General features: G+C 68.4%; 100 protein-coding genes (2 of these 100 cut by a window edge). 46 read left to right on the forward strand and 54 right to left on the reverse strand.

Features of this window, described 5'->3' with window-relative positions:
* Positions 1–197 carry the end of a molybdopterin cofactor-binding domain-containing protein gene (locus ACF8ML_RS03925; RefSeq protein WP_392406327.1) on the forward strand. The gene continues 2,071 nt to the left of window position 1, outside the view, so 197 of the gene's 2,268 nt are visible here — the last part of the coding sequence; the start codon falls outside the window, past its left edge; it ends in the stop codon at positions 195–197.
* Positions 198–259: 62 nt separating this feature from the next.
* Here ACF8ML_RS03925 and ACF8ML_RS03930 read toward each other — a convergent pair whose 3' ends face one another.
* The 11 genes from ACF8ML_RS03930 to ACF8ML_RS03980 all read right to left on the reverse strand — a co-directional run bounded on the left by ACF8ML_RS03930 (position 260) and on the right by ACF8ML_RS03980 (position 12,781).
* On the reverse strand, positions 260–1,231 hold the full coding sequence (locus ACF8ML_RS03930; RefSeq protein ID WP_016445491.1) for a LysR family transcriptional regulator: 972 nt from the start codon (positions 1,229–1,231) through the stop codon (positions 260–262).
* Positions 1,232–1,315: 84 nt separating this feature from the next.
* Positions 1,316–2,206, reverse strand: coding sequence for a DMT family transporter (locus ACF8ML_RS03935; protein ID WP_061287332.1), 891 nt, complete (start codon positions 2,204–2,206; stop codon positions 1,316–1,318).
* The gene (locus ACF8ML_RS03940) at positions 2,203–3,198 is read right to left on the reverse strand and encodes a LysR family transcriptional regulator (RefSeq protein WP_209671063.1); all 996 of its coding nucleotides are present in this window, start codon (positions 3,196–3,198) and stop codon (positions 2,203–2,205) included. Before ACF8ML_RS03940 ends, ACF8ML_RS03935 begins: the two co-directional genes overlap by 4 nt.
* Entirely contained in the window at positions 3,195–4,175 is a 981-nt protein-coding gene (locus ACF8ML_RS03945; RefSeq protein ID WP_013800704.1) for a quinone oxidoreductase, read from the reverse strand. The genes ACF8ML_RS03940 and ACF8ML_RS03945 overlap by 4 nt, the downstream gene beginning before the upstream one ends.
* Positions 4,176–4,306: 131 nt before the next feature.
* Positions 4,307–5,425, reverse strand: coding sequence for a porin (locus ACF8ML_RS03950; protein ID WP_099732822.1), 1,119 nt, complete (start codon positions 5,423–5,425; stop codon positions 4,307–4,309).
* A 78-nt stretch (positions 5,426–5,503) separates the two neighbouring features.
* Entirely contained in the window at positions 5,504–6,502 is a 999-nt protein-coding gene (locus ACF8ML_RS03955) for a tripartite tricarboxylate transporter substrate binding protein (protein WP_012207426.1), read from the reverse strand.
* Positions 6,503–6,548: 46 nt separating this feature from the next.
* The gene (locus tag ACF8ML_RS03960; protein WP_392406330.1) at positions 6,549–7,634 is read right to left on the reverse strand and encodes a CobW family GTP-binding protein; all 1,086 of its coding nucleotides are present in this window, start codon (positions 7,632–7,634) and stop codon (positions 6,549–6,551) included.
* Positions 7,631–8,008, reverse strand: a complete 378-nt coding sequence (locus tag ACF8ML_RS03965) for a hypothetical protein (protein ID WP_016445485.1) — start codon at positions 8,006–8,008, stop codon at positions 7,631–7,633. Before ACF8ML_RS03965 ends, ACF8ML_RS03960 begins: the two co-directional genes overlap by 4 nt.
* An 8-nt stretch (positions 8,009–8,016) precedes the next feature.
* Positions 8,017–9,813, reverse strand: coding sequence for a hydantoinase B/oxoprolinase family protein (locus tag ACF8ML_RS03970; protein ID WP_012207429.1), 1,797 nt, complete (start codon positions 9,811–9,813; stop codon positions 8,017–8,019).
* Entirely contained in the window at positions 9,810–11,906 is a 2,097-nt protein-coding gene (locus ACF8ML_RS03975; RefSeq protein WP_016450909.1) for a hydantoinase/oxoprolinase family protein, read from the reverse strand. The genes ACF8ML_RS03970 and ACF8ML_RS03975 overlap by 4 nt, the downstream gene beginning before the upstream one ends.
* A gap of 14 nt (positions 11,907–11,920) precedes the next feature.
* Positions 11,921–12,781: a fumarylacetoacetate hydrolase family protein gene (locus ACF8ML_RS03980; RefSeq protein ID WP_333905482.1), complete on the reverse strand. Its 861-nt coding sequence runs from the start codon at positions 12,779–12,781 to the stop codon at positions 11,921–11,923.
* Between the two features lie 155 nt (positions 12,782–12,936).
* Between ACF8ML_RS03980 and ACF8ML_RS03985 the strand changes: the two genes are divergently transcribed.
* Positions 12,937–13,881, forward strand: a complete 945-nt coding sequence (locus ACF8ML_RS03985) for a LysR family transcriptional regulator (protein ID WP_392406333.1) — start codon at positions 12,937–12,939, stop codon at positions 13,879–13,881.
* An 86-nt stretch (positions 13,882–13,967) separates the two neighbouring features.
* Here ACF8ML_RS03985 and ACF8ML_RS03990 read toward each other — a convergent pair whose 3' ends face one another.
* The gene (locus ACF8ML_RS03990) at positions 13,968–14,363 is read right to left on the reverse strand and encodes a RidA family protein (protein WP_016445482.1); all 396 of its coding nucleotides are present in this window, start codon (positions 14,361–14,363) and stop codon (positions 13,968–13,970) included.
* Between the two features lie 168 nt (positions 14,364–14,531).
* Between ACF8ML_RS03990 and ACF8ML_RS03995 the strand changes: the two genes are divergently transcribed.
* The gene (locus tag ACF8ML_RS03995) at positions 14,532–15,422 is read left to right on the forward strand and encodes a LysR substrate-binding domain-containing protein (RefSeq protein ID WP_392406335.1); all 891 of its coding nucleotides are present in this window, start codon (positions 14,532–14,534) and stop codon (positions 15,420–15,422) included.
* Between the two features lie 17 nt (positions 15,423–15,439).
* Here the strand turns inward: ACF8ML_RS03995 and ACF8ML_RS04000 are convergent, their stop codons facing one another.
* Together ACF8ML_RS04000 and ACF8ML_RS04005 are read right to left on the reverse strand one after the other, a co-directional pair.
* Positions 15,440–16,393, reverse strand: coding sequence for a glyoxylate/hydroxypyruvate reductase A (locus ACF8ML_RS04000; protein WP_279494310.1), 954 nt, complete (start codon positions 16,391–16,393; stop codon positions 15,440–15,442).
* Entirely contained in the window at positions 16,390–16,803 is a 414-nt protein-coding gene (locus tag ACF8ML_RS04005) for a VOC family protein (protein WP_012207434.1), read from the reverse strand. Before ACF8ML_RS04005 ends, ACF8ML_RS04000 begins: the two co-directional genes overlap by 4 nt.
* A gap of 131 nt (positions 16,804–16,934) precedes the next feature.
* Here ACF8ML_RS04005 and ACF8ML_RS04010 point away from each other — a divergent pair, with 131 nt between their 5' ends.
* Positions 16,935–17,789 (forward strand): LysR substrate-binding domain-containing protein, encoded by an 855-nt coding sequence (locus ACF8ML_RS04010; RefSeq protein ID WP_392406337.1) that lies wholly within the window; start codon positions 16,935–16,937, stop codon positions 17,787–17,789.
* 16 nt (positions 17,790–17,805) lie between these two features.
* Here ACF8ML_RS04010 and ACF8ML_RS04015 read toward each other — a convergent pair whose 3' ends face one another.
* Both ACF8ML_RS04015 and ACF8ML_RS04020 read right to left on the reverse strand, forming a co-directional pair.
* Positions 17,806–18,810: a tripartite tricarboxylate transporter substrate binding protein gene (locus ACF8ML_RS04015; RefSeq protein WP_046986376.1), complete on the reverse strand. Its 1,005-nt coding sequence runs from the start codon at positions 18,808–18,810 to the stop codon at positions 17,806–17,808.
* Positions 18,811–18,861: 51 nt separating this feature from the next.
* Positions 18,862–20,049, reverse strand: a complete 1,188-nt coding sequence (locus tag ACF8ML_RS04020) for a M20 family metallopeptidase (protein WP_099753104.1) — start codon at positions 20,047–20,049, stop codon at positions 18,862–18,864.
* Between the two features lie 70 nt (positions 20,050–20,119).
* Between ACF8ML_RS04020 and ACF8ML_RS04025 the strand changes: the two genes are divergently transcribed.
* Together ACF8ML_RS04025 and ACF8ML_RS04030 are read left to right on the forward strand one after the other, a co-directional pair.
* On the forward strand, positions 20,120–20,884 hold the full coding sequence (locus ACF8ML_RS04025; RefSeq protein ID WP_392406339.1) for an IclR family transcriptional regulator: 765 nt from the start codon (positions 20,120–20,122) through the stop codon (positions 20,882–20,884).
* Between the two features lie 163 nt (positions 20,885–21,047).
* Positions 21,048–22,466: an RtcB family protein gene (locus tag ACF8ML_RS04030; protein ID WP_392406341.1), complete on the forward strand. Its 1,419-nt coding sequence runs from the start codon at positions 21,048–21,050 to the stop codon at positions 22,464–22,466.
* 15 nt (positions 22,467–22,481) lie between these two features.
* Here ACF8ML_RS04030 and ACF8ML_RS04035 read toward each other — a convergent pair whose 3' ends face one another.
* Positions 22,482–24,443 (reverse strand): sigma-54-dependent Fis family transcriptional regulator, encoded by a 1,962-nt coding sequence (locus tag ACF8ML_RS04035; protein ID WP_141835349.1) that lies wholly within the window; start codon positions 24,441–24,443, stop codon positions 22,482–22,484.
* Between the two features lie 322 nt (positions 24,444–24,765).
* On the opposite strand from ACF8ML_RS04035, the gene ACF8ML_RS04040 reads away from it, so the two are divergent.
* Together ACF8ML_RS04040 and ACF8ML_RS04045 are read left to right on the forward strand one after the other, a co-directional pair.
* Positions 24,766–26,289 (forward strand): aldehyde dehydrogenase family protein, encoded by a 1,524-nt coding sequence (locus tag ACF8ML_RS04040; protein WP_012207447.1) that lies wholly within the window; start codon positions 24,766–24,768, stop codon positions 26,287–26,289.
* Positions 26,290–26,356: 67 nt separating this feature from the next.
* Positions 26,357–26,731: a DUF779 domain-containing protein gene (locus tag ACF8ML_RS04045; protein WP_202758583.1), complete on the forward strand. Its 375-nt coding sequence runs from the start codon at positions 26,357–26,359 to the stop codon at positions 26,729–26,731.
* An 18-nt stretch (positions 26,732–26,749) separates the two neighbouring features.
* On the opposite strand, the gene ACF8ML_RS04050 is transcribed toward ACF8ML_RS04045, so the two are convergent.
* The 4 genes from ACF8ML_RS04050 to ACF8ML_RS04065 form a co-directional block, all read right to left on the reverse strand.
* Positions 26,750–27,337 carry a peroxiredoxin gene (locus ACF8ML_RS04050; protein WP_043822113.1) on the reverse strand — a complete coding sequence of 196 codons (588 nt, stop codon included), beginning with the start codon at positions 27,335–27,337 and terminating at the stop codon, positions 26,750–26,752.
* 76 nt (positions 27,338–27,413) lie between these two features.
* The gene (locus ACF8ML_RS04055) at positions 27,414–30,482 is read right to left on the reverse strand and encodes an efflux RND transporter permease subunit (RefSeq protein WP_392406344.1); all 3,069 of its coding nucleotides are present in this window, start codon (positions 30,480–30,482) and stop codon (positions 27,414–27,416) included.
* Positions 30,475–31,647: an efflux RND transporter periplasmic adaptor subunit gene (locus ACF8ML_RS04060; protein ID WP_392406346.1), complete on the reverse strand. Its 1,173-nt coding sequence runs from the start codon at positions 31,645–31,647 to the stop codon at positions 30,475–30,477. Before ACF8ML_RS04060 ends, ACF8ML_RS04055 begins: the two co-directional genes overlap by 8 nt.
* A 77-nt stretch (positions 31,648–31,724) precedes the next feature.
* Positions 31,725–32,342 (reverse strand): TetR/AcrR family transcriptional regulator, encoded by a 618-nt coding sequence (locus tag ACF8ML_RS04065; RefSeq protein WP_338499704.1) that lies wholly within the window; start codon positions 32,340–32,342, stop codon positions 31,725–31,727.
* Between the two features lie 89 nt (positions 32,343–32,431).
* Here ACF8ML_RS04065 and ACF8ML_RS04070 point away from each other — a divergent pair, with 89 nt between their 5' ends.
* Together ACF8ML_RS04070 and ACF8ML_RS04075 are read left to right on the forward strand one after the other, a co-directional pair.
* Positions 32,432–33,937, forward strand: a complete 1,506-nt coding sequence (locus ACF8ML_RS04070) for an efflux transporter outer membrane subunit (protein ID WP_392406348.1) — start codon at positions 32,432–32,434, stop codon at positions 33,935–33,937.
* A gap of 142 nt (positions 33,938–34,079) precedes the next feature.
* Positions 34,080–34,406 (forward strand): DUF4148 domain-containing protein, encoded by a 327-nt coding sequence (locus tag ACF8ML_RS04075; RefSeq protein WP_016450897.1) that lies wholly within the window; start codon positions 34,080–34,082, stop codon positions 34,404–34,406.
* A gap of 71 nt (positions 34,407–34,477) precedes the next feature.
* On the opposite strand, the gene ACF8ML_RS04080 is transcribed toward ACF8ML_RS04075, so the two are convergent.
* Entirely contained in the window at positions 34,478–34,945 is a 468-nt protein-coding gene (locus ACF8ML_RS04080; RefSeq protein ID WP_392406350.1) for a DUF1348 family protein, read from the reverse strand.
* A gap of 84 nt (positions 34,946–35,029) precedes the next feature.
* Between ACF8ML_RS04080 and ACF8ML_RS04085 the strand changes: the two genes are divergently transcribed.
* Entirely contained in the window at positions 35,030–35,608 is a 579-nt protein-coding gene (locus tag ACF8ML_RS04085) for a TetR/AcrR family transcriptional regulator (protein WP_392406352.1), read from the forward strand.
* Positions 35,609–35,709: 101 nt separating this feature from the next.
* Here the strand turns inward: ACF8ML_RS04085 and arsC are convergent, their stop codons facing one another.
* The 8 genes from arsC to ACF8ML_RS04125 form a co-directional block, all read right to left on the reverse strand.
* Positions 35,710–36,141, reverse strand: coding sequence for an arsenate reductase (glutaredoxin) (gene arsC, locus ACF8ML_RS04090; protein WP_016450895.1), 432 nt, complete (start codon positions 36,139–36,141; stop codon positions 35,710–35,712).
* Positions 36,142–36,165: 24 nt separating this feature from the next.
* Positions 36,166–37,455, reverse strand: coding sequence for an arsenic transporter (locus ACF8ML_RS04095; RefSeq protein WP_016445463.1), 1,290 nt, complete (start codon positions 37,453–37,455; stop codon positions 36,166–36,168).
* Between the two features lie 53 nt (positions 37,456–37,508).
* Complete coding sequence (locus tag ACF8ML_RS04100; RefSeq protein ID WP_016445462.1) at positions 37,509–38,015, reverse strand: arsenate reductase ArsC; 507 nt, start codon at positions 38,013–38,015, stop codon at positions 37,509–37,511.
* Between the two features lie 6 nt (positions 38,016–38,021).
* Positions 38,022–38,522 (reverse strand): ArsI/CadI family heavy metal resistance metalloenzyme, encoded by a 501-nt coding sequence (locus tag ACF8ML_RS04105; protein ID WP_126310963.1) that lies wholly within the window; start codon positions 38,520–38,522, stop codon positions 38,022–38,024.
* A gap of 12 nt (positions 38,523–38,534) precedes the next feature.
* A complete protein-coding gene (locus tag ACF8ML_RS04110; RefSeq protein WP_016445460.1) occupies positions 38,535–38,858 on the reverse strand; it encodes a helix-turn-helix transcriptional regulator in 324 nt (107 codons plus the stop codon).
* A gap of 676 nt (positions 38,859–39,534) precedes the next feature.
* Complete coding sequence (locus tag ACF8ML_RS04115; RefSeq protein ID WP_392406355.1) at positions 39,535–41,988, reverse strand: TonB-dependent siderophore receptor; 2,454 nt, start codon at positions 41,986–41,988, stop codon at positions 39,535–39,537.
* A gap of 181 nt (positions 41,989–42,169) precedes the next feature.
* Positions 42,170–43,171, reverse strand: coding sequence for a FecR domain-containing protein (locus tag ACF8ML_RS04120; protein ID WP_392406357.1), 1,002 nt, complete (start codon positions 43,169–43,171; stop codon positions 42,170–42,172).
* The gene (locus ACF8ML_RS04125; RefSeq protein ID WP_016445457.1) at positions 43,168–43,689 is read right to left on the reverse strand and encodes a sigma-70 family RNA polymerase sigma factor; all 522 of its coding nucleotides are present in this window, start codon (positions 43,687–43,689) and stop codon (positions 43,168–43,170) included. The genes ACF8ML_RS04120 and ACF8ML_RS04125 overlap by 4 nt, the downstream gene beginning before the upstream one ends.
* Positions 43,690–44,657: 968 nt before the next feature.
* Between ACF8ML_RS04125 and groES the strand changes: the two genes are divergently transcribed.
* Positions 44,658–44,948, forward strand: a complete 291-nt coding sequence (gene groES, locus ACF8ML_RS04130; protein WP_016445456.1) for a co-chaperone GroES — start codon at positions 44,658–44,660, stop codon at positions 44,946–44,948.
* Positions 44,949–44,996: 48 nt separating this feature from the next.
* On the forward strand, positions 44,997–46,640 hold the full coding sequence (groL, locus tag ACF8ML_RS04135) for a chaperonin GroEL (RefSeq protein ID WP_016445455.1): 1,644 nt from the start codon (positions 44,997–44,999) through the stop codon (positions 46,638–46,640).
* A 108-nt stretch (positions 46,641–46,748) separates the two neighbouring features.
* Here the strand turns inward: groL and ACF8ML_RS04140 are convergent, their stop codons facing one another.
* Together ACF8ML_RS04140 and ACF8ML_RS04145 are read right to left on the reverse strand one after the other, a co-directional pair.
* Positions 46,749–48,026, reverse strand: coding sequence for a PLP-dependent aminotransferase family protein (locus tag ACF8ML_RS04140; protein WP_034364479.1), 1,278 nt, complete (start codon positions 48,024–48,026; stop codon positions 46,749–46,751).
* 123 nt (positions 48,027–48,149) lie between these two features.
* Positions 48,150–49,565 carry a VOC family protein gene (locus tag ACF8ML_RS04145; RefSeq protein ID WP_017406079.1) on the reverse strand — a complete coding sequence of 472 codons (1,416 nt, stop codon included), beginning with the start codon at positions 49,563–49,565 and terminating at the stop codon, positions 48,150–48,152.
* 165 nt (positions 49,566–49,730) lie between these two features.
* Between ACF8ML_RS04145 and ACF8ML_RS04150 the strand changes: the two genes are divergently transcribed.
* A complete protein-coding gene (locus tag ACF8ML_RS04150; protein ID WP_012207461.1) occupies positions 49,731–50,651 on the forward strand; it encodes a LysR family transcriptional regulator in 921 nt (306 codons plus the stop codon).
* Here ACF8ML_RS04150 and ACF8ML_RS04155 read toward each other — a convergent pair.
* The 7 genes from ACF8ML_RS04155 to ACF8ML_RS04185 are packed head-to-tail and all read right to left on the reverse strand — an operon-like array spanning position 50,626 to position 58,824.
* Positions 50,626–51,582 carry a CobW family GTP-binding protein gene (locus ACF8ML_RS04155; protein WP_392406361.1) on the reverse strand — a complete coding sequence of 319 codons (957 nt, stop codon included), beginning with the start codon at positions 51,580–51,582 and terminating at the stop codon, positions 50,626–50,628. The two genes, ACF8ML_RS04150 and ACF8ML_RS04155, sit on opposite strands and share 26 nt — an antisense overlap.
* A 1-nt stretch (position 51,583) precedes the next feature.
* Complete coding sequence (locus ACF8ML_RS04160; RefSeq protein WP_392406363.1) at positions 51,584–53,248, reverse strand: amidohydrolase; 1,665 nt, start codon at positions 53,246–53,248, stop codon at positions 51,584–51,586.
* 19 nt (positions 53,249–53,267) lie between these two features.
* Positions 53,268–54,290 carry an ABC transporter ATP-binding protein gene (locus ACF8ML_RS04165; RefSeq protein ID WP_016450885.1) on the reverse strand — a complete coding sequence of 341 codons (1,023 nt, stop codon included), beginning with the start codon at positions 54,288–54,290 and terminating at the stop codon, positions 53,268–53,270.
* Entirely contained in the window at positions 54,287–55,315 is a 1,029-nt protein-coding gene (locus tag ACF8ML_RS04170; protein ID WP_392406366.1) for an ABC transporter ATP-binding protein, read from the reverse strand. Before ACF8ML_RS04170 ends, ACF8ML_RS04165 begins: the two co-directional genes overlap by 4 nt.
* On the reverse strand, positions 55,315–56,223 hold the full coding sequence (locus ACF8ML_RS04175) for an ABC transporter permease (protein WP_043790046.1): 909 nt from the start codon (positions 56,221–56,223) through the stop codon (positions 55,315–55,317). The genes ACF8ML_RS04170 and ACF8ML_RS04175 overlap by 1 nt, the downstream gene beginning before the upstream one ends.
* 4 nt (positions 56,224–56,227) lie before the next feature.
* Entirely contained in the window at positions 56,228–57,205 is a 978-nt protein-coding gene (locus ACF8ML_RS04180) for an ABC transporter permease (protein ID WP_012207467.1), read from the reverse strand.
* A 17-nt stretch (positions 57,206–57,222) separates the two neighbouring features.
* Positions 57,223–58,824 (reverse strand): ABC transporter substrate-binding protein, encoded by a 1,602-nt coding sequence (locus tag ACF8ML_RS04185; RefSeq protein ID WP_392406369.1) that lies wholly within the window; start codon positions 58,822–58,824, stop codon positions 57,223–57,225.
* 242 nt (positions 58,825–59,066) lie between these two features.
* Between ACF8ML_RS04185 and ACF8ML_RS04190 the strand changes: the two genes are divergently transcribed.
* Positions 59,067–60,578 (forward strand): PLP-dependent aminotransferase family protein, encoded by a 1,512-nt coding sequence (locus ACF8ML_RS04190; protein WP_392406370.1) that lies wholly within the window; start codon positions 59,067–59,069, stop codon positions 60,576–60,578.
* Between the two features lie 18 nt (positions 60,579–60,596).
* On the opposite strand, the gene ACF8ML_RS04195 is transcribed toward ACF8ML_RS04190, so the two are convergent.
* The 3 genes from ACF8ML_RS04195 to tal all read right to left on the reverse strand — a co-directional run bounded on the left by ACF8ML_RS04195 (position 60,597) and on the right by tal (position 64,305).
* The gene (locus ACF8ML_RS04195) at positions 60,597–61,496 is read right to left on the reverse strand and encodes a transporter substrate-binding domain-containing protein (RefSeq protein WP_047326428.1); all 900 of its coding nucleotides are present in this window, start codon (positions 61,494–61,496) and stop codon (positions 60,597–60,599) included.
* 231 nt (positions 61,497–61,727) lie between these two features.
* Positions 61,728–63,347 (reverse strand): glucose-6-phosphate isomerase, encoded by a 1,620-nt coding sequence (gene pgi / locus ACF8ML_RS04200; RefSeq protein ID WP_046240748.1) that lies wholly within the window; start codon positions 63,345–63,347, stop codon positions 61,728–61,730.
* Between the two features lie 4 nt (positions 63,348–63,351).
* Entirely contained in the window at positions 63,352–64,305 is a 954-nt protein-coding gene (tal, locus tag ACF8ML_RS04205; protein ID WP_267178088.1) for a transaldolase, read from the reverse strand.
* Between the two features lie 208 nt (positions 64,306–64,513).
* On the opposite strand from tal, the gene ACF8ML_RS04210 reads away from it, so the two are divergent.
* On the forward strand, positions 64,514–65,359 hold the full coding sequence (locus tag ACF8ML_RS04210) for a MurR/RpiR family transcriptional regulator (RefSeq protein WP_016448717.1): 846 nt from the start codon (positions 64,514–64,516) through the stop codon (positions 65,357–65,359).
* Between the two features lie 27 nt (positions 65,360–65,386).
* Here ACF8ML_RS04210 and fabF read toward each other — a convergent pair whose 3' ends face one another.
* Positions 65,387–66,673: a beta-ketoacyl-ACP synthase II gene (fabF, locus tag ACF8ML_RS04215; protein ID WP_017404580.1), complete on the reverse strand. Its 1,287-nt coding sequence runs from the start codon at positions 66,671–66,673 to the stop codon at positions 65,387–65,389.
* A gap of 205 nt (positions 66,674–66,878) precedes the next feature.
* Between fabF and ACF8ML_RS04220 the strand changes: the two genes are divergently transcribed.
* Positions 66,879–67,481 carry a TetR/AcrR family transcriptional regulator gene (locus ACF8ML_RS04220; RefSeq protein ID WP_016448719.1) on the forward strand — a complete coding sequence of 201 codons (603 nt, stop codon included), beginning with the start codon at positions 66,879–66,881 and terminating at the stop codon, positions 67,479–67,481.
* Between the two features lie 15 nt (positions 67,482–67,496).
* Here the strand turns inward: ACF8ML_RS04220 and ACF8ML_RS04225 are convergent, their stop codons facing one another.
* The 3 genes from ACF8ML_RS04225 to ACF8ML_RS04235 all read right to left on the reverse strand — a co-directional run bounded on the left by ACF8ML_RS04225 (position 67,497) and on the right by ACF8ML_RS04235 (position 71,244).
* On the reverse strand, positions 67,497–68,723 hold the full coding sequence (locus ACF8ML_RS04225) for a M20 aminoacylase family protein (RefSeq protein ID WP_043790042.1): 1,227 nt from the start codon (positions 68,721–68,723) through the stop codon (positions 67,497–67,499).
* A gap of 134 nt (positions 68,724–68,857) precedes the next feature.
* Positions 68,858–70,006, reverse strand: a complete 1,149-nt coding sequence (locus ACF8ML_RS04230; protein WP_016448721.1) for a porin — start codon at positions 70,004–70,006, stop codon at positions 68,858–68,860.
* A 182-nt stretch (positions 70,007–70,188) separates the two neighbouring features.
* On the reverse strand, positions 70,189–71,244 hold the full coding sequence (locus tag ACF8ML_RS04235; RefSeq protein WP_016448722.1) for a porin: 1,056 nt from the start codon (positions 71,242–71,244) through the stop codon (positions 70,189–70,191).
* A 331-nt stretch (positions 71,245–71,575) separates the two neighbouring features.
* Here ACF8ML_RS04235 and coq7 point away from each other — a divergent pair, with 331 nt between their 5' ends.
* On the forward strand, positions 71,576–72,193 hold the full coding sequence (coq7, locus tag ACF8ML_RS04240; protein WP_016448723.1) for a 2-polyprenyl-3-methyl-6-methoxy-1,4-benzoquinone monooxygenase: 618 nt from the start codon (positions 71,576–71,578) through the stop codon (positions 72,191–72,193).
* 117 nt (positions 72,194–72,310) lie between these two features.
* Here coq7 and ACF8ML_RS04245 read toward each other — a convergent pair whose 3' ends face one another.
* Positions 72,311–72,763, reverse strand: a complete 453-nt coding sequence (locus ACF8ML_RS04245) for an OsmC family protein (RefSeq protein WP_016448724.1) — start codon at positions 72,761–72,763, stop codon at positions 72,311–72,313.
* 366 nt (positions 72,764–73,129) lie between these two features.
* On the opposite strand from ACF8ML_RS04245, the gene ilvA reads away from it, so the two are divergent.
* Genes ilvA through ACF8ML_RS04260 form a run of 3 tightly spaced genes read left to right on the forward strand, consistent with a single transcriptional unit; the run spans position 73,130 to position 76,108 of the window.
* Complete coding sequence (gene ilvA, locus ACF8ML_RS04250; RefSeq protein ID WP_046240741.1) at positions 73,130–74,683, forward strand: threonine ammonia-lyase, biosynthetic; 1,554 nt, start codon at positions 73,130–73,132, stop codon at positions 74,681–74,683.
* Positions 74,684–74,705: 22 nt separating this feature from the next.
* The gene (locus ACF8ML_RS04255) at positions 74,706–75,518 is read left to right on the forward strand and encodes an adenosylcobinamide-GDP ribazoletransferase (RefSeq protein WP_047326423.1); all 813 of its coding nucleotides are present in this window, start codon (positions 74,706–74,708) and stop codon (positions 75,516–75,518) included.
* Positions 75,515–76,108: a histidine phosphatase family protein gene (locus tag ACF8ML_RS04260; protein ID WP_392406377.1), complete on the forward strand. Its 594-nt coding sequence runs from the start codon at positions 75,515–75,517 to the stop codon at positions 76,106–76,108. The genes ACF8ML_RS04255 and ACF8ML_RS04260 overlap by 4 nt, the downstream gene beginning before the upstream one ends.
* A gap of 6 nt (positions 76,109–76,114) precedes the next feature.
* Here ACF8ML_RS04260 and ACF8ML_RS04265 read toward each other — a convergent pair whose 3' ends face one another.
* Positions 76,115–76,588, reverse strand: coding sequence for a type II secretion system protein N (locus ACF8ML_RS04265; RefSeq protein ID WP_392406379.1), 474 nt, complete (start codon positions 76,586–76,588; stop codon positions 76,115–76,117).
* Between the two features lie 22 nt (positions 76,589–76,610).
* Here ACF8ML_RS04265 and gspG point away from each other — a divergent pair, with 22 nt between their 5' ends.
* From gspG to ACF8ML_RS04350, 17 genes are all read left to right on the forward strand, one after another.
* Complete coding sequence (gspG, locus tag ACF8ML_RS04270; protein ID WP_016448729.1) at positions 76,611–77,087, forward strand: type II secretion system major pseudopilin GspG; 477 nt, start codon at positions 76,611–76,613, stop codon at positions 77,085–77,087.
* An 82-nt stretch (positions 77,088–77,169) separates the two neighbouring features.
* Positions 77,170–77,625 (forward strand): GspH/FimT family pseudopilin, encoded by a 456-nt coding sequence (locus tag ACF8ML_RS04275; protein WP_016450872.1) that lies wholly within the window; start codon positions 77,170–77,172, stop codon positions 77,623–77,625.
* Positions 77,622–78,020: a type II secretion system minor pseudopilin GspI gene (gene gspI, locus ACF8ML_RS04280; RefSeq protein ID WP_392406382.1), complete on the forward strand. Its 399-nt coding sequence runs from the start codon at positions 77,622–77,624 to the stop codon at positions 78,018–78,020. The genes ACF8ML_RS04275 and gspI overlap by 4 nt, the downstream gene beginning before the upstream one ends.
* Positions 78,021–78,728 carry a prepilin-type N-terminal cleavage/methylation domain-containing protein gene (locus ACF8ML_RS04285; protein ID WP_392406384.1) on the forward strand — a complete coding sequence of 236 codons (708 nt, stop codon included), beginning with the start codon at positions 78,021–78,023 and terminating at the stop codon, positions 78,726–78,728.
* Positions 78,725–79,702: a type II secretion system minor pseudopilin GspK gene (gene gspK / locus ACF8ML_RS04290; RefSeq protein WP_392406386.1), complete on the forward strand. Its 978-nt coding sequence runs from the start codon at positions 78,725–78,727 to the stop codon at positions 79,700–79,702. The genes ACF8ML_RS04285 and gspK overlap by 4 nt, the downstream gene beginning before the upstream one ends.
* Positions 79,703–79,746: 44 nt before the next feature.
* Entirely contained in the window at positions 79,747–80,991 is a 1,245-nt protein-coding gene (gene gspL, locus ACF8ML_RS04295) for a type II secretion system protein GspL (RefSeq protein ID WP_043790034.1), read from the forward strand.
* On the forward strand, positions 80,988–81,530 hold the full coding sequence (gene gspM, locus ACF8ML_RS04300) for a type II secretion system protein GspM (protein ID WP_392406388.1): 543 nt from the start codon (positions 80,988–80,990) through the stop codon (positions 81,528–81,530). The genes gspL and gspM overlap by 4 nt, the downstream gene beginning before the upstream one ends.
* 2 nt (positions 81,531–81,532) lie before the next feature.
* Positions 81,533–82,336, forward strand: a complete 804-nt coding sequence (gene gspN, locus ACF8ML_RS04305; protein WP_016450868.1) for a type II secretion system protein N — start codon at positions 81,533–81,535, stop codon at positions 82,334–82,336.
* A 3-nt stretch (positions 82,337–82,339) separates the two neighbouring features.
* Complete coding sequence (gspD, locus tag ACF8ML_RS04310; RefSeq protein ID WP_392406390.1) at positions 82,340–84,706, forward strand: type II secretion system secretin GspD; 2,367 nt, start codon at positions 82,340–82,342, stop codon at positions 84,704–84,706.
* Positions 84,707–84,720: 14 nt separating this feature from the next.
* The gene (locus tag ACF8ML_RS04315; RefSeq protein WP_016448738.1) at positions 84,721–86,082 is read left to right on the forward strand and encodes a GspE/PulE family protein; all 1,362 of its coding nucleotides are present in this window, start codon (positions 84,721–84,723) and stop codon (positions 86,080–86,082) included.
* A gap of 63 nt (positions 86,083–86,145) precedes the next feature.
* Positions 86,146–86,430, forward strand: coding sequence for a hypothetical protein (locus tag ACF8ML_RS04320; RefSeq protein ID WP_223275171.1), 285 nt, complete (start codon positions 86,146–86,148; stop codon positions 86,428–86,430).
* A gap of 85 nt (positions 86,431–86,515) precedes the next feature.
* Positions 86,516–87,517 (forward strand): LLM class flavin-dependent oxidoreductase, encoded by a 1,002-nt coding sequence (locus ACF8ML_RS04325; protein ID WP_016448739.1) that lies wholly within the window; start codon positions 86,516–86,518, stop codon positions 87,515–87,517.
* A gap of 4 nt (positions 87,518–87,521) precedes the next feature.
* Positions 87,522–88,211, forward strand: coding sequence for a YafY family protein (locus ACF8ML_RS04330; protein ID WP_016448740.1), 690 nt, complete (start codon positions 87,522–87,524; stop codon positions 88,209–88,211).
* An 88-nt stretch (positions 88,212–88,299) separates the two neighbouring features.
* Complete coding sequence (locus ACF8ML_RS04335) at positions 88,300–88,944, forward strand: glutathione S-transferase family protein (protein WP_392406394.1); 645 nt, start codon at positions 88,300–88,302, stop codon at positions 88,942–88,944.
* A 142-nt stretch (positions 88,945–89,086) separates the two neighbouring features.
* Complete coding sequence (gene gspF / locus ACF8ML_RS04340; RefSeq protein WP_016448742.1) at positions 89,087–90,313, forward strand: type II secretion system inner membrane protein GspF; 1,227 nt, start codon at positions 89,087–89,089, stop codon at positions 90,311–90,313.
* Between the two features lie 16 nt (positions 90,314–90,329).
* Complete coding sequence (locus ACF8ML_RS04345) at positions 90,330–91,250, forward strand: 5'-nucleotidase (protein WP_209671122.1); 921 nt, start codon at positions 90,330–90,332, stop codon at positions 91,248–91,250.
* 62 nt (positions 91,251–91,312) lie between these two features.
* A complete protein-coding gene (locus tag ACF8ML_RS04350) occupies positions 91,313–91,786 on the forward strand; it encodes an EF-hand domain-containing protein (protein WP_016448744.1) in 474 nt (157 codons plus the stop codon).
* A gap of 24 nt (positions 91,787–91,810) precedes the next feature.
* On the opposite strand, the gene ACF8ML_RS04355 is transcribed toward ACF8ML_RS04350, so the two are convergent.
* The 3 genes from ACF8ML_RS04355 to ACF8ML_RS04365 form a co-directional block, all read right to left on the reverse strand.
* Positions 91,811–92,245 carry a hypothetical protein gene (locus ACF8ML_RS04355; RefSeq protein ID WP_016450864.1) on the reverse strand — a complete coding sequence of 145 codons (435 nt, stop codon included), beginning with the start codon at positions 92,243–92,245 and terminating at the stop codon, positions 91,811–91,813.
* A gap of 155 nt (positions 92,246–92,400) precedes the next feature.
* A complete protein-coding gene (locus ACF8ML_RS04360; protein ID WP_392406397.1) occupies positions 92,401–92,904 on the reverse strand; it encodes a DUF1854 domain-containing protein in 504 nt (167 codons plus the stop codon).
* A 3-nt stretch (positions 92,905–92,907) separates the two neighbouring features.
* The gene (locus tag ACF8ML_RS04365; RefSeq protein WP_016448747.1) at positions 92,908–95,202 is read right to left on the reverse strand and encodes an ABC transporter ATP-binding protein; all 2,295 of its coding nucleotides are present in this window, start codon (positions 95,200–95,202) and stop codon (positions 92,908–92,910) included.
* Between the two features lie 218 nt (positions 95,203–95,420).
* Between ACF8ML_RS04365 and cphA (ACF8ML_RS04370) the strand changes: the two genes are divergently transcribed.
* From cphA (ACF8ML_RS04370) to ACF8ML_RS04380, 3 genes are all read left to right on the forward strand, one after another.
* Positions 95,421–97,622: a cyanophycin synthetase gene (cphA, locus tag ACF8ML_RS04370; RefSeq protein WP_016450863.1), complete on the forward strand. Its 2,202-nt coding sequence runs from the start codon at positions 95,421–95,423 to the stop codon at positions 97,620–97,622.
* 66 nt (positions 97,623–97,688) lie between these two features.
* A complete protein-coding gene (gene cphA, locus ACF8ML_RS04375) occupies positions 97,689–100,268 on the forward strand; it encodes a cyanophycin synthetase (RefSeq protein ID WP_392406400.1) in 2,580 nt (859 codons plus the stop codon).
* Positions 100,269–100,384: 116 nt separating this feature from the next.
* Positions 100,385–100,894, forward strand: coding sequence for a CreA family protein (locus ACF8ML_RS04380; protein WP_279993079.1), 510 nt, complete (start codon positions 100,385–100,387; stop codon positions 100,892–100,894).
* A 7-nt stretch (positions 100,895–100,901) separates the two neighbouring features.
* On the opposite strand, the gene ACF8ML_RS04385 is transcribed toward ACF8ML_RS04380, so the two are convergent.
* Entirely contained in the window at positions 100,902–101,807 is a 906-nt protein-coding gene (locus ACF8ML_RS04385; protein ID WP_279993081.1) for a LysR family transcriptional regulator, read from the reverse strand.
* A 132-nt stretch (positions 101,808–101,939) separates the two neighbouring features.
* On the opposite strand from ACF8ML_RS04385, the gene ACF8ML_RS04390 reads away from it, so the two are divergent.
* From ACF8ML_RS04390 to ACF8ML_RS04405, 4 genes are all read left to right on the forward strand, one after another.
* Positions 101,940–103,022, forward strand: a complete 1,083-nt coding sequence (locus ACF8ML_RS04390; protein ID WP_016450859.1) for a YeiH family protein — start codon at positions 101,940–101,942, stop codon at positions 103,020–103,022.
* Between the two features lie 157 nt (positions 103,023–103,179).
* A complete protein-coding gene (locus ACF8ML_RS04395; protein WP_012207511.1) occupies positions 103,180–103,641 on the forward strand; it encodes a MarR family winged helix-turn-helix transcriptional regulator in 462 nt (153 codons plus the stop codon).
* Entirely contained in the window at positions 103,638–105,623 is a 1,986-nt protein-coding gene (locus ACF8ML_RS04400) for an FUSC family protein (protein WP_392406404.1), read from the forward strand. Before ACF8ML_RS04395 ends, ACF8ML_RS04400 begins: the two co-directional genes overlap by 4 nt.
* Before the next feature lie 91 nt (positions 105,624–105,714).
* Complete coding sequence (locus ACF8ML_RS04405) at positions 105,715–106,236, forward strand: GNAT family N-acetyltransferase (protein WP_047218881.1); 522 nt, start codon at positions 105,715–105,717, stop codon at positions 106,234–106,236.
* A gap of 44 nt (positions 106,237–106,280) precedes the next feature.
* On the opposite strand, the gene ACF8ML_RS04410 is transcribed toward ACF8ML_RS04405, so the two are convergent.
* Positions 106,281–107,723 (reverse strand): NAD-dependent succinate-semialdehyde dehydrogenase, encoded by a 1,443-nt coding sequence (locus ACF8ML_RS04410; protein WP_016448756.1) that lies wholly within the window; start codon positions 107,721–107,723, stop codon positions 106,281–106,283.
* 203 nt (positions 107,724–107,926) lie between these two features.
* Here ACF8ML_RS04410 and ACF8ML_RS04415 point away from each other — a divergent pair, with 203 nt between their 5' ends.
* On the forward strand, positions 107,927–109,873 hold the full coding sequence (locus ACF8ML_RS04415) for a trypsin-like peptidase domain-containing protein (RefSeq protein ID WP_392406407.1): 1,947 nt from the start codon (positions 107,927–107,929) through the stop codon (positions 109,871–109,873).
* Between the two features lie 78 nt (positions 109,874–109,951).
* Here the strand turns inward: ACF8ML_RS04415 and ACF8ML_RS04420 are convergent, their stop codons facing one another.
* A protein-coding gene (locus ACF8ML_RS04420) for an Hsp70 family protein (RefSeq protein ID WP_392406409.1) crosses the window boundary here: on the reverse strand, positions 109,952–112,065 show its 3' portion. Its footprint extends 739 nt past the window's final position; 2,114 of the gene's 2,853 nt are visible here — the last part of the coding sequence; the start codon falls outside the window, past its right edge; it ends in the stop codon at positions 109,952–109,954.

Consider the following 112,065-nt stretch of genomic DNA (forward strand, 5'->3'; position numbering starts at 1 on the left):
AGCAGAGCAACTTCGGCGACTTCGCCGTGCCGCGCATCACCGACATGCCCGAGATCGCCGTCCACGTCGTGCCCAGCGCCGAGCCGCCGACGGGCATGGGCGAGCCCGGCCTGCCGCCGCTGGCCCCGGCCTTCGCCAACGCCGTGGCGCAGCTCACGGACAAGCCCGTGCGCAAGCTGCCGTTCGACCTGGCGTGATCGATCTGGCGTGATCGCGCTGGCGTGATCGATCTGGCCTGAACGACCGGACCTGATCCCGGTCAGCCCCCGGAAAGGGCGGCGGCACCTGCGGCCGCCGCCCTTTCCAGTTCTTCCATGGTCAGCAGATAGTCCGGGCAGTCCTGCAGCCGCTGCACGGCCAGGTCGATGAAGGCACGCACGCGCCGGGGCAGCGCGTCGCGGCTGCCGTAGTAGACATGCAGGCCGATGTGCTCGCTGACATGCTCCAGCAGCACGGGCACCAGGCGCCCCGCGCGGATGTGCGCGGCCGCGCAGATGTTGGACAGCTGGCCCAGCACCTGGCCGGCCAGCACGGCATGCAGCTCCAGCTCGGCATCGTTGGTGGACAGGGCCGGCTGCAGGTAGCGGTGCGTGAGCTCGCCATCGACCGGCAGGTACCAGGGCATCACCGTGTCCGTGGCCGCATGGCGGAACATGCTGCAGCGGTGCGCGGCCAGCTCGTCCAGCGACCGGGGCACGCCATGGCGCTGCAGGTACTGCGGCGCCGCGCAGACGATGAGCTGCACGGGAAACAGCCGCCGCCCGATCACGCTTTCATCGGGCGAGGCGCCGATGCGAAACCCCGCATCGACCCGGTCCAGCACCCAGTTGCCTATGCCGTCGTCCAGCCGCACATCGGGGACGATGCCCGGGTGCAGGCGGCAGAACTCATCGAGCAGCGGCATCAGCACGGGCGCAAAGCAGGACTTGGGGCCCACGATGCGCAACGGCCCCGCAATGCCCTCGCGGCTGTCGCGTGCCAGGTTCAGTGCGCGGTCCAGCGCGGCCAGCGCCGGCTGGGTGTCCTGCAGGAAACGCTGGCCCTCCTCGGTCAGCGCCAGGCTGCGCGTGGTCCGGTGCAGCAGGCGCACGCCCAGGTGCTGCTCCAGATGGGCCACCGCCTGGCTGGCGGCCTGGGGGCTCACGCCCTGGGACAGCGCCGCCTGGCGCAGGCTGCCCAGCTCGACCGCCTTGGCAAAGGTGGCGATGGCGCGCAGTTCATTGATGGGCATGTTGCGGAAATCCGGTATTCGTGGGCTGACAGTGCCGCAGTATCCCGCCTTTGCGCATGCCCTGCCCGCGGCTTGCGGGACAAGCTAGCGCCCCTGGCGCGCCAGCCACACGCCGGCTGCCGTCAAGGCCATGCCCGCCAGCGCCAGGCCGCCCAGCGTCTCGCCGAACATGGCCCAGGCGATCAGGGCCGTGGCCGGCGGCGTCAGGTAGAACAGGCTGGCCACGTGCACGGCGCCGCCGCGGCGTATCAGCAGGTTGAGCAGGCTGACCGCGCCCACGGACAGCACCAGCACCAGCCAGCCCAGCGCGAACAGGAATTCGCCGCTCCAGCGCACCTGCATGGTTTCGGTGGCCAGGGCCAGCGCCCCCGTCGCCACCAGGCAGGGCAGGTACTGGATGACCGAGCCCGTGCGCAGATCAAACGATGGACAGAACCGCTTCTGGTACAGCGTGCCGGCCGTGATGCCGGCCAGCGCCACCACGGCCGGTACCAGCATGGCCAGCAGGGCATGGACCGGCACCGAGGCGATCTTGCCCGCCACCACCAGGGCCACGCCCGTGAAGCCCAGCGCCAGCCCGGCCCACTGCCGGGGACGCACGGACTCGCCCAGCAAGGTGCCGGCCACCAGCGCAGTGATCAGCGGCTGCAGCCCCACCACCAGGGCCGTCACGCCCGAAGGCAGGCCATGGGCGATGGCCGTGAACACGCCGGCCAGGTACACGCCATGCACGAACAGCCCTGACACGCCAATGTGCAGCCACTGGCGTGCCGACCGTGGCCAGGGCGCGCGCAGCACCAGGACCACCGCCGCCATCAGCACCAGGACGATGGCATAGCGCAGCGTCAGAAAGGTCAGCGGCTCCACATAGGGCAGGCCGAACTTGGCGCCGATGAAGCCCGTGCTCCACAGCAGCACGAACAGCCAGGGAAGCAAGGCGGCCGCCATGGCGGGCGGCGAGGGTCTTTGGGTCATGGAGCGGATGCGGAAAAGGGCGGGGGCGGCGCCAGTGTGTCATGCCCCGTGCGCCAGGGGCTGCGCGTGGCAAACCACCGCACCAGGCAGTCGCGCAGCGCCGTCATGGCCGCGCTGCTGAACGCCGCCGAGGGCCGCACGAAGTAGATGCCCGAGGCGCCATCCAGGCGCCATTGCGGCAGCACCCGCACCAGCCGGCCTGCGGCCATGTGCTCGCTCATCAGCCAGTCGCCGCCGGCCAGAATGCCCACCCCCATGACGGCGGCCGTGAGCAGGGCCTCGCTGTCATTGCTGACCATGGGGCCGCGCACCAGCACCGTGTGCCGGGCCTGGCCCTGAGGCACATCGCCCGATGCGCCACCGTGCACCAGCTCCCATTGCGGAAACGACTGCAGTCCCGTGAAGCCCAGGCAGCGGTGCGCCGCCAGGTCCTCGGGGTGCACCGGCGTGCCGTGGGCCTGCAGATAGGCGGGCGCGGCGCCCAGAATGCGCTGGTGCCCGCCCAGCCGCAGCGCCACGAGACGGCTGTCCGCCAGCCGGCCTATGCGCACCGCCGCGTCGAAGCGCTCGCCCACGATGTCCACGAAGCGGTCCGCATACTCCACCTCCAGCACGATCTGCGGATGGGCCAGCGCAAACTCGGCCAGCAGCGGGCTGAGCCAGCGCCTCCCCATCGCTGCCGGCAGCGACAGCCGCAGCCGGCCCCGCGCCTGCGAGGCGCCCTGGGCGGCCTCCTTCTGGGCATCGGCAATCAGGCCGGCCGCCTGGCGCACCTTGTCCACCAGGCGCAGGCCCTCGTCGGTCAGGTGCAGATGGCGTGTGCTGCGCTCCACCAGCCGCACGCCCAGACGGGTCTCCAGCGCGTTCAGGCGTTTGGACAGCACGGACGGATGGCGCAGCAAGGCCCGCCCCGCCGCAGCGAAGGAGCCTTGTTCATGCAGCGCCACCAGGGCCGCCAGTTCATCGGCGTGCTGGCTGTCCAGAAGGTTCATGGGGTCAGGATGATCGCACCTTGGGAGCGTCCCTGCTCCAGATCGCCATGCGCCTGCGCCACCTCCGCCAGCGCATACCGGCGCCAGACGCCGGGCACGATGATGCCGGCCGCCACGGCGGCCAGCACGTCCCGTGCGCGCTCCTGGTACTCGGCCGCCGTGGCCGTGTGCGCGGCCAGCGAGGGGCGCGTGAGGAACAGCGAGCCCTTGGCATTGAGCGTGGCCACCGAGATGGGATCGGGCAGGCCGGAGGTCGCGCCGAAGGACACCAGCAGGCCGCGCGGGCGCAGGCAGTCCAGCGAGGCGCCCAGCGTCGTGCGGCCGATGGGGTCGTAGACCACGTCGGCCTTCAGGCCCCCGGTGGCCTGCAGCACCTGGCCCGGCAGCGTGGCCGCGTCGAACACGAAGACCTCGTCGCAGCCGGCCGCCCGCGCGCGCTCCACGCTGGCTGCCTTGGACACCACGCCGATCACCAGGGCGCCCAGGTGCCTGGCCCAGGCGCACATCAATTGGCCCAGCGCACCGGCGGCGCCATAGATCACGATGCGGCTGCCGGGGCCCACGGCATGGGTGGTCTTGAGCAGGTACTGCGCCGTGATGCCCTTGAACAGCACGGCCGCCGCCGCGTCGTCAGGCAGCGCATCGGGCAGCTTCACCAGGCGCTCGGCCGGATACAGGCGGGCGCTGGCATAGGCGCCCAGCGGCCCCGTGGCGTAGCCCACGCGCTCGCCCACGGCCACATTCGTCACGCCCTCGCCCACGGCGGCCACCCGCCCCGCGCCCTCCAGCCCCAGGCCCGAGGGAAAGGCGATGGCGACAGCGCCCTTGCGCTGGCTCACGTCCAGCGGGTTCACGCCGATGGCCGTCTGCTCCAGCCAGACCTGGCCGGGGCCGGGCGCCTGCACCTCGACCGGCTCCAGGCGCATGGCGTCGGGGGTGCCTGCGGCGTCCATGCGGACCTTGATCAATGGATTCATCTCGCTGCTCCGTGAAATGGGTGCAGCGTAGAAGAAGCGATTGAAGGCAGCAATAGGCCGGCGTGCAGTTCACTGCTGCATGGGGTGCAGCAATGACCACGAACCAGCGCGCACGCTTCCCACGCCCCCCGTCAGAAGTCGTGCCGGATGCCCAGCTCGAAGGCCGTGGAGGCGCGCCCGCCAAAGTAATTGGCCGCGGCCGGATTGCCGCTGACTGCCGCACCCCCGGCAATGGCGAAGGCCGCCCCATTGCGGTTGGACATGCGGGCCGCATGCGCGTACAGCGCCGTGCGCCGCGACAGCGAGTGCACATAGCCCAGCGCCCACAGGTCGGCATCGCTGGCGCTTTGCGCCGCCGTCGCGCCCGTCTGGTCGGCCTTGACGTAGCTGAGCTTGACCACCCCGCTGCCCACGGGAACGCTCATGCCCACCAGGGTGTTGACCGTGCGGTCCACGCCATGCACCCAGCGGCGCTGGGCCAGGCTGGCCTTGAGCCAGCCGAAGTCGTAGGAGACACCGTAGCTCTGGTCCTTGAAATGGATGCCGCTCAGGGTGTTGCGCGTGGTGAACTGCGCGCCCGCCACGTTCCAGCCCGCGCCTGCCCAGCCCAGCCGAAAGCCGTTGCCGCGCGTCTGGCCTGCCGCCGTGGCGCCCTTCTCGCCCAAGGTGGCGATCAGGCTGCCGGACACGCCCTGCAGCCCGCCCAGGCCGGCCGGCAGGAAATACTCCACCGCATTGCTCACGCGCAGCGTGGGATTGGCAGCCTGCGACTCCGGCGCCGTGCCGAAGGCCTGTCCCAGCGCGCGGGAAGCCGTGAACGAGCGAAAGCCATTGGCGCTGCCGATGCCCAGCGTGGCAAACGGATCGAAGCCGCTCCACACCAGGTGCGTGGGCACCCAGTCACGCCCCAGCCGCAGCTCGCCCCATTGCCGCGAGGCCAGGCTGACCGTGGAGCGCCGGTCCCAGAACGGGCCGCTGGCACCCATGGCGCCGGTGTCGGCCAGCAGGCTGCCGTCCAGGTAGAAGCCCGCGCTCAGGCCGTCGCCCAGGTCCTCCTGCCCCCGCAATACCAGCTTGCTGGTGGAGTTGGCGCCGCTGGCCTGCGAGGTGACCGTTCCCAGGCCCTGGTTGCGCACCTGCCTGACGCTCACATCGACGGTGCCCGAGATCGATACCGAGGACTGCGCGCCCGCATGCGCGGCGGCCAGCCCCAGCGAGGCGGCCAGGGCATGGCGTATGAATACCTGCATGTTGTCTCCTTGTGGTTTTTTGCTTTGCTTTGCTCTTTGCTCTTTGTTTTTCTCGGGCGTGTGCCGGGGTCTGCCCGGCTACTCGGGCTTGAAGCCCGCGCCCTTGAGCAGCGCGGCGCTCTGCGCCACATCGGCGGCGATGAAGCGCTTGAACTGCTCGGTGCTCTCCGAAACCGTGTCGATGCCCAGGCTCGCGAAGGCGCCGGACCTGGCCAGCTCGGCCACCGCCGCGTTGGAGGCCTGGTTCAGCCGCTGCACCCGGTCGGCAGGCGTGTCCTTGGGCGCCCACAGTCCGTACCAGGACGTGTAGGCAAACCGCGGCAGGCCACTTTCCTGCATGGTGGGCACCTCGGGCGCCAGCGGGCTGCGCTTGCCGGAGGTGATGGCAATCGGCCGCACCTTGCCGGCCTTGGCCAACGGCAGCACGGAGACCATGGAGTCGAGCAGCAGGTCCACATGGCCGCCGCCCACATCCACCAGCGCGGGCTGCGTGCCCTTGTAGGGCACGTACTCGAGGCGCATGCGGCCCTGCTGGGCCAGCAGCAGCGTGGCCAGGTGGCTGGGTGCGCCCACGGCGGGAATGGCCGCCGTCCACGTGCTCTTGGCGCCTGCGGCCAGCACCTCGCCCAGCTTGCTGTGGGGCAGCTGTGGCGAGATCACCAGCATCAACGGCGCCTCGCCCACGCGCGCCACGGGGACAAAGTCGGTCTGCGGGTCATAGGGCGGATGGGCCAATACCTGCTTGGCCAGCACATGCGTGGCGGCCGAGAACAGCAGGGTGTAGCCATCGGGGGCAGCCGCCAGCACCGCACGGCCGCCCACCACACCGCTGCCGCCCACGCGGTTCTCGACGATGACCGTCGTGCCCAGCTGCTTGCGCAACTGCTCGGCGAACAGGCGCGCCGCGCTGTCCACGCCGCCGCCCGCCACGAAGGGGACGATGACCTTGACCATCTTGCCCGGCTCGGGAAAGGCGGCGGGCGCACTGGACGAGGCCATGCTGGCGATGGGCAAGGCAGCCAGCGCACCCAGTAAGGCGCCCAGCACCGGCCCCTTCAGCCGTGTCAGAGTTTTCATGCTTTGTCTCCTGTTTCTTTTGAAAATGGGCCGGCCGTTGCGTGGCTCAGCCCGGGTCCTGATTCGGCGCGCGCCGCCTGTGCCTGCGCACCAGCACGCTCAGCGTGTCGTCCAGGGCCTGAGCATCCAGCCCCCGCGTGATGAAGACGATGCGCGTGCGCCGGTCGGCACCCGGCCAGCGGGGCAGCGTCTGCGGCGGGCCGAACAGGTGCTGCACGCCATGGATGACCAGGGGCTGGTCCGGGTGCTCCTGCAGGTGCACGATGCCTTTGACGCGCAGCAGGTCATCGCCGCGCATGGCCGTGACCCAGTCCATCCATTCGCCGAACGCCTGCGCGGGCAGGGGCTCGTCGCGCTGCAGCACAAAGGACGAGATGCCGTCGCGGTGCGCGCCTGCCGGCGCTGTCACCGGAGCTGTCACCGGAGCCATGGCCCGGTAGCCGGGCGTCTGGAGCATGCCCGCAGCGGCGTCCTCCTGCCCCGTCGCGCCTTCCGACATCAGCCGCTGCAGCAGCGCCACATGGTGGCCGGGGTCCATGCCTTGCAGCGCCTCGCCGTTGATGGCCTGCACCTGGGCCAGCAGTTGCGCAGCGGGCTGTGCGCCGCCCAGCAAGTCTGTCTTGGTCAGCAGCACCAGGTCGGCCACAGCCAGTTGCCGCACCGCTTCGGGATAGCCTGCCAGCGTGGCGCTGCCCAGCACGGCATCGACCGTGCAGGCCACGCCGGCCAGCGCATAGCGCGCCCGCACGGCGGGCTCGCCCAGGAAGGAGCGCAGTATCGGCCCCGGGTCCGCCAGGCCGCTGGTTTCGATCAGCACGCGGCGCGGCGCGCCCTGTTCGCGCAGGGCCAGGCGCTCCAGCGCCTCCACCAGATCGCCGCGCACGCTGCAGCACAGGCAGCCATTGGCCAGCAGCACCGTGTCCTCGCAGGCCAGGCTGGTCAGGTCCTGGTCGATGCCGACCGCACCGAACTCGTTGACGATGACGGCCGTCCCGTGCAGGTCCGGCAGCGCCAGCAGCCGGTTGAGCAGCGTGGTCTTGCCGCTGCCCAGAAAGCCCGTGAGCACGGTGACCGGAATGCGCTGGCCCGCCGCTTCGGGCAGGGCCAGCAGGCTGGAGAAATGCCCGCTCATGACGCCACCCCGCCCTGTACCCCGCCATGCACCTCGGCAAACGAGCGCAGCGTGCGCTCCAGCCGCGCCAGCGCCCACTGCGCCACGGCCTGCGGCACCTCGTCCGAGCCCAGCGCATCGAGCAGGCCGCGCAGCGGCTGCGCGCCCTGCCCGGGTGCGGGCCGGGCACGGAACCAAGCCGCCACCTCGGGCTGCTCGCAGCGCTCGCCCCCGTCCTGCAGGTAGTCCACGATGTCCAGCTCGAAGTCCTCCAGCCGCAGGCTGATGCCGCCCGCCCCGCAGGCGCAGGCACCGCCCAGGGCGACATGGCGCAGCGCCAGGGCGCACCACAGGTCCCAGAGCCGGCCGGCCTGCAGGGCGTGGTCGGACGCCATGGCCGTGCTCACTGCCCGTCCCAGGCCACGGCGGCAGCCGCTGCACCGGATGCACCGGGCACTCTGGGCGCACTGCGCAGCGCCTGCGTGCCCTCGTGATCCACCTGTCCCTGGCCATCCAGCGCCACGCGGTAGACCTCGCGGGCCACCTGGGCGCTCACATAGCCTTCGCGCACGTCCTCGGCCACCTTGTCCAGTTCGCGCGCCAGCGGGTCGCCAAAGCCCCCGCCGCCGCCCGACAGCATGCGGTAGGCATCGCCGCGCTCCAGGCGCACGTTGAAGATCTTGGCGTTGGCATGGTCGGTCTTCCATTCGCCCTTGTGGCGCACGGCCAGGCCGTTGCCCATGGCGTCGCCGCCGCCCTCCAGGCCCCAGGGCTTGCAGTGCACGCGGTCGATGCGCGTGGTGACGGTGAAGGGCGACAGCGCCTGCACCACCATCTCCGCGCCCAGGCCACCCCGGTACTGGCCCGCGCCGGCCGAGTCCTGGCGGATCTCGTACTTCTCCACCAGCACCGGGTACTTGGCCTCGAGCTGCTCGGTGGGGCTGTTGTGGGTGTCGCCGTCATTGATGCAGACGGTGACGGACACGCCGTCCTCGCGGCTCTTGGCGCCCCAGCCGCCGCCCAGCGGGCCGATGCCGACGATGAACAGCCGCCCGTCCTCGGGCGAGATGCCATGGATGTTGGGAAACACCAGGTCCGCATGGTGGCCCGCGATGGAGCGGTCGGGAATCGCCGGCGCCAGGGCCTTGAAGATGGTGTCGATCACCGTCATGGGGAAGGTCATCCACACGCGCATGGGATAGGGCCTCTCGGCGCTGATCACCGTGCCCATGGGCATGATCACCTTGAGCGGCCGGAAGCTCCCGTCGTTGACCGGGTAGTCGGTCGGCGTGGTGAGGCATTTGTAGGCCACCTGCGCGCAGGCGATGCCCGTGGTGAAGCCGGAGTTGTAGAAGCCGCGCACCTGCTTGGAGACATCCGACAGGTCCACCGTCATCTCGTCGCCCTGCACCGTGACCTTGACGCGGATGGGAATGCGCTTGCCGATGTCCAGCCCGTCGTCGTCCATGAAGGACTCGGCCTCGTACACGCCATCGGGAATCGACAGCGTGTTCTTGCGCGCCACGGCCTCGCTGGAATCCATGATCTGCGCGATGGCGCCGTTGACCGCATCCACGCCATAGCGCTGCAGCAGTTCCACATAGCGGCGCTCGCCCGTGGTGATGGCCGTGATCTGCGCGCGCAGATCGCCCAGGGCCCGCTCGGCCAGGCGCACGTTCATCGCGATGATGTCGATCAGGTCCTGGTTGACCTCGCCCTGGCGCTGGTACTTCATGATGGGGATCTGTATCCCCTCGCTGAAGATGTCCGTGGTGACGTTGCCCAGCGTGCCGCCCACGTCCAGCCAGTGGGCCATGCAGCAGGTGAAGCCTTCGAGCCGGCCCTCATGGAACACCGGCATGGTGAACGTGAAGTGGTTCAGGTGGCTGCCGGTGGTATAGGCATCGTTGGTGACCAGGATGTCGCCGGGCAGGATGTTCTCGTAGCCGAAGTGGCGGATCTTGGCCTTGACCGTCTCCGACATGCCGCGGATGAACATGGGCAGGCCCAGGCCGATGGACACCGTGTCGCCCTCGCGCGTGAACAGGCCGACCGTGAAGTCCAGCGCCTCGTAGATGATGAGGTTGTAGGCCGTGCGCGTCAGGTTGGTCTTCATCTCCTCCGTGACGGCGTACAGGCCGTTGCGGATGATCTCGACCGTGACCGGATCGACGGGCCTGGAGTCAGTGGGGTGGTTCATGTGCGGTCGCTCCCGATGTCGATTTGCAGATTGCCCAGTTCGTCCACGCGCAGCCGGTCGCCGGGCTGCACGACGGTGGTGGATGCGTGTTCCTCGATCAGCGCGGGCCCCGCGATCTCGTTGCCCGCCAGCAGGCGCTCGCGCAGATGCACCGGCGTGTCCACCCAGCCGCTGGAGCGGAAATAGACGGGCTTGACCGTGCGCACGGAGGCACGGCTGGGCTCGGCGCTGCCGCGTTCCACGCTGTGCCTGGGCGGTTTCTTCATCGTGCCCAGCACGGTGACGCGCAGGCTCACGAGGTCGGCCGGCTCCTGCGGGGCCGAGGTGCCGTAGCGCACCTTGTGCAGCTCGTCGAACTGGCGCTTGATGGCCGAGCGGTCCCGTCCCTCGAAGAAGGCCATGGGCAGGTCCACGGTCACCGCATGCTCCTGGCCCACGTAGCGCATGTCGGCGGCGCGTTCGATCACGATGCCGTCCGGCGCGATGCCGGACTGCGCCAGCGCGGCGCGGCCCTCGTCCTCCATGCTCTGGTAGGCGGCCTCGATCTCCTCGAAGGAGACCTCGCCCAGCTTGCGGAACACCGAGCGCACGTAGTCGTAGCGCAGGTCGGAGAACAGCATTCCGTAGGCCGAGAAATAGCCGGGCGCATAGGGGATCAGCACCTTGCGGATGCCGATCTCGCGCGCAATGGCCGAGGCGTGCAGCGGACCCGCGCCGCCGTAGACGACCATGGTGAAGCTGCCCGCGTCCAGGCCGCGCTCGGTGGTCACGGCCTTGACGGCATGCGACATCTGCGTCACGGCGATGCGCAGGATGCCGTCGGCCGCCTCGGTGGGCTCCAGGCCCAGCGGGGTCGCCACGCGCTCGGCCATCTGGCGCTGGCAGGCATCCATGTCCAGCTGCAGCTCGCCGCCCAGGAAATGCTCCGCGTCCAGCCGGCCCAGCACCAGGTTGGCGTCGGTCACCGTGGGCTCCAGCCCGCCACGGCCATAGGCCACGGGGCCGGGGATGGAGCCAGCGCTCTGCGGGCCCACGCGCAGCGCGTTGCCCGTCTCCACGCGGGCGATGGAGCCGCCGCCCGTGCCCACTTCGTGGATGTCCATCATCGGGATCTGTATCGGCAGGGCCTGCTCGTAGCCGCCGATCAGCGCCGAGCCCGTGGTCAGCGGCCGGCCTTCGCTGATCACGCCGGCCTTGGCCGTGGTGCCGCCCATGTCGAAGGCGATGGCATCGCCCATGCCCAATTGCGCACAGATGGCCTGGGCGCCGATCACGCCGGCCGCCGGACCCGATTCGAGCATGCGAACGCAGCCCACCTTGGCATGCTCGACCGGGAACAGGCCGCCCGTGGACTGCACGATGTAGAAATCGCCCTCGAAGCCCTTGCCGCCCAGGTGGTTCTCCAGCTGGCCCAGGTACTGCGACACGCGCGGCCCCACATAGGCATTGGCCACGGCGGTGGACACGCGCTCGAACTCGCGGTACTCCTGCGACAGCTCGTGCGAGGCGCAGACGAAGGCGCCCGGCATCTCTTCCTGCAGGATCTGCTTGACGCGCTGCTCGTGCGCCGGATTGCGGTAGGAGTGCAGCAGCAGCACGGCCACGGCCTCCACGCCCTGCCCTGCCAGCTCGCGGGCCAGCTCGCGCACGGCCGCCTCGTCCAGCGGCTTGTGCAGGCTGCCATCGGCGCGCAGGCGCTCGGACACCTCATGGCGCAGCGAGCGCCGCACCAGCGGCTGGTGCTTGTTGAAGAACAGGTTGTAGGCATCGGGCCGGTTCACGCGGCCGATCTCGTAGATGTCGCGAAAGCCCTCGGTGATCAGCAGCGCGGTGTGGGCGCCATTGCGCTCCAGCAGCGTGTTGATGGCAATGGTGGAGCCGTGCAGGAACAGATGGCCGTCGCGCCAGTCGATGCCCGCGCTGTCTATCGTGGCCTGGATGCCGTTGACCAGCTCACCATGCGTGGACAGGGCCTTGCCGAACAGCAGCCGGCCGCTGGCCTCGTCGAACGCCGCCATGTCGGTGAAGGTGCCGCCGATATCGACGGCAATGCGCAGCCGGGGCCGCTGCGAAATCGCTTGTTGGTTATCCATGAAATTCTCCGGAGTCAGACGGCAGCGGTATCCGTGCCGATGCGGTTGCGCAGCACGCCTAGCCCAGTGATCTCGACCTCGACCACATCGCCATGCTTCATGTACAGAGGCGGCTCGCGGCGGTCGCCCACGCCGCCCGGCGTGCCCGTGGCGATCACGTCGCCTGGCGACAGCGGCGTGAAGCGCGACACATAGGCCACGATGGTGGGGATGTCGAAGATCAGGTCGCCCAGGCTGGCCTGCTGCACCACGCTGCCGTTCAGGCGCGTCTGCAGCGCCAGGCTGCGCACGTCGGCCACCTCGTCGCGCGTGACCAGCCAGGGGCCGAAGGGCGCCGTGCCGGGAAAGTTCTTGCCGGGCGTGAACTGGTGCGTATGGCGCTGCCAGTCGCGCACGCTCACATCGTTGAAGCAGGCATAGCCGGCGATGTGGTCGAAGGCATCTTCCTTTGCAATGTGGCGCCCGCCCCGGCCGATGACGAAGGCCAGCTCGCCCTCCCAGTCGAAACGCTCCGAGAAGGCCGGGCGCAGCAGCTCGTCTCCATCGGCGGCCAGGCTGTCGTTGAAGCGCAGGAACAGCGACGGGTGCTCGCTGTCGGCGCGCCGCGTCTCGGCCACATGGGTCTTGTAGTTCAGGCCCACGCAGATGAGCTTGCCGGGGTTGGGGATGACGGGCAGCGCCTGGGTCTGCGCCGCATCGACGGACACGGCGCCGGCCTGCAGGGCCTGCTCCAGCTCGCCCAGCGCCTGTGCGCGCAGCACGGACAGCAGGTCGGGATGGCGGGCGAGAAAGCCGGCGGGCGGCAGCAGGAAGCGCTCGGCCAGAACCTGCCCGTAGCGGGGCTGTCCGGCATGGATGAAGCTGGCGAGTTTCAACGGATTTTCCTTAGGTTCGGTGGCTGGAAAACCTGCCACGGCAAGGCCACTGGCAAGGCATGACTGAACTGTAGAAATCCCGTTGATATCTGGATAGATAGAATTTCAGGCTTTCAGAATTGCCTCATCAGGCATACCTCAACCGGGTAACCACCATGCACCTGCCCAGCGTCAAGCTCTTCCTCGAGGTCTCCGAAGCCGGCAGCATCAGCAAGGTCGCGGCACGGCGGCACACCGTGCAGTCGCACATCAGCCGGCAGATCAGCGAGTTCGAAGCGTCTCTGGGCGGCCCCTTGCTGCGGCGCACGGGCCGGGGCGTCACGCTGACGCCGCTGGGCGCGCGGGCCGCGCTGCGGCTGCGCAGCTGGCTGCAGGAAACCGAGCAATTGCAGGAAACACTGCGTGCGGACGCAGGCCAGCTATGGGGCGAGGTGCGGCTGGGCATCGTGCCCTCGGCCGCGCACCCGCTGATGACGCATGTGTTCGACTGGCTGCAGCGCGAGCACCCGGGCATACGCCTGAACATCACCGAGGCCCAGGGCACGGAGCTCGATGCGCTGCTGGACAGCGGCGCCGTGGACCTGGCCATCCTCTTTCGCTTCGCGCGCCCGGCCGGCGGCGACGAGCGGCTGCTGAGCACCGCGCACAGCTATCTGGTGTCGCGCCCTGGCGATCCCTTGACCCTGGCGCCCACCACGGAGTTCGCCGCGCTCGACGGCCTGCAGCTGGTGCTGCCGCGACGCCCCAGCCATTGGCGCGACGCGCTCGATGAGGCCGCGCACAGCCACGGCTTTCGGCTCGCGGCGGCGGCCGAGGCCGACTCGCTGACCGTGCAAAAGGAACTCGTGGCCCACGCGCCCGGCCTCTACTCGGTGATCGGCCCGTATTCCATCGATGCCGAGCTGCGCCAGGGCCGGCTGCAGGCCAGCCGCCTGGTCAACCCCGGCCTGGTGCGCCATGTGACGCTGGCCCTGCCCCGGCACGGCAAGCTCACCCAGGCCTGCCGCGTGGTGAGCGATGCCATCGAGGCCTTGACTCAGGCCTGGGGGCAGCAGCTGTCGCCGGGGCCGCTGAGCACCTCGGGACTGCTCGGCGGTTGAAGGGATCAGATATCGGCCCCATCGGCTCCAGTCGTCGGCCATGCACGCCGTGGCCAGGCCATCGGAACAGAACGGCCGCAACCATGTCAGCGGGCCTGGCCATCACGCACGGCTGCAATGGCCTCGATCTCGATCATGGCCGCCGGGTCGTACAGCGCCTGGATCTGGGCAATCGTGTCGGCCGGATAGGGGGCGCCGAAGAACTCGCGGCGCAGGGCAACCACCTCGTCGAAGTGGCCCATGTCGGTGACGAAGATGGTGACCTTGATCACGTCCTTCAGGCTGGAGCCGCCCGCCTCCAGCGCGCGGCGCAGATTGGCAAACGCCTGCCGGCCCTGGGCCAGGAAGCCGCCCGGCACGATGCGGCCATCGTCTCCGGCGCCGGCCTGGCCGGAGATGAACAGCAGCTCGCCAAAGCGAATGCCTTGCGACAGCAAAAATGGCTCGTAGGGGTCGGGTTGCGTGGTGACACGGTGCAGCATGGTTTCATTTCCTTCATCCATCCCCGGCAGGATCGCGCTTGGGGCATGGGTGGACGATAGGGAAGCCGGATGATTGCGACAAAGGTTCATTTGTCAGGCATAAGATGAGTTTTCCTCACCCCATTCCTCACCCCATTCATCACCCGCCCCTTGCGTCCTCCAGCCCTCATGCAACGCAACCAGCTGCCGCTTTCCGCACTGCGCGCCTTCGAGGCCGCCGCCCGCCTGGGCAGCTTCAAGCAGGCCGCCGACGACCTGGCCGTGACACCCACGGCCATCAGCCACCAGATCCGCGCGCTGGAGGAACAGCTGGGCCTGGCGCTGTTCGATCGCCAGGTACGCAAGGTGGTGCTGACCGAGGCAGGCGCCCAGCTCTATCCGGTGCTGCGCGACGGTTTCGACGCCTTTGCCGCCACGCTGGAGCGCCTGCTGCAAAAGCGCCTGCGCGCCCAGGTCAGCATCTCGGCCACCAATGCGTTCACCGTGAAATGGCTGGTGCCGCGCATGGCCAGCTTCCGCGCGATGCACCCGGAGGTGGACCTGCAACTGCAGGCCTCGGACGATGTGGTGGACCTGCGCTCCCATGCCGTCGATATCGCCGTGCGCTACGGGCGCGGCCCCTATCCTGGCCTGGTGGCCGAGCCCCTGTTCAGCGACCGCTTTGCGCCCGTGGCCAATCCCCGGCTGGGCGTGCTGGGTCCGGCCGACCTGGCCCGCCTGCCGCTGATCCGCTTTGACTGGAAGACGGCGCACGCCAGCAATCCCACCTGGGAGCGCTGGTTTGACGAGGCAGGCCTGGCCTGGAATTCACCGGCGGGGCAACTGCGCTTTTCCGATGAGGGCCATGCCATCCAGGCGGCCATTGCCGGTCATGGCATTGCCCTGGTGAGCCTGGCCCTGGTGGCCGAGGACATTGCGGCCGGCCACCTGCTGCAGCCCTTCGGCCCCTCGATCACCGGCCATACCTACCATCTGGCCGTGGGCGAGCAACGGGAGCCGGGCCCCCATGTGCGCGCCGTCATGGACTGGCTCAGAAGCCAGTCCATGACCGTGCCATAGCCGTACCGTAGCCGCCCTCAGTAGCCCCGCGCCGCGTCCACCGCCTGCGGCAGCTCGCCGCTGGCGCGCCAGCGCCGGATGTTGCCCGCCACGATGGCCGATGCCGTCGCGCGGTCCGTGGGTGCCGAGATGTGTGGCAGCACGGTCACGGCGGGGTGCGCCCACTGCCAGGACGATTCTGGCAGGGGCTCCTGCTCGAACACGTCCAGCACGGCATGGGCCAGGCGGCCGCTGTCCAGGGCGGCGCGCAGCGCGGCATCGTCCACGATGGGGCCGCGCGCAAAGTTGATCAGCGAGGCATGGGCGGGCAGCGCGGCCAGCGCCTGCGCGCCGACGATGCCGCGCGTCTGCGGCGTGAGCGGCAGCAGGCATACGAGGATGTCGGTCTGCGCCAGCATGGCGGGCAGCTCGGCATCACCCGCATGGCATTGCACGCCTTCCATCTGCCTGGGCGTGCGGCTCCAGCCGCGCACCTTGAAGCCTGCCGCCAGCAGCCGCCGCGCGCTGGCTTCGCCCAGTGCGCCCAGGCCCAGCAGCGATACCGTCCTGTCCTGCGCGCGCACGCCGTCATGTGCCAGCCATTGGCGCGCGGCCTGCTGGCGGGCATAGCGCGGCATGTCGCGGTGCAGGTACAGGGTCCAGGCCAGCACGGCCTCGGCCATGGTGTCGGCCAGTTGCGGGTCCACCAGGCGGACGATGCGCAGGTCGGTATCGCCCAGGTCGGCCACCAGGCGCTCCACGCCGGCCCAGACGCTGTGCACCCATTGCAGGCGCGGCAGCGTGCGCAGGTCGGCAGGCTGGGGGTTGGCGACGATGGCGACCTCGCAGGCCGCGCGCTGGTCGGCATCCAGCGCGTCGAGCGCCACCACGCGCTCCTCTGGCAGGGCGGCCTGCAGGGCCTGCAGCCAGGCCTGGGCTGCCGGGTAGCCGGGTGCGCAGACAAAAGGAAGCGGGGGGAGCGAACCGCTCATTTGGCGAAGACCTTGTCCAGATCGGCGAAGCCCTTGACCTCGATGGGATTGCCGCTGGGGTCGCGGAAGAACATGGTGGCCTGCTCGCCGGGCTCGCCCTCGAAGCGGATGCCGGGCTGCAGCACGAAATCCACCACGCCGCCCGACAGCCGCGCGGCCAGGGCCTTCCAGTCGTCCATGGCCATCACCAGGCCCAGGTGGGGCATGGGCACCATGTGGTCACCCACGCGGCCGGTGTTCGTGACCGGGAAGGGCTCGCCCAGGTGCAGCGAGATCTGGTGGCCGAAGAAGTCGAAGTCCACCCAGGTCTCGGTGCTGCGGCCTTCCTGGCAGCCGAGCAGCGTGCCGTAGAAGGCGCGCGCTTCGTCCAGATCGCGGACATGGTAGGCAAGGTGGAAGCTGGTGCGCATGGCTGATCCTTTGGTTGTGCTTGTGGTGCAGGCAGGCTCGCAGGCCGTGGCCTGCCGTGGGTGGCGCGAGCCTAGCAGAGGCTTTTCAAAAGTGATAGCGTTGATTTCTTTGCAATCCCCAAGGAAATCTTTTGGAGACCCGCTATCTCAAGAGCCTGATCGCCGTGGTGGACAGCGGCTCCATCGCCGATGCGGCGCGCGCCGAGCACCTGACCGCCGCCGCCGTGGGCCAGCGCGTGCAGGCGCTGGAGCGCGAGCTGGGCTTTGCCCTGCTTTCGCGCAGCGGCCATGCGGCCCGGCCCACCCAGGCCTGCGTGGCCCTGCTGCCGCGCGCGCGGCGCCTGGTGCGCGAGGCCGCGCTGCTGGGCAGCGATGCCAGCGCCGATGGCCTGGCCGGCACGCTGCGCATCGGCGCCATCTCGACTGCGCTCACGGGCATGCTGCCGGCTGCGCTGCGCAAGCTCACGCAGGCGGCGCCACAGTGCCGGCCCGTCATCGTGCCGGGCACCTCGCGCGCGCTGTTCCAGATGCTGCAATCCGGCGAGCTCGATGCCGCCGTCATCGTGGCGCCCCCTTTTGAACTGCCCAAGGCGCTGCGCAGCGTGCAGCTGCGCCGCGAGCCGCTGGTGCTGCTGGCCCCGCCCCAGGCACGCGGCCGGCCTGCCGCGCTGCTGCGCAGCCTGCCCTACATACGCTACGACCCCGATGCCTGGGGTGGCCGCCATGCGGCCGACTGGCTGGCCGACCAGGGGCTGGAGCCTGCGGTGCTGTGCGACCTGGACGCCCTGGAGGCCATTGCCATGCTGGCCGCCGACGGCATGGGCGTGGGCCTGGTGCCGCACTGGACGGGCCTGGAGCGCTTCATGGGCGACTGCCGCATGCTGCCCATTGCAGGCGCGGCCTATGAGCGCGCCATCTTGCTGGTGACCAGCGCCGATCCCGACCTGCCGCGCATGGCCGAGCTGCTGGAGGGCGCACTCGCGTAGGTTGCGGCCTTCGCTCTCAATCCGCCTGCACGTAGCCCGTGACGCGGATCATCTCGCGGTACTTGGCGATCTCGCGCGCATAGGCCGCCGCCGCATCGTCCAGGCCCATGGGCTTGGCGACATCACGGCCGTCGGCCTCCAGTTTGGCGATGACCTGCGGGTCCAGCAGGGCCTGGCCGATGGCCTGGTTCAGGCGCTGCTTGACGTCCTGCGGCGTGCCCCGTTTGACGAAGTAGCCCGCCAGGCTGGCGTACTCGAAATCGCGCAGCGCCGGCACTTCGGTGATGCTGGGCACGGCCGACAGCACCGCAGGCCGGTTGCGCGACAGCACGGCCAGCGCCCGGAAGCGGCCGGTGCGGATCATCTCCAGCATGGACGCCTGGAACGGCATGATGCTGAAATCGATCTGGCCGCCGGCCAGGTCCTGGATCACGGGTGCCGTGCCCGCATAGGGCGCGTGGGTGAACGGCACCTTCACCACCTTGCCCATGTACTCGGTGATCAGGTGGTAGAGCGAGCCCACGCCCACCGAGCCGTAGGTGAGCGAATTGCTTTCGTTGCGCGAGCGTGCCAGCGCCAGGAACTCTTGCATGTCCCGGGCCGGCAGGCCCGAGCGCACCAGCAGCACCAGGTGGGTGACGGTGATGTACTGCAGGTTCTCGAACGCATCGGGCTGGTAGCGCACGGCCTTGTTGGTGAGCGGCGGCAGGATGAGTTCGTTCTGCGTGCCCTGGAAGAACATGCTGCCGTCGGCCCTGGCGCCCAGCACTTTGGATGCGGCAATCGTCCCCGTGGCGCCGCCCAGGTTCTCCACGATCACCTTGGCCGCCAGTCCCTCGCCTATGGGCTTGCTCAGGATGCGGGCGCTGACGTCACTGGGCCCGCCTGCCGGGTAGGGCACCATCAGGCTGACCGGGCCGGGCGCCGAGGCCGCGGCAGGCTGCAGCAGCAGGGGCGCCAGCGGCAGGCCGGCGGCGATTTTCAGGAGCGAGCGGCGTGTGGGCAAGGCAAGTGGATTCATGAAAGTGCACCAGGCAATGGCTTGAGGGGGAAGGCGGGAATCAGGCGCGCCCTACCACCGGGCGTGGGGCAGGCGCGCAATGGTGTGGAGCACCGCCAGGCCGCGCGGGACGATGGTGTCCACTTCGCAGTACTCGTCGGTGGTGTGGAACTTGCCGCCCACGGGGCCGGTGCCGCACAGCGTGATGGCGCCCAGGCTGGAGGTCACGCCCGAGTCCGCGCAGCCGCCGCTGAACTCGCCCTCGGCCTTGTGGCCCAGCGCGCCCAGCTCGGTCTGGTACAGCTCGAACAGTTGCTGCGACTGCGGCGTGGGAACGAAGGGGCGGAACTCGCCGGTGATGTTCAGCGTGGAGCGCGTGCCCTGGATGAAGGACTTGTCGCAGATGCAGCGTATGCGGCCCACCAGGGACTCGCGCTGGTCCAGGTCGAAAATGCGCAGGTCGATGGCCGCCTTGGCCGACGGCGCCGACGTGTTCACCGACAGCCCGCCCGACACCAGGCCCACGTTGACGGTGACGCCCTTGTCCAGGTCGGTGAGCGCGTCCAGCGCCACCACCTTGTGCGCCAGCTCCGAGATGGCGCTGATGCCCTCGGCGAAGTTGGCGCCCGAGTGCGCCGCCTTGCCCTCGATCTCCACGCCGAAGAACACGCCGCCCTTGCGGCCCGTGACCACGTTGCCCGAAGGCCGGCCCGGCTCCGCATTGAAGACAAAGCCCGCCTTGCGCGCAAAGGGCTCGATGACGGACTTGCTCAGGGGCGAGCCGATTTCCTCGTCGCAGGTGAACAGGCCCGTGACCTCGGGCGCAGGCTCCGCGCTGTGGGCCAGCGCAGCCAGCAGGAAGGCGTTCATGACGATGCCCGACTTCATGTCGGCCACGCCCGGGCCGTAGGCCCTGCCGCCTTCGATGCGAAACGGCCTGCGCGCGGCCTCGCCTTCAGGGAAGACCGTGTCGCAGTGCCCCATCAGCAGCACGGGCCTGCCCACGGTGCTGCCCGCGTTCACGGTGACCGAGATCGCGGCCTCCACGCCATCGACGAAATGCGGGCTGACCTGCAGCCCCTGGCTCAGGAAGAAGGCCTCCAGGCGCCGGAACACGCGCGCCACGCCGGGCTTGTCGAAGCTGCCCGAGTCGATGTTGACGATGTCGGCCAGCAGCGAAAGCATGTTCTCCCGCTGGCCCTTGATCCACTCCGACGCGCCGACCGCCCGGTCCGCACTGACAATGGCTTGCTGTGGCATCCGCTGCCTCCGTATTTTTCAATACTTGGTATTGTTATTTAATACTTCAGATTCACAATCAGGTAAAACGATGATCGAAAACGCGTTGTATGTGGGCTCCGTGGGCAAGGCGTTCCGCGTGCTGGACTGCTTCAAGGGCGCGGCGGGCGACCTGAGCCTCACGGAAATCATGGAGCGCAGCGGCCTGGACAAGAGCGCCGCCCAGCGCTACGCCTACACCCTCAGCGCCGAGGGCTACCTGCAGCAAAACAGCCAGACCCGCCGCTACCGGCTGGGCCCGGGCGTGCTGGACCTGACCTTCCATTTCCTGCGCACCCATGCGCTGGCCGAGGCGCTCAACCCCCTGCTGCTGCAGCTGTCCAAGGACACGGAGCAGAAGATCAGCCTGTCGCTGCGCGACGGCGACTGGCTGGTGCACGTGCTGCGCCACCAGACCAGCACCGAGCACTACCACGCCTCGCTCGTGGGCCGGCGCGTGCCCCTGCAATGCACGGCAGGCGGGCGCGCCGTGATGGCACGGCTGGACGAGGCGCAGGTGGAGCACCTGCTGGCCCCCGGCCGCCTGCTGGCCAGCACGCCCCGGACGCTGACCACCGCCAAGGCCGTCCAGGCGGAGCTGAAGAAGGTGCGCGAGCGCGGCTACGCCATGGTGGTCGATGAATTCATCATGGGCGAGGTCGCGCTGGCCGCCGCCGTGGTCGATGCCGACGGCGTGCCGCTGGGCGCCCTGCACCTGAGCGGATCGTCAAGCCAGTGGAGTGGCGCCGACTACGCGAAGAAGTTCTCTCCTCTGCTGCTCAACGCCATCGCCCAGTACGAGCGGCGCAACGCGTAGCGCCTGCCGTCCAGCGCGGATCCCGCTATACTGCGCGCCTTCTTTCTTGAACGAGCTGCTGCAGGAAAGACGTTTTCCGGGCCTTTGCCGCCCGGGTGTCTTTCATCGTCCGTACACCCATCGGACGCGGCGAGCGCCAACCAGGCCTCGCGGATCTGCAGCCATGAGCACTCCTCAACGACTCCAGCGTGCCTTTGCACGCACGGGCATCTCCCTCGACTATCGCGACGGCATCTACCACGTGCGCGATGGCCAGGCCGAGGCCCACATTCTTCTTCCCGACAGCCTTCCCCTGGAGGACAAGGCCGTGCGCCAATTGCTGGCCTTTGCGGCCGTGCGCCGGCATGACGGCCAGGGCAGCCACGGCGCCGTCTGCCGTGCCTGCGCCACGCCCGACTTCCATCCGGGCACGGTGGCGCCCGTGGGCAGCGTGGTGGCCACGCCATCGGACTTCGTCATTCCGGCCGCCATCGGCACGGACATCAACTGCAGCGTGCGCCTGCTGACCACGGGCGCCCGGCTGGACCAGCTGGCGCCGCACAAGGGCCGGCTGGTGGACTTGCTGACCGCCAGCCTGCTGGGCAGCGGGCGCGACGTGCCCGTGACCACGGCCGCCTTCCGCGCGCTGTTCGACCACGGGCCGGCCGCCTTTGTGGACCGGCTGAGCGGCCAGGGCCTGTGGGGCCATGTCGACAGGGACCGCCTGCACCGCGAGCTGGCCGCCTGCATCGGCCTGAACAGCTTCGCTGGCAGCGCCCGCCACGCGCCCCATGCCTATCTGCAGGAGCGCCATGCCGTGTTCCGCGACCCGTGCCTGGGCACGGTGGGATCGGGCAACCATTTCGTGGAACTGCAGGTGGTCGACGAGGTGCTGGACCGCCACGCGGCCTACCGGGCCGGACTGCGCGCGGGCGACGTGGTGGTGATGATCCACAGCGGCTCGCGCGACCTGGGCTTTTACGTGGGCCAGGCCTGGATGGACCGCGCCCGGGCCGAGTGGCCGCAAGGCGTGAAACACCCGGCCAGCGGCCTGTACGGCCTGTCGGGTCCGCTGGCCGGCGAGTACCTGCAGGCCATGGGCGTGGCGGCGCGCTATGCCTGGGCCAACCGCGTGGTGCTGGCCGAGCTGGTGCGCAAGGACCTGGCGCAGATCGTGGGCGCAGCGGATTCGCGCCTGGTGGTCGATGTGCCGCACAACGTGGTTCTGCAGCAAGGCGGCATGAACATCCACCGCAAGGGCGCCACGCCGGCCAACGAGGGCGACTTCGCGCTGATCCCGGGGTCCATGGGCGATGCCTCCTACCTGGTCACGGGCCTGGGCGCGGCCGACTGGCTCTGGTCCTGCAGCCATGGCGCGGGGCGGCGCATGCGCCGCCAGGCCGTGCGCGCACTGCGCCCCGAGGCACATGCAGGCCGTGCGGCCGAACAGGGCTGGCAATGCGTGACGCTGCGCGAGGAGCGCCGCATCGAGGAGGCCCCGAAGGCCTACAAGCCCATCGGCCCGGTCATCGAGTCGCAGGAGGCGGCCGGCCTGATCCACGCCGCCGTGAAGCTCAGGCCCTGGATCACCTTCAAGGCCTGAGCACCGGCAGGCGCCTCACTGCAGCCGCAAGCCGTCCGCCGCACGGTCCTGGGCCAGCTTGCGGTACAGCGTCTGGCGGCTGATGCCCAGCATGCGTGCGGCCTGGGTGACATTGCCCCGGCAGTTCTCCAGCGCCTGCCGCACGGCCGAGCGCGAGAGTTCATCCAGGCTCTGCGGCGCAGCGTCGAGCCGGGGGCCGCTGCGGGCGGTCTGCGCCAGCTCGGCCTGGAAGTCATCGGGCAGGTGCTGCCATTGCAGGCAGTCCTCATGGGGATCGAGCATGGCGCAGGCCGTTCTCAGCACGCTGGCGCACTGGCGAAGATTGCCGGGCCAGCCATGGCCGGCCAGTTGCGCCAGCAGGGCCGGCGCCATGCGCAGCGGGCGCGCGGGTTCGATGTCGGCCAGCATGCGCGCGGCCAGCGCCTCGAAGTCGCCGCGCTCGCGCAGCGGAGGCAGCTCCACGGCCAGGCCGTTGATGCGGTAGTACAGGTCGGCACGAAAGCGCCCCTGGTCGGCATCCTCGCGCAGCCTGCGGTTGGAGGCGCTGACCAGCGCGAAATCGACCGCAACGGGCGTGCCACCGCCCAGCGGCACCACCTGCCGCTCCTGCAGCACCCGCAGCAGCCGGGTCTGCAGCGACAGCGGCATGTCGCCGATCTCGTCCAGGAACAGGGTGCCGCCGTGCGCCTGGCGCAGCAGGCCCGCCTGTCCTTCGCGCCGCCCGCCCGTGAAGGCGCCCTGGCGGTAGCCGAACAGCTCGGCCTCGATCAGCGACTCGGGCATGGCCGCGCAGTTGATGGCCACGAAGGGGCCGTCGCGGCGTGGCCCGCTGTCGTGGGCCGCGCGCGCAAACCATTCCTTGCCCACGCCGGACTCGCCCTGGATGAGCAGCGCAATCGGCTTGCCCAGCACGCGCCGGGCCTTGTCGGCCGCCGTGCGCCAGCGCGCATCGCCCGTGTCCAGCCGCGCCAGCGCATCGCGCGCCGGCTGCTGCGGCGCCTGTTGCTGTTGCTGTTGCTCTGCAACCCGTTCCACGACCGAGGACCGGACCGTGCGCCGGTCCGGCACCAGCTGGCCGAACAGCGCCGTGCCGTCATGGCGCCGCAGCGGCTGGGCCGCATCGGGCTGGCGGTGCTGGCGTGACAGCAGCTCCTCCAGCCCGGCGTCCAGCACCTGCTCCAGCGACACGCTGCCCAGTTGCCCCCGCGACAGGCGCAGCAGGGCCAGCGCGGCGCGGTTGGCGCCCACCAGCCATCCGTCCGCGGAGATCAGCGCAATGCCTTCGGCCACCGTGCCAATGCCTTCGGGCCGCGCGTGCAGGTGCAGGCGGATGTGGCGCTGGCCGTCGCAGGCCATGAGGCGGTTTTCGATCATGCGGGCCGCCGTGCCGACCAGGCCCAGCGTGTGCGGGCTGCCCCGGCCATGTTCGCTGGAGATGTCCAGGATACCCAGCAGCTGGCCCGTGCCCGACAGGATGGGCGCGGCCGCGCAGGTGAGAAAGCCGTTGCGCTCCAGGAAATGCTCGCCGCCCTGGATTTCGATGGAGTCCATCTCGGCCAGTGCCGTGCCGATGGCATTGGTGCCGCGCTGCGCCTCATGCCAGGACGCGCCGCTGGCCAGGGCCACGCGCTCGGCCTTGCCCAGAAAGAAGGGGTCGCCGCAGGTATCCACCAGGGTGCCGCAGGGGCCGGCCAGCACCACCACGCTCTGGCTGCCGCGCACCTGCTCGGACAGGTATTCCATGACGGGCCGTGAATGCGCCAGCAGCGCATGGTGGCGGCTGCGCAGCACGCCCAGCGCGTGCTGCTCCAGGTTGTCGGCGGCGCCCAGCCGTCCTGTGGGACGCAGTCCCTGCTCGATGCAGCGCTGCCACGAGCGCGCCAGGCGCTCGTCCACCAGGCCGCTGGGGCACAGGCCTGACTCCATCAGGCTGTGACGGGCCTGGCGCAAGGCCACAAGGGAGGCTCTCGATTGCATGCTGTCTCCTGCTCGGGCGTCATTGCGCCACGTTGCAGACCAGTATGCGGGGCCGGCGGGCACCGGGCAAGCCAAGTGGCAGGCCAGGCGCCCGACTGTTCCATTTCTGGACAGTTGTCCTGTTGCGGAACGTCACGGCACAGGGCGAACGCGCACGGGAATACCCGCAGCAGCCACGTCCCGCGTGCCTTTGCGGGCACCTGCCCTGCTGCCTGCAGGCTGGCACGGCTTTTGAATCATGTCTGCCGTCCGGCCATGGCCGGATATGCCGATCCACACCCGATCACAACAGACCCATAAGCATCCTCAGGAGACAAGCAGCATGACCGTCTACGCAGCACCCGGCGCCGCTGGCGCCAAGATCGCCTACAAGGCCCGCTACGACAACTTCATCGGCGGCAGGTTCGTACCTCCGGTCAAGGAGCAGTACTTCGACGTGGTCACCCCCATCAGCGGCAAGGTCTACACCCGCGCCGCGCGCTCCACGGCCGAAGACATCGAACTGGCGCTGGACGCCGCCCATGCCGCCAGCGACGCCTGGGGCCGCACCAGCGCGGCCGAGCGTGCGAACGTCCTGCTGAAGATCGCCGACCGCATCGAGGCCAACCTGGAGCTGCTCGCCTATGCCGAGACCGTGGACAACGGCAAGGCCATCCGCGAGACGCTGAATGCCGACATCCCGCTGACCGTGGACCATTTCCGCTATTTCGCGGGCTGCGTGCGAGCCCAGGAAGGCGCGCTCAGCCATATCGACGAGACCACGGTGGCCTATCACATCCAGGAGCCGCTGGGCGTGGTGGGCCAGATCATTCCCTGGAACTTCCCCATCCTCATGGCGGCCTGGAAGCTGGCGCCCGCGCTGGGCGCGGGCAACTGCGTGGTGCTCAAGCCGGCCGAGTCCACGCCCATCAGCATCCTGATCCTGGCCGAGCTCATTGCCGACCTGCTGCCGCCCGGCGTGCTCAACATCGTCAACGGCTTCGGCCGCGAGGCCGGCATGCCGCTGGCCACCAGCAAGCGCATCGCCAAGATCGCCTTCACGGGCTCCACCTCCACGGGCCGCGTGATCGCCCAGGCCGCGGCCAACAACCTGATCCCGGCCACGCTGGAGCTGGGCGGCAAGTCGCCCAACATCTTCTTCGCCGATGTGATGGACAAGGACGATGCCTTCCTCGACAAGGCCGTCGAAGGGCTGGTGCTGTTCGCCTTCAACCAGGGCGAGGTCTGCACCTGCCCCAGCCGCGCGCTGATCCACGAAAGCATCTACGACCGCTTCATGGAGCGCGTGCTCCAGCGCGTGGCCGCCATCCGGCATGCCAACCCGCTGGACACCGACAGCATGATGGGCGCGCAGGCGTCCAAGGAGCAGCTCACCAAGATCCTGTCGTACCTGGACCTGGGCAAGCAGGAGGGCGCCGAGGTGCTGGCCGGCGGCGGCCAGGCCCATCTGGGCGGCGACCTGGAAGGCGGCTACTACGTGCAGCCCACGCTGTTCAAGGGCCACAACAAGATGCGCATCTTCCAGGAGGAAATCTTCGGCCCCGTGCTGGCCGTGACCACCTTCAAGGACGAGGCCGAGGCCCTGGCCATTGCCAACGACACGCTCTACGGCCTGGGCGCTGGCGTGTGGAGCCGCAACGGCAACGTGGCCTACCGCATGGGCCGCGCCATCAAGGCCGGGCGCGTGTGGACCAACTGCTACCACGCCTACCCGGCGCATGCGGCCTTCGGCGGCTACAAGGAATCGGGCATCGGCCGCGAGACCCACAAGATGATGCTGGACCACTACCAGCAGACCAAGAACCTGCTGGTCAGCTACAGCGAGAACAAGCTGGGCTTCTTCTGAAGTTCTTCCCAGGTGAATGCGGCCGGCGGCGCACAGCGCGGCCGGCCGCCCAGGAAAGGACCAACCCATGGTTGACAAAGTGATTGCCACCGATGCCGCCCTGGCGCTGATCGCCGACCTGCAGGCGCAGCACGGGCCGGTGTTCTTCCACCAGTCCGGGGGCTGCTGCGACAACAGCGCCGCCAACTGCTACCTGCCCGGCGAGCTGACGATAGGCGCCCAGGACGTGCTGCTGGGCCAGGTGGGCGGCGCGCCTTTCTACATCGGCAAGTCGCAGTACGAATACTGGAAGCACACCCAGCTCATCCTCGACGTGATCGAGGGCCAGGGCGGCACCTTCTCGCTGGAGGGCAGCACGGGCAAGGCCTTCCACACACGCTCCAGGCTGTTCACGGACGAGGAATACGCCGAGATCCTGGCCGGCGAGGGCAACGGCCCCTGACAGGGGCCGCGCGGCGGGCTACTTTCCGGTCAGCCGCTTGACCGCGGCCTCGGTCTGGCGCACATGTTCGTCCGGGTCCGAGCCGATGTGCACGAAGCGGACCTTGCCGTCCTGCCCGATCACGTAGGAGATGCGGTCGGCGCGCTGGGGGTCGGCGGCGGCCGAGGCGTCGTAGGCGCGGATGGTCTGCGCCTGCGGGTCCGATGCCACGGCGAACTGGTCGCGGCAGGCCTCGGTGGAAAAGCGCTTGAGCGTATCGATGTCGTCATGCGACATGCCCACCACCGTGGCGCCCATGGCCGCGAAACGCGGCGTGGCCTCGGCAAAGGCATGGGCTTCCATGGTGCAGCCCTGGGTGAAGGCCTTGGGGAAGAAATACAGCACCACCGGCCCCTTCTTGAGCGTGGCCGCCATGTCGAAATCGAAGGCCTTGCCCGCCACCGCAGCCGGCGTGGTGAAGCGCGGCGCGCTGTCGCCCACCTTAAGCGCGGCCTGGGCCAGCGGCGACAGCAGCAGCGCCGCCAGCAGGGGAGCGGCGGCACGCGCGCAGCGGCGGCCCAGGGATGCGCGTGGGTGGATGGAATCGCCGCAGCGGATATCGGACATGCATGGCCTCCTGAGCCTGGAACGGGATGCCCCATTGTGGCCAATCGGCCAAAGCCCTGGGCGCGTGTGCCGTGCATCAGCGCCGTGCTTCGCTAGGCCTGATCCTGAACCAGATCGAGTACATGGCGGGCAGGAAGACCAGCGTCAGCACCGTGCCGGCGAGCGTGCCGCCGATCAGCGTATAGGCCAGCGTTCCCCAGAACACCGATTGGGTCAGCGGGATGAAGGCCAGGATCGCCGCCAGCGCGGTCAGGATCACGGGCCGGGCGCGCTGGACAGTGGCCTCCACCACCGCCTGGAACGGCGCAAGCCCCTCCTGCTCGTTGTGCTGGATCTGCCCGATCAGGATCAGCGTGTTGCGCATCAGGATGCCTGACAGCGCGATCAGCCCCACCAGTGCGTTGATGCCGAAGGGCTGCTGAAAGACGATCAGCGTCGGCACCACGCCGATCAATCCCAGGGGGCTGGTCAGGAACACCATGACCATGGCCGATATCGACCGCACCTGCAAGATGATGATGATCAGCGTGATGGCGATCATGATCGGGAACAGGGGCAGCATGGCCGTCATGGCCTTGCCGGATTCCTCGATGGAGCCGGCCTCGTCGATGCGGTAGCCCGCAGGCAACGCCTTCCTGATGGGCTCCAGCTGCCGGGTGATGGCCGCCGAGACATCGGGCGGCTGCAGGCTGTCATCGATGTCTCCGCGAACCGTGATGGTGGGCATGCGGTCGCGGCGGCGCATGACGGGCTCCTCCATCTGCACGGTGACCTCGCCCAGCTGCGACAGCGGTATGCGCTGGCCAGTGGCGTTGGTGAGCGTGAAGTCGCCGACCCTGGCCACATCGTGGCGGGTGCCGCCCGCAGAACGCGCCATCACCTGCACGGTGCGGATGTCCTCGCGCACGGTGGTCACGGGCACGCCGCTGAGCAGGAATTGCAGCTGCTGCGCGACTGCCGCGGAGGTCAGGCCCATGGCCTGCAGCCGGTCCTGGTCCAGGGTGAAGCGCATGACAGGGGTGCGCACGCCCCAGTCGGAGTTCACGGTCCGCATCATCGGGCTGTCGTGCAGCACCTGGTGCACCTGGCCGGCAATGTCGCGCAGCCGCTGCGGGTCGGGGCCGGAGACGCGATACGCCACGGGGAACGGGGAGTACGGCCCGAACACGATCTGCGATGCGCGCACCTGCGCCTGCGGAGCCAGTCCCTGGGCGATGGCCTCGCGCAGCCGGAGCTTGAGTGCGTCGCGCTGCGCCTGGTTGGCGGTGCGCACGACGATCTTGGCGAACGACGGGTCGGGCAGCTCAGGCGAGATGGCCAGAAAAAAGCGCGGTGCGCCCTGGCCGATATAGGCGGTCACGATCTCCGATTCGGGCTGCTGCAGCAGCCAGGCTTCCACCTTGCGGGTGGTCTCGCTCGTCTGGCCGATGGAGGTGCCGTAGGGCATCTGCACCTCGACCATCACCTCGGGCCGGTCGGAGATGGGAAAGAACTGCTTCTTCACGATGGACATGCCCAGCACGGAAGCCACCATGAGCCCGCCCACGACTGCCGCCACCATGCCCTTGCGGGCGATCACCTTGCCCAGCACGCGCCGCAGGCGCTCGTAGCGGGGCGTGCCATACATCGCCGCATGTCCGCCTTCGACCTTCTTGAGAGGGGGCAGCATCTTCAAGCCCAGATAGGGCGTGAACACCACGGCCACCACCCAGGACGCGATGAGCGCGATGCCGACGATCCAGAACATGTTGCTGGTGTACTCGCCCGCCGTGGAGCGTGCGAACCCGTTGGGCATGAAGCCCACCGCCGTCACCAGCGTTCCGGACAGCATGGGCGCCGCGGTATGGCTCCAGGCGTAGGCGGACGCGGCCACGCGGTCGTAGCCCTCTTCCATCTTCACTACCATCATCTCGATGGCGATGATGGCGTCGTCCACCAGCAGGCCCAGCGCAAGGATCAGCGAGCCGAGCGTGATGCGGTCGAAATTCTTTCCCGTGGCGGCCATGATGATGAACACGGCCGCCAGCGTCAGCGGCACGGCCGCAGCCACCACCACGCCAACGCGCCAGCCCATGCTGGCGAAGCACACCACCAGCACGACCAGCAGCGCGGCCAGGAACTTGAGCATGAACTCGTCGACGGAGGCGCTGATGTTCACGGCCTGGTCCGTCACCTTGGTCAGGCCCATGCCCAGCGGCATGTCTGCGTTGATGGCGCCCACCTCCCGGTCCAGCGCCTTGCCCAGGTCCAGCCCGTTCCAGCCGTCGCGCATGACGACGCCCAGCAGCAAGGCCGGCTCCGCACCGTTGCGGATGATGAAGGTCGAGGGGTCTTCGTAGCCGCGCTGGACGGTGGCGATGTCGGACAGCTTGACCGTGCGACCCTGGGCCACGATGGGCGTGTCGCGGATCTTCTGCAGCGCGTCGAACGCCCCGTCGAGGCGGATGAACACCTGCGGACCCTGGGTCTCCACCGACCCGGCAGGCGTGAGTGCGTTCTGGTTGTTCAATGCCGCGAAGACGTCCTGCGGGCTGATGCCCAGCGTGGCCAGGCGCTCGTGCGAGAACTCCACGTAGATCCGCTCGGATTGCTCGCCGACGATGTTGACCTTCTTGACGCCCGGCACATGCAAAAGACGCTGGCGCAAGGCTTCGGCATCGCGCACCAGCGCCCGGGGCTCCTCGCCGCGCGCCTTGAGGGCGTAGATCGCAAAGGTCACGTCGGCGTACTCGTCGTTCACCATCGGGCCGATCACGCCCGCCGGCAGGTTGCGGGCCTCGTCACCGAGCTTCTTGCGGGCCTGGTAGAACTCCTCCTGCACCTCGCCGGGGGGCGTGGAGTCGAGCAGGGTCAGCGTGGTGAAGGCCAGCCCCGGTCTGACGAAGGTTTCGGTGCGGTCATACCAGCGCAGCTCCTGCAGGCGCTTTTCCAGCTTCTCTGCCACCTGGTCCTGCATTTCCTGCGGGGTGGCGCCAGGCCAGGCCGTGATGATGGTCATGACCTTGACGGTGAAGGCCGGATCTTCCGCCCGGCCCAGCTTCAGGAAGGCAAAGACACCCGTCAGCGAAATCAGCAGGATCAGGAACAGCGTGATGGAACGCTCACGGACGGCAAGCGCCGATAGGTTGAAACGGCCTTCACTCACGGGACACTCCCGTGGACACGGAGGACGCCGTGGACGTTGTTGCCGTTGTTGCCGTTGAAGGCGCCGGCGCCTCGCTGTCCAGCCGCACCTGCGCCCCCTCGCTCAACAAATGCGCGCCGAGCGCGACGATCCGGTCCCCCTGGCCGAGCGCACCCGCCACCTGGGCATTGCCGTCCTGCACCTGAACCACGGTGACGGGCTGGCGCCTGACCTGATCGCCCTGCACCACCCAGACAGCGGCGCCCTTGCCCTCGTCGAGGATGGCGCCGATGGGGACCTGCAGGGTTGCCTTGCCGGCCGTCGCTGTCGATGTCGATGTCGATGTCCCGCCAATCCTGAGCGTGACCGTGCTGCCCAGCGGGGCGCTGGCCGCCGCGCCGGCGTCCAGCACATAGCGGGCCTCAAAGGTGCGGGTGGCCCGGTCCGCCACATCGGACAGCTGGCGCAGTCTGGCGGGGATGACCACCTCCTCCCTGCCGAACAGGCGGGCCTGGGCCGCCGAGCCCAGCGCGGGGCGCAGTGTCTCGGGCAACTGGACGACCGCTTCGCGCCTGCCGGCATGGGCGAGGCGCACGACCACCTGGCCGGCACTGACGACCTGGCCAGGCTCGGCAAGTGTTTCCATCACGATGCCATCGGCATCGGCCAGCAGTTCAGCGTAGCGGCTGGCGTTCAGCGCTGCGGCGGCCTGCGCTTCGGCCGCCCTGAGCTGGGCGCGGGCGGCATCCGCGGCCGCCTTGATCTGTTCATGGGCCAAGGCCGAAACGGCACCCGTTCCCTGCAGGTCCCGGTAGCGCTGCTCCTCGTCGCTGGCCTGCTGAGCCCGTGCCCTGGCGGCTGCGACGGCCTCCTGCTGGGCATGGGCGGCCAGCTTCAGGTCCACCGGGTCGAGGCGCAGCAATGCCTGGCCGCGCCTGACCGTCTGGCCTGTATCCACCAGGCGCTCGAGCACCTTGCCGGCCACGCGAAATCCAAGATCGCCCTGCACCCTGGCCGCGATGGTGCCGGTGAAGACGCGCTCGGAAGCATTGCCTGGCGCTACCAGGACGGTGCGAACGAGGGGTGGCTGGGTGCGCGGATCCGGCGGCGGGCTTTTGCCGCAGGCTGCGAGTGCAAGTGACAGTGCGCCGACAGCGGCGATGGACAGATGGCGGTGCCGAAGCATGAGGGGGTCCCGATCAATGAGCAGGACCCGATTCTGTGATTGGTGACCATTTATGTCAATGGTCACAACTGCAGGATTTAGGGCGACAGGCTTCTCAGCACCAATCCGGCCAGTTGTGCGGGCGCCTCGTCCGCATGGTCGAGGCTGTGCTGCAGCATCACCGGGTTCAGATAGGGGAGCATGACCAGGAAGATGGCGCGCCCGGTTTCATCCAGCGGCGTCTTGCGCTCGAAGTCGCCCCGCTGGCGCCCGGCGTCGAGCACCTGCAGCAGCAGCTGATGCATGCGTTCCTCATAGGCCTGCGCTGCCTGCCAGCGCTCGGCCGACGCCGAAATGGCGATCTCGTACAGCTTGCGGTCCTCGGAGAAAAGCCGCAGCGTGGCAGCGACGATCGCCTTGAACAGGCGCCGCAGCTGCTCGGGAGGCGCATCCGTGCTGGCGACGGCTTGGCGGATCTCCGCCTCCATCTCCATCAGGCAGTGGGAACAGATCATCTCGCCGATGACCTGCTTGGACTCGAAGAACTTGTAGATGTAGGCCTTGGAAAAGCCGATGGCCTTGGCAAGGTCGGACACCGTGGTTTTCTCGTAGCCATAGCGGCTGAAATGCGCTTTCGCCGCAGTCACGATCTGTTGCCGGACATCGTGTTCGACCGGGCCGCGCGCAGAGGTCGGATAGACGTTGGTGGTGCTCATGCGGCCTAGCTTACTCCATCAAAAAAATACTATGCAAGTGACCATTTTGGAATATAGTCACAGCATCACCACGCTTCTGACTGTTGAACATGCCGCGTCTTGCCGCCCCCGTCTTTCTGATGCTCGCCAGCCTCTGTGCAGGGTGTGCGGTAGGCCCTGACTACCAGCCGCCCGCCACGGCCCTGCCCCAGGCCTACATGGGCAGCCGCGTTCTGGGTGAGACCAAGCCGCCCTCGCCGGCCTCCTCCACGGACCTTGCAGCCTGGTGGGCAGCCTTTGGCGATGCGCAAATGGCGCGCCTCGTCACGGCGGCACTGCAGCAAAACCTGGATGTTGCCCAGGCCGCTGGCCGCGTGCTTCAGGCACGCGCCGGGCTGGACGCGGCGGCAGCTGCGTTGCTGCCGTCGGCCCAGGTCTCGGCGCAAACGGCCACGAGCTATCAGTCGGTCGAGACTCCGCTGGGCCGGGTGCTCGACTCCATGCCGGGGTTCGATCGCTACGGCAGCGCCCAGGAGGCCAACCTCGGAGCCAGCTGGGAGCTTGATCTCTTCGGCGGCCTGCGCAAGGCCAGGCAGGCTTCCCTGGCCGAGTACCAGGCATCGGAAGCCGGCGCCACTGCCGTGCGGCTCGCGGTGGCCGCCCAGACTGCGGACACCTATATCCAGATTCGCGGCCTGCAGGCGCGGCTGGCAGTGGCACGCTCGCAGGTGCGGACCCAGCAGCAACTGCGCTCCATCGTCGAACTGCGGTGGAACAAGGGCCTGGCACCCGAGCTTCAGCTGCGCCAGGTCGAGGGGGCACTTGCGCGGGCGCAAGCAACCATCCCGCCGCTGGAGAACGCGCTCGAGGCCGCCCTCAACGCCATGGACGTGATGCTGGCCACGGCACCCGGCACGCACCGGGCCGAACTGGCCGATCCCCGCCCGGTCCCCGTGCTGCCAACCCTTTCCCTGGCGGAGGCGCCCGGCGATCTGCTGCGGCGACGCCCGGACCTCATCGCGGCGGAGCGGCGCCTGGCAGCGTCGAACGCACGCATCGGCGTGGCGATCGCCGAGTACTACCCGAAGCTGTCGATCAGCGGCCTGATCGGCAGCGCCACCTCCATCTCCGCGGGCAATCTCTTCAGCGCCGGCGCATCGCAGGCCAGCGTTGTGGGCGGCCTGCGCTGGCGGCTGTTCGACTTCGGTCGCATCAACGCCCAGATCCACCAGGCGCAGGCACAGGAGGCGGAAAGCCTTGCCGCCTACCGGCAGTCGGTACTGCGCGCCACGGAAGAAGTGGAGAACGCCCTGGTCTCGCTGGACAGGCGGCAGGAGCTGATGGCCGTGCTCGCCAGGGGTGCGGATGCGCTCACGCGGGCCCGGCAGGCCGCAGGCTCCGCCTACGACAAGGGCGTGGTCAGCCTGATCGAGGTGCTGCAGGCGGATGAAAGCCTGCTGGGCGTGCTCGATGCACAGGCGCAGGCCCGGATGGAGTCGGCGCGCTCGACGGTGGCGATCTTCAAGGCGCTGGGCGGCGGCTGGACGCCGGAGCCCCTGCCTTCCAGGGCATTGGCAACCGCCAGCCACGGTCTTCCCGCCAGCGTTGCCCCCTGAACCTGCCACTTCCCGAAAGGAGCCCCCTTTCCACACACAGCAAAGCAACCGAACACCCCTGCGGGACACGCGGCCCAGGCGCCCTGCCGACGCGGGCGGCCGAAGCCATGGCCCGGCTCCACCCACCCCCATCCGTCAAACCATGCCAAACACAACCCCCTCCCCCACCGTTGCTGCAGCCGCACGCATCCTGAAGCCGGCGCTTGCGGCCATAGCCTTCTCGAGCTGCTTCGCAGCCCATTCGCAGCCGCAAGACGCCTCGGCAGCCACATCGGACGCAGCGCTTTCCCGCGCCGAAGTCATCGCCGATCTCGCACTCTGGCGCCGCGCCGGATTAGACCGCCATGCGGAGATATCGATCTCCTACGGAGTCGAAACGCAGGAATATCGGGCCGCATACCAGGAGTACCTGCGCCTTCGCAACAGCGAGGCGTTCCAGGCGGAGGTCCGCAAGGCGCTGAGTCGGTAAGGCGGAGCGCCTTCCCGCCCAGGCCATCGCGGCAGCGGCTGGCTGCCTGGGGACGTGGCCCGGGGCTTTGCCTACAGGCCCAGGTCGGACAGACCGGGGTGGTCATAGGGGCGACGCCCCAGCGGCCAGTGGAACTTGCGCTCCGATTCCTGGATGGGCATGTCGTTGATGCATGCGAAGCGCCGGCGCATGAGACCGTCGGCCTCGAATTCCCAGTTCTCGTTGCCGTACGACCGGAACCAGTTCCCGGCATCGTCGTGCCACTCATAGGCGTAGCGGACTGCGATCCGGTTTTCCGCGTACAGCCAAAGCTCCTTGATCAGCCGGTAGTCCAGCTCCTTCTTCCACTTCCTCTCAAGAAGGGCCTGGGCCTCGGCGCGGCTGTTGGCGAACTCCGCCCGGTTGCGCCATTTCGTGTCGAGGGTATAGGCCATCGCGACCTTGGCCGCATCGCGTGTGTTCCATCCATCCTCGGCCAAACGGACCTTTTGGACGGCGCTTGCGAGAGAGAACGGGGGCAGGGGTGGGCGAGTTTCCATGATGTGACCTTTGAAAAGATGTAGAACGATCTGTCTACATGCGCCACTCTAACGGAGGTGGAACGATCTGTCTACAATGTCTTCATGAAAACTTCCCAGCCATCTCTCGAGTCATTGCCGCCCCGCGAGCGCATCCTGGTGGCAGCCCATGGCCTTTTCTACGCAGAGGGCATCCGGGCCACGGGCGTGGACCGGATCATCGAGCGGTCGTCGGTCAGCAAAGTCACCTTCTACCGCCAGTACGCCAGCAAGGACGACCTGATCCGGGCGTACCTCGACTACCGCCATGAACGGTGGATTTCCTGGTTCCAGGCCAGCCTGGCGCAGGAGGCCGCCGGGGGCTCGTCAGCGTTGGATGCCCTGTCCACCACCCTCAGGAGCTGGTTCGGCCAGCCCGACTTTCGGGGCTGCGCCTTTCTCAATGCCGCTGCCGAACTGGGCTCGTCCGACCCTGAGATCCTGGCGACGGTCCGGCGGCACAAGCAGGAAATGTCGTCCGTGCTGGATCGCCTGTTCGGTGGCCATCCCGTGTCCGTGGGCGCTGCGCTCACCCTGGTGGCGGATGGCGCCATCGTCCATGCGCAGATGGGTCAGCCGATCGATGAAGTCATGGCGAACTTCAAGGCAGCGGCCGAAGGGATCGTGAGCCGCCCCGGGTGGTGAGCAGGCTCAGGAGCGGGGCGCCGCTGAGGCTTCGGCGCGCCACAGCGGCAGGTCGTTGCTGCCTCGCCACCTTTGGCCACGCAGGGGCCGGATCTGGCAAGTCAGTGCTTTGCCACACGCTGTCCTGCCGCGTCGATGACGGCTTCGCCGTCCTCCTTGGAGAATGCCCCTTGCTGGGGACGCGGCAGTATGTCCAGCACCACCTCGGATGGCCGGCACAGGCGCGTGCCCAGTGGCGTCACCACAATGGGGCGATTGATGAGGATAGGGTGCCGGAGCATGGCGTCGATCAGCTGGGCATCGGTCCATTCCGGGTCGCCCAGGCCCATCTCGTCATACGGCGTACCTTTTTGCCGCAGAACCTCCCGCACAGGCAGGGCCAGGTCCGCCAGCAGCCGCTCCAGCGTGGCCCGGTCGGGCGGTGTCTTGAGGTATTCGATGACGGCGGGCTCCTCGCCGCTGTTGCGGATCAGGGCCAGCACGTTGCGCGATGTGCCGCAGGCGGGGTTGTGATAGATCGTGATGGTGCTCATGGCAGGTGGGTTCTGTGAGGGAATTCAGGCAGCCACGCTCAGGCGCAGCGCAAGGGCGGCAAGCGTGATGAGCAGCACGGGGGCCGTCAAAACCGTACCGACCCTGAAGTAGTAGCCCCATCCGATGGTCATGCCTTTGCTGGCCAGTACATGCAGCCACAGCAGCGTGGCCAGGCTACCGATGGGCGTAATCTTCGGGCCCAGGTCGCAGCCGATCACGTTGGCGTAGACCATGGCATCCCTGACCACGCCGGTGGCACTGGAGGCATCGATCGACAGCGCACCCACCAGCACGGTGGGCATGTTGTTCATCACAGACGACAGCAGGGCCGAGAGCACTCCCGTGCCGATGGCTGCGCCCCAGACGCCGCCTTGGGCAAAGCGGTCCAGAACGGATGCGATAGAGGTGATCAGCCCGGCATTGCGCAATCCGTAGACCACCAGATACATGCCCAGCGAGAACACGACGATCTGCCACGGCGCGCCATGCAGTACCTTGCGGGTGCTGATGACGCAGCCGCGTGCCGCCACGGCCAGCAGCAGGGCGGCACCTGCGGCCGCGACCGCGCTGACAGGCACGCCCAGCGGCTCCAGCCCGAAGAAGCCGACCAACAGCAGGACCAGGACCACCCAGCCCGCGCGAAAGGTCGCCGGATCGCGGATCGCATCGGCCGGGCGCCTGAGCTGGGCCAGGTCATAGGTTGCAGGAATGCCGCGCCGAAAGAACAGCATCAGCATGGCGAGGCTGGCCAGCACCGAGGCGAGATTGACCGGCACCATTACCGAGGCGTATTCGTTGAAGCCGATGTTGAAAAAGTCGGCCGAGACGATGTTGACCAGGTTGGAGACGATCAGCGGCAGGCTGGCCGTGTCGGCGATGAAGCCTGCCGCCATGACGAATGCCAGCGTGGCGGAGGGCGAAAAGCCCAGCGCCACGAGCATGGCCATCACGATGGGCGTGAGAATCAGGGCGGCGCCGTCATTGGCGAACAAGGCGGACACAGCCGCACCCAGCAGCACGATGAACGCGAACAGCTTGCTGCCCCGGCCGCCGCCCCAGCGTGCGAAGTGCAGCGCGGCCCATTCGAAGAAGCCGGCCTCGTCAAGCAGCAGGCTGATGATGATGACGGCCACAAAGGTGGCGGTCGCATTCCACACGATGCCCCAGACCACTGGAATGTCGGAAAGATGCACCACGCCGGCCAGCAGGGCAACGACCGCGCCCAGCGAGGCGCTCCAGCCAATGCCCAGGCCGCGCGGCTGCCAGATAACCAGCACAAGGGTGGAGATGAAGATCAGGACTGCCATGAGCACGGTGCTGGGAGATTCGGGTTTCAGAAGGCGCGCATTCGTGGACGAAGGGGGCGTCAGTGGGAGGCCAGTTCGCGGGCGGTGCCCTGCAGCCTTGCCTTTTCCAGCTTGTCGTCGGGCAGATTGACCAGCAGCTCCAGACGACGGCGCATCATGTGCAGAGTCTGTCGGAATGCTTCCAGCTTGACCTCTTCAGATGCGTCTCCCTGCGAGGGATCGGCGTATCCCCAGTGGGCGGTGGCGGGGTGGCCGGGCCAGATCGGGCAGACCTCGCCAGCTGCGTTGTCGCAGACGGTGATGATCAGGTCCATCTGCGGCGCCTGCGGGGCCGCGAACTCATCCCAGCTCTTGCTGCGCAGCCCCTGCACAGATACGCCGGCACGTTGCAGCACCTGCAAGCTCAAGGGATTGGGCTGCTGATTCGCGCGGGGGCTGCTGCCGGCCGAATACGCTTTGAAGCGCCCATTGCCCATGTCGTTGAGCAAAGCTTCGGCCAGGATGCTGCGCGCCGAGTTGTGAGTGCACAGGAACAGGACATTCAGGGGGGTGATGGAATCAGACATGGTGGCTTAGCAGCAGGACTTGGAGGAAGAGGAAGCTACGGTGCCTGGGGCGCAGCAGGCAGATGCGGCCGCCTGGCGCGGGGCCGTCGGCGCGCAGCACGCGCCGCTGGCTCCGACAGCTGCATCAGGGGCCTCGTGAAACACGGGAATGTTCTCCAGCGAATGAAAGTGCTCCCAGGCAATCCCCTGGGGATCGGTGATCCAGTGCTTGTCGCTGCGTGCATAGCAGCAGGTGGTGGCGCCTTCGTCGAGCATCGCCAGGTCGGCGGCCCTGGCGCGTGCCTTGAGCGCATCCAGCTCCTCGGCCTCATCCACTTGGAAGCCCAGGTGGTCCAGGCCGGCTTTCTCGCCTCGCGTCGAAATGGCGAAGTTCACCCGGGGCTCATCCAGCATCCACTTCGCGTAGTCGCTTTCCACGCGGGCGGGCTCGGCACCAAACAGCTGGGAATAGAACGCGATGTTCTTGGCCAGATCGTCGACGTGCATATGGACATGGAAGCGTTTCATCGTGGACTCCGTTCAGCAGTTGCAGGGCAAGGCATCCACCGTGGCGCATGCGGCGCCCTGGCAGCAGTTTTCGGTAAGGTAGGCGAGCAGGTCGTTCATCGCCGCAAAGGACGCCCGGTACAGCACATTGCGGCCCAGGCGCTCCTGGCTGACCAGCTCGGCATGGGACAGCTCCTTGAGGTGGAACGACAGCGCGTTGGGTGCGATACCCAACTGTTCGGCCAAGGCGCTGGGCGTAAGCCCCGCAGGGCCGGCGACTACCAGGGCGCGGAAAACGCGCAGGCGCGCTTCATGGGCCAGGGCCGAAAGCGATCGGATGACTTGGGTTTCTTGCATACATCAATAATACAACTATTGTTGAATTGTTGATGAAAAAATGAGGGCGGCCGTGCGGCTCCATTGCGCAAGCTCCGTGCGGAACGCCACTGAACACGCCGCGCGTCACGCAGATAACTCGTTGATTTCTCACGTCCTCGCAAGCCATGCACCATCGATCCTTAGAGAGATGCGCCACTGAACTTTCGTCTGTACGGAAAACGCGCCACTGCACTTTAGTTTTTTGGCCAGCAAGGCTGAGGAGCGAGCTATCGGCCGAGGCGCAAGGGCTCAGGGCCGATGTGCGGCGGCGTCGCGGGTTGCCATGGGCTCTTGTGTGGCAGCTACCCGTTGCCGTCGTTTGTCGCAGGCCTGTCGGTGTCGGCTTTGCCTCGGCAGCTGCCGCCCCCCGCCGCCGGGCGAACTCACGCTGCATGGCGCCAAGCAGTCCTTAGCCCCTGCGACAAGCGCTGGCCCAAATGGTGGGGCTACTCGAAGGCTAGGACATTCTCCGGGCGCTCGCCCCGTGCCAGTGATCGTCTCACCCCCACTCAAACTTGCAGTCCCGAAACACGGATGGACGGCCAGGCTCGCCATGACACCCTGACAGCTCTACCCTCGCAAACATCGCCATCAACGGCGGACAGCACATCCACTGATGCTGACGACGTTCACACGGGGCGCAGCTGAAAACATTTCAGAACTTCATAGACACCGCCACGCGCATATTCCGCGCCTCCCCGTAGTACGACGAGGTCGAAACCCCTTGGTACTTGCGGTCGAAGACGTTGTAGAGGTTGGCCGAGACCGTGAGCTTCGGATTGATGGCGTATTGCACCATCAGGTCGGCCACAGCATAGCTTTTCTGCTCGACACGGCTGACGTTGGGCAGGCCCAGGAAGGAGAGGTCGCTCCAGGTTCCGCTTTGCCAGCGCGCGCCGCCGCCCACGGTCAGGCCGTGGCCTATGTGAGGCAGGCGGTAGGTGGTGAACAGCTTGAGGGTGTTGCGCGGGATTTCGGGGTTCAGGCGGTTGCGCTCGGCGTCGCGCGCGATGTTGCGGGCAAAGCCGACGGAGGCGTTCCAGTGGCGGCGGATTTCGCCGGTCATCTCCACCTCGAAGCCACGCGTTTCGGCGCCCTTGACGGCACGGTAGGCCTGCTCGCCATTGGGCGCGTAGCTGCCCGTGATGGCCTGGGCCACGTTGTCCTGCAGCAGGCGGTAGATGGCGGCTCCCACCTGCAGGCGCTTGTCCAGCAGCTCGCCCTTGAGGCCCAGCTCGTAGCTGCGGCCCAGGAGGGGATCGAGCTTTTTGCCGTGGATGTCCAGGCTGCTCTGCGCCTGGAAAATATCGGTATAGCTGGCATAGGCCGACCAATCGCGGCCCACGTCCAGCACCAGGCCGGCGAAGGGCGTGAGCTTGCCGTTTTCGGCCATGGCGCTGCCGCTGGTCTCGCCGCTGGCGAAATCGGTGTAGCTGTCGCGACGCTTCCAGTTCGTGATGCGTGCGCCCGCGATGACGGACAGCCGGTCCGTGGGGCGCAGCTGCAGCGATCCGTAAGCACTGCTGCTGCGTTCCACGGCCGCGCTGCGGCCTAGTACCGGGTTGTCGGGCTGCACCGGCGTGCGGCCATCCCAGGTGAAGATGTTGTCTATGGTGTTGTCCCAGCCGGGGAAGGCCCAGCGGCCATGCGAGCCGCTGTCGTTGCGCGTGCGCGCCACACTGGCGCCGAAGGCGGCCTGGTGCTGACGTCCCAGCAGCTGGAAGGGACCGGAAGCCGTGAGGTCCAGCGTGTCCTGCCGAGGCCGCCCCGTCCACCAGGCGGCCCACAGGCCGGCACCTGCGCCGGTGGTGCGGTCCACAGGCTGTTCATTGGTCCAGCCCGGAATCTCGTCATAGCTGCTGCGGTCGAGCGTGTAGATGGCCTTCAGGCGCCAGTCGCTGGCCATGCGGTGCTCGAGCGAGGCGAAGACGCTGCGGTAGTCCCGCCGTGCCGAGGCCCAGCGCGCGCCCGAGGACGCGGAGCGGCTCCAATCGATGCGCGTGCCATCCGTGTAGAAGAAAGGCCGGCCCCCACGGCCTACGCCAGAAGCGTCGTAGTCCTGCGCGGAAAAGCCCACGGTGGCCAGCGTGGACGGCGACAGGTCAGCCTCCACCACGCCGTACAGCGAGCGGCTGCGGTCCTGCTCGTAGTCGACCTTGGAATGGCGGTTCTGCGATACGGCCACGATGCGCCCGCGCACCGATCCGGAGGCGTTGAGCGGCGATGACAGATCCACCTCGGCACGTGCGAAATCCCAGGAGCCTGCCGTGAGCCTGGCGCTGCCCTGGAACTCGGCCGTGGGCAGCTTGCGCACCAAGTTGATGGTGGCGCCGGGCGTGCCCGCGCCGCTCATCAGCCCCGAGGCGCCGCGCACGACTTCGACGCGGTCGAACATGGCCATGTCGCTGGTCTGGAAGATGGCCGGGTAGTCGCTGAACAGGCGGTTGACGCCATCGACCTGGAAGTTCTTGATCTGAAAGCCCCGCGCGAAGAACTGGTTGGTGTCGCCGCCCGTGGGACCGTACTGCGCATAGCTCAGGCCCGTGGTCTGGCGGGCGATGTCTTCCTGCAGCACGATGCCCTGGTCGTCCATGCGCTGGCGCGTGATCACGCTGACCGACTGCGGCGTCTCGCGCAGCGACAGGGACAGGCCCGTGGCGGCCCGCGATTCGCTGGCGGCGTAGGACTGCGTGCCCTCGGTGACGGCGCTGCGCTCGGCCTGGGCGGTGACGCGCACCTCGGCCAGCGTGGCCGCGCCGGTGGGCGTTCCCACGGCCAGGGACGGTCGCACCACAAAGCCGCCGCCCTCGCGCGGCAGGGCCTGCAGGCCCGTGCCGGCCAGCAGCGCGGACAGGGCCTGGTCCACGGTTCGATCACCCTGCACGCCGGGGCTGGTCCTGTCTACGGTCTGGGCGGTGGAGAAGGACAGCAGGATGCCCGCCTGGGCGCCAAAGCGATTGAGCGTGGCGGTCAGCGGCCCGGCAGGAATGTCGTAGCGCTGCACTGCCTGGGCGTGGGGCTGTGCCTGTGCGTGGGGCTGTGCCTGTGCGTGGGCCTGCGCCGGGGCAAGCACCGCCACCAGCGGCAGTGCCAGAACGGCGGGGCGCAAGGCCTGCCGCAGTTGAAATGCCAGTCGTGTGGCGCGAAAAGTCGGGTGATGGCCCATGGTGTGCGTGTCCCTCGGTCCTGGATGGTTGGCAATGGAATGCGGGCGCAGGAAAAAGCGCTTCATCTCCATTGCCCCGCGAGACGCGAAAAGCGATCAGCCAGGATCGACAAGAGCCAGGAAATCAGGCCGGCTCGACCACCACCCAGTAGCGCGTGGCCGTGCGCAGGCGCACCGGCAGGGTGGCCAGCAGCATGGCCAGCACCTGGTCGGTGTCGGCCAGCGGATAGGTGCCGCTGACGGGCAGCTGCGCCACGGCGCCATCGCAGCCCAGGTGGCCGGGCCGGTAGCGCGACAGCTGGTCCAGGAACTCGGCCAGCGGCATGTCCTGGGCCACCAGCATGCCGCGCGTCCAGGCTGCCAGGGCCGGATCGGCGGGCCCGGCCGGCGTGGTGGCCTGAGCGTCGAACTGCGCCTGCTGGCCTGTTTGCAGCAGATGGAGGTGGCCGGGCCGTTCGCGGGGCGCGATCTCCGTGGCGCCTTCAAAGACCGCAACCCGGCTGGGCCCCTGGCCGCGCTGGCGCACGACGAAGCGCGTGCCCAGGGCACGTATGCGGCCATGGCGGGTTTCGACGAGCAAGGGCGGCGCACTATCCTTCAGGCCCTGGGCCGTGGCCACCTCGATGTCGCCGCCGCGCAGGCGCACCAGGCGCTGCTGCGGGCTGAAATCCAGGTCGACCGCGCTGTCGGCATTCATCTGCAGCTGGGTGCCGTCCGGCAGGCGCAGGCTGCGCCGCCGGGCCGTGCCCGTGCGCAGGTCCGCCCCCAGGCCGGCCAGCCAGTCGCCCGAGGATGCCGGACCTCTCCATGCCACGGCACCGGCACCCGCGCCCGTGAACAGCAGCACGGCCAGGCTGCGCACCGCCAAGCGCCGCCCGCGCCCGCGTGCCGTGCGCGCGGCCTGGGCCAGGGCCACGCTGGCCGGCGTACCGGACAGCGGCTGCAGGCGTGCGCCCATGGCCTCTATGCGCAGCCAGGCGCGCTCATGGTCGGGATGGGATTCGCGCCAGTGCTGCAGGCGCTGCACCAGCATCTCGCGCGTGCCGGCGCTGTGATCATCGGACTGCAGCTCCACCAGCCATTCGGCGGCCTGCTCGCGCACCGCAAGAGGAATGGGCAGGCTCATGCGCCGTCGTCGTCCAGAAAGCAGACTTGCACCACGGCCCGCGCGATATGGCGGCGCACGGTGGGCACGGAAAGGCCCAGTTCAGCCGCGATGTCGGCCTGCCTCATGCCGTCGATCTGCGACAGCAAAAAGGCCTGGCGCACGGGCAGTGGGAGCAGGGCCAGCAGGCGGTCCACCTCGACCAGGGTCTGCAGCACGATGGCGCGGTGCTCGGGGGACTGGGCCACGGCCTCGGGCATGAGGGCCAGGGCGTCCAGATAGGCCTGCTCCACGCAGCGCTTGCGGTAGAGGTTGGCGGCCAGACCCTGGGCAATGGTCATCAGCAGGGCACGCGGTTCGCGAATGGCCTGGATCTCGGCGCCGCTACGGCCCAGCAGGCGCACATAGGTGTCCTGGGTCAGATCGGCCGCATCAAAGGCATTGCCCAGGCGCTTGCGCAGCCAGCCCAGCAGCCAGCCGTGGTGGTCGGAGTAGAGAGTGGCGACATCGGGAACAAGGGCGCGGTCGGCGGCGGGCATGGGAAAGCGGCACGAGTGAAGCAGGAGGAAAGGCACCGGGGCAATATGCAGCGGCAAACAAGAATGCTTCTTATTTTCATTGTATCCAAATCCTACATCGTCATTGCACCAACCTGCGCACCAACGCCTGAGTGCGGACGCTCGGCGCGAGCACCATCGTGGGCTGATTCCACCTTCGTTGAAACCAGTCGGAGCGACGGCATTGAGTCGACCGGAATCAGCGGTGCAGCGCGAAATGGGGCCTTCGAGGCGAAGCACGGCGCACCGAAGAATCGACTGGCCACTTCCAAACGGTGAAGCGGTCGTCCGACAATGGAAGCCTTCAACGGCCGGTGTTGGTCGTCCCTGTCACTCTCGCTTTGCACAGTGAAGGGCGTAGATCAGCCTGAGGCCATCGTTAGAAAGTCTGCAGTTGCCAACTGCTCCGCAGCGATTGCTGCTGCTCACGGCCACCTCGTGACCTATCAGTTGCAGCCACATGGTGGTCATCCAAGCTTCAGGGCTGGCGGCATCGCCAGATGCTTCGCTCCTCATCCGCGCCTGATCAAGGACAGTCACTCTGCACGGCTGGCTGATCTTGGGTGCGCTCAGCACCACGGCCAGCGCGCCTTCGATGCGACGTCAGGTCACAGCCCGCAAGGCTGCATGGTGATTCAGCGACAGCCTTTCGCCGGAAGTTCTGTGTGCTCCTGCAGGCCGCGCTTCGCCGCTGGCCAGCGCGGGCGCGCCCCGAAAAACTAAAGATCAGTGGCGGAAAAGCTAATGTGTAGTGGCGTTCCGCACTCCGCGCCGGATGTGCCGTCTTGCGGCACATCCGGCCCTACCCCTTGAAACCTGGCCGAATTGCCTTATTATTAGCACTCGTTGGGTATGAGTGCTAACAATCCTCTGTCCCACATTGCTTCGAATGCCGGCCCGCCGGGCCGGCAAGTCTTTGTTTCAACTTTGTTGATGATTTAGGAGTTGGTATGAACCTGCGTCCCCTGCACGATCGCGTGATCGTCAAGCGCCTCGAAAACGAAACCAAGACGGCTTCGGGCATCGTGATCCCCGACAACGCCGCCGAGAAGCCCGACCAGGGCGAAGTGCTGGCAGTGGGTCCCGGCAAGAAGAACGACAAGGGTGAAGTGATCGCCCTGAACGTGAAGGTCGGCGACCGCGTTCTGTTCGGCAAGTACAGCGGCCAGACCGTCAAGGTCCATGGCGACGAACTGCTGGTGATGAAGGAAGACGACCTGTTCGCGGTCGTCGAAAAGTAATCCACGCGCTTCGAAACCGCACTTTCCAACTGAATCCGGAGAATTGAAATGGCAGCAAAAGACGTAGTTTTCGGCGGCGAAGCACGCGCCCGCATGGTTGAAGGCGTGAACATCCTGGCCAACGCGGTCAAGGTCACGCTGGGCCCCAAGGGCCGCAACGTGGTGTTGGAGCGCTCCTTCGGCGCCCCCACCGTGACCAAGGACGGCGTGTCGGTCGCCAAGGAAGTGGAACTCAAGGACAAGCTGCAGAACATGGGCGCCCAGCTCGTGAAGGAAGTGGCCTCCAAGACCAACGACATCGCCGGTGACGGCACGACCACCGCCACCGTGCTGGCACAGGCCATCGTCCGCGAAGGCATCAAGTACGTGGCCGCCGGCCTGAACCCCATGGACCTCAAGCGCGGCATCGACAAGGCTGTCGCCGCCCTGGTGGAAGAGCTGAAGAAGCAATCCAAGGCCACCACCACCTCCAAGGAAATCGCCCAGGTCGGCTCGATCTCCGCCAACTCCGACGAATCCGTGGGCAGCATCATTGCCGAAGCCATGGACAAGGTCGGCAAGGAAGGCGTGATCACCGTTGAAGAAGGCAAGTCGCTGGCCAACGAACTCGACGTCGTCGAGGGCATGCAGTTCGACCGCGGCTACCTGTCGCCCTACTTCATCAACAACCCCGAAAAGCAGGTTGCCCTGCTGGACAACCCCTTCGTGCTGCTGTTCGACAAGAAGATCAGCAACATCCGCGACCTGCTGCCCACGCTGGAAGCCGTGGCAAAGGCCGGCCGTCCCCTGCTGATCATTGCAGAAGACGTCGAAGGCGAAGCCCTGGCAACGCTGGTGGTCAACACCATCCGCGGCATCCTGAAGGTTGTGGCTGTCAAGGCTCCTGGCTTCGGCGACCGCCGCAAGGCCATGCTGGAAGACATCGCCATCCTGACGGGCGGCAAGGTCATCGCTGAAGAAGTGGGCCTGGCGCTGGACAAGGTGACCCTGGAAGACCTGGGCCAGGCAGTGCGCATCGAAATCGGCAAGGAAAACACCACCATCATCGACGGTGCTGGCCAAGCTGCTGAAATCGAAGCCCGCGTCAAGCAGATCCGCATCCAGATCGAAGAAGCCACCAGCGACTACGACCGCGAAAAGCTGCAAGAGCGCGTGGCCAAGCTGGCCGGCGGCGTGGCCGTGATCAAGGTCGGCGCTGCCACCGAAGTCGAGATGAAGGAAAAGAAGGCCCGCGTTGAAGACGCCCTGCACGCTACCCGCGCTGCTGTGGAAGAAGGCATCGTGGCCGGCGGCGGCGTGGCTCTGCTGCGTGCCAAGCAAGCCGTGGGCGAACTGAAGACCGGCGACGCCGAGCAGGACGCCGGCATCAAGCTGATCATGAAGGCCATCGAAGCGCCCCTGCGCGAAATCGTGGCCAACGCCGGTGGCGAGCCCTCGGTGGTGGTCAACGCCGTGCTGAACGGCTCGGGCAACTACGGCTTCAACGCCGCCAACGACACCTACGGCGACATGCTGGAAATGGGTATCCTGGACCCGACCAAGGTGACGCGTACGGCCCTGCAGAATGCCGCTTCCGTGGCATCGCTGCTGCTGACGACCGAAGCCATGATCGCCGAGTCCCCCAAGGCTGAAGGCGCCCCCGCCATGCCCGACATGGGCGGCATGGGTGGCATGGGCGGCATGGGCATGTAATTGCCCGCCGCAACCGGGCAGGCCTTGCGCCATGCCCGGTTTGCCCCGCAAGAAAAAGGCCGCCCTCGGGCGGCCTTTTTCATTGCATGAACGCTGTTGCCGATGTCCTCAGGACACGGCCTGGCCCCAGGCCCGGCCCAGGCGCGCCACGGCCTCGGTGATCTGGGGCACGGTGGGCGCCGCATACGACAGGCGCATGCACAGGCCGGCCTGCTGCGCCGCCTCGGCCGGGAAGAAGGCCTTGCCTGGCACATAGAGCACGCCCTGCTCCACAGCGGCCGTGAACAGCGCCCGGGCCAGGGCCTCGGGCTCGCCCGCATGCCGTTGTGGCGGCAGCAGCTGCGCCCAGACGAACATGCCGCCCGCAGGCCGCACGAAGCGGATCTGCTCGCCCAGGGCCGACTGCATACCCGAGCACAGCGCATCCATGCGCGCCGCGTACTCGGCGCAGGCCTGGGCCAGCTGGGGTGCATAGCGGCCCGAGCGCAGATAGTGCGCGGCGATCATCTGCGCCAGCGGCGAGGTGCACAGGTCGGCCGTCTGCTTGGCGATGGTGCAGCGGCGCAGCAATTGGGCGTCGGCCAGCATCCAGCCGATGCGCAGCGCCGGTGCCACGGTCTTGGACAGGCTGGACAGGTAGACCACGGGGTTGGACTGGGCGCCGCACTGCGCCAGGCCTGTTTCGTAGATCGACGGCTCGCGCTGGCCGGTAAAGCGCAGCTCGCCATAGGGATCGTCCTCGACGATGGCAAAGCCGTGCTGGCGCGCCAGCGCCACCAGGGCCTCGCGCCGCGCCGCGGGCAGCAGCGTGCCGCCCGGGTTGGAGAAGTTGGGCACGGTGTAGAGCAGCTTGGGGCGGCGCGCATGGGGCCACTGCGCCAGCAGGCTGGCCAGGGCACCGGTGTCCAGGCCGTGTTCATCCGTGGGCACGGCCACGACCTGTGCCTGGGCCAGCTTGAGCGTCTGCAGCGTGGCCGGGTAGGCGGGCACCTCGACCAGCACCGGATCGCCAGGCTCCACCAGCACCTTGACCAGCAGGTCGAAGGCCTGTTGCGAGCCCGTGGTCACGATCATGTCGGCCGGCGTGCAGGCAATGCCGCGCGTGGCGCACAGCGCGGCCAGGGCTTCGCGCAGCGGCAGCTGGCCTTCGCTGGCGCCGTACTGCAGGCTGGCGGCAGCGTCCTGCTGCAAAGCGGCCATCGCGGCCTGTTGCAGGCCTTCGGCATCGAACAGGCTGGGCGAGGGATAGCCGCCCGCCAGCGAGAGCATGCCGGGGCGGCTCAGATAGGGAAACAGCTCGCGTATGGGCGAGCCTTCGGGATGTGCGAACAGCGGGTTGAACAGATGGGCGGTGGGCGACTGAATGCCCAGGTCTGCAGTGCTCATGAAGGCCTCTTGCGGCTTTGCAAAAAACAAAGGGGCGCGTGCACAGGCCTGGCGCCTGCGCATGCGCCCCGGGAAAGGGGATACAGGGTGGATGCCGGCCAAAGCCGGCATCCAGGCAGCCGGTCAGGCCACAGCCTGGGCGGCCTGGGTGCGCAGCGCGCTGCGCAGCTGGTCGATGGATCGCTGCTGCGCCTGCTCGTACAGCGCGATCTCGTCATGCACGCGCGCACCCAGGTCGGCCTCGAAGGCCTGCTGGGCCGCATGGGCCGCATACTGCTTTTGCTCTTCGCCGCCCAGGTTGGACTGGAAGATGCCGGCCGCGCTCACGGGCAGGAAGTCCTCGTAGACGATGGGCTCGGCCTGGGCCAGGCCACGGGCGATCAGGGCGTCCAGGTCCGAGGCGGCGGCCGCTGCGGCCTCGCCTGCGGCCAGGGCGGCTCCCTCATCGCTCAGCGTGAAGCGGTAGAAGGCCAGGTCCTGGCGGCGCAGTTGCTCATGGGTGTCGGGGAAAGCCTCGAAGACCTGGGCCAGCCGGCTGCCGTAGTCGGGTGCGGCACTGCCCGCGCTGCCCATGTCGCGCACCTGGGCCAGCAACTGGTCGTAGAGCGCGCGGCCCTTGCGCGTGAGCGCAACGCCGCGCTGCTCGATCTCGCCGAAGCGCGCCGTGTGCGAGCCTGCGCCCGTGGCATCGCCGGCAAAACGCACGGTCTCCTTGAGCGCCTTGAAGCTGGTCTGGCGCAGCAGGATGGGGCAGGCGCGGCGCGGCGGGCCTTCGACCACGTCCTTGGCGTCCATGCCGCGTGCGGGCATGGCGGCCTGGGCCGCGTCGATGTCCAGGGTGCGCGGCGTCAGGTGGTTGATGTGCGGGCCCTTGAAGCAGACCACGTCGGCGATCAGGCGGTGGGCCTTGTGCAGCGCGTCATAGGTGGCGCCGTCCACGGTGGATTCGCTGTGCCAGCGGAAGGTCTCCAGCGCCTCGCCGACGAATTCATCGGCCTCGGCATCGGTGAGGCCGCCGTTGGCCTCGGACTGGGCGATCAGTGCCAGCGCGCGCTCGGTGAAGATGTTGCGGCGCGCCAGGATGGCGGCGGCCTGGGCGCGCAGCGCCTCGTCGGCGATCAGGTCCAGGCGCAGCAGCGAGGTGAAGACGCGGAAAGGGTTGGCCAGCAGCGCGGCATCGCTGACGGGACGGAAGGCCGTGGAGTGCACGGGCACGCCGGCCACCGACAGGTCGTAGTAGCCCACGGGCTCCATGCCCATGATGGCGAACAGGCGGCGCAGCATGGACAGCTCGGCGGCCGTGCCCACGCGGATGGCGCCGTGGCGCTCCACGCCCAGGCGGGCCAGCTCGCCACTGCGCTGCATCCGGGCCAGCAGCTCAGGCTCGGCCTGCAGGGTGCGCTGGTTGATGTCGGCCACGAGTTCGATCAGCGTGCCGTACTGGGGCACTTCATCGCGGTACATCTCGGACATGGCGCTGGAAAAGCGCGCGCGGATCTCGTCGGAAGGCACGAAGGCGTTGGCGGACGTAGAGGACATGGTGCTCGTGGGGACTGATGGTGGGGCCGCAGATCAGCCTGCGGCATGGTGAATTCCTGGCATGCATGCTAGGTCTGCGCCTTGAGCCTGGTCAAACGATAATCGGGCCCATAGGTCATTCCCAAACAGAATGCCCCTCCCACGATTGCCCCACCGCTCCCTGCCATGCTGCTGTCCCGCCGTTTCCTGCCCCCCATGTCCCTGCTGTGCGCCTTCGAGGCGGCGGCCCGGCACCAGAGCTTCACGGCAGCTGCGGCCGAGCTGCACCTGACGCAAAGCGCCGTCAGCCGCCAGATCCGAGCGCTGGAGGAGCGGCTGGAGGCAGAACTCTTTGTGCGCGAGCGCCAGACCGTGCGCCTGAGCCCGGCCGGCCAGGCCTATGCGCAGGAAATCCGGGGCGCGCTGATGCGCATCTCCACGGCCACGCTGGGCTTTCGGGCCAACCCGCGCGGCGGCAGCCTGAACCTGGCCATCCTCCCCACCTTCGGCACGCGCTGGCTGGCGCCGCGCCTGCCGCAGTTCTTCAGCGCCCACCCGGGCATCACCATCAACCTGACGACGCGGCTGTCCCAGTTCGACTTCCAGCTCGAAGCCGTGGACGCCGCCATCCATTTCGGCCTGCCGCACTGGCCGGGCGCCGAGCTGGCCTTTCTGATGAGCGAGACCGTGGTGCCTGCCTGCAGCCCCGCCCTGCTGGCCCAGCATGGCTTTGCCCAGCCCCAGGACCTGCTGCAGGCGCCGCTGCTGCACCTGGCCTCGCGCCCCGATGCCTGGCAGCGCTGGCTGTCCGTGCACCATGCGCCCATGGCCGAGGGCCAGGGCATGCTGTTCGACCAGTTCGCCACCGCCGCCCAGGCCGCCATCGCCGGCGTGGGCGTGGCCTTGCTGCCGCGTTTTCTGATCGAGCGGGAACTGGCCCAGGGCGATCTGGTGCGTGCCCTGCCCCATCTGCCCGAGATGGAAAGCGCCGAGCGCTACTACCTGGCCTGGCCCACGAGCCGCGGCAACTACCCGCCGCTGCAAAGCCTGCGCGAGTGGCTGCAGCAGGCAGCCCAGGATTTCATGCGGGACGGCCCGCAGCCCTGACGCCTGCAGCGCCTGCCACCAGCGCCTGCAGCGCGGCCACCGGCAACTGCCCGGCCAGGCCGATGGCCACGATGGCGGGCACCTGCTGCTGCGCGGGCGCTGATGCGGCACGCAGCCGGCCGCTGCGCCCGGCAAATTGAAGCTCGCTCCACTGGCCCGCCCCGGTCTGCACCACGCCCTTGAGCCGCAGCACGCCAGCCGGCATGGCCTGCAGCCACGCCTGCAGGGCCGTCTCGGACAGCACCCCGGGCGGCTGGCAGGACCAGGTCTCGAACTGCCGGCCATGCAGGGGGCGCGCAGTGCCAGTACCCCATGAGACCTCCCGCGCACCACGCAGCAGGGCTGCGCCGCTGAGCAGCTCCACGGGCACCCGGGCTTCGCGCACATCGCAGCGTTGCGCGGCTGGCGCGTGGCTGGCTATCCAGCCGTGCACGCGCTCCAGGGTCCGGGTATCGGCCAGATCGGTCTTGTTGACGATGACCAGGTCGGCCCGGGCCACCTGGCGCTGCAGCGTGTCGGCCAGCAGCGGATCGGCGGCCTGCGAGAGCAAGGTGCCGGCATCCAGCACCACGATGACTCCATCGAGCGCCAGACCCGGATCGGCCAGGCCCAGTTGGGCAATGCGCCAGGGGTCGGAGACGCCGCTGGCCTCGACCACCACGGCGTCGAAGCGCTCGCGCTGCTGCAGCACGCCGATCAGGGCCATGGAGAGGTCATCGCCGATCTGGCAGCACACGCAGCCATTGGTCAGCGCGATGGTGTCGCCGCTGTGGGCCTTGATCAGGCCTGCATCGATGTTGAGCGCACCGAAGTCGTTGACCAGCACGGCCAGCCGCTGCCCATCCGCATGACGCAGCCAGTGGTTGAGCAGCGTGGTCTTGCCGGCGCCCAGGAAGCCGCCGATGACCGTGAACGGCAACCGCTGTCCCATGTCATGCCGCCTTGAAGACGCGCCCCGACAGCACCGTGCCCCAGACCCTGAGGTCCTTGAGCACCATGGGGTCCAGGGACAGCGGATCGTCCTCCAGCACGCAGAAGTCGGCGCGCTTGCCGCATTCGATGCTGCCGATCTCGTGGTCCAGCTTCAGTGTCCAGGCCGCGCCCAGCGTGACGGCATGCAGGGCCTGGGCCACGGTCAGGCGCTCGGCCGCGCCCAGCACGCGGCCCTTGGGCGTGAGCCGGTGGACCGCGCACCAGGCGGTGAACAGCGGCCCCAGCGGCGTGACGGGCGCATCCGAGTGAATGGCCAGCGGCACACCGGCAGACAGCGCGCTGGCGCAGGCATCGAGCCGCATGGCCCGGTCCGGCCCCATGGTCATCTCGTAGTGCTGGTCGCCCCAGTACCAGAGGTGGTTGGCGAACAGGTTGGCGCACAGGCCCAGCGCCGCCATGCGGCGAAACAGCGGCGCATCGATCATCTGGCCATGCTGCAGCGTATGGCGATGGTCGGGCCGGGGGGCGCGGGCCAGCACGCGGCCTATGGCGTCGATGGCGGCTTCGCTGGCCTCGTCGCCATTGGTGTGCGTATGAATGAGCAGGCCCGCGCGGTGGTAGGTCTCGAAATCGGCCTCGTACTGCGCGGGCGCGGTGACCCAGATGCCGTTGGGCGCGCCGTTGTAGTGACCGGGCCAGCGCAGGCGGGCCGAAAAGCCCTGGATGGAGCCGTCCAGCATCATCTTGACCAGGCCGTAGCGCAGCCGGTCGGTGTTGCGCGCCATGAGCGCGCGCACATGCCCGGCACCGGCCTCGGCGCCATGCGTGCCGTGAAAAGCCTGGAAGGCCGGCAGGATGCGGATGGGCACCTGGTCATCGGCCAGCGCGGCCTCCAGCACGCGGCAGTCCTGCTCGCCCAGCCTGTTGACCAGGTCGGTGGCCGTGGTCACACCCTGGCGGCAGGCCAGGCGCGCAAAGGAGCGCACGCCGGCCTCGGTCATGGGCGCCAGCAGGCCGGCGTTGCCGATCTTGCGCAGCACCAGGAACATGGCGGCCGGCTCCTGCAGCTCACCCGTGGGCTCTCCGGCCAGGGCGTGGCCGGGCGCAAAGCGCACCACGCCCTCGACCTCGTTGTCACGCGTGATCTCGGCCAGGCGCAGCATGGCGCTGTTGACGTTCATCAAATGGCCGTTGGCGTGCGAGATCACGACGGGACGGCCTGCGGCGGCCCGGTCCAGGTGCTCCACCGTCATGCGCTCGCCGCCAAAGTAGATGGGATCGAACCCCCAGGCGATCAGCGGCTGCCCAGGCGGCAGGCCCTGCGCATCCATGCGCGACGCCACCTCGGCCAGGCGGTCCACCACGGCATCCATGGAGCGCAGGCCGGGCCAGGTCTTGCCATCGGGGTCGCGCCGGTCGAACCAGCCCGTGTATGTCCAGTCCCACATGCTGCCTTCCTTGAGGTGGCAGTGGCCCTCCACCAGGCCGGGCAGCAGCACCTGGTCGGCGAAGCGCTCGTCGATGCGGCATTCGCCCCAGGCCGTGCAGCGCGCAAGGTCCCCGACCGCGAGGATGCGCCCGTCGCGCACGGCCACGTGCGTGGCCTCGGGCTGCATGGGGTTCATGGTGATGATCTTGCGGGCGGCGTAGACGGTGATGCTCATGGTGGCGGTTGCTTCGGGTTCAAAGGGCCAGCGGCGCGCGCGGCACGCCATCGATGTGGTCCACGCGGATGCAGCGCACCCAATGGCCGGGGGCGGCTTCGCGCAGCGGTGGCGCCTCGGCCGAGCACGCAGGCACGGCCACGGGGCAGCGCCCGGCGAAGCGGCAGCCCGCGGGCGGGTCGATGGGACTGGGCGGATCGCCGGCCAGCCGGATGCGCCGCGCCGCGCGCTCACGCCCGCCGCGCACCGTGGGCACGGCCGACATCAGGGCCACGCTGTAGGGGTGCAGCGGCCGCGCGAAGAAGGCCTGGCGCGGTGCGCGCTCCACGATCTGGCCCAGGTACATGACGGCGATGTCGTCGCAGATGTGCTCGACCACGGCCATGTCGTGCGAGATGAACAGGTAGCTCAGGCCCAGCTCGCGCTGCAGGCGCGCCAGCAGGTTGAGGATCTGGGCGCGGATGGCGATGTCCAGCGCCGACACGGGCTCGTCGCAGACCACCAGTTCGGGCCGCGTGGCCAGGGCGCGCGCGATGTTGATGCGCTGGCGCTGGCCGCCCGAGAACTGGTGCGGGAACAGCTGGCGCTGTTCGGGCCGCAGGCCGACCTGGGTGAACAGCTCGGCCACGCGCGCCTCGCGCTCGGCCGGCGTGCCCACGTCCATCAGGTCCAGCGGAGCGCGCACCGCATCGCCCGCGCGCTGTCGCGGATTCAGCGAGGAGAACGGGTCCTGGAACACGATCTGCATGCGCCGCCTCGCCTGGCGCAGGGCCTCGCCCGACAGGCCGCCCAGGTCGGTATCGCCCAGCTGCATGCGGCCCGCCGTCACGGGCGCCAGGCGCATCACGGCCAGCGCCGTGGTCGTCTTGCCCGAGCCCGACTCGCCCACCACGGCCAGCGTGCTGCCGCGCCGCAGGCTGAAGGACACGCCGTCCACGGCCTTGACCACCTCGGGCCTGCCGAACAGGCCCTTGCCCGGGCGCGGAAAGTGGACCTGGAGATCGTCCACCTGCAAGAGGGTATCGTCCATGCGTGCGTTCATGCCAGGGCCTCCGTATGGGCTCGGATGCGGGAAGCGGGAGCGTGCAGCCAGCAGGCCACGCCGTGGGATGGATCATCCAGCGCGACCAGCGGCGGCGCCTCGCTGGCGCAGCGCGGCTGGGCCTCGCGGCAGCGCGCACGAAAGGCGCAGCCGCTGCCCAACTCCCAGATCGAGGGCACGACGCCGGGGATCTCGGGCAGCTCGGTGCGCCCGCCTGACTGGCTGCTGCCCAGCTCGGGCAGGCAGGCGATCAGGCCGCGCGTGTACGGATGGGCGGGCGCTGAAAGCACCTGCTCGCAGCGGCCCTGCTCGATCACACGGCCCGCATACATGACCATGACACGGTCAGCCATCTCGGCCACGGCTCCCATGTCGTGCGTGATCAGCACGATGGCCGTGCCCTTGTCGCGCTGCAGCTCGCGCAGCAGGTCGAAGATCTGCGCCTGCACGGTCACGTCCAGCGCCGTGGTGGGCTCGTCGGCGATCAGGATGTCGGGCCGGCAGGCCAGGGCCATGGCGATCATCACGCGCTGGCGCATGCCGCCCGACAGCTGGTGCGGGTACTCGTGCACGCGCCGCTCGGGCGCGGGGATGCCGACCTGCCGGAGCATCTCCACCGCGCGCTGGCGCGCGGCGGCCGCGTCCAGGCCAGCGTGCAGGCGCAGCGGCTCGGCGATCTGCTCGCCCACGGTGAGCACCGGGTTCAGCGAGGTCATCGGCTCCTGGAAGATCATGGAGATGCGGTTGCCGCGCACCTGGCGCATATGGGCCTCGCCGGCGGCCACCAGGTCCTCGCCCTGGAAGCGCACCTGCCCGCCCGTGATGCGGCCCGGAGGCGAGGGAATGAGGCGCAGCAGCGCCAGCGCCGTCATGCTCTTGCCGCAGCCGGATTCGCCGACCACGCACAGGGTCTCGCCCGCGCGCAGATGGAAATCCACGCCGTTGAGCACCGTGGCCTGGCCGCGCCGGCCCTGGAAGGCCACGCGCAGGCCGCTGACTTGCAGCAGGGGGGTATCGGTGTCCATCAGCGCTCCCTCAGCTTGGGGTTGAGTGCATCGTTGAGGCCGTCGCCGATCAGGCTGACGGCCAGCACGGTGACGAAGATGGCAGCACCAGGAAAGGCCACGGCCCACCAGCACGACAGCAGGTACTGGCGGGCCGACCCGATCATCAGGCCCCAGCTCATCTGGTTGGGGTCCCCCAGGCCCAGGAAGGACAGGCCGGCCTCGAACAGGATGGCGGCGCCCACGGCCAGCGTGGCCGACACCACCAGCGGCGGCAGCGCATTGGGCAGGATCACCTTCCAGATGATGCGGCCGTGGCGCGCGCCGATGGCGCTCTCCGCGCGCACGAATTCAAGCTGGCGGATGCGCATGAACTCGGCCCGCGTCAACCGCGCCGTGGCCGGCCAGCTGACGCTGCCGATGGCCAGCGTGACCGTCACCAGCGAGGGCGAGAACAGCGTGACCACCACCATGGCGAACAGCAGCGCAGGCAGCACCTGGAAGAACTCGGTCACGCGCATCAGCAGCGCATCGACGCGGCCGCCGTAGTAGCCGGCCATCGCCCCCAGCGTCACGCCGATGCACACCGACAGCAAAGCCGCGAAGGCGCCCACCATCAGCGTGGCGCGGCCGCCGTGGATGATGCCCGTGAGCACGTCGCGCCCCAGCTGATCGCTGCCCAGCCAGGCCTCCTCGCTGAACGGCGGGCTCAGCGGCATGGTGCGGATCTCGAACGGGTCCGCAGGCCAGATCCAGGGGCCGGCAATGGCCACCAGCAGCACGATGAGCAGCATGGCCATGCCGGCAATGGCCGAGGGGTTGCGCAGGAACATGCGCAGCGCCTCACGGGCCGGGTGCTCGGCATGGGCTGCGGCCTGCGGCGCGGCGACGCTCGGCACGGACACGGAAGGTGGTGTGATGGCATTCATGGTCTCAGGCCGCCTTGATGCGGGGATCGATCAGCCGGTAGCACAGGTCGGTGACGAGGTTCATCACGACCACGACGATGGAGGAGAACAGCAGCACGCCCAGGATGGTCGGGTAGTCGCGCCGCAGCACCGAGTCGAAGGCCAGCCGGCCCAGGCCCGGCCAGTTGAAGACCGTCTCCACGATGATGGCGCCGGCCATGACGTTGCCGAACTGCAGGCCCAGCATGGTCACCACGGGCAGCAGCGCGTTGCGCAGCGCATGGCGGTAGAGCACCACATGCTCGGCCAGCCCCTTGGCGCGCGCCGTGCGGATGTAGTCGGCGCCCAGCACGTCCAGCATGGACGAGCGCGACAGCCGGCTGTACTGCGCCAGGTAGACCAGGGCCAGTGTCAGCGCAGGCAGCACCAGGTGCCGGGCCACGTCCAGCAGGTCGGCAAGGCCCGCGCCGCCTGCGGCATCGGCCGAGCGCATGCCCGACACCGGCAGCACGGGCCACCAGGAGGCAAACGCCAGCACCAGCAGCATGCCGGTCCAGAACACGGGCGCCGCAAAGCCCACCAGGGACAGCACGGTGATGCACTGCGACAGCAGACCGTTGGGCCGGCGCGAGGACAGCACGCCCAGCAGCGTGCCCACCACGAAGGCCGTGAGCACGGCGGCCAGCACCAGCAGCAAGGTGGCGGGCACGCGCTCGGCAATCATCTGCGCCACCGGCAGGTTGAAGAAGTAGGAGTAGCCCAGATCACCACTGGCCACGCGCGCCAGGTAGATGCCCAGCTGCACGGGCAGCGGCCGGTCCAGCCCGTAGCGTGTGCGCAGCTCGGCCATGAGCTCGGGCTCCATGCCGCCGCTGGCGCCGGCAATGGTCTCCACGGGATCGCCGGGCGCCGCATGCACCAGCATGAAGTTCAGCACCACCACGGCCAGCACCAGCGCCAGGCCCTGCAGCAGCCGCTTGAGGAGTGTGCGAAGAAAAGCCATGGACTGCACCTCCCCGACTACTTCAGAAAGATCTCGTCATAGGGCGAGGCCGGCCCCCAGACCGTGGTCGGCAGGTTGCCCACGTTCTTGCGCGCAGCCGTGTGGTAGGGCGAGTTGTTGATGAAGATCACCGGCAGCTCGTCCGTCACGGTCTTCTGGAAGGCCGCATAGAGCTTCTTGCGCTCGGCCGCATCCAGCGTGCCGCTGGCCGTGTTCAGCAGCTCGTCCACCTTGGGATTGCGGTAGGACTGGGTGTTGGTCCAGACCACGGGCTTGATGTTGGTGGACAGGTAGCTGCGGTGCACGCCGATGACCGGGTCGCCCCAGTTGAAGACGATGTCCATGGACAGGTCGAAGTCATGCGTGGCCAGCCGCCGGGACCAGGCCGGGAAATCGGCCGAGGCCCTTACATCGACGGCGATGCCCACCTTCTTGAGCTGGGCGCGCACGTACTCGGCCACGTTCTTTTGCTGCTCGTCCGTGCCCGGCAGGTAGTCGATGCTGATCTTGAAGCGCTCGCCATTGGCCCCGGGCTTGAGGCCGGCCTCGTCCAGCAGGGCCGCCGACTTCTTGAGGTCCAGCGGATAGCGCACCAGGTCGGCCGAGGCAAAGGGGCTGGCCGCCACGATGGGGCCGTCGGCCACGGTGGCGAAGCCGCCCATCAGCGCCTTGGTGATGAAGTTCTTGTCGATGGCATGCGCAATGGCCTTGCGCACGCGCACATCGTCCAGCGGCTTCCTGTCGGTGTTGATGGCCAGCCAGTTGATCGAGCCTATGCCCTCGAAGCCCTGGCCGGTCAACGTGATCTGGGGATTGGTGGACAGGCGCTTCAGGTCGATGGAGGCCTGCAGGTAGGGCACCATCTGCACGTCGCCGCGCTCCAGGCTCAGCAGCAGGCTGGAGGAGTCGGGCACGATGTTGAAGACCAGCTTGTCCAGGTAGGGGCGGCCGGGCAGGAAGAACTTGTCGAAGCGCTCCATCACGATGCGCTGGCCCGCGCGGAACTCGGTCAGCTTGAACGGCCCCGAGCCCACCACGTCGGCGCTGTTGCGCGCATGGGTCTTGAGGTCGGCACCATCGCCATAGATGTGCTTGGGCAGTATGGGCGCCAGCGCCGGGCTCATGGCCAGCAGGATGGCCGGATGCGGCGCGCTCATGCGGATGATGGCCGTGTAGGGGTCGGGCGTGTCCACCTTCTCCACGGGTCCCAGCATGGTCTGGAACGGATGGTTGGCCTTGATGGCCATGATGGAGAAGGCCACGTCGGCCGAGGTGATGGGCTTGCCGTCATGGAACACGGCATTCCTGCGCAGGTTCAGGGTCAGCGACTTGCCGTCCTCGGCCAGCTTCCAGGACTCGGCCAGGTAGGGCTGGGGCTTCCACTGGTCATCGAAGCGCAGCGGGCTGGCGAACAGCTGGGTGGAAGGCATGGCCGTGGCAATGCCCGATTGCACGGCGCCGTTCAGGTGCCGTGGCACCTGGGTGCTGCCCACGATCAGGGTGCCGCCGCGCTGCGGCTCCTGGGCCTGGGCCTGCAGCGGCGTGGCCGCCAGGCCCGCCAGCGCGCCGGCCAGGGCCAGGGCCGCCAGGGCGCGGCGTCGGAAAGTGATGGTGTGCATGGACTGTCTCCCTCGTTGGATCGCCAGGCCGCGCGGCTCGCTGCCTTCAATCCAGAATACGCAACAAGGGCGCGGGCCGCGGGGGCCACAGCCGTCCAAACGTAGGAGCCAGAGGCCCGGTGTTTACCCGCGTCGGCCGGCCCAAACCTTTACTTGCCCGCACCCGCACCGCAACATGGCGCCGACCGCGCGCCCTCTGCCCGGCCGCGCCAAGAACGCCCCCCGATTGCCTCCGTTGCGCCATGAGCACCCCTTCCGCCACAGACCCACGCCACCAGTGGGCCCGCCTGTTCGCGCTGCCCGAGCAGCCCGGCCTTCCCCTGAAGGACCGCCTGCGCCTGGCCCTGGTCCAGCCCATCCTCGAAGGCCGCCTGCCGCCCGGCGCGGCCATGCCGCCCTCGCGCGAGCTGTCGCGCCTGCTGGAGGTGTCGCGCAATACCGTGACCACGGTCTACGAGCAGCTCGTGGATGAAGGCTTTCTGGAAGCCCGCCCGCGCAGCGGCGTGTTCGTGGCCCGGGATTCGCGCCTGGCTGGTGTGGATGGCGCCGTGGCCCTGCCTGCGGCAAGTCCCGGGGAGCCCGCACCGGACTGGTCTGCACGCGTGCTGCGCTCGCTGACGGACAGGCACACGCTGTCCAAGCCGCTGCAGTGGCGCGAGTACCCCTACCCCTTCGTCTACGGCATGCACGATCCCGCGCTGTTTCCCACCGAAGGCTTCCGGGAATGCTGCACGCGCAGCCTGGCGCGCGCCCAGCTGCCGCAGTGGACGCCGGACTTCGAGACCGACGACGTGCCCGACCTGATCGAGCAGATCCGCCTGCGCCTGCTGCCCCGGCGCGGCGTGTTCGCGCTCAAGGAAGAGATCCTGGTCACCGTGGGCGCGCAGCAGGCCTTCTACCTGCTGGCCGACGCGCTGCTGGACCCCTCGCAGCGCCTGGGCTTCGAGGAGCCCGGCCACCCGCATGCGCGCAACACCTTTTCGCTGCGCCGCCCGCACTGGGTGCCCGTGGCCGTGGACGAGGAAGGCGTGGTGGTCGAGGGCCTGCCGCCGCTGGACTATCTGTTCGTCACGCCCTCGCACCAGAGCCCCACCACCGTGACGCTGAGCCTGCAGCGGCGCGAGCAACTGCTGCGCCGCGCCGAGCAGGGCGATTTCGTGATCATCGAGGACGACTACGAGGCCGAGAACCTCTACCAGGGCACGCCCATGCCCGCGCTCAAGAGCCTGGACAAGGGCGGGCGCGTGATCTATGTGGGGTCGCTGTCCAAGAGCCTGTCGCCCGCGCTGCGGCTGGGCTATATCGTCGCGCCGCGCGCGCTGATCGACGAGTTGCGCGTGCTGCGCCATGCCATGGTGCGCCACCCCAGCGCCTTTCTGCAGCACGCCTATGCGCTGTTCCTGTCGCTGGGCCACCATGAGGCCCATGCGCGCCGCGTGAACCAGGCCATGCTGGAACGCGTGGCGCAGGTGGACCGCTCGCTGCGCGCACACCTGCCGGATTTCATCTTCCGCCAGCCCCAGGGAGGCGCATCGCTGTGGGTGCAGGCGCCGGCCTGGCTGGACGCCGATGCGCTGGCCGCCGTGGCGCGCCGCCACGGCGTGCTGATCGAGGCAGGCAGCGCGTTCTTTGCGACGCCGCGCCAGCCCTGCCCCTTTTTCCGGCTGCGCCTGTCCTCCATTGCCACCGATCAGATCGATGCAGGCATTGCGGCACTGGCACAGGCGGTGGCCGAACTGGCCCGGTCGCGATGACCGGGTCCGGGCCCGTGGTCACTGCTGCGCGTAGGACTCCAGCGGCTTGTCGTTGGGCTTTTGCAGCAGCTGCTTGAGCATGTCGCTCATGGGCAGGTTCAACGGGGCATTCTTGGGCGGAATGGGCTGCACGAACCACTTGTCGTAGATCTTCGCCACTTCGCCCGAGGCCATCATGCCCACCAGCACGTCGTCCACGGCCTTCTTGAAGGCGGGATCGTCGCGGCGAAACAGGATGGCGATGGGTTCGGAGCCCAGCACCTCGCCCACGATCCTGAAGCCTGCAGGGTTCTTGGAGTTGGCGATGACGCCGGCCAGCAGGTTGTCGTCCAGCACGAAGGCATCGGCACGGCCCGATTCGAGCATCAGAAAGCTCTCGAAATGGTCCTTGCCCAGCGAGGTGGGCAGGTTCACGCCATTGTCGCGCCCGTACTTGCGCAGCAGCTGCACGGCAGTCGTGCCGGCCGAGGCCGCCACGGGCTTGCCGTCGAGCTGCTTGAAGGAGGTGATGCCCGAGTCGGCACGCACGGCCATGCGCACCTGGCTCACGTAGGTGGTCACGGCAAAGGCCACCTGCTTTTGGCGCGCGAGGTTGTTGGTGGTCGGGCCGCAGCCGATGTCCACGGTGCCGTTCTGCACCAGGGGCATGGTGTTCTGCGAGGTCAGGGCCATGTACTCGATCTTGGCCTTGGGCACGATCTGGGCCAGCACCTTCTCGCACAGCTCGACGTGGTAGCCCACGTACTTCTGCGTGGTCCCGAAGGCATAGGCCATGGGCGCCGAGCTTTCGCGCACGCCCATCACCACCTTGCCTGTGCTCTGGATCTTGTCCAGCGTGCCGGCCGCCTCCTGTGCATGGGCAGCGCCAGTTGCCGCCACCACACATGCCATCGCCACATGGGCCAGTACGAATCGCATCGAGGGTCTCCTTGGATAGTTGTTGCAGGTCCGAAGGCGCGCTGCGCCTCCACCCTGCCGAGCCGCCGTCACTGGCTGCATGCAAGCAGGGCCGCCGTCAAGGCGATTGCATCAACTATCGAGCAATCAGGCGCCTGTGCATAACGATGAAATGGAAGAAGGTCATGCTCCACCCACATGACCCGGCACCCTGCTGGTGCGCCGCGGGGGCCACAGGCCCGCAGCGCCCGGTCAGCCGGCCGACCCTGCCGCAAGCCGGTGCATGAGGCCCTGCGTCGAGGCATCGACGCCCTGCCAGTCGCCGCTGTCCTGGCGCGCATGCAGCTGGCGCGCCAGGTGCTTGCCCAGCTCCACGCCCCATTGGTCGAAGCTGTTGATGCCCCAGACCGCACCGGCCGAGAAGACACGGTGCTCGTACAGTGCGATCAGGGCACCCAGCGATGCCGGATCGAGCTGCTGCAGCAGCAGGAAGCTGCTGGGCCGGTTGCCCGCGCAATGGCGCTCCGCACCCTCGCCGTGGCGCCCCTCCATCAGGGCCTGGGCCTGGGCAATGGCGTTGACGACCAGGCTCTGGTGGTGGGCGCCCAGGTATTTGCCGCCGTCGCGCAGTGCGATGAATTCCACGGGAATCACGTCCTGGCCCTGGTGCAGCATCTGGAAGAAGGCATGCTGGCCATTGGTGCCGGGCTCGCCCCAGATCACGGGCGCCGTGCGCACGGGCAGTGTCTGCCCGTCGCGCGTCACGCCCTTGCCGTTGCTCTCCATCTCCAGCTGCTGCAGATAGGCGGTCAGCCGCCGCAGGCCATGGCTGTAGGGGGCAATGCAGCGGCTGGAGAAGCCGCAGAAATCGCGATACCAGACGTCCAGCAGGCCCAGGCGCAGCGGCAGGTTGCCCTCCACGCCGGAGGAAAAGAAATGCGCGTCCATGGCATGGGCGCCGTCCAGCAGCGCACGGAACTGCGCCGCCCCGATGGCGATGGCCACCGGCAGGCCGATGGCCGACCACAGCGAAAAACGCCCGCCCACCCAGTCCCAGAATCCCAGCGTGCGGCGGATGCCGAAGTCGGCTGCGGCCTGCACATTGGTGGTGAGCGCCACGAAGTGCCGGTCGATGGAGCACGCGGCCTGCGCATCCTCGCTGCCGCCCTGCTCCAGAAACCACCGGCGCGCCGAGTGCGCGTTGAGCATGGTCTCGGCCGTGGTGAAGGATTTGGAGGCGATCAGGAACAGCGTGCTGTGCGGGCGCACGCGGCGCAGCACATGGCCGAGCTCATGGCCATCGACGTTGGAGACGAAATGGAAATTCTTGCCCGCATCGACCCAGTCCTCCAGCGCATTGACCACCACTTCGGGGCCCAGGTGCGAGCCGCCGATGCCGATGTTCACGATGTCGGTGATGCCCTCGTCGCCACGCACCTGCTCGGCCAGGGCCAGCATGGCGTCCAGCGTCTCGTGCACCTGGGCCAGCGCCTCGTGCATGGCCGGCTGCCACTGCTGCACGGTGGCGCAGTGGCGCAGCTGGCCGCCGTCGCGCGGCATGCGCAGCAGCCAGTGCATGACGGCGCGGCCCTCGGTGCAGTTGACGGGCTCGCCGGCCAGCATGGCGTTGCGCTGGGCCAGCACGCCGGCCTGCTGCGCCAGCTCGCGCAGCAGCGTCTCGGTGGCTTCGGTCCAGAGGTTCTTGGACAGGTCGGCGAAGACATGCGGGGCCTGCTGGCTCAGCGCGTCCAGCCGGCCCGCGTCCGCGGCAAAGGCCTGGCGCAGATCCAGGGACCGGATGTCTTCGTTGAAATGGCGTTCAAGTGCCGACCAGGCCGGCAAGGTGTTGCACAAAACGGGCAAGATCTTCATCCAATCAGTCTGCGGCCTGCTGCATCAATGCTTCGAGCTTGCGGGTGTCGGCAGCGAAGGCGCGTATGCCTTCGGCCAGCTTCTCGGTGGCCATGGCGTCCTCGTTGAGGGCCAGGCGGAAACCGGCCTCGTCGTAGTGCACGGGATCAAGGGCCAGGGTCCGCGCGGCCTCGGGGTCCAGGGCGCGCGCCAGGGGCGCATCGCTGGCGCCCAGCTGGGCCAGCAGTTCGGGGGCGATGGTCAGCAGGTCGCAGCCCGCCAGCGCCACGATCTGGCCCGTGTTGCGAAAACTCGCGCCCATGACCTCGGTGGCGATGCCGAAGTGCTTGTAGTGCTCGTAGATGGCGCGCACGGAGCGCACGCCGGGATCGTTGGCGCCGGCCATGGCGGCCTCGTCCCACTGGGCGCCGGCCTGCTTCTTGTACCAGTCGTAGATGCGGCCCACGAAGGGCGAGATCAGCTGCACCTTGGCCTGGCCGCAGGCCACGGCCTGGCAGAACGAGAACAGCAGGGTGAGGTTGGTGTGGATGCCGCGCAGCTCCAGCTGGCGCGCCGCCTCGATGCCTTCCCAGGTGGAGGCGATCTTGATGAGCACGCGGTCGATGTGCACGCCTTCGGCCTGGTACAGCTCGATCAGGCGCTCGGCACGCGCCACGGTGGCCGAGGTATCGAACGACAGGCGCGCATCGACTTCGGTGGAGACGCGGCCCGGAATGGTGTTCAGGATCTCGCAGCCGAAGCGCACCAGCATGCGGTCCATGACCTCGTCGAGGCGGCGGCCCTTGTACTGGGCCACGGTGGCGCGCATCAGCGGCGCGTACTCGGGCTTTTGCACCGCCTTGAGGATGAGCGAGGGATTGGTGGTCGCATCCCGCGGCTGGAACTGGGCCAGTTGGTGGAAGTCGCCGGTATCGGCCACCACGGTCGTGTACTGTCGAAGCGCATCAAGCTGGTTCATGGAACATCCTTTGGGCGGGAGCCTGGCGAGGGGCGGCATCGCACCAGGGCGGTGCGGTTGTACCGGCAAATCCTCCGAGTGTATGCGCGCGCATGGATTGCATCGGCGTCAGGAAAGTAAGCGAAGGCTGCCGCTCATGCAAAATGCGCGCTGGACCTGCCTTGCGGCAACCGCTTCCCTTTACCCATAGAACAACGCCCACCGCCTAATGCTGGACCGCATCACCGCCTCGCTGCCCTCGCTTGCTCCCGCCGAACAACGCGTGGCCCGCCTGGTGCTGGCCGATCCACGGGCCTTCGCACGGCAGCCGGTGCGCGAACTGGCCGAGCGTGCCCACGTCAGCAAGCCGACGGTGGTGCGCTTTTGCCGCAGCATGGGCTACGACGGCCTGGCCGACTTCAAGCTCAAGCTGGCCGGCAGCGTCAGCGAGGGCGTGCCCTTCATCCACCGCAGCGTGGACACCGACGACAAGACCAGCGACGTGATGGTCAAGGTGGTGGACAACGCCGTGGCCGCCTTCCTGCAATACCGCAATGCCGCCAGCACCACGGCCATAGAGCAGGCGGCGCAGGCCATCGCCTCGACCTGGCAGACGGGGCGGCGCATCGAGTTCTACGGCGCAGGCAATTCGGGCATCGTGGCGCAGGATGCACAGCACAAGTTCTTTCGCCTGGGCGTGACCAGCCTGGCCACCAGCGACGGCCACATGCAGGTGATGAGCGCCACCCTGCTGGGGCCCGGCGACTGCGCGGTGATCATTTCCAACTCGGGCCGCACGCGCGACCTGATGGACGCGGCCGACATCGCGCGCAAGAACGGCGCCACCACGATTGCCATCACCGCCAGCGGCTCGCCCCTGGCCTCGGCCTGCCACATCCATCTGGCCGCCGACCATCCCGAGGGCTACGACCGCTACAGCCCCATGGTGTCGCGCCTGCTGCACCTGCTGGTCATCGACGTGCTGGCCACCTGCGTGGCGCTGCGCATCGGCCCGGCCCTGCAGCCTGCGCTGGAGCAGATGAAGAACAACCTGCGGGCCAAGCGCTACACGTAGCACCGACCCCAGGCCCACCCGCCTCGTTCAGCCCTGCCAGCGCCGGAGCACCAGCGAGGCGTTGACGCCACCAAAGCCGAAACCGTTGACCAGGGCATGCTCCATGGCCCAGGGCCTTGCCGCGCCGGCGATCAGGTCCAGCCCCTGGGCCAGGGGATCGGGCTCCACGAGATTGCGCGTGGCCGGCGCCATCTGGTCGCGCAGCGCCAGCACCGTGAAGATGGCCGCCACCGCGCCCGCCGCGCCCAGCAAATGGCCCGTGGCCGACTTGGTGGAGCTGATCGCCACGCCGCTGCCCTCGCCAAACAGGGAGCGCATGGCTGCCAGCTCGCCCCGGTCGCCCACGGGCGTGGAGGTGGCGTGGGCATTGAGGTACTGCAACTGATCCGGCGACAGCCCGGCCATGGCCAGCGCCTGTGCCATGCTGCGGCGCGCGCCGTCGCCATCTTCCGGGCCCGAGGTGATGTGATAGGCATCGGCACTGGTGCCGTAGCCCACCACTTCGGCCAGCGGCACGGCGCCGCGCGCCAGGGCGTGGTCCAGTCCCTCCAGCACCAGGGCGCCCGCGCCCTCGCCCATGACAAAGCCGTCGCGGCCCGCGTCGAAGGGGCGTGAGGCCTCTTCGGGCCGGTCGTTGTATCCCGTGGAAAGGGCCTTGGCCGCCGCGAACGCGCCCAGGCTCACGCGGTCGATGGCCGCCTCGGCACCGCCGCACAGCGCCACGTCGGCCTCGCCCGAACGGATCATGCGCAGGCCGTCGCCCAGGGCCTGCACGCTGGCTGCGCAGGCAGTGACCGGCGCACCCAGCGGGCCCTTGAGCCCATGGCGTATCGACACATGCCCGGCCGCGAGATTGACCAGGAAAGACGGCACGGTGAAGGGCGACAGGCGCGACACCCCCCGGCTGTCCGTGGTGCGCACGGCCTGGGCAATGGCGCCAAAGCCGCCGATGCCCGAGCCAATGATGCAGGCCGTGCGCGTGCGCTCGTCCTCGCTGGCCGGCTGCCAGCCGGACTGGGCCAGCGCCTGGTCCGAAGCGTCCAGCGCCAGCGGAATGAAGCGGTCCATCTTGCGCTGGTCCTTGGGCGAGACCACGGCATCGATGTCCCAGCCGCCTTCCGGGTCGCGGGCCAGGTCGGGCACCTGGCCTGCCACCTGGCCCGGCACATCGGGCGCCAGATCCTCGGGCAGCCGGCTCAGGCCCGATGCGCCGGACAGCAGCCGGCGCCAGGCCAGTTCAGTGCCCCGCCCCAGCGGCGAAACCATGCCCATGCCCGTGATGACCACGCGGCGTGCGAGAGGACCCGTGCTCATGAACGCTCCCTGATGGACCATGCAGAGACTGCAGCGCGCACGGGGCACAGGCTGCTCGGGATTGAAGAGGCGTTCATCGGTTCTTCCCTGTAGAGTGCACAGCCCCTGCCGCAGACGGTGAGCATTGCCTGCAGGGACGGACTTATGATGATGGCCGTCATCATAAACGCATTTTGATGACAACCATAATCATTGGACAGTGCACATGAAAGTCACGAAAGCCCAGGCCGCGCAGAACCGGCAGGACATCCTCGAAGCCGCTGCGCGGCTGTACCGCGAGCACGGGCTGGACGGCGTCGGCGTGGCCGAGGTGACGCGCGGCGCGGGACTCACCCACGGCGGGCTCTATCGCCACTTCGAATCCAAGGACGCGCTGGTGCGCGAAGCCTGCGCACGCGCCTTCGACTGGTCCATCGCGCCGCTGGACGGCCTGCAGGGTGAACAGGCCGGCAGCCTTGCCGCGCGCGTGCAGTCCTATCTGTCGCCGCAGCACCGCGACAGCCCCGGCGAGGGCTGCCCCGCTGCGGCGCTGGCCGTGGACGTGGCTCGGGCAGGTGGTGATCTTTCAGCGGTGTTCGCCGAAGGGGTGGAACGCAACATCGGCAGGTTTGCGCGCGTGATCGGCACACTTGGCGACGATCAGGCACCCGATGCCGCACAGCGCGCCCAGGCCATGGCCATGCTCAGCAGCATGGTGGGCGCCCTGGTCCTGGCACGTGCCACGGTCGCCGCCAATCCAGCCTTGTCCGACGAGATCCTGGAAACGGTAAAGGCCCACCTTCTTGCGATCGAGGGACAGCCCCGCTGACCGGCTCCGCCTGCGCTATACGTCCTGCGAAGGCAGCGGCATGGCCTGCTCGATCAGGCTGGCGTGCAGGGCAGCGCCCAGCGGCAGCACCTCGTCGTTGAAGTCATACCGGCTGCTGTGCAGCGGCACCCCGGGCTGGGCGCCCGTGGATTGCCCCAGACGCAGGTAGGCGCCGGGTTTGTGCTGCAGCATGAAGGAAAAATCCTCCGCGCCCATGCTGGGCTCCAGCTGCCGGTCCAGGTTCTCCACGCCCACCAGCGCCTGGGCCACGTCGGCCGCAAAGGCGGCCTCCGTGGGGGAGTTGATGGTGGCGGGATAGATGCGCTCGTAGTTGACCTTGGCCGTCGCACCCAGCCCCAGCGCCACCGCGCTGCACAACTCCTGCAGTCGCTGCTCGACACGGTCCTGCACGGCGGGATCGAAGGTCCGCACGGTTCCCACCAGCGTTGCCGTGCCCGGCATCACGCTGAAGGCGCCCAGGTCCCCGGCCTGCACGGCACACAGGCTGATGACGGCACTGTCGATGGCGCGCACATTGCGCGAGACGATGCTCTGCACCGCCGTGGTGATGTGCGCGGCCGCCAGCACCACGTCCACCGTCTGGTAGGGATGGGCGCCGTGGCCGCCGCGCCCCGTGATCTCGATGGTGATGCGGTCGGCAGCCGCCATCATCGCGCCCATGTTGATACCGACGGTGCCGGCGCGCATGGCGGGCCAGTTGTGCATGGCGTACACGGACTGCATCGGAAAGCGGTCGAAAAGACCATCGGCAATCATGGCCCGCGCGCCACCGCGCCCTTCCTCGGCTGGCTGAAAGACCAGCACGGCCGAGCCGTCGAAACGCCGTGTCGCAGCCAGGTAGCGGGCGGCGCCCACCAGCATGGCCGTATGGCCATCATGCCCGCAGCCGTGCATCAGCCCCTGCTTGCCCGATTTCCAGGGAAATTCGTTGTGCTCGACCATGGGCAGTGCATCCATGTCGGCACGCAGGCCCACCATCGCTCCCGAGCTATGCCCCTGGCCACGGATCACGGCCACCAGGCCCGTGGTGCCCAGGCCTTCGTGGATCTCGTCCACGCCGCATTGCCGCAAGGCCTCCTTGACGCGCGCAGCCGTGAAGCGCTCCTCGAACCCCAGCTCAGGATGCGCATGCAGCTCGCGGCGCAGCGCCGTCAGCTCGGGGTGGTACTGGGCGATCTGGGCAAAGGCCCGACCGCCTGCCTTGTATCGAGTGGCTTCCATCGCCTTGGTTCTTTCGCTTCATTGGCCTGCGCATTACCTTAACGCAGGAAATCGCGCCCGCCCACCGTCAGCCCATCGACAGGAAACAAAAAGGCCTCCCGAAGGAGGCCATCCGTTGCGCAAACGCCGCGCGCTCAGAAGCGATGGCGCAGGCCGACGGTGAAGCCCGTGCGCTTGGTGGCGCCATTGGCGTCGAGCATCACGCCCGAGCCGCCACTGGTCTTGGTGTGGTCCAGGGCCACATAGGCATCCGTACGCTTGGAGAAGGCGTAGTCGAGCACCGCCACCAGGAAGTCTGCCTTGCCATTGAAATTGCCCGTGCCCGAGCCCGACTGCTTGGCATGGTAGTAATGCGCGCCCACATTGATCTGGGGCGTGATCTGGTAGCCGAAGCCCATCTTGTACATCTGGCGCTTGTTGGCGTCGCCGGCCACGAAGCCGCCGTTGGACGAACCCGTCCAGAAGGAGTTGAGGATGGCTTGGTCGAATCCACCGCCTGCGGTTGCCGCCGGGAATGCGTCCTTGCGCTTGTTCAGGCCGTAGCCCAGGTTGACGTACCAGGGACCCACGCGGTAGGAGCCGCCCAGGGTATAGGCATCGACCTTGGTGCCGGCCGGCAGCGTCGTGCCCAGGTAGCCGGCGCCTGCGGAAATGCCGCTTTGCGAGTAGCGCAGATAGCCGCCGGCCGTCTTGATGGCGCCACCGGGCACCACGCCAGTGCCGACCTTGTCGAAGGTGTTGTTCTCGTCGAACGAATACTGCAATGCGCCGCGCACGGGGCCGAACTCGGCCAGGTACTTGACCATGTTGCTGGCGCGCGCGCCCATGGACATGCCGATTTCAGGCTTGTAGGCCTCCATGTACGGCGAATACGGGAAGGAGGCATAGGTGGACGTCACCAGATCGAACAGCATGTTGTACTGGCGACCCAGGGTGATCTGGCCGAAGCTCTTGCTGCGCAGGCCCACCCAGGATTGCTGGAAGTAGCTGGCCGCAGCCTGCTCGCCGGTGTCGGTGAGGAAACGGGCTTCCAGGTTGGCAATGGCTGCCAGACCGCCGCCCAGGTCCTCGGTGATGTTGATGCCCCAGCGGCTTTGCGACATGCCGCCGCCGATCATCTGGGTCTTGCCGCTCTTGGTCGGGCCTTCATTGGTGGTGTGGCGCACGCCGGCATCGACGATGCCGTACAGCTGCACGCTGCTTTGCTGGGCGAATGCTGCCAAGGGTGCCGTTGCTGCCAACACCGCCAGTGCCACGCTCTTTTTCACGAATGAAGAATTCATTGTGTTGTCTCTCTCTTGTTAACGATTGGTTGGTGGAAATTTCATTCTAGAAACGCTTTTCCCGCCTCGTCACCGTTGGCACAAGCACAACACAGGTCTTTCCCTAGCACAAAACAAAAGAGCCAGTCCGAAGACTGGCTCTTTTTTGCTTCAAATGGCAACTGGCTTACGCCAGCCGTTCATTAGAAAGCGTGGCGGATACCGACTTGCACGCCAGTCTGGCTTTCGCCAGCTTGCACGCCACCAGCGTACACGCCCTTGGCTTGCAGGCCCAGGGTCGAAGCATCCTTGTTCTTCAGGAATGCCAGGTTGCCGTACAGAGAGGTGCGCTTGGACAGGTTGTGCACGTAGCCCAGAGTGATCTGGTGAGCCTTGGAGTCGATGGCCTTCTGGTCGTACAGAGCGTACTGCAGCTTGACTTCGCCCACGCCGCCCACGGGAGCCGAAGCGCCCAGCATGTAGGAGTTGGTCTTGATGTCGCCGCCGATGTCGCGCTTGAACTTGGTCTGTTGCAGCAGGCCGCTCAGCTTGGCAACGCCGAAGTTGTACGAAGCACCCAGGGTGATTTCGTCACGGTCGGTAGCCAGGCCGCCAACGGCAGTCTTTTGCTGGGCAACGCCCAGGCTGGCGCTCAGGGGGCCGTTGTCGTATGCAACGTAACCGCCGATGTAACGGCCGACGCTGTCAGCAGTACCGATGGTTTGCTTTTCGTCGAAAGCGTAGCCAAAGCCGGCGTTGAAACCGCCGAAGTTGGGGGTGTAGTACGAGATCAGGTTGTTAGCGCGGATGCCGTTGTCGTCGGCGCCTTGGCCAGCAGCCCAGTTACGGAAGCCCATGAACTGGCCGATACCGGTGGCGCTGAACAGGTCGTAGGAGGTCAGCTTTTGGAAGGTCGGAACTTGGTCACGGCCCAGGCGCACTTCACCGAAGTTGCCCGACAGGCTCACGGTGGAACGACGCTTGAAGTTGAAGCCGCTGGCGTTGCCATCGTCACCGAAGATTTCGCCTTCCAGCCAGAAGCCAGCCTTCAGACCACCACCCAGGTCTTCCGTGCCGCGCAGGCCCAGACGGCTCGTGGAAGCGCCGCTGGTGCCCAGACCATAACGGCTGTCGCCAGCTGCGTCCTTGTTCACGTAGGCAACGTTGGTGTCCACGATACCGAACAGGGTCACGGAGGATTGAGCCATTGCGGCGCCGGAAGCAGCCAGCACTGCCAGGGCAATCAGAGATTTTTTCATTACGAGTTACTCCAAGGTTTAGAAGGGCGCCGGTCGTGAGGAAGAGAGGCTTGGCCTGAGGCTCCACCGGTTTCCCGCGCCAACCTCCTGGTGGGGAAGTTAGGGCCTATTGCACCAGACCGCCGCTGCCCATGCAAAGAAATTCACCCACAAACGGGCTTGAACCCCCGTTTTTCGTTGCACTGCCGCAACAAACCTGCAGACCAACACAATCAGGCCCAACCCGAACATCGCGCCGGCCTTGTTGCGCTTGCACAAAGAGAGGGCATGTCGTCCTGGTGTACCGTTCAGACCCTGAATTTGCCAAGATTTTCCGCTCTAGGGACCGCCCATGGACAAGATACTGACTGCCGCCGATGCGGCGCTTCGCACCCTGTTTGCACAGCCTTCCGCGGCCGAGCGCTCTCCCGCCACCGGCATCGCGGAGGGTGAGCTGACCGAGGCACAGCGCCGCCTGTCGGGCGCCTTGATGCGCGTCAATCATGTCGGAGAGGTCTGCGCCCAGGCGCTGTACAACGCCCAGGCCATGGTGACGCGCGACATGGTGCTGCGCGAGCACCTGCTGGAGGCGGCCCGCGAGGAAACCGACCATCTGGCATGGACCCGCGACCGGCTCAACGCCCTGGGCGACCGACCCAGCCTGCTGAACCCGCTGTGGTTCGCCGGGGCATTCGCCATCGGCGTGGTGGCCGCCAAGATCAGTGACGCCGCCAGCCTGGGCTTCGTGGTGGAGACCGAGGAGCAGGTTTCCGCCCACCTGGAATCCCATCTGGGCCGTCTGCCCGAGGAGGACCGCCCTTCGCTGGCCGTGGTGGCCCGCATGAAGGATGACGAGGAACGCCATGCCGCCGCTGCGCGCGAAGCCGGCGCGCTGGAGCTGCCGCCGCCCGCCCGCGCCCTGATGCGCCTGGCCGCCAAGGTCATGACGACGACCGCTCACCGCATCTGAGATCCGAAGCTTCTGAAACGACGGGAGCTGCATCCAGCCAAAAAAGAAGCGGGCCCGGCCCGCTTTCTTCATTCTTGCCGAGTCCCTGCCGAGGCACGGACCCAAGCACCAGATACATCAGGCCTCGACGATGTCGAACCCCGTGGTGATCTCGGCCGTCTTGCCCAGCATGATGGTGGCCGAGCAGTATTTGTCGTGGCTCATGGCAATGGCCCGCTCCACCGCGCCCGCTGGCAGGCCGGTGCCGCTGACGGTGAACTGCATGTGGATCTTGGTGAACACCTTGGGATCGGTGTCCGCGCGCTCCGAAGTGAGCTTGACGCTGCAGCCTTTGACCGCGTGCCTGCCGCGCTTGAGGATCAGCACCACGTCGTAGGCCGTGCAGCCGCCTGCGCCTGCCAGCAGCATTTCCATGGGGCGGGGTGCCTGGTTCTGGCCTCCATTGGCAGGATTGGCCGCATCCGGCGCCCCGTCCATATTGACCACATGGCCGCTGCCCGTTTCCGCCACGAAGCCCATGCCCGAGCGCATGCCGGTCGTGCCGCCTGTCCAACTCACTGTGCATTCCATTGTTGCGTCCTCAAAAAACTGTTGCTATTTTGCATCAACTACACAAAAACCCTGATTTTGTTGCAACGCAGCACCTGCCGTGCATACAATGCACCCAAGCGTTATCTGAAGGGTTAACCCGAACAACCCTCCAGATGGACTGCAGATTGTGAACCAACTTCACTCTGCATCGCACCAGTTGTCTCCTCCACCTCCTCTATTGGTGGATTCAGCCCCCGGCTTTACAGCCTGGGGCTTTTTTTTGCCTTCGTCGTCCCTGGCCCAGCCTGGACGCTGCACTGCAGCATGAGTCACAAGCGCCTATGATGGCCGCCTGACACCGACGGGCCGCCTCCCGGCCTGCTGCTCTCCAGCCTTTCGCCGACGATGAACCACCCCCTGACCCCTGCCGACTACCTGACCAAGATCCTTACCGCGCGCGTGTACGACGTGGCCGTGGAGTCGGACCTGGAGCCCGCCAAGGCGCTGAGCCGCCGCCTGCACAACAAGGTGCTGCTCAAGCGCGAGGACCAGCAGCCGGTGTTCAGTTTCAAGCTGCGAGGCGCCTACAACAAGATGGCACACCTGTCCGCCGAGCAGCTGGAAAAGGGCGTGATCTGCGCCTCGGCCGGCAACCATGCGCAAGGCGTGGCGCTGGGCGCACGCAAGCTCGGTTGCCGCGCCGTGATCGTGATGCCCACCACCACGCCGCAGGTCAAGATCGATGCGGTACAGGCGCTGGGCGGCGAGGTGGAACTGGCCGGGGAAAGCTATTCCGACGCCTACAAGCACGCCGTCAGGCTGCAAAAGGAAAAGGGCCTGACCTTTGTGCACCCCTTCGACGATCCCTATGTGATCGCCGGCCAGGGCACGATTGCCATGGAAATGCTGAGCCAGCTGCAAAAGCTGGGCAGCCCGCGCCTGGATGCCGTATTTGTCGCCATCGGCGGCGGCGGCCTGATCTCGGGCGTGGCCAACTACATCAAGGCCGTGCGCCCCGACGTGAAGGTGATCGGCGTGCACACCAAGGATTCGGACGCCATGCTGCAGTCCGTGCGCGCTGGCCACCGCGTGGAGCTGGCCGATGTGGGCCTGTTCGCCGACGGCACAGCCGTCAAGCTGGTGGGCGAGGAGACCTTCCGCATCGCCCAGGGCCTGGTGGACGACTACGTGGTGGTCGATACCGATGCCGTCTGCGCCGCGATCAAGGACATCTTCGTGGACACGCGCTCCATCGTCGAGCCCTCCGGCGCCCTGGCCGTGGCGGCGATCAAGCAGTACGTCGCGAAGAACAAGACCAGGGGCGAGACCTATGCCGCCATCCTGTGCGGCGCCAACATGAACTTTGACCGGCTGCGCTTCGTGGCCGAGCGTGCCGAGGTGGGCGAGGAGCGCGAGGCGCTTTTTGCCGTGACCATCCCCGAGGAACGCGGCAGCTTCAAGCGCTTTTGCGAAGTCGTGGGCAAGCTGCCTGGCGGCCCGCGCAACGTGACCGAGTTCAACTACCGCATCAGCCACGAGAACAAGGCCCATGTCTTCGTGGGCCTGACCACGGCGGCACGCGGCGAGTCCGAGAAGATCGCCAGGAACTTCGAGAAGCAGGGCTTCGAGGCGCTGGACCTGACCTTCGACGACATGGCCAAGGAGCATCTGCGCCACATGGTCGGCGGCCATTCGCCGCTGGCGCAGGAAGAGCGCCTGCTGCGCTTCGTCTTCCCCGAGCGCCCCGGCGCACTGTTCAAGTTCCTCAGCCTGATGGCGCCGACCTGGAACATCTCGCTGTTCCATTACCGCAACCAGGGTGCGGACTACGGCCGCATCCTGGTCGGCATGCAGGTGCCCGCCAAGGATGGCCGTAAATTCGACGCCTTCCTGAGCAATCTGGGCTACCCCTGGGTCGAGGAAACCGGTAACCCTGCCTACCAGCTCTTCCTGAAGTAGGACCCGCCTCGGCTGTCCAGACATGCAGCCCATACGCCATTTCCTGCTGGCCCTGCAGTTCTTCAGCCGCATTCCGGTCACCGGGCGGCTTGCGGCCTGGGCCGGCTGGAGTCCGGCAATGCAGCACGCCAGCGTGGCCCATCTGCCGGGCGTGGGCTGGCTGGTCGGCGCCTGGGGCGCGGCGTGGCTGCTGGCCGCAGGCTGGCTGCTGGCACCCAGCCCCTGGATGCCTCTGGTAGCTGCCGTGCTGTCCACCGTGGCCACGCTATGGATGACAGGGGGCTTGCACGAGGATGGATTGGCCGATGTGGCCGACGGCCTGGGCGGCTTTGTCCCGCCCCAGCGCGCGCTGGAAATCATGAAGGATTCGCGCCTGGGAGCCTACGGCGCCATGGCGCTGGTGATGGCGTTGATGACCAGGATCTCCCTGGTCGCGCTGCTGATCGACATTCGCGTGCAATGGGCGGCCTTGCTGCTGTGCAGCATCCATGTGCTGTCGCGCATGGCGCCGCTGGCCCTCATGCAATGCCTTCCCTATGTGGGCCAGGCCGCCCACTCCAAGGCCTTGCACGCCGCGGGTCGGCCATTGGCTGCCAGGGGCCTGGTCGCGGCAATCCTCTGGTGCCTGCCCGCCCTGGCGCTGACAGGCTGGCTGGCGGGCCTGCCGCTCGTCATCGGCCTGGTCCTGCCCGGCGCCCTGGTCACGGCGGCCATGGTGCGCTGGCTGCGCCGTCGCCTGGGCGGCATGACGGGCGATTGCCTGGGCGCCGCCCAGCAGGTCTGTGAACTGGCCATGCTGCTGGGCGCCGCCGCTGTGCTGATGCGGATGCAATGAACGCTCTCCCAACGCCGCGCCTTTGGCTGGTACGCCATGCCCGCCCCCTGGTGGAGCCCGGCATCTGCTATGGCCGGCTCGACATGGAGGCCGACGCCCAGGCCACGGCCGATGCGGCGCAGGCCCTGCACCTCGCCCTGCCTGCGGATTGCCTGCTGGCGCATTCGCCACTGCGCCGATGCCATCAATTGGCACAGGCCCTGCAGGCACTGCGGCCCGGCCTGGTATCGGCGGCGGACAGCCGCCTGCTGGAGATGGACTTCGGCGAGTGGGAAGGCCAGCCATGGGATGCGCTGGACCGCAGCGCCATCGATGCCTGGGCGGCAGACCTTGCCGGGCACGCGCCGGGCCGGGGAGAGTCCCTGGCCGCCATGCTGCGCAGGGTGGATGAGGCCTTGCAGCAGGCAAGGATGTACTCGAAGGACGACGGCGCCGGGCGCGACATCGTCTGGATCACCCATGCCGGCGTGGCGCGCTGCGTGCAATGGCTGCTGCGTGAAGGCAACGCACTGCCTCAGGCGGCCCAGTGGACGCTGCCGGCTCCTGACTTTGGCGGCTGGCTGGTATTGGAACTGCAGCCGCCGCACTGACCGGACTCAGCGCTTGTCGGGCAGGGACAGCTGCAGCGTGATGGAGGCGGGGCCATCGACGCTGGGGCCCAGGCGCGCCTCGCGGCCCGAGACCGACTGCAGCACCACGCCCTCTTCCACGGCACGCCCCACGCGAAACGGCTTGGCCGGCTGGTTGCCCACGGCGATGACCGCCGCGCCGCCGCCGCTGTCGCGACCGGCCAGCACACCCACCAGCGCATAGCGCGAGACCACAGGCGCCGCGACCGGCACAGCAACACCCTGAGCAGCGGCCACGCCCCCCAGGGCCTGCGCCAGCGCGGGCGCATCGACCTGCAGTGCCTCGGGGGGAGCCGGTGGCACGGGTGCCCCCACGCCGCCATTGCCCAGGCGCATGGCCCAGAAAGCCACGATGCCGGCCGCCAGCAGCCAGAGCACGAATGTGGCCGCCTTGACGTGCCAGGTCCGGGCCTGGCCCCGGTTCAATGAAAGTGTCACCATCGCGCGATTATGATGGAGCGATATGTCCAATTTGCTGCACCGTTCCATGACCAGCCTTCCCCGCCGTCCGCTGCCTGCCCTGCGCACCGCCGTCCAGCGCGGCTTCACGCTGATCGAGCTGATGGTGGTCCTGGTCATCATCGGCGTGCTGGCGGCCCTGATCGTGCCCAACGTGCTGGACCGCGCCGACGATGCCCGCGTCACGGCTGCACGCACCGACATCACCAACATCTCCCAGGCGCTCAAGCTCTACCGCCTCGACAACCAGCGCTATCCCACGGCCGAGCAGGGCCTGCAGGCGCTGATCATCCGTCCCACGAGCGGACCGCTGCCCAACAACTGGAAGCCCTATCTGGAAAAGCTGCCCAACGATCCCTGGGGCCGCCCGTACCAGTACCTGAATCCGGGCATCAAGGGCCCCATCGACATCATGTCCTTCGGTGCCGACGGCCAGGCCGGCGGAGAGGGCAAGGATGCCGACATCGGCAGCTGGCAGTAAGTCGATGGCCCGGGCGATGGCCCGCAAGCGCCGCGCTGCACCGCACCACAGGCCCGCACTCCCGGCGGGCCTGCCTGCTCTCATGCCCCACCAGACGGTTGCGCCCACCCTGACCACTCCTTCGCGCGGCTTCACCCTGCTGGAACTGCTGGTGGTCATCAGCATCATGGCGATTGCCGCTGCCGGCGCAAGCCTGTCTCTGCGCGACAGCGGGCAGGCCCAGCTGGAACGCGAGGCCGAGCGCTTGGCCGCACTGCTGGAATCGGCCCGCGCACAGGCACGAGCCAACGGCGTGCCCGTGCGCTGGCGGCCCATGCCGCAGGGCTTTCGCTTCGAGGGCCTGCCGGCCAGCGCGCAATTGCCTTCGCAATGGCTGCAGCCCGGGGTGCAGGCACAGCCGGCGACGCCGCTGATCCTCGGCCCCGAGCCACTGATTCCTCCCCAGTCCGTCACGCTAACGCTGCGCGACTCCAACAGCCCGCCGCTGCGCGTGGCCACGGATGGACTGCGGCCCTTTGCCGTGCAATCCCTGCCATGACAGGCATCCACGGACCACGCCGCAGGCACGGCGCGCCAAGGCGCCTGCCGCACGGCTTCACGCTGATCGAGGTCCTGGTGGCCCTGGGCATCGTGGGCATTGCCCTGATGGCAGGCCTGCAGGCCACATCGGCCCTGACTCGCAATGCCGAGCGCCAGTCCGAGGTGCTGCTGGCCCAGCTGTGCGCGCAAAACGAACTGGTGCGCCTGCGCCTGTCGCGCCAGATGCCGCCCGTGGGCGACAACAGCCTGACCTGCGAGCAGGGCGGCCGGCAACTGCAGGTCCGGCTCAGCGTGCGGCCCACGCCCAATCCCAGCTTCCGCCGTGTCGATGCCCTGGTGGTCACGGCAGAGCATCCCGTGCTGCGCGTATCCACCATCGTGGGACGCTTCTGAATGCGCTTGCGCCACCCCTCCCGCACGCACGGCTTCACCCTGGTGGAGCTGATGGTGGCCATCGCCGTCATGGCCCTGCTGGCCCTGGTGAGCTGGCGCGGACTGGACAGCATGGTGCGCTCGCAGGAGACCATTCGCGCCCGCAACGAGCAGCAGATGGTGCTGCAGACCGTCATCGCCCAGTGGAATGCCGACCTCGAAGCACTGATGCCGCTGGAGCACGCCCAGGTCATCGACTGGGACGGCCAGGTGCTGCGCATGACCCGCAAGAGCAGCGCCGCCGTGGACGACGGCGCCGTGGTCGTCGCCTGGGCGCGCCGCCAGACGGCAGGGCGCGACCAGTGGCTGCGCTGGCAGTCGCCGCCGCTGCGCACGCGCGCACAGTGGCGCGATGCCTGGAACCAGGGATCGCAATGGGGGCGCAACCCCTCGGACGACCAGCGCCGGCGCGAAACCGTGCTGATGCCCCTGGACCAATGGCGCCTGTACTACTACCGCGACAACGCCTGGAGCAATCCGCAGTCCAGCGGCTCGGACAACGGCACGGGCACGGTCAACCCGCCATCCGGCGGCACCAACAGCAGCGCACAGCTGCCCACGATTCCCGACGGCATCCGCGTCGAACTGACCCTGCCGCCCGACAGCGCCATTCCTGGCCGCGTCACCATGGACTGGGTCAACCCCTTGCGCTCCAACAGCCGATCATGATGCGCGCACCCCGCCCCCTGCCCGGCCGCCGCCGCCACCGTGGCGTGGCCCTGCTGGCCGCCATGCTCACGGTGACCCTGGTGGCCACGTTCGCCGCCACCGCGCTGTGGCAGCAGTGGCGCAGCGTGGAGGTCGAGACCGCCGAGCGCAACCGCATGCAGGCCGCCTGGATCCTGCTGGGTGCGCTGGACTGGTCGCGCGTGGTGCTGGCCGAGGATGCGCGCACCAGCCTGCAGGTGGACCATCTGGCCGAACCCTGGGCCGTGCCGCTGCAGGAGGCGCGCCTGTCCACCTTTCTGGCGGCGCAGAACAACGTCAGCCAGGTCGATGACGGCATGGCCGACATGCAGGACGCCTTTCTCTCGGGCCAGATCATCGACCTGCAGTCGCGCCTGAACCTGCGCAACCTGCTGAGCGCGCCCGACAAGCCCGAAACCCTGCGCCCGCTGGCCCGCCTGCTGGAACGCCTGAACCTGCCCCCTGCCTATGCCGCCCAGATCGTCCAGGCCCTGCGCGCAGCGGCCACCGCCGGCGAGGGCGCGCAGTTCCTGATGCCGCGCACGCTGAGCCAGTTCGGCTGGCTGGGATTGCCGCCCGAGGTCGTCTCGCGCCTGGAGCCCTACATCACCCTGCTGCCCGAGAACACGCCCGTCAACCTCAACACCGCCAGCGCCGAAGTCATCTGGGCCAGCGTGGAGGACCTGACCTGGTCCCAGGCCAGCCAGCTGGTGCAGCTGCGCGCATCGCGCCCGCTGCGCAGCCTGGCCGATGCCTCCAACGCGCTGGGCCTGCCTCAGAAATTCGAGGGACAGAACCTGTCGGTCGCCACCAGCTTCTTCGAGGCGCGTGGCCGCATGCGCCTGGGCGAGATCGTGGCCAGCGAACGCTCCATGTTGCGGCGCAACAACATGACAGTCACTACCATCTGGCGCGAGAGGGGGGACTGGGGATTGCCCGAAGCTCCCGCGCCGTGACAGATGCCTGTCACACTCGGCCCCTACAATGCCCGCTTCCGTCCATGAGCACCTTGATTCTTCATCTGCCTGCGGGCCCCGCTGGCGAATACGCCTACGCACTCAGCAGCGACGGCCTGCGCGCCGACCGGCATGGCCACGCCGCAGCAGGCCTGCTGCCCGATCCTGGCCGCACCGGCCAGACGGTTGCCGTGGTGCCGCACCAGGCCTTGTCCTGGCATCTGGTCAGCCTCCCCCATGGCGTGCCCACGGGGAGCCGGCGTGGACATGTGCGCCTGCGTGCCGTGCTCGACGGGCTGCTGGAAGAGCGCCTGCTCGACGACCCCTCCCAACTGCATCTGGCGCTGCAGCCTCAGGCACGCGCGGGCGAGCCCTGCTGGGTTGCCGCCTGCGACAAGGCCTGGCTCCATGCCCATCTGCAGGCCCTGGAGTCCGCAGGCCGGCCCGTGGGCCGCATCGTGCCCGAATGCCCGCCCCAGTCCACGCCCCAGCTGTGGGCCGTGGGCACGCCTGAATCGGCCTGGCTGCTGGCCACCGGCCTGAGCACGGCCCCGCAAGGCATGGACTCGCTGGCCTGCCTGCCGCTGCGCACCGACAGTGCCGACCCCGCCATGCTGGCCGCCCTGCTGCAGGCCCTGCCCCCCGACACCCCGATCCAGGCGGACCCGGCGCTGGCCCGCGCCGCCGAGGCCCTGCAGCGCCCCGTCAGCCTGCTGACGGACGCCCAGCGCGGCCTGGCGGCCCGCGCACAAAACTGGGACCTGGCGCAGTTCGACCTCGACCTGGGCGGCGGCAGCCGCACCCGCCGACGCATGCTCGACGGCTGGCAGAGCTTTCTGCGCGCGCCGCAATGGAAGGCCGCGCGCTGGGGTGCCGCGCTCGCACTGCTGGCCCAGGTGGTGGGCCTCAATGCCTGGGCCTGGACCGAAAACCGCGCCATCGCGGCCAAGCAGGTCCAGGTGCGCTCCACGCTGGCCACCAGCTTTCCGCGCGTTCCCGTCATCGTCGATGCGCCCGTTCAAATGCAGCGCGAAGTCGCCACGCTGCGCCAGAGCGCCGGCGCGCTGACGCAGGGCGACCTGGAACCCCTGCTGGCCGCCGCATCCCGGGCCCTGCCTGCCGGCCAGTTGCCGCAGGCCATGGACTACCAGGACCGTCAGCTGCGCCTCAAGGGCGTCTCGCTGGAGGCCGAGGCACTGGAGCAGGCACAACAACATCTGGCCGGCAGCGGCCTGCGACTGCAGCGCGACGGTGCCGACCTGCTGCTTGCCCAGGAGGCCCGGCCATGAACATGCGCGCATCCCGCCAAAGCCTGGCCCCACTGCGCGCGCGCTGGAATGCCCTGGCGCCACGTGAACAGAACATGACGCTGCTGGCCGGTGGCGTGGTGGCACTGGCCCTGCTGTGGTGGCTGGCCCTGGCCCCCGCCCTGCACAGCCTGCGCACCGCGCCCGAACGCCATGCCCAGGCCGACCGCCAGTTGCGCCAGATGCAGCTGCTGCAGGCCGAGGCCGAGCAGCTGCGCAGCAACGCACGCCCCGTGGTCGGCGATGCCAAGGCGCTGCTGCAAAGCTCGCTGTCCGCCGAACTGGGCGCCTCCGCCCAATTGAACTGGATGGGCGACCGCGCACAGATCACGCTCAAGGCCGCGCCCGCCGCCGCGCTGTCGCGCTGGCTGGCCCAGGTCCGCAGCAACACGCACGCCGTTCCCGCCGAGATGAAGCTGGCCCGCAGTGCATCTGCAAGCGCCGCAGGCGCTGCCGATGCCGTGCGCTGGGATGGCAGCCTGGTGCTGGACCTGCCTGTCGATCCGTCGCGGGCACCTTGAGCATGCGCCGCCAGCCCCGCTCCCAGCCTGTCCTGCGCTCACCGCGCGGGTGGGCGCTGGCAGGCGCCCTGTGCGGCCTGGTGGCCACCACCGTCGTCTGGGCGCCCGCCGCCTGGCTGGCACGCGGCGTGGATTCCGCCACACAGGGCCAGGTACTGCTGCTGCAACCGCGCGGCACGCTGTGGAACGGCTCGGCCTCCCTGGCCTTCACCGGAGGCGCCGGCAGCCGCGACCGCACGGCCCTGCCCACGCGGCTGGAATGGACGCTGCGCCCGCGCCTGGACGGCGCCCGCATTCAGCTGCGCAGCGAATGCTGCACACCCACGCCCGTGGTGCTGGACCTGCTGCCGCGCTGGCAGGGCCTGAGCGCCGTGGTGCACGACAGCGACACGCGCTGGCCTGCCTCGCTGCTGTCCGGCCTGGGCACGCCCTGGAACACGGTGGACCTGCAAGGCCAGCTGCGGCTGGCCACGCAGGCCCTGCAACTGCAATTGCTGTGGCAATCGGGGCGCTGGCGCAGCGACGGCAGCACGCGGCTGGAGGCGCTGGCCGTATCCTCGCGGCTGTCCCCTCTGCGCCCGCTGGGCAGCTACCGGCTCGACATCCTCGGGGGCGACAGTCCGCAGCTGCAGCTCAGTACCCTGACCGGCGACCTGCGCCTGAGCGGCCAGGGCCAATGGGTAGGCCAGCGGCTGCACTTCCAGGGCGAGGCCTCGGCCAGCCCCGAGCGCGAAACCGCGCTGTCCAACTTGCTCAACATTCTGGGACGGCGCCAGGGGCCCCGGTCCATCATTTCCTTTGGTTGATCCATGACTCAGCAGCACACGACCCCGTTCTGGCGCAACACCCTGCACACGCTGGCCGTCAGCGCCATGCTGGCCTGCACCGCTGGCACCGCCCAGGGCCAGCAGACCAATGCACCGGCCGGCGCCACGCCCAGCCTGCGTCCGGGCGAGCCTGTGACGCTGAATTTCTCGGGTGCCGACATCGAGGCCGTCTCGCGTGCCATCGGCGCCATCACCAACCGCAACGTGGTGGTCGACCCCCGCGTCAAGGGCCAGATCACGCTGCTGACCGACAAGCCCGTGCCGCCCGCCACCGCCTACCAGCAGTTCCTGGCCGCGTTGCGCCTGCAGGGCTTCACCATTGTCGAATCGGCCGGCCTGTACAAGGTCATCCCCGAAGCCGACGCCAAGCTGCAGGCCAGCGAGGTGGCCGTGGGCGCGGGCCGCAGCAGCACCGGTAGCCAGATCGTCACCCAGATCTTCAAGCTCAACTACGAGAACGCGGCCAACCTGGTGCCTGTTCTGCGCCCCCTGATCAGCCCCAACAACACCATCAACGTCAACCCGGGCAACAACTCGCTGGTCATCACCGACTACGCAGACAACCTGCAGCGCATCTCGCGCATCGTGGCGACCATGGATGTGTCCAACGCCACCGATGTCGAAATCATCCCACTGCGCCATGCCGTGGCCACCGACATGGTGGCCCTGGTCTCGCGCCTGATCGAAGGCGGCACGGCCAGCCCCGGCGGCCTCACCGTGACCGCAGGCGGCGCCAATATTCCGGGCCAGAGCGACAACGCCTTCAAGACCTCGCTGATGGCCGAGCCGCGCAGCAACTCCATCGTGCTGCGCGCGGCCAACCCGGCACGCCTGGCCCAGGTGCGCTCGCTGATCGCGCGGCTGGACCAGCCCGCCATGAACGGCGGCGGCGACCAGGGCAACATCCACGTGGTCTATCTCAAGAACGCCGACGCCGTGGCGCTGGCCGCCACCTTGCGCGCCGCCATCGGCGCCCAGGCCACGGCCGCCGGCACGGCCAGCGGCCAGCCCGGTGCGGGCGGCACCCTGCCGCAGGGCGGCGGCATGTCCTCCATCCCCACCTCGCAGCCCGTGGTCTCGCGCGACTCCAGCGGCACGGCATCCATGGGCATGGGCTCGTCCTCGGGCCTGGGCAGCGGCGGCGGGGGCGGCGCGCTGGGCGTGGCCCAGCAGCCCTCCACGGGCGGCATGATCCAGGCCGATCCTTCGACCAACTCGCTGATCATCACGGCACCGCCGCCCGTCTACCGCCAACTGCGCGCCGTGATCGACAAGCTCGACGGCCGCCGCGCCCAGGTGCTGATCGAAAGCCTGATCGTCGAAATCAAGGACAACCGGCTGGCCCAGTTCGGCATCCAGTGGCAGGCCATGCTCAGCAACAACGGCCGCGTGATCGGCACCCTGGGCACGAACTCCAATGTGGCGGGCGCCAACATCCTGAACCTGCTCGGCCTGGTCAAGGATGGAGGCCTCGACGGCAGCGCCATCACGGGAGACACGTTGTCCAGCCTGAGAGGCACCAACCTCGGCTTCACGCAGCGCGTCAACGGCAAGGACACGCTGGGCTTTCTGGCCAACTTCCTGCAAAACAGCGGTGACGCCAACATCCTGTCCACGCCCAACCTGATGACGCTGGACAACGAGGAGGCGCGCATCATCGTGGGCCAGAACGTGCCCATGGTCACGGGCTCGTACGCCAGCAACTCCACGGGCGGCACGGTCAACCCCTTCACCACCGTGGAGCGCAAGGACGTGGGCCTGATGCTGCGCGTGCGCCCGCAGATCAACGAGAACGGCACGGTGAAGCTGGCCGTGTTCCAGGAAGTCTCCTCGGTGGACGAGTCCACGCGCAAGGACACCAACGGCCTGACCACCAACAAGCGCTCCATCGAGTCCAACGTGCTGGTCGAGGACGGCAACATCGTCGTGCTCGGCGGCCTGATCGACGACAACTACTCCCAGGCCGAGGACCGGGTGCCTCTGCTGGGCGACATTCCCGTCGTGGGCAACCTGTTCCGCAACACCAACCGCAAGCGCAACAAGACCAACCTGATGGTCTTCCTGCGCCCCGTGGTGATGCGCGATGCGACTGCCACCAACCAGGTCTCTTCCGAGCGCTACGAAGCCATCCGCGCGCAGCAACAGAGCCTGCAGCCCGAGCCCAGCGCCCTGCTGCGCTCGGTCAATGCCGCGCCCGTGCTGCCCACGCTGACGCCGCAGCCGGACCCCGGCTCGTTCACCAACCCGGCCGCCATCGTCAACGTGCCGGGCGCCAGGCCCGAGCTGATCGACTTCACCCAGCCGCAGCCCGCCGCTCCCGCCGTGCCGGCAGCCCCCGGCGCGCTCTGAGGCAGGAAGGCCCCATGCGCTATCCCCTGCCCTATGCGTTTGCGCGCACCAGCCAGCTGCTGATCGAGGACGACGGCCACGAGCCCCTGCTCTGGCACGGCCCCTCGCCCGACTGGCAGGCCCTGTCCGAAGTCCAGCGCAGGCATGCGGTGCAGCGCTGGCAGATGCTGGACGCGGGCACGCTGGCCCACCGCATCAGCGCCGCCTATTCGCAGGGCGAGTCCAGCGCGGCCCTGGTGGTCAGCGAGGTCGAGTCCGACGCCGACCTCTCGCGCATGATGCAGGAGCTGCCTGCGGTCGAGGACCTGCTGGAGACGGCCGACGACGCGCCCATCATCCGCATGCTCAACGCCCTGCTCACGCAGGCCGCGCGCGACGGCGCCAGCGACATCCACATCGAGCCCTACGAGCGCCATTCCAGCGTGCGCTTTCGCGTGGACGGCGACCTGCGCGAAGTCGTGCAGCCCAACCGCGCACTGCATGCAGCGCTGATATCGCGACTGAAGATCATGGCCGACCTGGACATCGCCGAAAAGCGCCTGCCCCAGGACGGCCGCATCAGCCTGCGCCTGGGCACGCGCGCCATCGACGTGCGCGTCTCCACCCTGCCCAGCGCCCACGGCGAGCGCGCCGTGCTGCGCCTGCTGGACAAGAGCGAGAGCAAGCTCAGCCTGGAGGCCGTGGGCATGCAGGGCGAGACGCTGAGGCGATTCACCCACCTGACGGCCCAGCCGCACGGCATCGTGCTGGTCACCGGCCCCACGGGCTCGGGCAAGACCACCACGCTGTATGCGGCACTGTCGCGCATGGACGCCAGCCACAGCAACATCATGACGGTGGAGGACCCCATCGAGTACGAGCTGGCCGGCGTGGGGCAGACCCAGGTCAACGCCAAGATCGACCTGACCTTCGCCAAGGCCCTGCGCGCCATCCTGCGCCAGGACCCGGATGTGATCATGATCGGCGAAATCCGCGACTTCGAGACCGCGCAGATCGCCATCCAGGCCTCCCTGACCGGCCACCTGGTGCTGGCCACGCTGCACACCAACGATGCCTCCAGCGCCGTCACGCGCCTGATCGACATGGGGGTGGAACCCTTCCTGCTGTCGTCCTCCCTGCTGGGTGTGCTGGCCCAGCGCCTGGTGCGCAAGATCGACACCACCGAGCCCAGCGGCTACCGGGGGCGCACCGGCATCTTCGAGATGCTGGTGGTGGACGACACCATCCGCGCGCAGATCCACCGCCAGGCCAGCGAGGCCGAGATCCGCGACACCGCGCTGGCCGCGGGCATGCGCCTGATGCGCGACGACGGCGAGCGCCTGGTGCGCGAGGGCATCACCACGCCCGAGGAAGTGCTGCGCGTCACGCGCGACTAGGCGCAGGCGGCCACGCCCGACCCTGCGCAGCACGGGGCATCCCTGTTTGCCACAATGGTCGGCATGTTGGAATCCCTACGCGCCTGGAGCGCTCCCTATGGCGGCGACCTGTTCCTGTGGGTCGCCACGCTGAGCCTGATCAGCTACATCGCCCTGTGGTGGTTCAAGTCACGGCTGTCCACCAGCCAGCTGCGCCGCGTCATCCGCCTGTCGGCGCTGGTGGCGCTGCCGCTGTCCTGGCTGGCCATCCAGCAGGGCGAGAACCATCTGGCGGCAGCCATCCTCCCCCTGGTCTGGTGCGTGGTGCTGGGCATCACCTGCGCGCGGGAAATGTCCAGAAGAAACTGAGTGCGCGAACGCGCACCAGGAATGCCCTGGCGCGGCAAGGCCCGCGCCGCCCCCACCCACCGTGAACTGGAAGTTGGAACCTGCCATGACATCATTCAATGAAGTCCGTCTGTCCATGCTCGACCTCGTGGCCGTGCGCGAAGGCGGCACCGTCGCCGAGGCCCTGGACATCGCGCTGGCCACGGCCCGCAAGGCCGAGGCACTGGGATTCGAGCGCTACTGGCTGGCCGAGCACCACAACATGCCCGGCATCGCCAGCTCGGCCACGGCCGTGCTGATCGGCCACATTGCAGGCGGCACCTCGAAGATCCGCGTGGGCTCGGGCGGCATCATGCTGCCCAACCATGCCCCGCTGGTGGTGGCCGAAGCCTTCGGCACGCTGGCCGAGCTGTACCCGGGCCGCATCGACCTGGGCCTGGGCCGTGCGCCCGGCACCGATGGCGCCACCATGCGCGCCCTGCGCCGCGACCGCGTCGAGACCGAGGAAGACTTCCCGCGCGACGTGATGGAGCTGCAACGCCTGCTGGCCCCGGCCACGCCGGATCAAAAGCTGGTGGCCACGCCCGGCGCGGGCACCAACGTGCCGATCTGGCTGCTGGGCTCCAGCCTGTTCTCGGCCCAGCTCGCAGCCCATCTGGGCCTGCCCTACGCCTTTGCCTCGCACTTCGCGCCGCGCATGCTCTACCAGGCCGTACAGCTGTACCGCAGCCTGTTCAAGCCGTCGGCCCAACTGGCCAAGCCCTACGTGATCGTCGGCGCACCCGTGATCGCCGCGCCCACCGATGACGAGGCCGAGTACCTGGCCAGCAGCACCTACCAGCGCGTGCTGGGCATCATCACGGGCCGGCGCGGACTGCTGCCGCGCCCCATCGAGAACTACGCGGCCCAGCTCGGCGAGCAGGAGCGCCGCGCCATCGGCGACTTCCTGGCCGTGGCCTCCATCGGCGGCCCGGACAAGGTGCGCACGCGCCTGCAGAAGCTGCAGGCCGACACCGAGGCCGACGAGCTGATCCTGGTCAGCGACGTGTATGACCGCGACCTGCGCCTGCGCTCGCTGGAGATCACGGCCGGCGTCATGGGCCGCTGAAGGCATGAGCCGCTCCGCCCGGCTGCTGCAGCTGATCGACCTGCTGCGCCGCGCGCGCCTGCCCCAGGCCGGGCCGGTGCTGGCCCGGCAGCTGGACGTGAGCCTGCGCACCCTCTACCGCGACATCGCCACCCTGCGCGAACAGGGTGCCGCGATTGCGGGCGACCCGGGCGTGGGCTACGAGATGCGGCCCGGCTTTCTGCTGCCGCCGCTGATGTTCACGCCCGATGAGCTGGAAGCCCTGCTGCTGGGCGCGCGCTGGGCCAGCCGCCAGGCCGACCCCGAGCTCGCCCAGGCCGCCACCGCCGCGCTGGACCGCATACGCAGCGCGCTGCCGCTGGAGCTGCGCATCGAGGTGGACACCAGCGGCCTGCTGGTGCCGCCCATCTGCCACGAATCCGTGACCGAGCCCTGGCAGACCGCGCTGCGCCTGGCGATACGGCGCCAGCACCGGGTGCTGCTGCACTACACGGATGAGAAGGGCCAGCCGACCGAGCGCCGGATCTGGCCTTTTGCCATGGCCTTCTTCGACCAGCGGCGCATTCTTGCGGCCTGGTGCGAACTGCGCCAGGACTTCCGCCATTTCCGCGCCGACCGCGTGCGCTCCGTCACCGATCTGCAGGAACGCTATCCCGACCACCGCAGCGGCCTGATCGAACGCTGGTCGCGGCAACTGGGCTACACGGTCCGCTGACACCACTGCTGACAAAAACTGTCAGCATAGCCTCCTACAGTCGCTCCCATGGCCTTCTCGCCATGCATTCAAACCACTGGGAGCCTTCATGAACGACTCGATCAAGCCGCTGCGCTTTTACTTCCACCCCCGCTCGCGCGCCGTCATCGCGCGCTGGATGCTGGAGGAATGCGGCGCCCGCTATGAGCCCGTGCGGCTGGAATACGGCAGCACCATGAAGGCTGCCGACTACCTGGCTGTCAACCCCATGGGCAAGGTCCCCGCCCTGGTGCACGGCGAGACCGTGATCACCGAACAGGCCGCCATCCTTGCCTATCTGGCCGACATCTTCCCCGAACGAAGGCTCGCACCGGCCGTGGACAGCCCGCTGCGCGGCGTCTACCACCGCTGGATGTTCTTCCTGGCCGGCCCCGTCGACGCCTTGATGACAGCCAAGAGCCAGGGCCACCTGGAGCAGCAGACGGCCGACCAGGCCATGTCCGCCGGCTATGGCCGCTATGACGACGTGGTGCAGACGCTGCGCCAGGCCGTGGCCGACAGGCGCTACCTGTGCGGCGACCAGTTCACCGCCGCCGACGTGCTCATGGCCAGCTACCTGCGCTGGGGGACGATGATGAAGCTGCTGCCCGCGCTGCCCGAGTTCAGCGACTACGGCCAGCCGCTGATGGAACGCCCGGCCTCGCTGCGCTCCATCCAGCTCAACGAAGCGGACCTGGCCGCCCAGCCGGCATAGGCACCTCCGGGACCTGGGGACGAGGCCCGAGACGGCCTCGCCATCCAGCCGTCACCGGCAGCGGCTACCATCGGGGGTTGGATCGCCGCCTGGCGTTTCCTGAACGCCATCCTTCCCCAGCCCCTCCCGACTCCCGCCGCGCATGCCTGCCTTTTCCTTCGAAGCCCTGGATGCCCAAGGTCAGACCCGCAAGGGCACGATCGAAGCCGACAACGCGCGCGCTGCGCGCAGCCAGCTGCGCGCCCAGGCCCTGGTGCCCATGGCCGTGGAGATCGTGGCCTCGGGGTCGGCGTCCGGCCCGCAGGGTGGCGCCTCGCGCTGGCTGACCCGCCCCGTCCTTGGCTCCACAGGGCTCACCGTGTGGACGCGCCAGATGGCGGGCCTGGTCGGATCAGGCCTGCCCATAGAGCGCGCACTGGCCGCGCTGTCCGAAGAAGCCGACGACCCGCGCCAGCACCACCTGGTGGCCGCGCTGCGCGCCGAGGTCAACGCAGGCTCCACCTTTGCCCGGGCACTGGCCCAGCATCCGCGCGAGTTCTCCGACATCTACTGCGCCGTGATCGGCGCCGGCGAGGCCAGCGGCAGCCTGGGCCCGGTGCTGGAGCGGCTGGCCGACGACCTGGAATCGCGCCAGGCACTGCAGTCCAAGCTCATTGGCGCAGCCCTGTATCCGGCCATCGTGACCCTGGTGGCCATCGTCATCGTGCTGTTCCTGGTCAGCTACGTGGTGCCGCAGGTGGCCAGCGTGTTCGCGGGCACCAAGCGCGCCCTGCCCTGGCTCACCGTGGCCATGCTGGCGCTCAGCGACTTTGTGCGCAGCTATGGCTGGGCCGCGCTGATCGCCCTGGTGCTGGGCGCCGTGGGCTTCCGGCTGTCCATGAAGAACCCCGTGCTGCGCGAGCGCTTCGACGCCTGGTGGCTGCGCCTGCCGCTGATCGGCCGGCTGGCGCGCAACTACAACGCGGCACGCTTTGCCGGCACGCTGGCCATGCTGGCGGGCGCAGGCGTGCCCATTCTCAAGGCCTTGCAGGCCGCCGCCGAAACGCTGGGCAACCGCGCGCTGCGCGCCGATGCCATGGACGCGCTGGCCCTGGTGCGCGAGGGCGCGCCGCTGGCCTCGGCCCTGGCGCAGAAAAAGCGCTTCCCGGGCCTGATCTCCATGTTTGCCCGCCTGGGCGAGCAGACCGGCCAGCTGCCCGTGATGCTGCAGCGCGCGGCCAACCAGCTGTCCACCGAGGTGCAGCGCCGCGCCATGCACCTGGCCACCATCCTGGAGCCGCTGCTGATCGTGGCCATGGGCATGGTCGTGGCCCTGATCGTGCTGGCCGTGCTCATGCCCATCATCCAGCTCAACCAATTCGTCAAATAGCGACAAGCGCCAAGCCATGCCCGTGACCCTGCAAGACAAGCTGGTCGTTGCCATCTCATCGCGCGCACTGTTCGACTTCGAGGAAGAGAACCGGCTGTTCGATGCGGGCGACGAGCAGGCCTACATGCGCCGCCAGCTGTACCTGGTGCACCAGCCGGCACGCCCGGGCATCGCCTTCCCGCTGGTGCGCAAGCTGCTGGCCTTCAATACGCCCGAAGTGCAGCGCGTGGAGGTGATGATGCTCTCGCGCAACGACCCGGCCAGCGGCATGCGCGTGTTCGCCTCGGCCAAGGCGGCCGACATGCACATAGAGCGCGGCGTGTTCACGCGCGGGCGCGATCCGTTTTCCTACCTGCGGCCGCTGGGCGCCCACCTGTTCCTCTCGGCCAACGAAGTCGATGTGCGCAGGGCGCTGTCCATCGGCTTTCCCGCGGCGCGCGTGATGGTCGACTCCACGCCCGCAGGCGACCGCTACCCGCAGGAAGTGCGCATTGCCTTCGACGGCGATGCCGTGCTGTTTTCCGACGAGGCCGAGCGCATCTACCAGCAAGGCGGGCTGCCGGCCTTTCTGCGCCATGAGGTCTCCCATGCCGCCACGCCCCTGGGAGAAGGGCCGTTCAAACCCCTGCTGCAAGCCCTTCACCGGCTTCAGCAGCAGGCGGACTCGTCCCAGACCATGCGCATTCGCACGGCCCTGGTGACGGCGCGCAGTGCGCCGGCGCACGAGCGCGCCATCCGCACATTGCTCGATTGGGGAATCACCGTGGACGAGGCCATGTTCCTCGGCGGCCTGGAAAAAGGCCCCTTCCTGCGCGAGTTCGAGCCGGATTTCTTCTTCGACGACCAATCGGGCCATGTCAGCTCGGCGGCCCGCCATGTGCCCGCAGGCCATGTGAACAGCGGCGTCTCCAATCCGGACGCCGATCCGCTGAAGTAAACAATTGCAAAGGGCGCACAGCCCTGGCTTGCAGACACCGGTTCCATGCCCAAATAGGTGCCATGCATTTTCCCCTCATGAACCGCTCCGCCCTGCTGCGCCGGCCGCCTGTGCTGCAGGCCGCCGCTGCCGTCCTGCTGACCAGCGCCTTCATGCTGCCCGCCGCGCGCGCGCAGGCGGCCGAGACGGCCGACAAGGCGTCCACCGGACAGGCCTCGGCCAGCCCGGCGCCATTGACCAAGGGGGAAATCAAGGCCCAGCGCGAATTCAAGATGCTGGACTTCAACAAGGACGGCAAGCTCAGCCGCACCGAAGTGGCGCTGTTCCCGCGCCTGGCGGCGGCCTTCGACGAGGCCGACACCGACAAGGACGGCTACGTCTCCTATGCGGAAGTGCAGGCCTTTGCCGTCAAGTACCGCGCCGAGCGCGACAAGGCGAAGGCCAAGGCGCAGGCCGAAGAGGCAAAGGCCGCCGAGCATGCCGCAGCCGTGTCCGCTGCCAGGGACACGAAGGAAGGCGAAGGCTCAAAGGACTGAGCCTGCGCATTCAGCCACTGACACTCAGAGTCCGCCGGTACGCTTGACCTTGGGTTCCGAATAGGTCAACGGCTCCTCGCGCACCTGCAGCTTGTTGCGGGCCACGTCATCGGCCTTGCTGACCTCCTGGGCCTGCTCCACGGCCATGGCGCTGGCGCGCCACATGGACTGGATAAACTCGATGAGCTGCTTGGAAATCGGCTCCTTGGGCGGCTCCTCGACCTCTTCCTTCTGCTTGATCTCCTCGGCCAGCGTCCAGTCGCGGTTTTCCTGGTCCACCACGGACGGTTTTTCAGGATCGCGAATCACACGGCCTTCGCCGATGCGATCCGTGGATTCGACAGGATTGGCAGCGTTCACGGGACGCACGGGCACCGCGCCCGACGCGCCGGTGGAGTACAGATCGGCGCTTTGCGGGCGCCACGGTATGGGCGATCGGTCAACAGGTGGAATTGGCATGGCTCGACCCTCTTGCTGGATGTGTGCTGTGGGCGGGAATTTCCCGCCGTCGCCTCATCATCGACAGAACCTGAAAGAACTGAAGCGCTTTTTTTGAAAGACGCCCAGGCCTGCCTCAAACCAAGGGTAAACCCTGAAACCACCCTGACCAGGCGCTAGAGGAAACGCTCCAGCATCTTGCGCGAGGCACGGTCCAGCGCCGTGCTGTCGGGCACGCTGAACTGCACGCCGTCCTGGCTGGTGATCATCAGGTGCGTGCGGCCCGACAGGCGGCGGATATCCTCCTCGGCCTTGAGCACGAGCTGCGCGGGACCGCGGTCGGTCTCCAGGTCCCAGGTGCTGGGCGTGGAATAGCTGGACACCTTGCGGATGCGCTGGATGACGGGCACGAACTCGCGCACGGCCAGATCCTGCTCGATCAGCATGCGGGCCTGCGCGGGCAGGTGGTCCATGTGGTCCACCCACAGCGCCTCCTTGCCATCGGCACAGACCAGGGACAGGCCTTGCAGCGGCGCGGCAATCGGAAAGGCGCGCACGGGCACCACGGATTCATGGCGCGTGCCGTCGGCCAGGATCAGCACCAGGCGGCCATGGGCGTTGCGCTCCACGCGTACGCGGCTCAGATCGGCGCCGGCGGCGCAATGTTGGGCAGTGGACATGGCTTATTCCTCGATGGTGGTTGCGACCAGGGTCAGGCCTGCGGCCTGGGCATCCTCTTCGGCGCGCCGCGCCTGGGCCTGGTACAGGCGCCAGTAGGCGCCCTGCTTTTCCATCAGTTCGTCGTGCGGCCCCACTTCCACGATCTCGCCCCGGTCCATGACCACGAGGCGGTCTGCCTTGCGCAGCGTGGACAGACGGTGGGCGATGGCAATCGTCGTGCGGCCCTGCACCAGGTTGTCCAGCGCCTTCTGGATCTCCTTTTCCGTCTCGGTGTCCACGGCCGAGGTGGCCTCGTCCAGGATCAGGATGCGCGGGTCGATCAGCAGCGCGCGCGCGATGGAGATGCGCTGGCGCTCGCCGCCCGACAGGCCCTGGCCGCGTTCGCCGACCAGGGAGTCATAGCCGTGCGGCAGGCGCAGGATGAATTCATGGGCATGGGCCGCACGCGCGGCCGCCACGATTTCCTCGCGCGTGGCGTCGGGCTTGCCGTAGGCGATGTTCTCGGCAATGGTGCCGAAGAACAGGAAGGGCTCCTGCAGCACCAGGCCGATGTTGCTGCGGAAGTCCGACACCTTGAGCCGGCGGATATCCACGCCGTCGAGCTGGATGGAGCCTTCGCTCACGTCGTAGAAGCGGCTGATCAGGTTGACCAGGGTGCTCTTGCCCGAGCCGCTGTGGCCGACCAGGCCAATCATTTCACCCGGGCGAATCTGCAGATCCAGGTTCTTGATGACGGCGCGGCTGCCGTAGCGGAAGGTCAGGTTGTCCAGCGTGATGGCACCCTGCACGCGCGGCAGCTTGACCGGGTTGACCGGGTCGGGCACGTTGCTCACGTGGTCCAGGATGTCGAAGATGCGCTTGGCGCCGGCTGCCGCCTTCTGTGTGACCGAGACGATGCGGCTCATCGAATCCAGGCGGCTGTAGAAGCGGCCGATGTAGGCGATGAAGGCCGTCAGGATACCGACCGTGATCTGGCCGCCCGCCACCAGCCAGATGCCGAAGCCCCAGACCACCAGCAGGCCGATCTCGGTCAGCAGCGTCACCGTGGGCGTGAACAGCGACCAGGTCTTGTTGACCTTGTCGTTGGCCTGCAGGTTGACCAGATTGGCCTGGGCGAAGCGGTCGGCCTCGCGCTTTTCCTGGGCGAAGGCCTTGACCACACGGATGCCGGGAATGGTGTCGGCCAGCACATTGGTCACCTCGGACCAGACGCGGTCGATCTTCTCGAAGCCCGTGCGCAGGCGGTCACGCACCAGGTGGATCATCCAGGCGATGAAGGGCAGCGGCACCAGGGTGACCAGGGCCAGCCATGGATTGATGGAGAACAGGATGACCGAGGTCATCACGATCATCAGCACATCGGTCGCAAAATCCAGCGCGTTCAAGGATAGAAACAAATTGATGCGATCTGTTTCCGCCCCGATGCGCGCCATCAGGTCGCCCGTGCGTTTGCTGCCGTAGTAGTCCAGCGACAGCGTCAGCAGGTGGTTGTAGGTGGTCGTGCGCAGGTCCGAGCCAATGCGCTCGGAGACCTTGGCCAGCACGAAGGTGCGCGCCCAGCCCAGGCCCCAGGCCACCAGGGCCGCAGCCAGCAGGCCGCTCAGGTAGAAGACCACCAGGCTGCTGTCGATCTGCTGCCCGTTCTGGAACGGGATCAGGATCTTGTCCACGATGGGAATCGTCAGATAGGGCGCCACCAGGGTGGCGCCCGTGGAGGCCAGGGTCAGCAAAAAGCCCAGCAGCAGCTGATGCCGGTAGGGATGGGCAAAGCGCCACAGGCGCAGCAGCACCCAGGTGGAGGTCTGCGGGCCCTGCTGGCGCGCGCAGGCCGGGCATTCGTCGGCCTCGGGCGGCAGCTCGGTCTGGCAGGCCGGGCAGCGGGGCACATCGTCCTCGGGCCCGTCGAAGTCCTCGCCGCGCGCCATGCGCTCACGCTGGTGATCGAACTGTTGCAGCAGGCGCAATACGCCCGCCTGGTGGCGCAAGGTGAAGCGCCACAGCGCCAGCCGAGCCGCAGGACCATGCAATTCGAGGTTGCCCACGCCGCCGTGGTCCAGCGTACGCAAATTCTGATCGACCGAGAGTATCCACTCACTCCATCGCTGATCCTCAGGATCACAGGCGATGAGGCGCTGGTTGGTCAGGACAACCCAGCCTTCGCCGAAGCGCATATCCAGGGTCAGGTCAACCGTGGCGAGGGCCAGCACGTTTTCATTGGAAGCGAGCCTGGCTCGCAGCTCAGCCCCGCGGGGGCTGGCAAGGAAGGCCGAAACGTCCACAGAATGGTGTTCTTGCATGTTGAGTTGTTTTTCCCGCCCCTGGCGGCTCCTGGTGTCATGCGGGCAACCGCAGCTCCCCGGTGGATATCCCGCGCGTTGCACGGCATACCCTGCTCAACGCGCCAACCCTGGTTTAGGCTGACAACACTGCGCATGGGTTTTCTGGGCGCACAATCCTCTCCCATTCTCCGGCGATCCGAATCCGGGTCGTCGTTCACGCTTACCCGTTGACCGACATGGCGAAATTCAAAGACATCCAACTCTTGCGCACCACCTACCTGCGTGGACCCAGCGTCTGGACCTACCGTCCCGTGCTGGAGGTCTGGCTGGATCTGGGCGAGCTGGAGGACTATCCCTCGAACAAGCTTCCCGGTTTCAACGAGCGCCTGACGGCCTGGCTGCCCGACCTGGTCGAGCACCACTGCGGCGTGGGCGAGCGCGGCGGCTTCATCCAGCGCCTGGAAGGCGGCACCTGGTGCGGCCACGTGCTGGAGCACATCATCATCGAGCTGCTGAACCTGGCGGGCATGCCTGCCGAGTTCGGCCAGACCCGCGAGATCTCGCAGCGCGGCGTCTACCGCATGGTCTTCCGCTGCCCCGAGGAAACCGTGGCGCGCACGGCCCTGGCCCATGGCCACAGGCTGATCATGGCCGCCATCAATGACGAGCCCTTCGACCTGAAGGCCGCCATCAAGGCCATCAAGACCGAGATCAACGACCGCTACCTGGGCCCGAGCACGGGCTGCATCGTCGATGCGGCCGGCGAGCGCCGCATCCCCCACATCCGCCTCAATGACGGCAACCTCGTGCAACTGGGCTATGGCGCCGCGCAGCGCCGCATCTGGACCGCCGAGAGCGACCAGACCAGCGCCATCGCCGAGGGCATTGCCCAGGACAAGGACTTCACCAAGCGCCTGCTGGCCGCCTGCGGCGTGCCCGTGCCCGAAGGCCAGATCGTCCACAGCCCCGAGGAAGCCTGGGAAGTGGCGCAGGACATCGGCTTTCCCGTCACCGTCAAGCCCTCGGACGGCAACCACGCACGCGGCGTGACGCTGGACCTGCGCGACGAGGCCGACATCAAGGCCGCCTTCGCGCTGGCCCAGCCTGAAGGCTCGGACGTCATCGTCGAACGCTTCATCGACGGCACCGAGCACCGCATCCTGGTGGTGGGCGGCAAGGTGGTTGCCGCCTGCCGTGGCGAGACCGTGAGCGTGGCCGGCAATGGCAAGTCCACGGTTCGCGAACTGGTCGCCGTGGTCAACCAGGACCCGCGCCGCGGCCCCGAGCAGGAATACCCGCTGGACTGGATCAACCTCGAAGCCCCGGCCGTGAAGCTGGAACTCAAGCGCCAGAACGTCACGCCCGACACCATTCCTGCCCAGGGCACCAGCGTGCTGCTGCAGCGCAACGGCAACATGGCCATCGACTGCACCGACGAAGTCCATCCCGAAGTGGCCTACATGGCCACGCTGGCCGCCAAGATCGTGGGCCTGGACATCGCGGGCATGGACATGATCCTGCAGGACGTCTCGCGCCCCATGAAGGAGCAGGGCGGCGCCATCCTCGAAGTCAACGCCGGCCCCGGCCTGCTGATGCATCTGAAGCCCACCAGCGGCGCGCCGCGCCCCGTGGGCATGGCCATCGCCGACCACCTGTTCCCGCGCACCGAAGAGGGCACGGGCGCCGGCCGCATCCCCCTGGTCGGCATTGCCGGCACGCGCAACAACGGTTTCACGGCCCGCCTGGTGGGCTGGCTGCTGCAGTTGTCGGGCAAGCTCACGGGCGTGGCCAGCAGCGAAGGCATGTTCCTGTCCAACCGCCAGACCCAGAAGACCAATACCGCCAACTGGGCCGGCGCCCACCGCCTGCTGACCAACCGCCTGGCCCAGGCCGCCGTCATCCAGACCACGGCCCGTTCCATCCTGGAGGAAGGCCTGGCCTACGACCGCTGCCTGGTCGGCGTGGTCACCGACATGGACGGCTTCGAGCAGTTGCCCGACCATGACGTGCACGAGCAGTCACAGATGACGCGCGTGATGCGCACCCAGATCGACGTGGTGCTGGACGAAGGCGCGGGCGTGCTCAATGCCGATATCGAGCAGGTGGCCGACCTGGCCCGCCTGTGCGACGGCGAGGTGCTGTTCTATTCGATGCAGGCAGACAGCCCCGTGGTAGCGGCCCACCGTTGCGAGAGCGAAGGCCGTGCCGTCTTCGTGCGCGGCAACCAGGTGATCCTGGCCACGGGCGCCGCCGAGCGCGTGCTGGGCACGCTGGACGCGCTGAGCCTGCCCGGTGGCCTGCGCCCGGACACGCCGGCCCTGCTCGCTGCCATTGCCGCGGCGTGGTCCATGGACATTGCCCCCGACCTCATCGTCGCCGGCATCAAGACCTTCGACTACACGCCGGCCGCCGCTGCGGTTTCCACCGCCGCCGCCTGAGCCCGACCACACGATGACATGCAGGCAGGCCCGGCGACGCGGGCCTGCCCTCCGAAAGAAGACACTATGCAGATCACCCGCATCCGAGCCCTGCGCGGCCCCAATCTCTGGACCCGCAGCACCGCCATCGAAGCCATCGTGCAATGCGAGCCCGGCGACTGTGACTACTCGGCCCTGGCAGGGTTCGAGGACCGGCTGCGCGCACGCTTTCCCAAGATCGGCACGCTGCAGCCGCACGGTGCCGACCAGCGCCTGTCGCTGGCCCATGTGCTGGAAGTGGCGGCCCTGTCGCTGCAGGCCCAGGCCGGCTGCCCCGTGACCTTCAGCCGCACGCACGAGACCGTGGAAGCCGGCACCTACCAGGTGGTGGTGGAGTACACCGAGGAATCCGTGGGCCGCCTGGCCATGGAACAGGCCGGTGCGCTGCTGCAGTCGGCACTGGCCGACACGCCCTTCGACGCCGACAAGGTGGTGGCCGAGCTGCGTGAACTCGACGAGGACGAGCGCATCGGCCCCTCCACAGGCTCCATCGTCGATGCGGCCGTGGCGCGCGGCATTCCCATCCGCCGCCTGACCTCGGGCTCGCTGGTGCAACTGGGCTGGGGCTCCAAGGCCCGCCGCATCCAGGCCGCCGAGCTGGACCAGACCAGCGCCGTGGCCGAGTCCATCGCCCAGGACAAGGACCTGACCAAGCGCCTGCTGCACGCCGCCGGCGTGCCCGTGCCGCTGGGCCGCCCCGTCAAGGACGTGGAAGAAGCCTGGCTCGTGGCCCAGGAAGTGGGCCTGCCCGTGGTGGTCAAGCCCCAGGACGGCAACCAGGGCAAGGGCGTGGTGGTCAACATCACCACGCACGAGCAGCTCAAGGCCGCCTTTGCCACCGCCTCGGAATTCGGCGACGACATCATGGTCGAACGCTTCCTTCCCGGCCATGACTTCCGCCTGCTGGTGGTCGGCGGCCAGCTGGTGGCCGCTGCGCGCCGCGAGCCGCCCCAGGTGCTGGGCGACGGCCAGCACACCATCCGCGAACTGGTCGAGCTGGTCAACCAGGACCCGCGCCGCGGCTCGGGCCACGGCACGGCGCTGACCAAGATCCGCCTGGACGACATCGCCATCGCGCGCATCGCCACCGAAGGGCTCACGCCCGAATCCGTGCCGGCCCAGGGCCAGCGCGTGGTGCTGCGCAACAACGCCAACCTGTCCACCGGCGGCAGCGCCACCGATGTGACGGACGACGTGCACCCCGACATCGCTGCGCGCGCCGTGGAGGCCGCCCAGACCATCGGCCTGCACATCTGCGGCGTGGACGTGGTCTGCGAGACCATGCTGCGCCCGCTGGAGGAGCAAAACGGCGGCATCGTCGAAGTCAACGCCGCGCCGGGCCTGCGCATGCACCTGGCGCCGTCCTTCGGCAAGCCGCGCAACGTGGGCGTGCCCATGGTCGATGAGCTGTTCGCACCCGGCCAGGATGGCCGCATCCCGCTGGTGGCCGTCACCGGCACCAATGGCAAGACCACGACCACGCGCCTGATCGCCCACCTGTTCACCTCGCATGGCTGGCGCACGGCCATGACCAATACCGACGGCGTCTACGTCAACGGCCGCCAGATCGACAGCGGCGACTGCTCGGGCCCGCGCAGCGCGCGCAACGCCCTGGCCCACCCCGAGACCGATGCGGCCGTGCTCGAATGCGCGCGCGGCGGCATCCTGCGCGAAGGGCTGGGCTTCGACCGCTGCCAGGTGGCCGTGGTCACCAACGTGGGCGCGGGCGACCACCTGGGCCTGAACTACATCACCACGGTGGAAGACGTGGCCGTGCTCAAGCGCGTCATCGTGCAGAACGTGGCCGCCGACGGCTATGCCGTGCTCAACGCCGCCGACCCGCTGGTGGCCGCCATGGCCTCCACCTCGCCGGGCAAGGTCATCTATTTCGCGGCCGACCGCCACCACCCCGTGATGGCCACGCACCGCGCCCAGGGCAACCGCGTGGTCTACGTGGACGGCGACAGCATCGTTGCGGCCGAAAGCTCGTGGCGCGAGACCATCGCCCTGCGCGAGATCCCCATCACGCGCAACGGCACCATCACCTTCCAGGTGGAGAACGTCATGGCCGCCATCGCCGCCGCCTGGGGCGTGGGCCTGCCGTGGCAGACCATCCGCCGCGGGCTGGCCGGCTTCGTCAACGACAGCGACAACGCCCCCGGACGCTTCAACGTCATGGACTACCGTGGCGCCACGCTGATCGCCGACTACGGCCACAACCCCGACGCCATCCGCGCCCTGGTGCAGGCCGTGGATGCCATGCCGGCCCAGCGCCGCAGCGTGGTCATCAGCGGCGCGGGCGACCGCCGCGACCAGGACATCACCGAGCAGACCCAGATTCTGGGCCGCGCCTTCGACGACGTCATCCTCTACCAGGATGCCTGCCAGCGCGGCCGCGCCGACGGTGAAGTCCTGGCCCTGCTGCAGCAAGGCCTGCAAGGCGCACCGCGCACCGACTACGTGACCCAGATCCAGGGTGAGTTCAACGCCATCGACCATGCGCTGGCGCGGCTGACGCCCGGCGACCTGTGCCTGGTGCTGGTGGATCAGGTCGAGGAAGCTCTGGAGCATCTTCGCCGCCATGTGGCGGGTGAAAACACCCCCTGAGGCGCTTTGCGCCTTCCCCCTCACTCGCTTCGCGGGAGGGGGACGACACCCTCGGGGCGGGGCGGCCCTTCCTCGGTGTCCCTGAGTTGGGCCGCGCCACTCTCTTACGCAACGCCATGATCAAACCCAGTGTGAAGTATTTCCCGCGAGGCCGGGCCTTGCTCACGGCCGCTCTGGCCACGCTGCTGCTGGGCGCCTGCGGCGCACGCGCCGAGCAGGTGGGCGCGGTGGACACGGTGTTCAAGTTCATAGGCCCGGACCACAAGATCGTGGTGGATGCCTATGACGATCCCAAGGTGGCGGGCGTGACCTGCTATGTCTCGCGCGCCAAGACCGGCGGCATCAAGGGCGGGCTGGGCCTGGCCGAGGACCGCGCCGAGGCCTCGATCAGCTGCGTGCAGACCGGACCCATCCAGATCCCTGCGCCGCTCAAGCAGCAGGACGAGGTGTTCACCGAACGCATCTCGCTGCTGTTCAAGCGCCTGCGCGTGGTGCGCATGGTCGATGCGCAGCGCAACACCCTGGTCTACATGACCTACTCGGACCGCGTGATCGAAGGCTCGCCGCAGAACAGCGTCACGGCCGTGCCCGTGCCGCGCAACACGCCGATACCGCTGCAAAAGTAGCCTGGGCTCATTCCTGCGCCTGGGACCTGCAGGCCTGCACGAAGGCCGCCAGCGCAGGCGAGCGGCGCTTGCCTGCCCGCTGCACCAGCGAGAAATCGCGCCACATGCGCGGCAGCGTGGTCGGCAGCACGGCCAGTTCTCCTGACACGACCAGGGCCTGCACCAGCACGCGCGACAGGCAGCTGACGCCCAGGCCCTGCGCCACGCAGCGCGCAATCGCCTCCGAACTGCCCAGCGTGGCGGCGGCCGGCAGCTGGTGCAGATGCGGCAGCAAGGCATGCTCCACCATCTCGCGCGTGCCCGAGCCCGGCTCGCGCAGCAGCCAGCGCGCACCGCGCAAAGCGGCCACGCCCAGCGGGCGCTGGCCCGCGGCCTGCACCAGCGGGTCCTGTGCTGCAGCCACGATGACGAGTTCGTCGCGCATCCAGGGCTCGACCTCCAGCCCGGGCCAGTGGCTGGTGCCCTCGATCAGGCCCAGGTCCACGTCCAGCGATTCCACGGCCTGGCCCACCTCGCGCGTGTTGGCGATCTGCAGGTCCACGCTCAGGTGCGGATGGCTGCGCGCCAGGTGCGCGAGCACGGCCGGCAGCGCATAGGTGCCTATGGTGGTGCTGGCCGCCACGCGCAGACGCACGGGCAGGCTGGCGGCCCGCACCGAAAACGCCTGCTCTATGCCCCTGGCCTGCTCCAGCAGCGCCAGCGCCTCGGGCAGCAGGGCACGCCCCGCGTCGTTGAGCGCCAGCCGCCGGCCCACGCGCTCGAACAGCTGGGCGCCCATGGCCTGCTCCAGCTGCTGCAGCGCGGCGCTGGTGGCCGACTGCGACAGGGCCACGGCATCGGCCGCCGCCACGGTGGAGCCGGCCTGGGCAACGGCGCAGAAGATTTCAAGTTGGCGCAGGGTGAGGTGCAGCATGGCGTGCAGTCTGGACGAGGCATCAACCTGTTTCCCCGGTTGATGCTACAAAAACTATTCGTTATACGAATATAGCCAAGAAATCTAAAGTGCCTCCCATGCACCGCGCTCCTGACGCGGCGCGCAGGCACCATGAACACCACTTCCCTCCCACGCTCCTCCCTCCCTGGCTGGCTTCGCCATTTGACCGAGCTTGCGCCCGGCCTGCTGCTGGCAGGCGCCATTGCCGCAGCCGCCACCTGGGGCGCACGCCAGCCCCTGCTGGCCGGCTCGGGCCTGAGCGCGCTGACGCTGGCCATATGCATCGGCCTGGTCATCGGCAACACCGTCTATCCGCGCCTGGCGCCCAGCTGCCATGCCGGCGTGGGCCTGGCCAAGCAGCGCCTGCTGCGTGCGGGCATCGTGCTCTACGGCCTGCGGCTGACCTTCCAGGACATAGGCCATGTGGGCATGGCCGGCGTGGTGGTCGATGCCCTGGTGCTGGGCAGCACCTTCTTGCTGGCGCAGTGGCTGGGCCGCCGCGTCTTCGGGCTGGATGCGCGCACCACGGTGCTGATCGGCGCGGGCAGCTCCATCTGCGGCGCCGCTGCCGTGCTGGCCACCGAACCCGTGATCAAGGGCCGCGCCGAAGACGTGGCCGTGGCCGTGGCCACCGTGGTGGTCTTCGGCACCGTGGGCACCTTTCTCTACCCCGCGCTGTTCCACTGGAACGCCGCCCACGGCTGGCTGGACATGTCGCCCGCGCAGTATGGGCTGTACGTGGGCTCCACCGTGCATGAGGTGGCCCAGGTCGTGGCCGCCGGCGAAGCCATTGCGCCCGAAGCCGCCGACGTGGCCGTGATCTCCAAGATGGTGCGCGTGATGATGCTCGCCCCCTTCCTGCTGCTGCTGTCCATGGCGGTGGCGCGCGGCAACCGCAGCAGCCAGGTGAGCGACGGCCAGCCGCGCCGCATCACCATTCCCTGGTTCGCGCTGGGCTTCGTCGCCATGGCCGGCGTGAACTCGCTGGGCGTGCTGCCCGCTGCCGTGGTACAGGTGGGCGTGCAGCTGGACAACGCGCTGCTGGCCGTGGCCATGGCGGCCCTGGGCCTGACCACCCATGTCCGCGCCGTGCGTGCCGCAGGCACGAAGCCCCTGCTGCTGGCCGCCTTGCTTTTCGCATGGCTGCTGGTAGCGGGCCTGCTCTTCAACCGCTGGGTGCCCGGCCTGCTCTGAAGCTGCCAGCATCCATCGACCGGCCCTGCGAGGCATCGTCTCGCAGGGCCTTTTTCATGGACGGCCTGCCTTCCAGAACAAGGGAATACCCTTAAATCAAATGCAGGCACAATTAATTTGCAATGCAAATTAATTGAACTACAAAGATAATCGAGGCATGTCCTTTGCCTCTGCCCCTCCCCGCGCCCGTCTCGGCTTTCTCATGGTCACCCTGGTACGCCAATGGCGCCGCCAGGTCGAGGAGCAACTGCTGGCCGACGGCCTGACCGACGCCACCTGGGCGCCGCTGATCCACCTGCGCGCCTGGGGCGATGGCGTCACGCAAAAGGAACTGGCCGAGCGTGTGGGCCTGGACGGCTCCAGCCTGGTGCGCCTGCTCGACATTCTGGAAGGCCACGGATGGGTGGAGCGCCGCGCCGACCCCGGTGACCGGCGCAGCAAGCGCATCTTCCTGACCGATGAAGGCAACGGCGCCGTGGATCGCGTGCGCGCCACCATGCTGCAGGCCGAGCTGGCCATGCTGCAGGACCTGGACGATGCCGAGGTCGAGGCCATGCTGGCCGGCATGGCCAAGATCCAGGCGCGCATGGCCGCGCTGCGCACGGAAGGCGCGCCATGAGCGCCCTCCACGATGCCTATGGCCGCCTGCTGCAGGCCTCGGTCCGCTGGGGCTTCGACCCCGTGCGCCTGCGCCAGCATCTGCGCACGGCCTTTGCAGCCTGCTTGGCTCTGCTGGCTGCCTGGCAGCTGGGGCTGGAGCATCCGCAGTGGGCTGCCATGGCCACCTGGGCCGCATCCCAGCCGCTGCGCGGGCAACTACTCGAAAAAAGCTTTTTCCGGGTCGCAGGCACCGTGGCCGGCACGGCCGTGGGCGTGGGCCTGGTGCTGCTGGCCCAGGGAAACCTGCTGTGGCTGGTGCTGGGCCTGGCCGTGTGGCTGGGCCTGTGCGCGGGCGTGGGCAATCTGCAGCGCAGCTTCGTGGCCTACGGCACCATGCTGGCCGGCTATTCGGCGGCCATGGTCGCGCTGCTGGACTTCGCCCATCCCGAGCAGGTCTTCGCCCTGGGCTTGGACCGGCTGTTCACCGCGCTGACCGGCGTATTCGCAGCCTTGCTCGTGGGCTGGCTGTTCACGCCCAAGGGCAGCGGCATTCCCGGCAATGCCGAGGTACGCCAGCTGTTTGCCCGGCTGTTGCGCGATCTGGCCGACAGCCTGCAGGCGCGCGGCCGTTCGTCACTGGGCTCGCAGGAGATCGCCGCCCGCCTGCTGGCCATGGCGGTGATCGAGGAGGGGCTGGACCCGCACGCCGCAGGATCGCAGCGCTCGCGCGAGGCCGTGCACGCGCTGCGCCGGCTCATGAATGCCCAGATCTCGGCCCTGCTGTGGCTGCGCGATGCACCATCGCAGGAGCCGCCTTCGGCCTTTGGCGACGCGCAGGCCCTGGCCGCCGCGCAGGCGCTGCGCGAAGCCGCCGTGGCGCTGGAGACGCGCGTGCAGTTGCACGAGGCCGCGGCGGCCCTGGTACGCGCACGCGAGTCCGCCGCAACCTGGCCCGGCGCGGCCGACATGCTGGCCCCGATGGGCTTTGCACTGCAGGCCCACCTGGCCGCCACCCACGACGTGGCGCTGCCGCCCGGCCACCGCGCGCGCCAATGGCCGGTGGTGCTGCACAGCGACTGGCTGGGCGCGCGCCGCGCCATGCTGCGCGCCAGCGCGGCCATCGCCATCGTGGGCCTGCTGTGGGTGGCCTCGGGCTGGAGCGGCGGCGCCTACATGCTGCTGGGCATGTCCATCATGCTGACCGTGTTCTCGGGCTTCGAGAACCCGTCGGCCACCATGCGCCATGTGACCCTGGGCCAGGCCATGGGCGTGCTGGTGGCCCTGGCCTGCCAGTGGCTGGTCTGGCCGTTCGCCAGCAGCCAGGCGGGCCTGGTGTGGCTGATGCTGCCCTTCGTCTTCGTGGGCGCGCTGCTGTTCTCGCACCAGCGCACCGCGCTCTCGGGCTATGACTGCAACATGGTGCTGCTGCTCCTGCTGCAGCCCCACTTTCCGCAGACGGCCAGCTTCGGCCATGCGCTGGCCCTGGGGCTGGCCGTGGTATCCGGGCCGCTGGCCGGCTGGGCGGCCTACCGCTTCATCCTGCCGGTCACGCTGCAGGGCCGGCTGCAGGGCCTGCGCTCCATGATGGTCCACGAGCTGCAGGACATGGCCGCCACGCCCGGCCATGCGCGCGATGGCCGCATCTGGCGTGCCCGCCTGTACCACCGGCTGCTGCGCCTGGTGCGCATGTCGGAGCAGGCCGGAGGGCAGCTGGGCGCGCAGGCGGCCGAGTGCGGCCTGGCCGCGCTGCATGTGGGCCGCGCCATCCAGGCGCTGCACCAGCTGTCCGAGGAAGCCGCGCTTGGCGACGGCACGGCCCGCGCCGTGCGCGCCGCGCTGCTGCGCCTGCAGCGGCTGCAGCAGGCGCCCGGCCAGTGCCCGCCGCTTTTGCGTGCGCTGGCGCAGCGCGTGGCCGAACGCCACCCCGACCAGGCCCGCCAGCTGCGCCATGCCGCGCATGAGATCGCGCAGCACGAAGCCTTCTTCCGCAATGCCGGCTGAAGCACGGACCCATGCCAGAATGAACGGCTAAGGCCGGCCCAGGCCGGCAGCGCCCCACGCTCTCTGTCCCCCTGTTGCGAGGAAAGCATCCATGACGTGGAGCGACACCACCATCACCTCACAGCGCCTGGCGCTGCGCCCCTTCACTGCCGCCGATGCCGATGAGGCCTTTGCCTGCATCACGCCCACGTTGACGCGCTACCTGTCGTTCGAGCCGCCATCGGCGCCTGCCGATTTCGAGGCGGTCTGGCGCGGATGGCTGCGGGAGATCGCAGCCGGCACGGACTTCAACTTCACGCTGCGCGAGCGCGCGTCAGGCCGATTCACCGGCCTGCTGGGCCTGCACCGCGCGCGCGATGCCGAGCCCGAACTCGGCATCTGGATACGCGAGGACGCGCATGGCCAGGGCCATGGCCGCGAGGCCGTTGCCGCCCTGGCCGCCTGGGCCGCGGAAACCTTCGCCCCGCAGTCCTTCAGCTACCCGGTGGCCGAGGCCAACACGGCCAGCCGGCGCATCGCCGAAGGATTGGGCGGAGTCGTCGTGGAGCAGCAGCAGCGGCCCAAGTACGCGGCCGTCATCTACCGCATTCCCGCGCGCAAGCCGCACCCATGAAAAACGGCCCCCTCAGGGGCCGTTCATCGTTCAGCCGGCCATGATCACACGGCGGCAATGGACACGGCCTTGGAGACCAGGTAGGCCTCCAGCGCCTCGGGTCCGCCTTCGGAGCCGTAGCCCGAGTCCTTGATGCCGCCGAACGGCATCTCGGCCGAGGCCACGGCCGGCTGGTTGATCCACAGCATGCCGGCCTCGACCTGCTGCGCCAGCTGGTGAGCGGTCTTGATGGAGCGCGTGAACGCATAGGCGGCCAGGCCATAGGACAGGCGGTTGGCCTCGGCGATGGCATCGCCCAGATCGTCGAAGCCGCGGATGGCAGCCACGGGGCCGAAAGGCTCCTGGTTGAAGATCTCGGCGCTCAGCGGCACATCGCCCAGCACCGTGGGTGCAAAGTAGTTGCCCTTGTCGCCCAGGGAGCCGCCGCCCGTGAGCAGCTTGGCACCCTGCTTTTGCGCGTCCTCGATGAAATGGGCCAGTGCGGTGACGCGGCGCGGATTGGCCAGCGGGCCCATCTGCGTGCCCTGCACCAGGCCATCGCCGACCTTGAGGCCTTCGGCATGCGCCACCATGGCGCGTGTGAACTCCTCGCGCACGCTGTTGTGCACCAGAAAGCGCGTGGGCGAGATACAGACCTGGCCTGCATTGCGGAACTTGGCCGCACCCGCCGCCTTGACGGCCAGCGCCACGTCGGCATCCTCGGCCACGATGACCGGCGCGTGGCCGCCCAGCTCCATGGTCGAGCGCTTCATGTGCTGGCCGGCCAGCGCCGCCAGCTGCTTGCCCACGGGCGTGGAACCCGTGAACGTGACCTTGCGGATCACGGGATGGGCGATCAGGTAGGAGGAAATCTGGGCCGGATCGCCGAACACCAGGCCCACCACCCCGGCGGGCACGCCGGCATCGACAAAGCACTTGAACAGGGCGGCAGGCGCGGCCGGCGTTTCCTCGGGCGCCTTGCACAGGAAGGAGCAGCCTGTGGCCAGCGCCGCGCCGATCTTGCGCACGATCTGGTTGACGGGGAAGTTCCAGGGCGTGAAGGCGGCCACGGGACCCACGGGCTCCTTGATCACCAGCTGCTGCACCTCGGGACGGCGCGAGGGCACGATGCGGCCATACACGCGCAGCGCCTCGTCGGCAAACCATTCGATGATGCCCACGCCGGCCAGGATCTCGCCCTTGGCCTCGGCCAGCGGCTTGCCCTGCTCCTGCGTCAGCAGGGCGGCGATCTCGTCGGCCCGGTCCTTGAGCAGGGCTGCGGCACGGCGCATGGCGGCTCCGCGCTCATGGGCGGAGACCTTGCGCCAGGTCTCGAAGCCGCGCTGAGCGGCGGCCAGCGCACGGTCCAGGTCGGCCACGTCGGCATGGGCCACATGGCCGATGACCTCGCCGCTGGCCGGATTGCGCACGGGAATCTTCCTGCCGCTGGCGGCGTCCTGCCATTGGCCGTCGATCAGGAGTTGGGTGTCGGAGTAGGAGTGGCTCATGCTGGATCAGATCCTTGGTAGATGACAGGGGGCAGATGTGTGGGGCAGGCACGGCGCTCGCAGTGTCCGCACCCGGCTGCCGCTGCAGCGCAGCGACCATTCTAGGAAGCGCCGGACGGCCCTGCCGTCACCGGGCTGTCACGCACACAACACCTAAAATGCCCGGGTTTCGCAATATCCACCAATCCGTTGAGAGGGAGCTCATGACCGATCTTTTCGACACCACTGCGCGCAGGGGCTTGCGCAGCGTCGCGCTGGCGCTCGCCCTGGCCGGCAGCCTGGGGCTGGCATGGGGGCAGGAGGGCGCCACAGATGTGCCTCAGTTCATCCCCCGCATGAGCGTGGACTCGCGCGTCCAGCCGCAGGACACGCCTCGGGAGTTCCTGGCTTCGCGCAGCATGTCTTCCCCCGCAGCCGTCACCCCCATGCCGCTGCGCGTGGAACTGGGTCCATGGAAGGACGTACGCGCCGCCTCGGCTGCCGTGGGAGGCGCCCTGCAGGTCGGCGCACAGCGCCTGAGCAACCAGACAGGCAGCACACAGGCCCTGGGCGGGCAGTTGCAATGGAAGGCCTCTGCCGATGGAGGCATCACTGCCGCCGTCAGCGTGCGCTCAGAAGGCGCCTACGGCATCCGACTGGGCGTGGAAATCGACCAGTTGCCTGGCAGCGCACTGCTGCGCATCTATGCGCAGGGCGACCGCGCCAGCGCCTATGAAATTTCGGGCCAGCGCGTGCTGCAACTGCTGCAGGCCAACAAGGACGCCGGTGACGACACTGCCGAAGGCCGCACTTGGTGGACGCCTGACACGGGCGGTGACGAAGCAACGCTGGAGATCGATCTGCCCCCAGGTGTCCCGGCCGACACGCTGCGCATCGCCATCCCGCGCGTGATGCATGTGCATGAGAACCTCTCGCTTCCGCTGGAAGGCGAAATGCAGTTCTCGGCTCAGCTCAACGAGGCAGTGTCCTGCCACTTGGACTCCACCTGCTACGACGCATACAGTTCGCAGCGCAACGCCGTGGCCCGCATGTTGTACGTGAAGAATGGCGGGGGCTATTTGTGTACGGGTACGCTGCTCAATGACCAAGCCTCTTCCGGCACACCGTATTTCATCACGGCAAACCATTGCATCAGCAGCCAGACTGAAGCATCCTCCCTGGAAACCTCCTGGTTCTATCGCACTCCCTCCTGCAACAGCCGCACGCTGTCCTCTGCAAGCAAAGTGCTCAGGAACGGTGCCACCTTGCTCTATGCGACGGCGACCTACGACTCGACCCTGCTGCGCCTCAATGAAGCGCCTCCGGCTGGCGCCGTCTTTGCAGGCTGGAGCAGCAAGGTGGTGGAGCGTGGCAGCAGCATGGTCGGCATCCACCATCCTCGAGGCGATCTTCAGAAAATCAGCTTTGGAACAGTCTATGGATCCGTGGCGTGCGAACCATCCAGCGAAGGCAGGATGAATTGCTATGACCGCAGCGGCGGCTTCAACCTCGTGACATGGAACCGGGGATTGACCGAAGGGGGCAGCAGTGGCTCGGGCATGTTCCTGGATGGACGTCTGGTCGGCGTGCTCTACGGTGGCGACGACCAGACCTGCCCCGCTTCCGGGGGGACGTCGATCTATGGGCGCTTTGACCTGCTCTTCCCCAATGTGCAGAAGTGGCTTGCTGCAGACACGGGCACGGGCGGCGTCGGCACCGGACAGGCCCGCACCGCCATCTACCGCTTCTTCAACCGCCAGACCGGCGCTCATTTCTATACCGCCAGCGCTTCCGAGCGCGACTATGTGGTGGCCACCTACCCGGCCTTCCAGTACGAGAACGTGGCCTTCTATGCGTCCACCCAGCCGCAGCAGGGCCTGGACCCGGTGTTCCGCTTCTTCAACACGGCCTCCGGCGCACACTTCTTCACCATCAGCCAGCCTGAACGTGACTACGTGCTCGCAACCTATCCCAGCTTCAAGAGCGAGGGCACGTCCTGGTATGCCCAGACGGCCGCCGGCAATGGCACCGTGCCCATGTTCCGCTTCTTCAACGTGCAGACAGGCACGCACTTCTACACGGCCAACGCGGCTGAACGCGATTTCGTGATCGCCAGCTATCCCGTTTTCAAGTACGAAGGTGTCGCCTACTACGTCTGGAACTCGCAGTAAGCACAGCGCACTGCACCTGCTGCAGTGCCTCCCCAAGAAGGCCCCGCGCTGCGGGGCCTTCTTCTTGGGCAACAGCCGTCACCCCACCAGCACCAGCCCCGGCGGCAGGCTATCCCCAAAGCTGCGCTTCGCATCCTGGGCGTCCATCTGCTGGACCTGTTCCACCAGGTCGATCCAGCGCTGCGGTGCACCGGCGCCGCGCAACCGCTCCAGCACCAGGGCGCGCTGGGCATCGGGCAGGTCCAGCGCACGGTCGCCCGTCATGCGGGCCATCTGAACGGCGGCGAACATGGCGGTTTCATTGCGGCGCCAGTCCTGGGCCAGGGTGGCGTCCAGGAACTCCTGCCCGGCCTCGGGCGGCATGACGCGGTGGGCGTTGGCGGCCAGCGGCATGCGCGCGGCCAGCCGGCCTATGGCCCACCAGGTCTGCACGGATTCACCGGAGTGTTTCAGCCGCTGCAGCATCCACTGGCCCATTTCCTGGCGGTACTGCCAGGGCACGGCCTCCATGGCGGCGAACAGGCGCAGCATGTCGTCGTAGCTGCCATGGGCGGACTTGCCCTGGCTGCGCTGCGTGGACTGCTGCACGGCCTTTTGCATGTGGCCGGCAACCTCTTCCAGCAGCTCCATCTGCCGGGCCTCGTCCAGGCCCGCGGCCACGCGGCGCCAGAACACCCACCATTCGGTGCGGTTGGCCGCCTCGCCGCCATGGCCCAGGCCCTGGCCATGCAGTTGCCAGACCTGCTGCATGCGCCAGCCGTCCAGCTCGGCGCCCACGCCGGGGCGCAGGCACCAGCCTGCCAGGTTCAGCCAGACGCGCTCGTGCTCGGCCGTGCGGCGGCGGCGCCTGGCGCGGGCCAGCAAGGCGTCGAACAGTGCGCGCAGCAGCGGCAGGTCCCAGTCCTCGCGCGGGCCCAGCCGTCGCTCCAGCGACTGGCGCAGTTGGCGGACCTCCTTGGCCGTCACCTCCTGGGCCTGGCTGCCGAAGATGCGCTCGATCAGGGTCACGGCGTCCGCCAGCCGGCCCTGCCGGGCAGAACGATCGCCGGTGTCCTGCGAATCTGCGGCCAGCGCACCGCGCACGCTGAACGGCAGCAACCACTGGCGCTGCGCATCGTCGGCGGCCACGCAGCGCACCTCCAGCGTGCCGACCTCGGTCATGCAGGCCTGCAGTTGCACTTCGACCTGGGCCTTGTCCCGGCCCTCGGGCGCGGGCAGCACGGTGGACAGGGCGGGCAGCTCGACCCAGCCCTCGCCGTCGAGCGCCGCGATACGGCCGGCCTGCGCAGGCGCCGCCGCCAGGCTGTTGGCCACCAGCGAAAAGCGCACGGCCTGGCCCAGGCGCAACGCAAAGCGCCGGCCGGAGAGCACGATGCGCACGCCCTCCTCCGTGCCGCGCGGCAGCAGGCAGATGCCCTGTGGTGCGGCACCCGCCTTCTCGGGCAGGACCAGCCAGTAGCTGCGCGGCGAGCCACCGCCGATGCGCGGTACCGGGGCGGGCACAGTCCGGGCATCTTCCGATTCCGGCAGATCCTCAGACGGACGGCTCTGGACATGCATGGCCAGGCCATGCGCCGCTGCGCCGCGTGCCACGGCCCAGTCGGGATGCGGGTTGTGCAGCAGGCGCAGCGGCTGGCCGCGCCAGGCCTGCAGCTGCGCCACCAGCCGCTGGGCCAGCGCATGGGCGTGGAAGACGCCGCCATTGAGCAGAACCGCATCGGGCAACTCCCCAGCCGCGTGCTGCGCGAGGAACTGCGCCAGGTGCCGTGTGATCGCCGCATCGGCAGGATAGGGCAGCCCCAGGCCGCGCAAAGCGCCCTGGCGCCGGGTGGGCAGATCCTGCAGGCCGGCCAGCGGCATGAAGCCTTCGACCACGGCCTCGCGCACCTCGTCGCGGCGCAGCATGGCCGTGCGCGTCTGCGCCAGCAGCTTCGATCCGCCGCCCAGCAGGGTCACGGCCACGGACTCGGGCGCCTCGCTGGCCAGCAACTGTTCCTTGGCCATGCGGCAGCGCTGCACCAGTTGGGCGAAGCGTGCGGCGGGCAGACGCTCGCCGGGGGGGGCGAATTGAGGCTCCAGCCGATGGGCCAGCGCCAGGTCCATGTTGTCGCCGCCCAGCATCAGGTGCTCGCCCACGGCCGTGCGTGTCAGCACTGGCAGGCCTCCAGCTTCAGCGGGCTGCACGCGGATCA

It is taken from the genome of Delftia sp. WSY_10 (assembly GCF_043104705.1).
Taxonomy (GTDB): domain Bacteria; phylum Pseudomonadota; class Gammaproteobacteria; order Burkholderiales; family Burkholderiaceae_C; genus Comamonas; species Comamonas tsuruhatensis.

Coding starts and splice junctions, on each gene's coding strand:
- ACF8ML_RS04330 (WP_016448740.1), top strand. CDS start 87,522: ATGAGCCGCTCCGCCCGGCTGCTGCAGCTGATCGACCTGCTGCGCCGC.
- ACF8ML_RS04045 (WP_202758583.1), top strand. CDS start 26,357: ATGGTTGACAAAGTGATTGCCACCGATGCCGCCCTGGCGCTGATCGCC.
- ACF8ML_RS04320 (WP_223275171.1), top strand. CDS start 86,146: ATGTTGGAATCCCTACGCGCCTGGAGCGCTCCCTATGGCGGCGACCTG.
- ACF8ML_RS03940 (WP_209671063.1), bottom strand. CDS start 3,198: ATGAACCTTCTGGACAGCCAGCACGCCGATGAACTGGCGGCCCTGGTG.
- ACF8ML_RS04195 (WP_047326428.1), bottom strand. CDS start 61,496: ATGCGATTCGTACTGGCCCATGTGGCGATGGCATGTGTGGTGGCGGCA.
- ACF8ML_RS03970 (WP_012207429.1), bottom strand. CDS start 9,813: ATGAACCACCCCACTGACTCCAGGCCCGTCGATCCGGTCACGGTCGAG.
- coq7 (WP_016448723.1), top strand. CDS start 71,576: ATGGACAAGATACTGACTGCCGCCGATGCGGCGCTTCGCACCCTGTTT.
- ACF8ML_RS04025 (WP_392406339.1), top strand. CDS start 20,120: ATGATCGAAAACGCGTTGTATGTGGGCTCCGTGGGCAAGGCGTTCCGC.
- ACF8ML_RS03945 (WP_013800704.1), bottom strand. CDS start 4,175: ATGAATCCATTGATCAAGGTCCGCATGGACGCCGCAGGCACCCCCGAC.
- cphA (WP_016450863.1), top strand. CDS start 95,421: ATGGCGAAATTCAAAGACATCCAACTCTTGCGCACCACCTACCTGCGT.
- gspK (WP_392406386.1), top strand. CDS start 78,725: ATGATGCGCGCACCCCGCCCCCTGCCCGGCCGCCGCCGCCACCGTGGC.
- ACF8ML_RS03975 (WP_016450909.1), bottom strand. CDS start 11,906: ATGGATAACCAACAAGCGATTTCGCAGCGGCCCCGGCTGCGCATTGCC.
- ACF8ML_RS04070 (WP_392406348.1), top strand. CDS start 32,432: ATGCCGCGTCTTGCCGCCCCCGTCTTTCTGATGCTCGCCAGCCTCTGT.
- ACF8ML_RS03930 (WP_016445491.1), bottom strand. CDS start 1,231: ATGCCCATCAATGAACTGCGCGCCATCGCCACCTTTGCCAAGGCGGTC.
- gspI (WP_392406382.1), top strand. CDS start 77,622: ATGACAGGCATCCACGGACCACGCCGCAGGCACGGCGCGCCAAGGCGC.
- pgi (WP_046240748.1), bottom strand. CDS start 63,347: ATGAAGATCTTGCCCGTTTTGTGCAACACCTTGCCGGCCTGGTCGGCA.
- ACF8ML_RS04120 (WP_392406357.1), bottom strand. CDS start 43,171: ATGAGCCTGCCCATTCCTCTTGCGGTGCGCGAGCAGGCCGCCGAATGG.
- tal (WP_267178088.1), bottom strand. CDS start 64,305: ATGAACCAGCTTGATGCGCTTCGACAGTACACGACCGTGGTGGCCGAT.
- gspG (WP_016448729.1), top strand. CDS start 76,611: ATGTCCAATTTGCTGCACCGTTCCATGACCAGCCTTCCCCGCCGTCCG.
- ACF8ML_RS04315 (WP_016448738.1), top strand. CDS start 84,721: ATGCGCTATCCCCTGCCCTATGCGTTTGCGCGCACCAGCCAGCTGCTG.
- ACF8ML_RS04170 (WP_392406366.1), bottom strand. CDS start 55,315: ATGGACACCGATACCCCCCTGCTGCAAGTCAGCGGCCTGCGCGTGGCC.
- ACF8ML_RS03950 (WP_099732822.1), bottom strand. CDS start 5,425: ATGCAGGTATTCATACGCCATGCCCTGGCCGCCTCGCTGGGGCTGGCC.
- ACF8ML_RS04235 (WP_016448722.1), bottom strand. CDS start 71,244: ATGAAAAAATCTCTGATTGCCCTGGCAGTGCTGGCTGCTTCCGGCGCC.
- ACF8ML_RS04355 (WP_016450864.1), bottom strand. CDS start 92,245: ATGCCAATTCCACCTGTTGACCGATCGCCCATACCGTGGCGCCCGCAA.
- ACF8ML_RS04245 (WP_016448724.1), bottom strand. CDS start 72,763: ATGGAATGCACAGTGAGTTGGACAGGCGGCACGACCGGCATGCGCTCG.
- ACF8ML_RS04145 (WP_017406079.1), bottom strand. CDS start 49,565: ATGTCCTCTACGTCCGCCAACGCCTTCGTGCCTTCCGACGAGATCCGC.
- ACF8ML_RS04125 (WP_016445457.1), bottom strand. CDS start 43,689: ATGCCCGCCGCCGACCGCGCCCTTGTTCCCGATGTCGCCACTCTCTAC.
- ACF8ML_RS04160 (WP_392406363.1), bottom strand. CDS start 53,248: ATGAGCATCACCGTCTACGCCGCCCGCAAGATCATCACCATGAACCCC.
- gspM (WP_392406388.1), top strand. CDS start 80,988: ATGAACATGCGCGCATCCCGCCAAAGCCTGGCCCCACTGCGCGCGCGC.
- ACF8ML_RS04285 (WP_392406384.1), top strand. CDS start 78,021: ATGCGCTTGCGCCACCCCTCCCGCACGCACGGCTTCACCCTGGTGGAG.
- ACF8ML_RS03960 (WP_392406330.1), bottom strand. CDS start 7,634: ATGAGCGGGCATTTCTCCAGCCTGCTGGCCCTGCCCGAAGCGGCGGGC.
- ACF8ML_RS04180 (WP_012207467.1), bottom strand. CDS start 57,205: ATGGCTTTTCTTCGCACACTCCTCAAGCGGCTGCTGCAGGGCCTGGCG.
- ACF8ML_RS04360 (WP_392406397.1), bottom strand. CDS start 92,904: ATGTCCACTGCCCAACATTGCGCCGCCGGCGCCGATCTGAGCCGCGTA.
- ACF8ML_RS03965 (WP_016445485.1), bottom strand. CDS start 8,008: ATGGCGTCCGACCACGCCCTGCAGGCCGGCCGGCTCTGGGACCTGTGG.
- ACF8ML_RS04410 (WP_016448756.1), bottom strand. CDS start 107,723: ATGAGCCACTCCTACTCCGACACCCAACTCCTGATCGACGGCCAATGG.
- ACF8ML_RS04050 (WP_043822113.1), bottom strand. CDS start 27,337: ATGTCCGATATCCGCTGCGGCGATTCCATCCACCCACGCGCATCCCTG.
- ACF8ML_RS04040 (WP_012207447.1), top strand. CDS start 24,766: ATGACCGTCTACGCAGCACCCGGCGCCGCTGGCGCCAAGATCGCCTAC.
- ACF8ML_RS04035 (WP_141835349.1), bottom strand. CDS start 24,443: ATGCAATCGAGAGCCTCCCTTGTGGCCTTGCGCCAGGCCCGTCACAGC.
- ACF8ML_RS04005 (WP_012207434.1), bottom strand. CDS start 16,803: ATGCGCACCAGCTTCCACCTTGCCTACCATGTCCGCGATCTGGACGAA.
- ACF8ML_RS04255 (WP_047326423.1), top strand. CDS start 74,706: ATGCAGCCCATACGCCATTTCCTGCTGGCCCTGCAGTTCTTCAGCCGC.
- ACF8ML_RS04395 (WP_012207511.1), top strand. CDS start 103,180: ATGTCCTTTGCCTCTGCCCCTCCCCGCGCCCGTCTCGGCTTTCTCATG.
- ACF8ML_RS04265 (WP_392406379.1), bottom strand. CDS start 76,588: ATGGTGACACTTTCATTGAACCGGGGCCAGGCCCGGACCTGGCACGTC.
- gspF (WP_016448742.1), top strand. CDS start 89,087: ATGCCTGCCTTTTCCTTCGAAGCCCTGGATGCCCAAGGTCAGACCCGC.
- ACF8ML_RS04080 (WP_392406350.1), bottom strand. CDS start 34,945: ATGGAAACTCGCCCACCCCTGCCCCCGTTCTCTCTCGCAAGCGCCGTC.
- ilvA (WP_046240741.1), top strand. CDS start 73,130: ATGAACCACCCCCTGACCCCTGCCGACTACCTGACCAAGATCCTTACC.
- ACF8ML_RS04260 (WP_392406377.1), top strand. CDS start 75,515: ATGAACGCTCTCCCAACGCCGCGCCTTTGGCTGGTACGCCATGCCCGC.
- ACF8ML_RS04365 (WP_016448747.1), bottom strand. CDS start 95,202: ATGCAAGAACACCATTCTGTGGACGTTTCGGCCTTCCTTGCCAGCCCC.
- ACF8ML_RS04085 (WP_392406352.1), top strand. CDS start 35,030: ATGAAAACTTCCCAGCCATCTCTCGAGTCATTGCCGCCCCGCGAGCGC.
- ACF8ML_RS04175 (WP_043790046.1), bottom strand. CDS start 56,223: ATGAATGCCATCACACCACCTTCCGTGTCCGTGCCGAGCGTCGCCGCG.
- gspN (WP_016450868.1), top strand. CDS start 81,533: ATGCGCCGCCAGCCCCGCTCCCAGCCTGTCCTGCGCTCACCGCGCGGG.
- ACF8ML_RS04385 (WP_279993081.1), bottom strand. CDS start 101,807: ATGCTGCACCTCACCCTGCGCCAACTTGAAATCTTCTGCGCCGTTGCC.
- ACF8ML_RS04000 (WP_279494310.1), bottom strand. CDS start 16,393: ATGAGCGGTTCGCTCCCCCCGCTTCCTTTTGTCTGCGCACCCGGCTAC.
- ACF8ML_RS04060 (WP_392406346.1), bottom strand. CDS start 31,647: ATGCTTCGGCACCGCCATCTGTCCATCGCCGCTGTCGGCGCACTGTCA.
- ACF8ML_RS03990 (WP_016445482.1), bottom strand. CDS start 14,363: ATGCTGCACCGTGTCACCACGCAACCCGACCCCTACGAGCCATTTTTG.
- ACF8ML_RS04350 (WP_016448744.1), top strand. CDS start 91,313: ATGCATTTTCCCCTCATGAACCGCTCCGCCCTGCTGCGCCGGCCGCCT.
- ACF8ML_RS04140 (WP_034364479.1), bottom strand. CDS start 48,026: ATGAGCACTGCAGACCTGGGCATTCAGTCGCCCACCGCCCATCTGTTC.
- ACF8ML_RS03955 (WP_012207426.1), bottom strand. CDS start 6,502: ATGAAAACTCTGACACGGCTGAAGGGGCCGGTGCTGGGCGCCTTACTG.
- ACF8ML_RS04230 (WP_016448721.1), bottom strand. CDS start 70,006: ATGAATTCTTCATTCGTGAAAAAGAGCGTGGCACTGGCGGTGTTGGCA.
- gspD (WP_392406390.1), top strand. CDS start 82,340: ATGACTCAGCAGCACACGACCCCGTTCTGGCGCAACACCCTGCACACG.
- ACF8ML_RS03995 (WP_392406335.1), top strand. CDS start 14,532: ATGCAACGCAACCAGCTGCCGCTTTCCGCACTGCGCGCCTTCGAGGCC.
- ACF8ML_RS04275 (WP_016450872.1), top strand. CDS start 77,170: ATGCCCCACCAGACGGTTGCGCCCACCCTGACCACTCCTTCGCGCGGC.
- ACF8ML_RS03985 (WP_392406333.1), top strand. CDS start 12,937: ATGCACCTGCCCAGCGTCAAGCTCTTCCTCGAGGTCTCCGAAGCCGGC.
- ACF8ML_RS04155 (WP_392406361.1), bottom strand. CDS start 51,582: ATGGGACAGCGGTTGCCGTTCACGGTCATCGGCGGCTTCCTGGGCGCC.
- ACF8ML_RS04335 (WP_392406394.1), top strand. CDS start 88,300: ATGAACGACTCGATCAAGCCGCTGCGCTTTTACTTCCACCCCCGCTCG.
- ACF8ML_RS04100 (WP_016445462.1), bottom strand. CDS start 38,015: ATGTCTGATTCCATCACCCCCCTGAATGTCCTGTTCCTGTGCACTCAC.
- ACF8ML_RS04210 (WP_016448717.1), top strand. CDS start 64,514: ATGCTGGACCGCATCACCGCCTCGCTGCCCTCGCTTGCTCCCGCCGAA.
- ACF8ML_RS04110 (WP_016445460.1), bottom strand. CDS start 38,858: ATGCAAGAAACCCAAGTCATCCGATCGCTTTCGGCCCTGGCCCATGAA.
- ACF8ML_RS04165 (WP_016450885.1), bottom strand. CDS start 54,290: ATGAACGCACGCATGGACGATACCCTCTTGCAGGTGGACGATCTCCAG.
- ACF8ML_RS04105 (WP_126310963.1), bottom strand. CDS start 38,522: ATGAAACGCTTCCATGTCCATATGCACGTCGACGATCTGGCCAAGAAC.
- ACF8ML_RS04405 (WP_047218881.1), top strand. CDS start 105,715: ATGACGTGGAGCGACACCACCATCACCTCACAGCGCCTGGCGCTGCGC.
- ACF8ML_RS03935 (WP_061287332.1), bottom strand. CDS start 2,206: ATGACCCAAAGACCCTCGCCGCCCGCCATGGCGGCCGCCTTGCTTCCC.
- ACF8ML_RS04015 (WP_046986376.1), bottom strand. CDS start 18,810: ATGAATCCACTTGCCTTGCCCACACGCCGCTCGCTCCTGAAAATCGCC.
- ACF8ML_RS04325 (WP_016448739.1), top strand. CDS start 86,516: ATGACATCATTCAATGAAGTCCGTCTGTCCATGCTCGACCTCGTGGCC.
- arsC (WP_016450895.1), bottom strand. CDS start 36,141: ATGAGCACCATCACGATCTATCACAACCCCGCCTGCGGCACATCGCGC.
- ACF8ML_RS04225 (WP_043790042.1), bottom strand. CDS start 68,723: ATGGAAGCCACTCGATACAAGGCAGGCGGTCGGGCCTTTGCCCAGATC.
- ACF8ML_RS04390 (WP_016450859.1), top strand. CDS start 101,940: ATGAACACCACTTCCCTCCCACGCTCCTCCCTCCCTGGCTGGCTTCGC.
- ACF8ML_RS04345 (WP_209671122.1), top strand. CDS start 90,330: ATGCCCGTGACCCTGCAAGACAAGCTGGTCGTTGCCATCTCATCGCGC.
- ACF8ML_RS04020 (WP_099753104.1), bottom strand. CDS start 20,049: ATGCCACAGCAAGCCATTGTCAGTGCGGACCGGGCGGTCGGCGCGTCG.
- groL (WP_016445455.1), top strand. CDS start 44,997: ATGGCAGCAAAAGACGTAGTTTTCGGCGGCGAAGCACGCGCCCGCATG.
- ACF8ML_RS04400 (WP_392406404.1), top strand. CDS start 103,638: ATGAGCGCCCTCCACGATGCCTATGGCCGCCTGCTGCAGGCCTCGGTC.
- gspL (WP_043790034.1), top strand. CDS start 79,747: ATGAGCACCTTGATTCTTCATCTGCCTGCGGGCCCCGCTGGCGAATAC.
- groES (WP_016445456.1), top strand. CDS start 44,658: ATGAACCTGCGTCCCCTGCACGATCGCGTGATCGTCAAGCGCCTCGAA.
- ACF8ML_RS04030 (WP_392406341.1), top strand. CDS start 21,048: ATGAGCACTCCTCAACGACTCCAGCGTGCCTTTGCACGCACGGGCATC.
- ACF8ML_RS04150 (WP_012207461.1), top strand. CDS start 49,731: ATGCTGCTGTCCCGCCGTTTCCTGCCCCCCATGTCCCTGCTGTGCGCC.
- fabF (WP_017404580.1), bottom strand. CDS start 66,673: ATGAGCACGGGTCCTCTCGCACGCCGCGTGGTCATCACGGGCATGGGC.
- ACF8ML_RS04190 (WP_392406370.1), top strand. CDS start 59,067: ATGAGCACCCCTTCCGCCACAGACCCACGCCACCAGTGGGCCCGCCTG.
- cphA (WP_392406400.1), top strand. CDS start 97,689: ATGCAGATCACCCGCATCCGAGCCCTGCGCGGCCCCAATCTCTGGACC.
- ACF8ML_RS04065 (WP_338499704.1), bottom strand. CDS start 32,342: ATGAGCACCACCAACGTCTATCCGACCTCTGCGCGCGGCCCGGTCGAA.
- ACF8ML_RS04380 (WP_279993079.1), top strand. CDS start 100,385: ATGATCAAACCCAGTGTGAAGTATTTCCCGCGAGGCCGGGCCTTGCTC.
- ACF8ML_RS04415 (WP_392406407.1), top strand. CDS start 107,927: ATGACCGATCTTTTCGACACCACTGCGCGCAGGGGCTTGCGCAGCGTC.
- ACF8ML_RS04220 (WP_016448719.1), top strand. CDS start 66,879: ATGAAAGTCACGAAAGCCCAGGCCGCGCAGAACCGGCAGGACATCCTC.
- ACF8ML_RS04075 (WP_016450897.1), top strand. CDS start 34,080: ATGCCAAACACAACCCCCTCCCCCACCGTTGCTGCAGCCGCACGCATC.
- ACF8ML_RS04185 (WP_392406369.1), bottom strand. CDS start 58,824: ATGCACACCATCACTTTCCGACGCCGCGCCCTGGCGGCCCTGGCCCTG.